Raw genomic sequence first — 111,504 nt, forward strand, 5'->3', positions numbered from 1 at the left:
CTTGTCGGGGTGGACCACGTCCGTCGTCGCTCCCACGGCGAACCCCGCGGGGAACAGAACGATCGGGGCGGGGACGCGCAGCCTGTTCGCCAGGATCTGCGAACCGGTGGCGAGCACCACGGTCAGCGCGAAACCGAGAAGCATCTCGTCGTCGGTCACAGCGGCTTCCTCCGTCGGAGCGCAGCGCGAAGAAGGTTCGAAGGCCGGACGATCAGCTGTCGAACACCGCTCGGTCACCGTCGGGGTCGCTTCCTCCGCCCAGCTCCGAGTCGGTGAGTTCCTCCAGCTCTCCGTGGGTGTCCAGCCAGTAGAGGAAGACCACGGCCGGTACGACCACCAGCAGGGCCACCAGTGTCACGACCGCCAGCCACGTCAGTGTGGACGGGGCGCCCGCGGCCTCGTCGACGGTCAGCGAGGTGGGGAGCAGGTAGGGGCGCTGAGCCATGCCCCAGGCGACGACGGCCGACGCGACGACTCCGACCGCCGCGACGCGGGCCCACGGGCCCGGCGTCCGCAGCAGCAGCCAGACGGCCGCGAGAGCGGCTGTGCCGGCCAGGATCGCGAAGAGCAGTCCGAGACCGTGGGTGAGGCCGTGCCACACGTGGGGGGAGTCCTCGTGGGTGACGAACCCGGTGACCACCGCGAGGACGGTGAGCACGGCGAGGCTGCCCAGCGCGCGCTGCCTGAAGTAGCCGACCAGCTCGGGCGCGTCGAACCTGCGTGCGTCCCCGGTGAGGAACACCGCTCCGAGGAACGCCGTGGTGGCGACCGCGACGAACCCGAAGGCGAGCGACGTGGGGCTGGTCCAGACGTCCGCCGAAGCATCGGTACCTGGAGCCACGCGTTCCGATGCGACGCCGCCGACGGCGGCACCCAGGAAGAAGGGCGTGACGACCGAGGCCGAGGCGAACGCGGCACCGTACAGGCGGCGGCCCGCGAGCCGTCGGGAGGGCTTGCGCAGGGCGAAGCCGGCACCTCGGAGGACCATGCCCACAGCGGCCAGCGCGAGCGGGAGCCACATCGCGGAGAACACGGTCTGGAACAGGACGGGAAAGCCGGTCCACATGATCACCAGAACGAAGACCAGCCAGACGTTGTTCACCTCCCACACGGGGGCCATGGCATGGTCGATGAGCCACCGGGGACGCCGGCCGCGCTCCGTACCGCCGGCCATGAGGTCCCAGAAGCCGGCGCCGTAGTCCGTGCCCCCCGCGCAGGCATACGCGGTCACGGCCAGGAGAAGCACCACGGCGATGAGGTCCGCGGTCACGGGCCGTCACCTCGTGACCGGCCCCCTCCCGGGCCCGCGGCGGACGCGTCACCCGCGGGGACGGCGGCCCGCGGGCCGTAGGGGATGTCCGCCTCGGGCGTGTGAGTGCCCGCCGGTGTGCCCCGCGTCGAGTCGGCGAGCCGCCAGCGCGTGCGCATCTTCAGCAGGACCACGAGAAACGAGGCGAAGAGGGACACGTACACCACGATCACCACCCCGAACATGATCCACAGACTGCTGGAGCGGGTCGAGGTCACGGCTTCGGCGACCCTCATGTTCTGGTAGACGATCCAGGGCTGGCGTCCCACCTCGGTGGCGATCCACCCGCACTCGACCGCCACGACGGAACCGGCGCCGGCGCATGCGGCGGCGCGGAAGAACCACGGCGAGGCGGGCAGCCGACGGTGCCGCAGCCAGACGAATCCGTACCAGAGCGCGAGCAGCACCAGCCCGGAGCCGATGAGGACCATGACGTCGAAGGCCCAGTGGGCGATCGTCGCCTGCGTCGCGGTGGGCCGCTGGTCGGCCGGGACGGAGGTGAGTCCCCGCACCTCGGTGTCCGCGTGGAATCCGGCCAGTACCGAGTCGAGCAGCGGGATCTTGATGCCGCCCGAGACGGTGCCGTTCTCGTTCAGTCTGCCGAAGAGGTACTCCGGCACACGGGTGTCGGTCTTCCAGACGATCTCCATCGCGGCGAACTTCACCGGCTGCTTGTGGAACACCGACCGGGCGATGGAGTCACCGAGAACGAACTGCAGGGGGGCGGCGACGGCGGCGATGGTGAACGGTACGGCGAAACCGAGTCGGTGGTAGCGGTCCCGGCGGCCGCGCAGCCAGCCCGTCGCGTAGACCCCCGACACCACGAAGCCCGCGGTGAGCACCATCCCCACCACGAAGTGCCAGTACTGCGGACCGAACATCGGCGTGAAGATCGCCTTCCAGACGTTCACGTCGGTCGGCTCGCCCCCGGAGTCTAGCGAGAAGCCCTGCGGGGTGTTTATCCAGGAATTGGCGGCCAGGATGCCGAAGGCCCCCAGCAGCGCGGCGAACGGCAGGGGCAGCCCGAGGAGGAAGTGCGTCCGCGGCTTCAGCCTCCGCCACCCGTACAGGTAGATGGCGATGAGCACGGCTTCCAGGAAGAAGGCCCAGGCCTCGACACCGAACCCGACGCCGAAGACGTCACCCCAGCGCCCCATCAGACCTGGCCACAGCAGACCGAACTCGAACGACAGCACCGTGCCGGTGACGATGCCGAGCGCGAACTGCACCGCCATGACGGCCGACCACCGCCGCGCCAGGAGCAGCGACGTGGCGTCCTTCCCGCGCAGCCCGCGGTAGTGCATCACCAGGGTGATGAGGGGGAACGCCACGCCGAGGGGCACCAGGATGATGTGGGAGGCCAGCGTGAAGGCCATGAGTTCCCGGGCGGGCAGGAGCTGAGCCGGGGCATCCGCCAGCAGGTGCAGGGAGGTGGGCATACGCGCCTTCGTCGTCCGTGTGGGTGAGATGCCGGGCGGCGCTCAGCCACCGGTGGCGAAGCCGGGGAAGAGAGTCATGCCGCCGTCGACGTACAGCGTGGTCCCCACGACGTAGTCCATGAGATCCGACGCGAGCGCGACTACGGCGTGAGCGATGTCGTCGGGTTCCCCGACCCGCTCGTACGGGATGAGCCGCAGGAGGTCCTTGAGCGCTTCGTCCGTCTCCCAGGCCGAGCGGTTGATGGGTGTCTTGATCGCACCCGGGGCGACCGCGTTCACACGGATCTTCTTGGGCGCGAGCTCCTGGGCCAGGGTCTGCATCATCATCTGCACGCCGCCTTTGGACGACGCGTAGTTCACGTGACCGGACCAGGGGATGATCTGGTGCACCGAACTCATGCAGATGATCTTTCCGGCGGAGCGGGACACCTCCGGCACCACGCCACGGCGCTGGAACTCCTTGGCCGCCTCCCGCGCACAGAGGAACTGACCGGTGAGGTTCACGTCGATGACCTTCTGCCACTGGGCGAGCGTCATCTCCGCCAACGGCGCGTCACGTTGGAGTCCCGCGTTGGCCACGAGGATGTCGATGGTGCCGAACTCCTGGACCATCCGGTCCATCATGGCGACGACTTGGTCCTCCTGGGACACGTCCCCCTCGTACGCGGCCGAGCGCACCCCGAACGAGGCGATCTCCTCGGCCACTTCCTCCGCGGCCTCACGTCCCGCCACGTAGTTCACGACCACGTCGGCACCGGCCCGGCCCAGGCCGATCGCCGTGGCCTTGCCGATACCCGAGTTGGCGCCGGTCACGAGAGCCTTCTGGCCGTGCAGCAGTCGCGCCGGGATCACCCCCTGAGGCGCTCCCACCGTGGAATCCATGCTGTGCAGCCTCCTTGCTTGCGCTTCCGCGCCGAGCCCGGCGCCTGTGCGGCTGGGCATCGTCACGCAATCACCCGACGCCCCGAACGGCATCTCCTCGAAAACCGCGTTAGGCCGTCGGAGTCGGCGGCTTCGTCCGGACGGACCAGAGCCGAGACGGCCGTGACCGCAGCAGGCCTCACAGGCGTTCGCCGGCCTGTGGAGCGGCGGTGACGCCGTCGAGGACGCACCGCTCCGGCCGGCAGCGCGCGGATGCCGTCAGGAGTACCCCCACGGGCGCAGACCCCATCGCAGGACGTGGGTCGCGCCCGGGTACAGGACGGTGAGGTCCGTGCCGCTGCGAAAGGCGTCCGGCGGACAGGACATCGGCTCCACGGCGACCCCCCGCCGCCGGTGGCGTACGTCCAGGGTGTCACCGGTGTAGATCTGCACGTAACGGGTTCCTTCGCCGAGCCGGACATCGAGGCCGTGACTGCCCGAAGGGTGCGCCAGCCGCACGACGGCCAGTCCGTCGGAGCCACGGTCGAGCCCGGTGAATGCGGTGTCCAGCCTCTGCGCGCCGATGCGTCGGGCGGAGCGGAAGTCGTAGGGGGTTCCGTCGACGGGCTCCCGGTCCCCGGGTAGGCCACGGTCGTCGGTGGGGAGCAGGTAGCGGGCGGGAACGGTCAGGACCGCGCTGTCGACGAGGTCGGTCCCGACCGTGAGATACGGATGCTGGCCGACCCCGTACGGGGCGGGTTCCGGACCGGTGTTGGTCGCGTGGACGGTGACGGTGAGGCCGTCCGGTCCCAGCCGGTACTCGACACGGACGTCGAGGAGGAACGGGTAGCCCGGCTGGGGGCAGAGCGTCGTGCCGAGCAGGACCGAGTCGTCGGTACGCCCCAGTGGTCGCCACAGGGTCCAGCGCAGCAGTCCGTGGATCGCGTTGCCTTTGTCGACCTCGTTCAAGGGGAGTTGCAGACTTCTGCCGGCGAAGCGGTAGCGTCCGCCGCCCACGCGGTTCGGCCAGGGTACGAGCAGTTGTCCCCGCCCGCCGGTGATGGCGGAGCCCGCGGAGAAGCCGTCGAGCAGCGGCCGTCCGTTCACCGCGTAGTCGCGCAGGGCGCCGCCCAGCTGGACCACGACCGCGCTCTGTTCGTCCCTGACCAGCCGCCACGAGGTGCCCGCAGGGCTGGGGGAGAGAGGCTCGCGCGAGGCCGTGGCGAGGTTCGGACCGGCCGTGGCCGGAGCGGCGGCGGCCTGTCCCGGCATCAGGGACAGCACCGTCGAAACGACGGCGTCCGGTGGCTGGTCGACGTCCACCACCAGCGGGTGCTCGTCCGGCTCCGGTTCCTGGAGAGCGGCGAGCTGGCTGTCCAGCAGATCCGCCGGGAAGAAATGACCGCTTCTCGCGGCCAGCCGGGACTCCAGCAGCTCGCGCGAGCCGTGCAGGTACACGAGGAGGACGTCCCGCCCGGTCAGCAGCTTGTCCCGGTAGTCCCGCTTCAGCGCCGAGCAGGTGACGACGGCGTGCCGGCCGCTCGCGACGACCTGGTCCATCCACTGGGCGATCGCGTCGAGCCATGGCCCCCGGTCGCTGTCCGTGAGGGGACGGCCGGCGGCCATCTTGGCGCGGTTGGCGGCGGAGTGGAATTCGTCCGCGTCACGGTAGGTCCAGCGCAGCTGCTCAGCGAGCAGGCGCCCCACTGTGGACTTGCCCGAGCCTGCGACGCCGACGACGAGCATCAGGCGTCGCGGCTGTTCCGCCGCTGTTTCGTCTGCCATCGGTCCCGGTCCCGGACGTCATGTCCCCGTCGGCCGGGACGGGGAGCACGGGCCCGCCAGGACACCGTAGACGCACCGGCAGGCGGCAGGATTCACGAGCGGACCCCCGCAGGTGTCATCCCGCTGACCGACTGCTCTCGTGGCGGGCTTCATGACAGCGTCCTCCTCGCCCGCACGCCGGGGCGTAGCGGCCGGCCGGTGGTCCCGATACCTCCAATCTGACGCCAGTCGTCCGCCGGCGCACTTCGACGACGTCGTGAGACGTCGAGACGAGCCCGTCGCCGCAGCCTGTCCGCTCAGCCCGGCGCGTGTGTCGGCTCAAGGGGGTGGCGCGGTCGCGTGCGGCTGCTGGCGCTCGTGCGCCGCTCGGGCCGCCACGTGGCCACCAGCGCGGCGGCCAGCAGGAGTTCGGCGATGTCCCCGCCGTAGTACATGATCTCCGCGCCCTGCCGGACCTGGTCGACCGGGGCGTGGATGTCGACGAAGAAGCCGCCGTACATCGCCTGGGCGACCAGCGCGTGTGCGGCGACCGCGGCTCCGAGGTACGCGAGCCGGGCCGGTACGCCGGGCCTGCTCGGGGCGGGGTCGGGTCCGGCTATGACGTAGGCGAACAGGCAGCCGGACGCCAGGAAGTGCGCGTGCAGCAGCCAGTGCCCCGCGGGATGGCCCATGGCGGTGCCGTACAGCGGCGTGAAGTACAGCACCCCCAGCGTGCCGGTACTCAGAGCCAGGGCCACCGCGGGGTGCGCAGGCAGCCGTGCGGGCCGGCTGCGCAGCGCCGCGGTCAGCTTGCGGGCCCGCGCGGGAGACAGGGTGCGCAGCAGCAGCGTGACGGGCGCGGCCAGGACCAGGCCGAGCGGGGCGTACATGCCGATGAGCATGTGCTGGGCCATGTGGCCGCGGAAGTCGGTGTGCGCCGCCGGGCCCAGCGGCGGCAGCAGCGCGACGGCGAGGAGCGCGAGTCCGCCGACGAACGACGCCGAACGCAGGCGGCTCCAGCCCAGCACCGGATTGCGGTGGCGGGCCCGGCGTACGGCGAGGAGGTAGCCCGCGGCGGCGGTGAGCAGGACCAGAACGGTCAGCAGCGTTCCCGGCAGGCTCGGCCCGGTGCCGTCGTGGTGATGCGTGTGCTGCATGCCGTCCATCAGGCGGAATTCCCTGCCGGACCGTCACCGCGGGGCACGCCCGGGCCGGCGGAGGCATCGCCGGGCTCGGTGGGGTCGTGGAACCGGCCGCCGCGCTGGAGCAGGAAGCCCCCGAGGACCAGCAGCCCGCCCAGGACGAGGAAACCGGCGTCCCACCAGGCCTGGTGCGGACCCCCGTGCACGTGATGGATGCCCAGGATCTGGTGGTCCAGGAGTCCCTCGACCAGGTTGAACAGGCCCCAGCCGGCCAGGATCCATCCCCACAGCACCCGCGAGGCCCACACCGCCCGCCGGTTGTGCGTGACCCGCGCGTACAGGATGCCCAGGCCCGCGATGACCGCGACCCAGCAGACGGTGTGGAAGACGCCGTCCCAGACCGTGTTCATCTCCAGCCCGGTCACGGTGTCCGGGTCGTAGTACTTCACGCCGACGCGGTCGTGGTTCGTGCTGGTGAGCATGTGGTGCCACTGCAGGAGCTGGTGGAGCAGGATGCCGTCGACGAAGCCGCCGAGCCCCACCCCGAGGACGATGCCGGGCAGCCGCAGACTGTTCGGCCGCGCCCCGGCCGTTCGGCCTCGGCCCGGCTCTGTCGTGGTGGCCATCACCCGTTCTCCGTCCCGTCGGCGGTGCGCGCACGTCGTCCGGACAGGGTTGCCCCGGCGGCCCGACTCAATCACTCATTCCGCGTACCGCTCGCGTCCTTTCCCGCCAGATACGGTGCCCCGGTCACTTTCGGCCGCGACGGGTGCCGGGGTGACGTCAGGCGCTGTGCAGGGTGGAGTCGCAGCGCGCGCACATGGCTTCCTGCTGGTCCGGCGGGCACCAGGAGTCGGGGCCGGCGGGCTGGTAGGCGAGCCGCTTCATGGCGGAAGTCGGCGTGCCGCAGAGGGTCGTGGCGCCCGGTTGACCCGAACCCGGCGGGTCGGCGGGCACGGCGTGGACGGTCGGCGTGGGCGGAAGGGCGTCGCCGGGCCCGGCGTCGTCGGCGAGCTGGGTCTCGGCTTCCTGGACAGCGATGATCTCCATGGGTTCACCCTCCGTCGGCTCGCGGAACTCCGCACGTCGGGTGGGCGAGTTCAGGTGACGGGGGTGAACGCGGGGCAAGTGTTGCGCCGTCCGCCGGAAGGGCGGGGCACACCCGGACGAGCGTGCCTCACCCCCTGCGCGAGTGCCCTCGGCTCCGTCAGAGGGCCCAGACGTGCAGGGCGTTCTCGTCCTCGGAGACCGTGTACCAGGTGCCGTCCCCGAGTCCCCGCGGCAGCCCGGACACCTCGAAGGGGTAGCCGATCCGGCCCGTCAGCCGCATGCGGGTCGCGTCGACGAGCCAGTCCTGGCCCTCACCGACGCTCAGACCCATCTGGCCGGGATCGGGGTGCGGCACGTGCACGGACCCCGCCGCCGACGTGCGCGTCCGGGTCCGTGCCAGCACCGTGCCGTCCGCGGCGTCCAGGACCAGCCACTCCTCCTCGCCCCGGTCCCTGTCCGGCTGCTCGCCGGACAGCGGGCCGAGGACGTGGGCCCACAGCAGCTTCCCGTCCGCGGAGAAAGCGGCCGAACCGCTGCTCGCGTAGCGGTGGTCGCGGTCGTCCCCGTACTCGTCGAACGCCGTGTGTCCCGCGCAGCCCGCCCAACAGCGGTGGCGCAGTTCCCACCGCACGGTTTTCGCGCGGTCGACGGCCCGCAGTGCGTGCGGTCCCGTGAAGACCGCGAGACCGGCGTCGGGTGACACCGCGTACCCACCGAACCGCCGCGGCCAGGGCGCCGGGAAGCGGACGCTCGCGGACACCGCCGAACCCCGCAGCTCCCGCACGACCAGTTCCGTGTCACCCCGCTGGACCAGCAGCCGCGCCGAGGGGTCGCCCTCCAGACGAGGGGCCGCGTCCGCCCCCGAGAAGGCGGCGGGAGCGCCGAGCGTGGTCACGAGCCGGGCGAGGTGCGGCACGGGGACCCCGGGGGACGGGCGATTTCCTCCCGGGACCCTACGACACGCCGTCCTCCTCGGGGGCACGGGCGACGTCCACGACCCAGGTCACGCCGAACCGGTCCCGCAGCATGCCGTACAGGGGCGCCCACTGCGCCCGGTCCAGCGGCAGCAGCACGGTCCCGCCCTCGGAGAGCTTCTCCCAGTACGCGGTGGCCTCCTCCGCCGTCCCGGAGCGCAGTGACACGAAGAAGGCGTTCTCGCCCTGGTTCCACGGCATCCGCGAAGGAACGTCGTACGCCATCACGTGGAAGCCGCTCTCGGCGGCGACCTGGCCCCACATGACCTGGTCCGCCTCGGTCGGCTCCTGGACGTTGCCGGCGTCCTTGTACGTCACCAGGGCCAGGTCCCCGCCGAACACGGACTGGTAGAACGTGAGCGCCTCGCGGGCGTCACCTCGGAAGTTCAGATGGGTCACGGTGTCGACGGACATGTGCGGCTCCTGTCTCACGGGGTGGGCCGGGAGCGTTGCGCGTCCCGGCGTCGTGTGATGACAGTCGCAGGGGTGGCGGTCAGGGAGTGGCCGCTACCCGGGGCGAGACGAGGCCCGTCCGGAACAGCGGGTGATGGGACTCCGGGGGAGAGGTCCGTCCGGGCGCGCTCACGGCAGCAGGCGCTGCTCCTTGGCCACGGCGACCGCGCCGGCCCGGGTGTCGACGCCGAGCTTGTCGTAGATGCGCCCCAGGTGGGTCTTCACCGTCGCCTCGCTGATGAACAGGGCCCTCGCGATCTCGCGGTTGCCGAGCCCCTGCGCGAGCTGCGTGAGGATGTCCCGTTCGCGGTCGGTGAGGGTGGGCCGCGGGCTGCGCAGGTTGGCCATGACGCGGCTGGCGACGGGGGCGGAGAGCGTGGTGCGGCCCTGGGCGGCGGCGTGGACGGCGGCGAACAGTTCCTCCGGCCGCTCGGCCTTGAGCAGGTAGCCCGTCGCGCCGGCCTCGATGGCGCGGGTGATGTCGGCGTCCGTGTCGTACGTGGTCAGGACGAGCACGTGCGGGCCGCCACCGTCGCCGGTGGTGAGGCGGCGGGTGGTCTCCACACCGTCGATACCGTCCCCGAGCTGGAGGTCCATGAGTACGACGTCCGGACGCAGCTTCGCGCTCAGCGCGAGCGCCTCCTCTCCCGTGCCCGCCTCGCCCGCGACCTCGATGCCGGGCGCGTTGTCCAGCAGCGCGAGCAGCCCGGCGCGCACCACGGCGTGGTCGTCGCAGAGCAGGACGCGGACGCGCCGGGAGGTCTCACGGGCGTCGGTCATCGGGAGGGCTCCAGGGGGATCGCGGCGGACAGGACGGCGCCTTCGCCCGGCGCGGACTCCACGGTCAGGGTGCCGCCGAGGCGACGCACGCGGGCGCGCATCGCCGGTACGCCGTGGCCCCGTACCCCGGGCGCGGCGGCGGACAACTCACCGGGGACGAAACCGCGGCCGTCGTCGGCCACGTCGAGGACGACCCGGTCGTCCAGCAGAGTGAGAGTGAGGGTGGCCGTACGGGCCCCCGAGTGCTCCCGGACGTTGGCCAGGGCGCCCTGGGCGATCCTCAGCAGGGCGGAGCGGACCCCTTCCGGGAGCCGGGGTCCGTCGCCCGCGTCGTCGACGTGGACCTGGACGGTGAGGTGCTCGCGCGACTCGCGTGCGGCCAGGGTGCGCAGCGCCTGGGCCAGGTCACCGCCGCGGGCCAGGTCGGACGGAGCCAGGTCGTGGACGAAACGGCGGGCCTCGTCCAGGTTGTGCTCGGTGACGGATTCGGCGGTGCGCACGTGGGCCCGGGCCTTGACCGGGTCGGACTCCCAGACCAGGTCGGCCGCCTGGAGGAGCATCCGCTGGCTCGACAGTCCCTGGGCGAGCGTGTCGTGGATCTCCATGGACAGACGCTGCCGCTCGGCCAGAGTGCCTTCCCGGCGTTCGGAGGCGGCGAGCTCACGGCGGGTGCGGACCAGATCGTCGATGAGCAGCCGCTGCCGTACGCTCTGCCGTTCCATCTGGAGGAAGACGGCCGTCGCGATCGCGGCCACGGCGGGCGGGGCCAGCAGCAGGTTCGGGTCGAAGGAGCCCGCGAGGCGCAGTTGTGCCGCCACGACGAACCCCGTCAGCACCGCGACGAGCACGAGCGCCGCCCGCTCGGGCAGGACGCGCAGCCCCGTGTAGAAGAGCGGCACGGCGCACCAGGCGAAGCTGGGCGCGAGCACGACGAGCACCATCCACACCGCCACGACCGCGGCGGGCCGCCCGAGCCCCCACGCGCCGAGCCGGCCGTCGGCCCCGCCCCGCGCCGCAGCCTTCGCTCGGGTGAACGGCGCCCAGGGGTCGTGCACCGCCCCGGACGGCGACACCGACGAGCCGCGCGACGGGATGGCGTAGAGGACCGCCAGGAGAGCCGAGAGCGCGATGATCCACGGCGTCCGGGCCTCACCGGGGTGCCGCAGCAGGAACCGCGCGAGCGCGCCGCCGAGCAGGAGGAAGAACGCCACGTGCATCACGGCGCCGAGCCTCCGGGCCTCCGCAGCGCCCGGGTCGGCGCCTGCGCACCGGCCCTCCGCGCGGTCCTCGCCCGCGCCGTACGCCCCGTAGGCATCCGCGTCGCGGTCGTGGCCCCGCTCGGTCTCCGTGTCCATGTGTCCACCTCCTTCACCGCTCCGGCCTGCCCGAACACTCCCATTGTCGCCAGCCCGGGCCACACCGGGGTCATCCGATCGGCTGACCCCGGCATCGGCCGGTCGGCGTCCCGGGGCGAGCCGTGACGCCGACCGGACCGGGCACCGCACGGCACCAGGCTTGAGGGCGGAAGCAGCCAACCACCCTTTCGAACCAGGAGCCGAAACCATGCAGAAGCTCTCCCGCCGCGCCCGTATCGCCACCGGTGGCGCCGTGATCGCGGCCGTCGCCGCCGGCACTTTCGGCACGGTGTCCGCGAACGCCTCGTCGCCCGCCACCTCGGCTGCCTCCGTGGCCGAGGTGAGGAGCGGCGGCACCCTCACGTCCAGCCACCTCACGGTCGACGCCGCCACGCAGGCCGCCCAGGCCGCACTCGACGCCGCCGAGAAGGAGAACCAGAGGGTCACCGTCGCGGTCGTCGACCGCAACGGCAACACCGTCGTCACGCTGCGGGGCGACGGTGCCGGCCCGCAGTCCTACGACTCCGCGCAGCGCAAGGCGTACACGGCCGTCTCCTGGAACGCGCCCACCTCGGCGCTCGCCGACCGACTGAAGCAGACCCCGAACCTGAAGGACATCCCCGGGACGCTGTTCCTGGCCGGTGGCGTGCCCGTCGCCGTCAAGGGTGCGCCGGTGGCCGGGATCGGTGTCGCGGGCGCGCCGTCCGGGGACCTGGACGAGAAGTTCGCCGCGGCGGGCGTGGCGGCGCTGGGCCGCTGAACCGGCCACGGGTCCGGCGCGGACGGCGTCGGACCCGGCCCGGCGGTCACCTGGGACAGGGCTCGCAGCCGTCAACCCGGGCCCCGGACAGGCGCGTTGGGGCATGAGCCGGGCGACCCGATGATGGAAGGCGCGGATTGCTGTCGTAAATTCGGATCTTCCTCGTCACCGAGTCGCCAAGGAGAAACGATGTCCTCATCGACCCCGTCCCACAGCCCCGCGTTCCTGAGCCGCCGCAACCTGCTGCGCGCCGGCGGCGGTCTGGGCCTGGCCGCCGTGGGCCTGGGACTGGGAACGGGCGCGGCCTCCGCCGCCGTGCCCGCGTCCTCGCGCTTCGACCTAACGGAACCCTCGTACGACCTGTTCCGCGGCAAGACCCTCCACGACAGCACCGTGCAGCAGGGTTTCGTCTTCGACAACGTCAACCGCCGCCTGTTCGTGGTGCAGCGGCGCGACGGTTCGTCGGAGACGGCAGGCGACCTGTGTGTCACCCAGCTCGACTTCGACGGCAACCAGGTCGGCTACATGCACCTCGCCGGCTTCGGCCACGGGGTGTCCATAGGCGCCCAGGCCGTCGGGACCTCCACGTACCTGTGGACGGAGACCGACACGAGCGGCAGCGGCTACGGGACGCGTCTGGCCCGCTTCAAGTTCACCAGCGGCACCACGCTGACGAACACCTCCTCCGCGCTGACCAAGTACACGCCCGTGGCGGGCGCGACGTCCTACACGTGCGCGACCGACCCGGTGAACAACCGGCTGATCGTGCGCTACCTCCTGGACGGCGACCGCTACATCTCCGTGCACTCCCTCTCCGCGGCGGCGGCCGGTGACTTCGGCAACCCGCTGGCCCGCTTCGTGATGCCGACGCTCGACACGGCGTCGTCGGTCTTCCAGGGCTACACGGCGTACGGCCAGTACCTCTACGTGCTGACGGGCACCAGCTACGAGGCGAACGGGAACATCGTCGACTCGGAGGTCACCGCCATCGACCTCAACACCGGGAAGGTCGCCCAGGGGCCGGTCCTCACCAAGGCCGGCTCGACCCTGACCTTCCGCGAGCCCGAGGGCCTGGCGATCTACCAGACGGCGGCCGGCGAGGTGCGCCTGTTCCTCGGCTTCGCCTCGGGCGAGGCCGGTGACCGCCGCTCCAACCTGTTCTACAAGAACGCGCTCGTCTGACGGGTACGGCAGGGGGCGGAGGAGGGTGTCTCCGCCCCGGGTCCGTGGGGCGGGCCGGCACCAAATGGGGTCGCTGCAAAGGGCGTTGAGCGGGGCGAGAGTAAGTCGCCCTGGTTCAAAAGGCGTTCAGGGGCCGTCGACACCGATGGCCGTGACGGGACCACCTGCGGCCGCTGTAGCGGGGACCGGGGACGAATCCATGCCGGGGCCCCGCTATGCCACCGGCTTCGCCGGCGTGTCGGAGCGGGTCACCTCGAAGTCCACGTCGACTACCCCCTCCACGGCCCGGACCAGGCGTGCGGCCACCGGAACCAGGGACGTGTCCCTGAGCCGGCCGACCAGCTTCACCACGCCTTCCCGGACCTCCACCCGCACCGCCGAGGCCGGCGCCGGGAAGAGGTAGGACACCACTTCCCGCCGTACCTCCTCGGCGATCTCCTCGTCCTCGCGCAGGAAGACCTTCAGCAGGTCGGAGCGGCTGACGACGCCCTCCAGGGTGCCCAGTCCGTCGACGACGGGCAGCCGCTTGACACGGGCGCGCGCCATGGTCCGTGCGGCCTGGGCCAGTGTCGCGTCCGCGCGGACGGTGAGGGCGGGGGACGTCATCAGCTCACCGGCGGTCAGCGCTCCCGCCTTGGCGAGGTCGGAGAGGCGGTGCAGCTGCGTGTCCCGGTCCGGGTCGCTGTCGCGGAACTCCTCCTTGGGCAGCAGGTCGGCCTCGGAGACCACGCCGACCACCCGGTTCTCACCCTCCAGGACCGGCAGGGCGCTGACCTGCCAGTCCCGCATCATGCGCACGATCTCCTTGAACTCGGCCCCACGGCCGACGGCCGCGACGGTGTGGGTCATCACATCGCTCACGATGTGCGGGCTGCCGTGCATGTCGTCTCCTCGGTCGTCGCGTCGGACACGGTCAGCGCGCACTGCCGCTGCCGTAGGGGGCGTAGAGATCCAGCAGGCGGGTGCGGGCGGAGTGCAGGCGGTGGGCGACGATCCCGCCCACCCACTGGGAGACCGCGGCGCCGAGTGCGGGGTCGACCCGGCACAGCGCCTTGACCGCCGCGGCGTCGAACTCGTACGCCCGTACCGGCGTCGTCGCCTCGGCACCCAGATGCCACGAGTGCGGAGCGAACAGCCAGGACCAGCCGACGAGTTGGTTGTGCCCGAGGCACTCGATGACGGCGGCCCTGCGGCCGGGCACGCGCATGTCGAGGGTCACCGTGCCGGTACGGATGATCCAGAACCGGTCGGCGTGCGCGCCCTCCTCGAAGAGGCGGGTTCCCTGTGGGAAGGACACCTCGCGGGCGATACGCATCAGCTGCTGCCGGTGCTCGGCCGGCAGCGACTTCAGCATGCCGGACGTGGGAGAAGTGATCACGACGGGCCTCCAGGACGTGTGACGGACCTGCCGCTTCCAGCGTGGTCCCCGGGACGCCGCCGGACCATGGGCCACCCGGCCCATGCGCAGGACCGACCGGCACGCCCGTCGCCTCTGCCGGCGACAGCCCTCAGGCCCCAGCCCCACAGGCGATCACGGCCGACCGCGCCACCGCAGGACTCAGGCAGGAGGGCACCGGACCGCGCGACTCCTTCCCCACGCTGGGCCGCAGATCTGGACGACCCTCGCACCGACGGGTGCCGGCCGCTCAACAGCCCTGCCAAGTAGGGCCGTTCAGCCCCCAGGACGCGGACCTTCGGCATCCTTCGGCGACCGCGGCGCACGGCCAGAGTGAGCGGTGTCGGGCACCGGCCCGATGTCCTCCGAATCCCTGAACGATTCCCGAAGGGACCACCATCATGGCCGTGCACGAGCACCCTCGGCGGAGCCCGAGGTTCCAGCTGCCCTTCTCCGGCGGGAACCGGACCGCGTCCACCTCCGAGCCCGCCGTGTCGGCACGCACCGACACGCACACCGCGCGGGCCTACACCTTCGCGAGCCTGCGCCTGCTCACCGGGTTCGTCTTCCTGTGGGCGTTCCTCGACAAGACCTTCGGCCTCGGCTACGCCACCCCGTCCGGCAAGGGCTGGATCGACGGCGGCTCGCCGACCAAGGGCTTCCTCGGCGGCGTCGCCGCGGGCCCCATGGAGTCCACGTTCCACGACTGGGCGGGCGCCGGCTGGGCCGACTGGCTGTTCATGCTCGGCCTGCTCGGCATCGGGGTCGCGCTGATCGGCGGGATCGCGCTGAAGCTCGCCGCGGCTGCCGGCACCGTGATGATGGCGCTGATGTGGGTCGCCGAATGGCCGCCCGCCAAGCACCTGTCCGACGGCTCGCCGAGCATGTCGACCAACCCCTTCGCCGACTACCACGTCATCTACGCCGTCGTCCTGATCGCCCTCGCGGTCGCGGGCGCCGGTGCGACGTGGGGGCTGGGCCGGGCCTGGGCCCGCCTGCCGGTCGTCCGCGACAACGGCTGGCTGCGCTGACCGGTCAGGGCACGGCCGGGCCAGGGGAGGGGCCCCGCCGTGCCGACGGCCGTAGGGCCGACCGGTCCCCACGAGGGACCTGCGGCCCCTGCACCCCGGGGCCGCGGGCCACGACGCTGGAAGCAGAACCCCTTCAGGAGGTGGAGAGCATGCCCCGCACCGTCACCGTCGGCCTCGACGGATCTCCCGAGAGCCGCGCGGCGGCCGACTGGGCCGCCCGTGAGGCCGCACTGCGCGGCCTGCCGGTGAAGCTGGTCCACGTATGGGAGCCGGTGCCCGAACCCTTCGCGCAGGCCCCGCTGCTCGGCGTCGAGACGCAGCAGCACTGGACAGAGCGCATCCCGCGGGAAGCCGCGGAAGCGCTGCGGGAGCGCCACCCCGGGGTCGAGGTCGTCATCGAGCAGGTCAGCGGCCGCCCGGCCGAGGCCCTGTCGGCCGCGGCGCAGGACGCCGAGCTGCTGGTCCTCGGATCCCGCGGGCTGAGCGGCGTCGGCGGGTTCATGGTCGGCTCGGTCGGCCAGGCCGTCGTGGCCCACACCCTGACCCCGGTGGTCCTGGTCCGCGCCCCGCAGCCGCCCACCGGACACCGCACGAAAACCCCGGCGCCCGCGTCCCCGGACCACCCGGTCGTGCTGGGCCTCACGGTGGACAGCCCCGACGACACCCTCGTGGAATTCGCCTTCCACGCCGCTGAACTGCGCGGAACGTCCCTCCGCGTCGTCCACGGCTGGAACCCCCCGCCCTACTACGCCTACGGACTCGCCGCCGACCTCGAACTGCACCAGGAACTGTCCCGCCAGCAGGCGTCCGCCCTCGCCGACGTGCTGCTCCCGTGGCAGCAGAAGTTCCCCGCGGTCGAGGTCACCGCGGAGTCCCACTACGGATCGGCCGCCAACCTCCTCACCGACGCCTCCCGCGATGCATCCCTGGTGGTCGTCGGCCGCCGGGTCCGCCGGAACCCGATCGGCGCGCACATCGGCTCCGTCGCCCACGCCGTGATGCACCACGCCACCGCCCCCGTCGCAGTCGTCGCCCACCACTGACGCACGCGCCACCGCACACGAGGAGCAATCGTCATGAAGGCAGCGGTCGTAAGGGAGTTCGGGGCACCTCTGGTCATCGAGGAGCGCCCCGACCCGGAGCCCGGCCCCGGACAGGTCCGCGTACGGGTGGAGGCCTCCGGGCTGTGCCACACCGACATCCACGCCGCGCACGGGGACTGGCCGGTCAAGCCGACCCCGCCGTTCGTACCCGGCCACGAGGGCGTCGGCCTGGTGGAGGCCCTCGGCGACGGCGTCACCCACCTGTCCCTCGGGCAACGGGTCGCGGTCCCCTGGCTGGGCAAGGCGTGCGGGCGCTGCGAGCACTGCCTGTCCGGCTGGGAGACTCTCTGCGAGAGCCAGGTCAACACCGGCTACGGCTGCGACGGCGCGTACGCCGAGAAGATGCTTGCCTGGGCCGACTTCGCCCAGCCGGTGCCGCTGGGGATCACCCCGCTGGAGGCCGCCCCACTGACCTGCGCGGGCGTGACGACGTACAAGGCTCTCAAGGTCGCGGACGTCAGGCCCAGTCAGCTGGTCGCGATCTCCGGCGTGGGCGGCCTCGGCCATCTCGCCGTGCAGTACGCGAAGATCGCCGGCGCCACCGTCGCCGCGATCGACGTCACCGACGAGAAACTGGAACTCGCCACGCGGCTGGGCGCCGACCTCGTCATCGACGCCCGGACGGAGAACGTCGGCGAGGTGCTCAAGCGGCACGGCGGCGCCCACGCCGCCCTCGCGCTCGCGGTGGACGACGCGGCCTTCGAGGCCGTCAACTCCGGCCTGCGGCGCGGCGGCAAGCTGGTCATGGTGGCCCTGCCCGCGCACGGCACGGTCCGCGTGCCGATCTTCGACACCGTGCTGAACGGCACCTCGGTGATCGGCTCGATCGTCGGCACCCGGCAGGACCTCGCCGAGGTCTTCCGGCTCCACGCGGCCGGCCGCACGGAGGTCGTCCACGAGACCCGCACTCTCGCATCCGTCAACGACTGCATCGACGAGGTCCTGCGCGGCGAGGTCAAGGCCCGGATCGTCTTCGATCTGGACACGGGACGGTGAGAACGATGGAACTGCCTGTCGTCGTCGGTGTGGACGGCTCCGAGCCGAGCCTGCGGGCCGTCGACTGGGCGGCCGACGAGGCCGCCCTGCGCGGTGCACCGCTGCGGCTCGTGTACGCCTCCCTCTGGGAGCGGTACGAGGGCAGCGCGCTCGCCGCCGACCTCGGCGGGCCCTCGGCGGACGTCACCGCCGAGGCGATCCTCCTGGCGGCCGCCGAGCGGGCCCGGCTGCGTCGGCCCGAGGTCGAGGTCACCACGGACGTGCTGCCCGAGGAACCCGAGTACGCGCTGGTGAGGGAGGGACGCAACGCCGCGTTGCTGGTGCTCGGCACCCGGGGCCGCAGCGGTCTCGTCGAGACGCTGCTCGGCTCCGTCAGCCTGACCGTCGCCGCCCACGCGGACTGCCCGGTGATCGTGCTGCGCGGTGCCCACGACAACCAGGTGCGGCCCCACTCGCACCGCCGTGTCGTGGTGGGCGTCGGCGAGAAGGCGCCGGAGTCCGCCGCCCTGCGCTTCGCCGTCCAGGAGGCCCGGCTGCGTCACGCGCCCCTGGAGGCCGTACGCGCCTGGCGCTGCCCGGCACACGAGAGCACCGACCACCCCCTCCTCACCGGCGAACCCGCCCGGCTGCACGAACAGCACGCCGCCGACGTCCTGGAGGAGGCGCTGACGGACGTACCGGCCGACGTGACCCTGCATCGCAGCACGGCGGAGGGCCCGGCCCGCCGGGTGCTTCTGGCCGCCTCCTGGGACTCGGACCTGCTGGTCGTCGGCGCCCGGCGCGGCAAGGGACACCGCGGACTCCAGCTGGGGCGGGTCGCCCATACGGTGCTGCACCACGCCCACTGCGCCGTCGCGGTCGTACCCGAGCGGGCGTGAGGGGACGCGCCGGACGTCAGAGGAGGTCCGCCGCGTGATCGGGGACGTAGGTCTGGAGATCGCGCGGCGGGCGCACGTACCCGGTCGAGGCGGGCCGCTCCGGCAGTTCGAGGACCGGTGGCGGCACATCGTGGTACGGCAGGGAACCGAGCAGGTGGGCGATCATGTTCAGCCGGGCCCGGCGCTTGTCGTCGCTCTCGACCACGAACCAGGGAGCCTCGGTGATGTCGGTGTGCACGAGCATCTCGTCCTTCGCCCGGGAGTAGGCCTCCCAGCGGGTGAGGGACTCCAGGTCCATCGGCGACAGCTTCCAGCGCCGCAGCGGGTCCTGCAGACGGCGCCGGAACCGCTCCTGCTGCTCGGTGTCGCTCACCGAGAACCAGTACTTGCGCAGCAGGATGCCGTCCTCCACCAGCATCCGTTCGAAGATCGGGCACTGCCGCAAGAACAGCCGGTACTCCTGGTCGGTGCAGAACCCCATCACGTGCTCCACGCCGGCCCGGTTGTACCAGGACCGGTCGAACAGCACGATCTCCCCGGCGGCCGGCAGATGCTCGACGTACCGCTGGAAGTACCACTGGGTGCGCTGCCGCTCGGTCGGTTTCGGCAGCGCGGCGATCCGTGCCACGCGGGGGTTGAGGTGCTCGGCCAGCCGCTTGATCGTGCCGCCCTTGCCCGCCGCGTCGCGTCCCTCGAAGACCACGACCAGCCGGGCGCCCTCCGTCCGGACCCACTCCTGAAGCCGCACCAACTCGCCCTGAAGGCGCGCCAGTTCCTTCTCGTAGGTCTTGCGCGGCACCGCCGCTTCCTTGCCCGACATGCCGCCTCCACCGCCCGATGACCCGTGCCGACCGCGTCCGGAGCCGGTGTCCGCGGTCGGACACCAGGACGCCACCGTACTGACCGGGGAGGAGGCGCGCACCCGGGGCGGCCGGGCGACTTCCCCGGTGGGCCGGATCGGCTCCCAAGCCGGGTTTCACGGACGACGGGCCGTTCGCCTCGTAGGGGCCGGCCGTCCTCGCACAGCTCCGCCCCGTTTCGGCCCGGGCGGTGTGACGGGCACGTCGGCTCGATCAGGGCCGATCGGCCCCCCGCGCGGTCCCGGTCAGCCCTGTGCCCGCCGTCCTCGTCGCCGCACCATTGAAGTGTCATCTGCGAGGAGGACAGCCATGACGGACGACCTGCTCGAACGGCCCACGGTGCATGCGCTGCTCGCCGACGGCACCACCGTGTGCATCCGCCCCGTACGGCCCGCCGACCACGACCGGCTGCGGGGGCTCTTCGAGGAGATGTCACCTGACAACCTCCGGCTGCGGTTCTTCGCGGCGAGCCGGCGTTCTGCCACCCTGTCGGCCGACCGCGCCTGCGCCCCGGCCCCACCCGGTCACCGTGCCCTGCTGGCCGAGACGGACGGCCGGGTGGTCGGCCTCGCCGAGTACGACGCCGGGGGAGCCGAGGACGGCGCGGAGATCTCCATCGCCGTCGCCGACGGACTGCACCACCGGGGCGTGGGCACCCTGCTGATCGAGCACCTGGCGTCGACGGCGCGCGCCGAGGGCATCACCACGTTCACCGCCGACGCCCTCAGTGAGAACCAGGAAGTGCTGCGCCTCTTCGCCGACTTCGGTCTGCACGTCTCCCGCCGCTTCGAGGGGCCGGAGGTCCGCTGCACGGTCCGACTCGACCAGGACGACGCCTATCTGTCGGCCGTCGAGGCCCGGGGCAGGACCGCCGACGTGGCCAGCCTGATGCCCCTGCTGAAGCCGTCCGTGGTCGCCGTGGCCGGCGCCGGGCGCGACCCCGGATCCGTGGGCCGGGCCGTCCTCGACCACCTGCGCTCCGGAGTCTTCACAGGCCGGCTCCTCGCGGTGAACCCCGCCGCCGACTCGATCCTCGGCGTGCCGTCCTACCCGTCCGTCGCCGCCCTGTCCGAGAGTCCCGACCTCGTGATCGTGGCCGTACCCGCCGCCGCCGTCCCCGACGTGGCCGAGGAGTGCGGGCGGGCCGGGGTGCGCGCCCTGGCCGTCGTCACCGCCGGACTCGACCGCACCCAGGCGCGGCAGCTCCTGGCCTCCTGCCGCACCCACGGCATGCGACTCGTCGGACCCAACTGCCTGGGCATCTGCAACACGGCCGCCGAGTCGGGTCTCGACGCGACCTTCGCCGCCGGCCACCCCCGCCCCGGGACCGCGGGGGTCGCCGTGCAGTCCGGGGGAGTGGGCATCGCACTCCTGGACGGCCTGTCCCGGCTGGGCATCGGCGTCTCCTCGTTCGTCTCCCTCGGGGACAAGTACGACGTCAGCGGCAACGACATGCTGCAGTGGTGGGAGAGCGACGGCCGTACCGACCTCGCCCTGCTGCACCTCGAATCCTTCGGCAACCCGCGCGCCTTCTCCCGCACCGCCCGACGGGTGACCCGCCGTATCCCGGTGCTCACCGTCGACGCGGGCCGTACCGACGCCGGTCGCAGGGCGGCCGCCTCGCACACCGCTGCCGCCGCCACCCGCACCATGACCCGCGCCGCGCTCTTCACGCAGGCGGGCATCACCGCCACCCGATCGGTGGGAGAACTGCTCGAAACGGCGGCACTGCTCCACTCCCAGCCGCTGCCCGGGGGGAGCCGCGTCGTGATCGTCACCAACGCGGGCGGTGCCGGAGTCCTCAGCGCCGACGCCTGCGCGGAATCCGGGCTGGCTCTCCCCTCGCTCGCCCCCACCCTGATCGACGAACTGCTCGACGTGTTGCCGGACGGCGCGTCCGTCACCAACCCTGTCGACGTGACCGCCGCGGTCTCCGAAGAGCAGCTGACCCGGTGCGTCGACCTGCTCACCCGGTCTCCGGGCGTCGACGCCGTCGTGGTGGCCCTGGTGCCCACCGCGGTGGCCGCGGCCACCGGTGACGACCTCGTGCGCGCCCTGGCGCGGGCCCTCCCACGGCGGGAGCGCCCGGTGCTCGCCGTGCGGCTGGAACAGGACCTGCCCGTCCGGCTGCTGCCCGCCGCCGACAGCGGCGCGATCCCCTCCTTCGCCGACCCCCTGGCGGCGGCGCGGTCGCTGGCCCACGCGGTCGCCCGGGCCGCCTGGCTCGCCCGGCCCGCGGGAGTCGTCCCCGACCTCGACGACGTCGAGACGGTACGCGCCCGCACGGTCGTCGAGGAGTACCTGACCGCCCATCCCGACGGCGGCTGGCTCGACCCGCGGACCTGCGCCGACCTGCTGGCCTGCTACGCCGTCCCGCAGATCCCCTGGGCGTGGGCCGAGACGGAGGACGACGCCGTACTCGCCGCCGACCGGCTGCGCGGATTCGACGGCCGGGTCGTGATGAAGGCCCACTGGCCGGGGCTCCTGCACAAGTCCCAGCAGCACGCCGTCCACCTCGACCTGCGCGGCACGGCCCAGGTGCGGGCCGCGTTCCGCGACCTGGAGACGCGCTTCGCCGGGCTGATGACCGGCGTGGTCCTGCAGCCCCTCGCCTCGCGCGGCACCGAGCTGTTCGCCGGCGTCGTCCAGGACGAGGTCTTCGGCCCGCTCGTCCTCTTCGGACTCGGCGGTACGGCCACCGAGGTGCTCGCCGACCACGCCGCCCGCCTCGCCCCGCTCACCGACCACGACGTCCACGAGCTGATCACCTCGCCGCGATGCGCCCCGCTGCTGCTCGGCGCCGACGGCGGCCCTCCCGCCGATCTCGAAGGTCTCGAGCAGGTGCTCCTGCGGCTGTCCCGCATGGCGGGTGATCTGCCCCAACTCGCCGAGGCCGACTTCAACCCGGTCCTCGCCACGCCCGGCCAGGTGACCGTCCTCGACGCACGGATCCGGCTGCTTCCGCGTCGGCCCCACGACCCCTACCTGCGTCGACTGCGCTGAGGAGGTGACGGACGGGAAGCCCCGCACGGTGTCGCCGACGACCGGCTGCGGCGACTGTCAGAAAGGAGGCGGACACCATGTCCGGCAACGTACTGGTGGCCTACGGAACGACGAACGGGGCGACCGCGGAGATCGCGGACGCCGTCGCCGAGGTACTGAACAAGAACGGCCTGACGGCCGAGGCACTGCCCGCCGCCTCCGTGCCGAGCGTCGAACCCTACGACGCGGTGGTCGTGGGCGGCGGACTGTACGCGGGGCGGTGGCACAAGGACGCGCGGCGTTTCGTGCGCCGGCACCGCGACGAACTCGGGAAGCGGCCGGTGTGGTTCTTCAGCAGCGGTCCGCTCGATCCCTCGGCGTCCGAGCGGACGGTACCGCCCGTGCCCGGTGTGCAGCGGGCCATGACCCGACTGGACGCCCGGGGGCACGTCACCTTCGGCGGATGCCTCCGAGAGGGCGCCAAAGGGCGGGTGGCCGGCATGATCCTCCGCTCCGGAAAGGGCGGCGACTACCGGGACTTCGCCGCGATCGAGGCGTGGGCGGGCGGTGTCGCCGACGCCCTGACGGTCGAGTAGGAGGAAGTCGGCAATGCGTCGGCTCCGGCACCGGGCGAGAACGGGCGGCCGGCGCGGACGGCTGACCCCGAACGCGCACGCCACGGTGGCGCGATGTGCCGGGGGACCACCCGGCACGGGCGCAGGGCCGGACGGCCCAAGCGGAACAGGCGGCGACTGGACAAACTGGATGTGAGAAGCGGTACGACACGCGGACAGAGGACGGTGAGCGACACCATGAAGGGCTTCGTCTTCCACGGTCCCGGGCAGTCCGCCTGGGAGGAAATCCCCGACCCCGCCATCAAGGAACCCACCGACGCCATCGTGCGGGTCGACAGCGTGACCATCTGCGGCACGGACCTGCACATCCTCAAGGGAGATGTGCCGGAGGTGCGGCCGGGCACGGTGCTGGGCCACGAGGCCGTCGGCGAGATCATGGAGGTCGGCGGCGACGTCCGGACCGTACGCCCGGGCGACCGCGTACTGGTCTCCTGCATCACCGCCTGCGGGCGCTGCCGCTTCTGCCGCGAGGGCGGCTACGGCCAGTGCCGGGGCGGAGGAGGCTGGATCCTCGGCCATCTGATCGACGGCACCCAGGCCGAGTACGTCCGCGTCCCCCACGCCGATCTGTCCGTGCACGCCCTGCCCGGCGCCATCGAGAGCAAGGACGCCGTGCTGCTGGCGGACATCTTCCCGACCGCCTACGAGGTGGGTGTCCTCAACGGGCGGGTGGGCCCCGGAGACACCGTCGTGGTCGTCGGGGCCGGACCCGTCGGCCTCGCGGCGATCGCCACGGCGCAACTGTTCGCGCCCGAGCGGATCGTCGCCGTCGACATCGCCGCCTCCAGGCTGGAGGCGGCGAAGCGGCTGGGAGCCCATGCCGTCGCCGTAGTGAGCGAGGATCCCGAGCAGCTGGTCGCCGATCTGACCGACGGTCTCGGCGCCGACGTGGCCATCGAGGCGGTCGGCGTGCCCGAGAGCTTCGAGATGTGCACGCGCATGGTCCGGCCCGGCGGCCACGTGGCCAACGTCGGCGTCCATGGCAAGCCCGCGACGCTGCACCTGGAAGACCTGTGGATCAAGAACGTGACCATCACGACCGGCCTGGTGGACACCAGTTCCACGCCCACCCTGCTGCGGATGGCCGCCGCCGGCCGCCTGCCGACCGCCCAGCTGGTCACCCACACCTTCCCGCTGGACCGCATGGAGGAGGCGTACGACGTCTTCGCCCGCGCGGCCGACACCGGCGCCCTCAAGGTGGTGCTCGGCGGGCAGCCGCATGAGGAGATCGCCGTCCGGGCGACCTGACACGAGGACGTGAAGAGCCATGACCGAACGGACACAGACCGACGCGGCCCAGCGCCGGCCCTCGAGCGACCTGGGCCGACGGGTCGCCGCACGCCGCGACCAACTCGGGCTGACACAGGAGGAGACGGCCGCGCGAGCGGGCATGGCCGCCGCCTATCTCGCACACCTGGAGCAGCACGCAGGTGCCGCCCCGGGCGCGGGCACGCTCCTCGCGCTCGCGGGGGCCCTGGAGACCACCGTGCCGGCCCTCACCGGAGGCGACACCGACCGGCCGCCTGGTCCCGGACAGGCGGGCCGGACCCCGCGGTTCACGGAACTGAGCAGGACCGAGTGCGGTGACCTGCTGTCCACCCACGGTGTCGGAAGACTCGCCCTCCAGACAGCTCAGGGGCCGACGATCCTCCCCGTCAACTACACGGTCGTGGACGGCACGATCGCCTTCCGTACCGCATACGACGCGACACCCGCCCTGGCGTCCGGCGAAACCGTCGCCTTCGAGGTCGACCGCATCGACGACGCGTTCAGCGAGGGCTGGAGCGTCCTCGTCCGCGGCCACGCGCACGGTGTCACGGACCCCCTAGAGGCGGCCAGGCTCGCCCGGCAGTCCTACAGCACGCCCTGGGCCGGCGGACGCCGCGATCTGTGGCTGCGCATCGAACCGTACGCCGTCACGGGACGCCGGATCGAGACCTGAGCCGGGCCCTCCCGCCGGAAACCAGGGACCGATGGTCCCTGGTGCGGGGCCGGTTCGCCCTTCGACCATGAGACGTGCCGTAGCGCCGGGCGGGGTGAGAGACGAGAGAGCAGATGGACGCCAACGACGGATTTCGCGAACTGGGAACGCAGGAGTGCCTGCGTCTCCTGGCCACCGTGCCCGTGGGGCGCATCGTGTACACCCGGCACGCGCTGCCCGCCGTACTCCCGGTCAACTTCTGCCTCGACCGCGACGGCGCGGTGCTGGTCCGCACGTCCGCTTCCTCGGATCTGGTCGGCGCGATCGACCGGGCGGTGGTCGCCTTCGAGGCCGACGCCTTCGACGGGGTCGCACACTCCGGCTGGAGTGTCGTGGTCACGGGAGCGGCGGCCGTGGTGGCCGACCCGGCCGAGCACGCCAGGCTCCTCGCCACCGGGCCGCGTTCCTGGGTGCCCGCGCCCGAGGAGGTGTTCGTACGCATCGATCCCGAGCTGGTCACCGGACGCGAGGTCGTAGGCGGACGCACGCTGTACGGGGTGCGCTTCCCCTCCTGAACGCCCTTCGGCGGTACGGCACTTCGGGGGACGGATGGGTGCGCCGCGACGTGAACGGAGCGGCACCGCGGGGGATCGGTGCCGCTCCTGATACCACTGTCCCTCATGTCACGCCGTTCCCACAGGTGCCGTTCGGCCCCCTGTGGCCGGGCCGGACGTCCCTGGTGTCCCCGGCCCGCGGGCAACCTCGCGGCCACTCCGGAATCGCTCGGGCTACTCGGCAGCGCGGGCGCCGTCGGCGGCGACGGTCAGGCTGTTGACGACGCCGATCACGCCGTCCACGCGATAGGTGTGCCGGAGGGCGAGAGGGATGTCGCCGGGGTCCCGGACGGTGCCCCTCAGCGTGACCGTCCCGTCCCGGACGGAGACGGTCACACCGCTCGCGGGCAGCCCCAGGACACCGCCCACCACCTCCTCGCGCACGTCCCGGCAGATCTCGCCGTCCGTGCGCAGGAAGACCCGCAGCAGATCCCGCCGGGTGGCGATGCCGATCAGCCGGTCCTCCTCGTCCACCACCGGCAGGCGCTCCACGCCGTGCCGTTCCATCACGCGCGCGGCGTCCGGGATCCGCTGCTCGGGATGCACGGTGACGGCGGGCGTGGACATCAGCTCCGCCGCGGCGACGGCGCGCCCCCGCGATGTGCCGAGACGGGCGAAACCGTCGGACGGGCGGCGCCGCCCGAACCGCATGACCCGGAGCCCGCCGGGCCGGGCCGCCTGGTGGCGGACCAGATCCGTGCCCGAGATCACTCCCACGACCTTGTCGTCGTGATCGACCACGGGCAGCCCGCTGATCCGGTGCCGTTCCAGCAACCGCACGACGTCCTTGAACGAGGTGTCCCGGCGTGCCTCGACGACGTCGCGGGTCATCACCTCACCGACCGTGCGGGCCATGGCACCCACATCCCTTCCGCCTGCGGTCCGGCCGGGCGGCCTCTGGGGACGGCGGCCCGGCGTACGACCTCAGCCTTCCCCGCCCACGGTGGCGGCGGCAGGTGCCGAGCGTCCCGCGAGGGGGACCGACCCGCCCACGGTCCGCCGGACGGACGGCAGGGACGGAAGGGGCACATGGTCCCGGCGGCGGCCTCTCGCGGGCGGGCGACGGGTCCCGGCCGCGAACGGGGAACCGGCCCCGACCCGCTACCGCGTCCTCGGCTCCGAGTACTACCGTGGCCACATGATCGGTATGGATGTCCGTGCGACCTGAGGAGCACACGTGGGAAGCCCCGAGGACGTCCGCGTACGTCTGCCCCACCTGCGGCTGAACGAGCTGCTGGAGGAGTTGCAGGCACGGCTGGACGCGGCTCGCGGCACCCGCGACCGGGTGCACAGCCTCCTGGAGGCGGTGCTGTCGGTAGGCCGTGAACTGGACCTGGAGCAGGCCCTGCACAGCATCGTGGAGGCCGCGGCGGTCCTCGTCGACGCGGAGTACGCGGCCCTCGGCGTGATCGGCCCGGACGGCAAAGGCCTCTCCGCGTTCCACACCATCGGGGTGAGCGACGAGCAGATCGCGAAGATCGGCCCCTTCCCCGAGGGCCACGGCATCCTGGGCGAGCTGATCAGCCACCCCGAGCCGCTGCGCCTGGCGAAGATCAGCGAACACCCGTCCTCGTACGGCTTCCCGCCGCACCACCCCCCGATGAACACCTTCCTCGGCGTCCCGATCCGCGTGCGCGACCAGATCTTCGGCAACCTGTACCTGACCGAGAAGCACGGAGGTGCCCAGTTCGACGAGGAGGACGTCTCGGTCACGCTCACGCTGGCCGTGGCCGCCGGCGTCGCCATCGACAACGCCCGGCTGTACGCCGAGTCCCGGCTGCGCGAGCGCTGGCTGCAGGCGAACGCGGACATCGCACACAGCCTGATGTCGGGGGGAACTCCCGCCGAGGTCCTCGGCCTGATCGCGGAGCGGGCGGGGGAGATCACGCAGTCTGCTCTGGCGGCGGTCGCGCTGCCCATGGAGGACACCGGTTCGCTCGCGGTCGAGATCGCGGTGGGGATGGACGCCGACGCGCACCGCGGACTCGTCCTGCCCATGGACCGGAGCCTGATGGGACTGGCGTTCTCAGCAGCGGCCCCCGTCTCCACCGCGGACGTCACCCAGGACGACCGGATCTGCCCGGACCCGCCGCGCTTCGGCGGACTGGGACCCGCGGTCGCCGTACCCATCGGCACCGGCGAGGCGGGCGCGCGCGGCGTGGTGCTGCTGGCGCGCGAGGACGGCGGACCGGCGTTCACGCAGACGGAGACGGAGACCCTGAAGGGCTTCGCCGCCCAGGCGGCCGTCGCGATGGAACTGGCGGAACGCCGTCAGGCCGCCGAGCAGGTCGCGGTCCTCGAAGACCGTGACCGCATCGCCCGCGACCTGCACGATCTCGCGATCCAGCGCCTCTTCGCCACCGGTATGACCCTGCAGAGCGCGGGCCGCTTCATCGAGCACCCTCAGGCCTCCGAGCGCGTGGCGCGCGCGGTGGACGACCTCGACGAGACCATCAAGATCATCAGGTCGACGATCTTCGGCCTGCGGAGCCGTGACGGTTCCCGGGAAGCCGGCCTGCGGGCCCGCGCCGTGCGCATCGTCGGCGAGGCGGCGCCGGTCCTGGGCTTCGCCCCCAGCGTGCGGATGGAGGGCCTGCTGGACACCGACGTGCCCAGGGAGACCGCCGAGCACGTGGTGGCCGTTCTCTCCGAGGCCCTGACCAACATCGCCCGGCACGCCCGTGCGAGCCGGACCGAGGTGGTCCTGGCCACGGACGGGCGGGAGGTACGGCTGACGGTCACGGACAACGGCGTGGGCGTCCCGGCCGGGGGCCGGCGGAGCGGGCTGCGCAACATGGCCGAGCGCGCCGAACAGTCTGGCGGCGGCATGGAACTGGACGTACCGGAGGGCGGCGGTACCGCGATCACCTGGCGGGTACCGCTGAGCAGGCCGTAGACCGCGGGCCGACATTCGTGGGCCACCCGTCGGCCGCGGTGCGGGCAGTACGCCACGCACGGCGTCCGCCAGGCCCGCGGGACGCACGCCTCCCCGCGGGCCGTCCCGGCCCCCGCGCCGCCGGCCGTGCGAGCTGCCCGATGGCCTCGGACACCGCACACTGGTGGAGTGACCGGCATGAGCGACCGCCCGATCGCCGACTACGCGCTGCTCTCCGACTGCCAGACCGCCGCGCTGGTCAGCCGTGACGGTTCGGTCGACTGGCTGTGTCTCCCGCACTTCGATTCCCGGTCCGTCCTGGGGCGCCTGCTCGGCCCCGAGGCGGGGCACTGGTCGATCCGCCCGGCCGGCCCGCACACCTCACGGCGGGAGTACCTGGACCGCACTCTGGTACTGCGCACGGAGTTCCGCACCGACGGGGGACTGCTCACGGTCACGGACGCCCTCGCCTCCGGACTCGACCAGCGCGGCCACGACCTCGGCCGCGACGCGCCGCACGCCCTCCTACGCGTGGTGGAGTGCGTCGAGGGCGAGGTGGAGATCGACATCGAGTTCGCGCCGAGACCCGAGTACGGAGTGGTCCGCCCGCTGCTCATCGCGCAGGAGGGCGGACTGCACTGCCGAGGAGGCCCCGACACGCTCGGCCTGTGCAGCCCGGTGCCTCTGCGGATCTCCGACATGGCCCGCGGCCGGCACGCGATGCGCGCCGGTGAGAGCGTGGCGTTCGCGCTGCACCAGGTGCGCGCGGGCGGCGGCCCCGAGCTGTGGACCCAGGAGGACATCCACACGCACCTGCGCGACACCGTCCGCGGCTGGTGCTCCTGGTCGGAACTCCACCAGACGTACGAGGGTCCCTGGGCGCGACTCGTCCAGCTGAGCGGCCTCGTCCTGCAGGGGCTCACCTTCCAGCCGACCGGGGCGATCATCGCCGCGCCGACCACCTCACTGCCGGAATCGGTCGGCGGCGTACGCAACTGGGACTACCGCTTCGCCTGGGTCCGGGACGCCTCCTTCACCCTGGACGCCCTGTGGGTCGCGGCCTGTCCGGACGAGGCCGAGGCGTTCTTCCGTTGGATGGCGCACGCCGCCGCGAGTGATCCCAGCAGGCCCGCGCCGATGCAGATCATGTTCGGCATCCGAGGCGAACGCGACCTCAGTGAGCGCCAGTTGCCGCATCTGCCCGGCTGGCGTGACAGTCGTCCGGTCCGCGTCGGCAACGACGCCTGGCAGCAGCACCAGTTGGACGTCTACGGCGAACTCCTGTCCGCCGCCCACCGGTTGCGCCGGTACCTCGGCGATCTCGACGCCCCGACCAAGGCGTTCCTCGCGGGCTGCGCCGACGCCGCTGTCACCCACTGGCAGTCACCCGACCAGGGCATCTGGGAAATCCGCGGCGAGCCGCGGCACTTCGTGTACTCCAAGCTCATGTGCTGGGTCGCCGTCGACCGCGCGATTCGCCTGGCCGACGAACTCGACGCAGGCGAACGGGTCGCCGAATGGTCGCGGGCCCGGGACGAGATCCGCACGGCGATCGAACAGCACGGCTGGAGCGACACGGCGGGCGCCTACACGCAGAGCTTCGGCTCCGACGTCCTGGACGCGTCCGTGCTGACGATGCCCATCGTCGGGTTCCTCGCCGCCGACGCACCCCGGATGCGCGCCACCATCGACGCCGTCCGGGAACGACTCACCGGCCCGGACGGGCTCGTCCACCGCTATCTGCCCCCGGACGACGGTCTTCCCGGCGGCGAAGGCGCCTTCCTGCTCTGCACCTTCTGGCTGGCCCAGGCCCTCGCCCTCGCCGGAGACGTCGAAGCGGCGCGCGACCTCTTCGAGCGCGCGGCGGGCTGCGCCAACGATCTCGGGCTGATGTCCGAGGAGGTCGACCAGGTCGGCGGGGAACTGCTCGGCAACTTCCCCCAGGCCTTCAGCCACATCGGCCTCGTCAACGCCGCGTGGGCCATCCACCAGGCCACGCTCTTCGACGCCTGACACCGCTCAGGGAGGCATACTCGGCGGCCAAGAGACACGTCAGGATCTCTGTCCGGCGAGAGCCGTACGTGTATCGCGGTCCGGGCTCCTCCTGCGGAACGGTTCGGACCGGAGAGGCGGAGCCGGTGGTGCCACCGAAAAGACGTGGTCCCTCCTGACCCCGGGTGTGATCATGTGCGGATGCTCTTCCGCGCCGCCACGGCAGACCCCGCAGACCTCGACCGCGCCACCGCCTACGCGGCCGACGGGCCCATACTCGCCCTGGCCGCGGAGAGGATCCGTGAAGAGCTCGCGAGCAACCAGTTCCGTCCCGAATGGATCTGGTTCGCCGAGGACGAGCGCGGGGAGATCCTGGCGCGCGCCCTGTGGTGGGGCCGTGCCGACAGCACGCGGCCGATCGCGCTCGACTGCCTCCAGGTGCGTGCCGGTGTGGCCGACCCGGTCGCCTTCGCCTCCGGACTGCTCGCCGCCGGCCACGCCGCCTTCGGGGCGCTGCCCGTCTACAACGTCTCCCTGCCCGCCGACTGGCGGGACAGCCCGGCCCTGGTCGAGGCGGTGGATTGGCGCAGGGAAGCGGCGGCCGAAGCCGGCCTGAGCAACGAGATCGAGCGTCTGCGCTTCGAGTGGACCCCGGCCGCCGGGGTCCACGAGCCCGCGGGGAAGCTCGTCTTCCGGGACGGTACGGACGAGGAGTTCCTGGACGCGTTCGTCCGGCTCTCGGCGGGGAGCCTGGATCTGCACACGCGGAACGAACTCCGGTCGATGGACGCCGAGCAACTGGCCCGCGAGGACATCGAGTTCTACCGTGACTGCCCCGGCGAGCGCTCCTGGTGGCGCCTCGCCGAACTGCCGGACGGCACCCTGGCGGGCCTGGCCATCCCCTCGGCGACCCCCTACCACCGCAACGTCGGGTACCTGGGCGTGGTCCCAGAGCTGCGCGGACAGGGCCTGATCGACGAGATCCTCGCCGAGATCACCCGGTTCCACGCCGGCGAGGGCGCCGACCGCATCACCGCCACGACGGACACGGTCAACACGCCGATGGCCGCCGCGTTCGAGCGCGCGGGCTACGAGACGACGGAGATCCGGCTCGTCCTCGAACCGCCGGCCCGGTGAGCGCGGATGTCTCACGTGGTCGTTCGTTGATGCGGCATGATGCCGGATCGTGGGTGCTGATCTGTCGCGTCGGCTCGTGCCGGACGAACTGTGGGAGCTGACCGTTCCGTTGCTGCCGAGGTTCAACTCCCGTCCGCAGGCCGGTGGTACGGCTCCAGTGGACGAGAGGGAAGCCACTTCCTTGCCTTCTTCGGCCTTGCCGCAGCCCTGGCCTGCTGCAAGCGGCTCGCGAAACTCGCCATGTGAGGCATCCTCTAAGCCTTGATCGGCGCGGCCGACCGGGCGGCCTGCTCGATCTTCGCGCGGTGGGCTGCACGGGCATCCTCGTCGATCCGCTGCTCGTGTTCGGCGCGCAGTCCGGTCCGGCCGTCGAGGCCTTCGCGCAGGATGTCGGCGTGACCGGCATGCCGGACGGTCTCGCTGAGGACATGGGTCATAACAGCGAACAGGTTCGTTCTGGAGTGAGGCTCCGGCCACCAGGGCACGTGTCCGGAGGCGTCGAGGGGAAGCCCGTTGATCGTCGCGTCCGAGTGTTCCCACGTGCGCTGGTAGAACCCGATGATCTGATCGCGAGTCTCGTCCTCGGTCGCCCACTGATCGCTGCCGTCGGAGTCCTGCCACGGGGACAGCGGTTCCGGGGAAGGGCGGTAGAAGACCTCGCCGAAGTACCTGGCCTCGACGGTGGCCACGTGTTTGACCAGGCCGAGAAGGTTGGTCCCGGTCGCTGTCAAAGGTCGGCGGGCGTCGTATTCGGACAAGCCGTCGAGTTTCCAAAGCAGCGCCTGGCGGTCCCGCCGCAGTCTCCCGTGCAGATTGTCTTTCGCGAATTCATCGATCATGCGGCATGAGCCTGCCATGGGCTGCTCGTGGTCTCCAGATCCGGCACGTGGTCCGCAACGGCCGGCAGAGCTGCGTTGGACGTGCCCGTGAGTGATCAGGGAGACGGCGAGGCCGAGGAGGAAGGCTTCGTGGATGCCGTCGTGCTGTTCCCAGCGGATGCGCAAGCGGCGACAGCCGCGGCGGGCCGACAGTCACGTGATCAACAGCTCTTGCTGGAGCCAGTAAGCCCATAGGCCCGCCTTACGGGAGCGGGGGGCCTGTGCCGGCGATGGCCGGAAGGGTGGGGTATCCGTCGTTGCGGCCATCGCGGTGGCCGCCAAGGATGGACACCATGACGCAGCGGCCCGCGTCGCCGGGACTTCGGCCCACGATGTCCCGGCGGACGCGACCGCTGAAGCCGGCCATGGAAGGGCAGACAGTGCAGATCGCGATTGTCCTCTTCGAACGCTTCACCGCCCTGGACGCGGTGGGACCCTACGAGATGCTCTGCCGTATCCCCGGCGCCGACACCGTCTTCGTGGCCGAGCAGCCGGGCCCCGTACGCAACGACCGGGGCGACCTGGTGCTCGTCGCGGAGAAGCGACTTGAGGAAGTGGCGGCGCCCGAGATCGTCGTCGTGCCCGGCGGACCCGGCCAGTCCGCCCAGATGGAGAACGAGGCGCTGCTCGACTGGCTGCGCACCGCCGACCGCACCAGCACCTGGACGACATCGGTCTGCACGGGCTCCCTGCTGCTCGCGGCGGCCGGGCTCCTCCGAGGACGCCGGGCCACCTCGCACTGGCTGGCGCTCGACACCCTGGCCGCGTTCGGGGTCGAACCGACCGGCCAACGCGTCGTCACGGACGGCAAGTTCCTCACCGCGGCAGGCGTCTCCGCCGGGATCGACATGGGCCTCACCCTGGTCGGCAAGGTGGCCGGCGACGACCACGCGCAGACCGTCCAACTGGCGACCGAGTACGACCCCCAGCCGCCGTACGACGCCGGGTCACCCGAGAAGGCCCCGGCCGGGCTCGTGGAGAAGCTCCGTGCCGGAAGCCGGTTCATCCTTCAGTAGGGCCCGGCACACAGGCGTTGCTCCGCGTCTGCCGAGGGACTGCTCCTCATGTCACGCGGGGCTGCGAAGGAAACGAGAAGATGAGCGTCGCGCCGACGGGTCAGGCCGTACCAGAGGGTTGCACCAGCGTCGCGCCGTGGGCGGTCACGGTCGACACCGGAGGGACGCTCGACTTCGTCACCCCCGCGTTCGGCGGTGAGGAGATCGCTCGGGTACCGGTGGAGGACGGCAGAATCGGTCACGGCGAGACCGGGTCAGCGACACGGTCGTGCTTCGACCTGAAGGTCGACGGGGGCCGTGACGTCGCCTTGGACGTCCGCGTCCAGCGGGTCAACGCCACGGTGGAACGGCTGGTCGAAGCCGGTGCCTCGGTGCTGCGGATCAGGGACGAGCCGGACGAGGGGTTCTGTGCCGCCGCGATGCAGGACCCCGAGGACAACGAATTCGACGTCGTCTGAGGGGCATTGAGCCTGAGGGGCCCGCGGCGGTGATGGTCTCACCCCTCCACGGACGAGACCAGCGCAGTCGCCCCCCCCCAGGTCTCCATGCGAGGTGCCGTGCGGTTCAGTGTGTGTCCGGCTGAAAAACCGCGCTGCGCGTTGCTCAGGCATTCCATCCCGGAACTCAACTCCTACTAAACTTAACCGGTTTGGCTCGGGCGGTTGCCCTGGCGGAAGTCTCCTCCTAGCCTCTCTCCCAGTCGCTGGTCGAAGACATCCGCCATCACTCCCGTATCACCGGTTCGGGAAACAAGTGGCGGTCTTCAGCGGTGACGCGCCGTCCCGCTGTCCGGTGTGAGCCGCACGCCGGACACCCGGGCAGCGGGACCTCATCCAGGTCCGCGTACTCCCTGTCGCCGACCCGGCCCGGGTGTGCGAAAGGGCCGACACGTCCGTGCCCCGCCCGGGGCCGGCCGGGCGAACCGTACGGACAGCCCTGCGCTGAATGTCAGTGCCGTACGACCGAAACGCGTGTCGGGCGCGGTCCACACGAGCGATCACCTTGGGAGCAGCAATGAGAAGAAGACTGGCCACCGTCGCGGGAGCGTTACTGGCCATGGCGGTCTCGCCAATGGCCGTGCCGACCGTCGCGCAGGCGCAGGCAGAACCGGGGTTCCACGTCAGCGACGGCCGTCTGCTGGACGCGAACGGGCAGGACTTCGTCCTGCGCGGCGTGAACCACGCCCACACCTGGTACCCCACCAGGACGTCGCAGGCCCTCAAGGACATCAAGGCGCTCGGGGCCAACTCGGTGCGGGTGGTCCTCGCGACGGGGGACCGCTGGACCAGGAACGACGCCTCCGACGTGGCCGCGGTGATCAGCGGGTGCAGGCGGAGCCGGTTGATCTGCGTCCTGGAGGCGCACGACACCACCGGGTACGGGGAGCAGGCCGGGGCGGTCTCGCTGTCCCGGGCGGTCGACTACTGGCTGAGCATCCAGGACGTCCTGAAGGGCCAGGAGAAATACGTCATCGTGAACCTGGGCAACGAACCGCACGGCAATTCCGGCTACTCGGCGTGGACTTCGGACACGCAGACCGCCATCGCGCGTATGCGGGCTGCCGGATTCGGCCACACGCTCATGGTGGATGCCCCCAACTGGGGTCAGGACTGGTCGTTCACCATGCGGGACAACGCCGGGAAGGTGTTCACCGCCGATCCCGAGCGCAACACCGTCTTCTCGATCCACATGTATGGAGTCTTCGACACCGCCACCGAGGTGAACGACTATCTGAACCGGTTTACCTCGCAGCATCTTCCCATCGTGGTAGGCGAGTTCGGCGATGCGCACTCGGACGGTAATCCCGATGAGGACGCCGTCATGGCCGCCGCCCGGCGCCTGGGAGTCGGCTACCTGGGCTGGTCTTGGAGCGGCAACGGCGGCGGGGTCGAGTACCTCGATCTGGCAGCGGACTTCGACGCCTCCCGGCTCACCGCCTGGGGCCGGCGTCTCTTCGAGGGCGCCGACGGCATCAAGCAGACCGCACGCGAGGCCAGTGTCTTCGCCGCGGACCCGGACGACGGCTCGGCCGACGGGAGTTGCGCGGTCGGCTACCGGCTCGGCGACTGGGGCAACTGGTTCAACGCGGACGTGACCGTACGCAACACCGGCACCACCGCGGTGAAGGGCTGGCGGCTCGACTTCGCCCTCCCCGGGCAGCAGAGGGTCAACTCCGTCTGGAACGCGAAGGCGACGCAGGACGGCAGCCAGGTACGGGTCGTCAACGAGTCCTGGACGGAGACCATTCCTGCAGGGGGGACCGTGACCTTCGGCTTCAACGGCTCCTCCACCGGAACCAACGGCGTCCCCGCGGCCTTCACGCTCAACGGCGTCGCCTGCGCCGGTAGTTGAGGCACGACACGGATACAGGGCCGCATTCCTTGGGAGTGCGGCCCTGCGAGTGTTCCCGGCTACGAACCGGTCCCGGGAGCCCGGGCGGTGGAGCCCCTGGGGGTCAACGTGGGCGTCGGGGCCTGGTGCGCGCCCGTGTGCGTACCGTCGATGACGTCGAAGAGGACGCGTGCCACCTCGGCGCCGAAGTGGTGTACGTCGTGGCTCATCGCGGAGAGTGTCGGATGGGTGATCCGGCACAGCTGGGAGTCGTCCCAGGCGATGAGGGACAGGTCGTCGGGGACGGTGAAGCCCATCTCGGCGGCGACGCCCGCGCCCGCGACCGCCATGATGTCGTTGTCGTAGACGATGGCGGTCGGCCGGTCGGGGGCGAGGAGCAGCGAGCGAGTGGCGCGGGCGCCCTCCTTCTCGTCGAAGCCCGTCGCGATCTGCTTCGCCTCCTCCAGCCCGAGCTCACGCGTCGTGGACGTGAAGGCACGTGCTCGGATGGCGCTGTGGCCGAGGTTCGCGGGACCGCCGACGCGGGCGATCCTGCGGTGGCCGAGCGCGGCCAGGTAGCGCACGGCCTCGGCCACGGCGGAGGCGTCGTCGGTCCACACGGCCGGGAAGGGGCCGGTCAGCGAGGGGTGGCCCACCGCGACGGCGGGCAGGCCCGTGCCCTGGAGGGACGGCAGCCGGGGGTCGTCCTCTCGGAAGTCCACCAGGATCGCCCCGGCGATCATCCGCCCGCCCCACCAGGCCTTGTAGAGGGCGATCTCCTCGTCGAGGTCGCGCACCAGCCGCAGCAGCAGCGAGCAGGGCCGCTCCACCAGGATGCTCTCGATGCCGGAGATGAAGTCCATGTAGAACGGTTCGAGGCCGAGCAGCCGGGCGGGCCGGCACAGGGCCAGGCCCACGATGTCCACGCGCTGGTTGGACAGGTTGCGCGCCGTGGCGCTGGGTGCCCAGCCCAGCTCGCGGGCCGCTTCGAAGATGCGCTCGCGGGTGGCCGGGGAGACGCCGGGCTTGTGGTTGAACGCCAGTGACACCGCACCTTTGGACACTCCTGCCCGCGCGGCGACGTCTTTGATGGTGACGCGCTCCGGCGCGCCGCTCATGCGGCGTCCACGCAGTACAGGGCGGCCCTCACGTCCTGCACGTCGACCGGGCCGCAGCCGGTGACCCGCAGGCGCGTCTGCTCGCCGGGCAGCAGGGTCTGGGGGCCGCGGTCGCAGTGGGCGGCCGGAGCGATCCGGTCGGGCTGGAGCAGCAGATCTCGGACGAGGGTACGGGCGGTGACCACGATGTCGACTCTATCCTCCTGCCCGTCCACCGGCTTCACCTCGACGTCGTACGCCGGGCGGGGGTAGGCGAAGTCCTTGTCCGGGACGGGGAAGTGGAGTGCGCGCAGCCCGTCCGCGTCGGCGACCAGGAACTCCTTCGCGGACCGTTCGCCCGGGGCGAGGCCGTCGGGCACGGGGAGCCGGACGACCGAGCGGGGTGCGGCCGTCACCTCCAAGACGCTCTCCCGGATCAGGCTGCCGTCCGCCGCGCAGCGCCGCAGGGTCACCGCCGTGCGCCACGGGGTGGCGGACTGGTTGACGCCGGCGAGCACGAGAGCGTCACCGTCGGGCTGCACGGTCAGCAGGCGGTCGGCGTACACCCGGCGCAGCTCGTGGTAGAGCGGCTTCACGCGACCGTCGCCGTCGACGGCGGCCCAGGAGGTCACCGGCCAGCAGTCGTTGAGCTGCCATACGACCGTGCCGGCGCACCGGGGCCAGTGTGAGCGCCAGTGTTCGACACCCGCCGCGACCGCCCGCGCCTGCACCAGCTGGGTCAGGTAGTGCCAGCGGTCGAAGTCGTCCTCGGGCAGCGGGAAATGGCGGGCGAGGCCGCGGTCGAGCTTGCCGTTGCCGTCCTCCGCCTTCTGGTGGTGGAGCATGCCGGGGGAGTCGGGCGCGAGTCGCTCGCCGGGCAGGGCGCGTCGAAGGGTGGCCAGGGCCGGGGGCGCCTGCCAGCCGAACTCCGCGACGAACCGGGGCACGCTCGCCCGGTACTCGGCGTAGTCCTGTCGGTTCCAGACCTCCCACGAGTGATGGGTGCCGTGGGCGGGGTCGTTGGGGTGGTGGTCCCAGGAGCCGGACCAGGGGCTGCCGGCGGCGTAGGGGCGGGTCGGATCCAGTTCGGCGACGATGCGGGGGAGCAGGCCCAGATAGTAGCCCTCGCCCCAGGAGTCGCCCGCGAGGCTGCCCTCCCAGTCCCAGTCGCGGAACCCCCAGAGGTTCTCGTTGTTGCCGTTCCACAGCACCAGTGAGGGGTGCGGCATCAGCCGGACAACGTTGTCGCGGGCTTCGGCCTCGATCTCGCCGCGCAGGGGCTGTTCCTCGGGGTAGGCGGAGCAGGCGAAGAGGAAGTCCTGCCAGACCATCAGGCCCAGTTCGTCGCAGGCGTCGTAGAAGGCGTCGTCCTCGTAGATCCCGCCGCCCCACACCCGTACCAGGTCGACGTTGGCCTCGGCGGCCTGGCTGAGCCGGGTTCGGTAGCGCTCGGCGGTGATCCGGGAGGGGAAGGCGTCGTCGGGGATCCAGTTGACCCCGCGGGCGAAGACCCGTACGCCGTTGACGACGAGAGTGAAGCCGGTGCCGTGCTCGTCGGCCGAGCGGTCGAGCTCGACCGTGCGGAAGCCGATACGACGCCGCCAGGTGTCGAGAGGGCGCCCCGCGTCGTCGCTCACGGTCAAGTGGAGCTCGTAGAGGGGCTGTTCGCCGTAGCCGCGGGGCCACCACCGGCGTGGTTCGGGCACCTCCAGACGCAGTACCGCCTCGTCGCCCATGAGGACGGCCTCGGCACGGGCGCCGGCGATCCGGGCCTCGACGTGCAGGGGGCGCCCCTGCCCCTTGGCGGTGCGTTCGAGTTCCAGGTGCACCTCGACGCGGCCGGTGCCGTGATCCAGGGTCACCAGGGGGCGGACCCGGTCGATGCGGGCGGTGGACCAGTGCTCCAGGCGGACGGGCCGCCAGATACCGGCCGTCACCAGGGTGGGGCCCCAGTCCCAGCCGAAGTTGCAGGCCATCTTGCGTATGTACTGCGACGGTTCGGGATAGACGTTGGGCCGTTCACCGGTGAGGGCACGTACGGCGGCGGCCTCGTCGTAGGCGGAGGCGAAGCGGACCTGCAGATCGCCGGTGCGGCCCGTGACGTCGAAGCGGTAGCGGCGGTGCATGTTGCGGGTCGTGCCGACGGGGCGGCCGTCGAGGGTGATGGAGGCGGCCGTGTCGAGGCCGTCGAACACCAGGTCCGTGCGCTCGTGCGCGCTGTCGTGTGCAAGAGGGCGGACGTAGGTCCAGGCACGGCGGCTCACCCAGGCGAGGCCCGTCTCGTTGAGGCCGATGAGCGGATCGGGGATGGCTCCGGCGGCCAGCAGGTCGGTGTGGACGCAGCCGGGCACCGCGGCCTCCAGCAGCTCCTCGCCGTGGCGCAGGCTCCAGCCCTCGGTGAGCTGCGTGACGTCCTTCATGGTGCGGCTCCAATCGCCTGACTCCGGCCGGTGGGACGGACAACGGCCGACAACCTAACCCGCAGATCAGACTCTGTCCATAAACCGGTCTAGTTCTCCGAGCGGCAGTCAAGTCCGCAGTTCCCGCACGTAGTTGTCCACCAGTCGTCCACTCCGGTAACGATTGGGCATCGTGCTGGAAACCCTAGCTTTACCGGTTAACCCCGAGCTGACATAGTGCCGACATCCCACCCGCAGAGCTGAGCCGCACACCTGAAGGAGCTGGGCACATGGGGAACAAGCAGACGCTCACGGGAGCGCTTCTGGCGCTCACGATGCTGACCGTCGCCGGCTGCAGTGGCCAGGGCGCGGCCTCCGGCGAGGAGGCGAAGGCACCCGCCGACCCCGCAGACGCCTCGGGCACCATCAAGGTCCTGACGCACCGCACCGACCTCGTCCAGGACGGGACGATGGCCAGGTACGCGGCCGAGTTCAACAAGATCTACCCCGAGGTGAAGGTCAAGTTCGAGGCCCTCACCGACTACGAGGGTGAGGTCAAGATCCGGATGAACACCGAGGACTACGGCGACGTCCTGATGATCCCGGCCGTCATCGCCAAGAACGACTACCCCAAGTTCTTCGCCCCGCTGGGCTCCGCGAAGGAACTGGCGTCCAAGTACCGCTTCAGCGACAAGACCGAGGTCGACGGCAAGGTCTACGGTGTCACGACCTTCGGCACCGCCAACGGCTTCCTCTACAACAAGGCCGTATGGAAGAAGGCTGGTATCGCCAAGTGGCCGACCACCCCCGGGGAGTTCGTCGCCGACCTGAAGGCGATCAAGTCCAGGACGGACGCCGTGCCGTATTACACCAACTTCAAGGACGGCTGGCCGCTGACCGCGTGGAGCAACGACATCGGCTCCGTCACCTGTGACGCCGAGGCCAACGACAAGCTCGCCGGTCCGGTCTCCCCGTGGAAGCGCGGCGGCGAGCTGAGCACGATCGACTCGCTCCTCTACGACATCGTCGAGGGTGACCTGTCCGAGAAGGACCCCAGCACCACCAACTGGGAGTCGTCCAAGGGCATGATCGCCCAAGGCAAGGTCGCCACCATGCACCTGGGATCCTGGGCCATCACGCAGATGCGCGACGCGGCGGAGAAGGCTGGCACCGACCCGGACGACATCGGCTTCATGCCCTTCCCGGCACAGAAGGACGGAACGTACTGCGCGGTGCTTGCCTCCGACTACCAGCAGGCCGTGAACGTCCACTCCGACGAGAAGGTCGCCGCAAGGGCCTGGATCGACTGGTTCACGGAGAAGTCCGGCTTCTCGGCCAAGGAAGGCGCGGTCCCCGCCCTGAAGTCAGCCGCAATGCCGAGCACACTCAAGGACTTTGTTGACAACGATGTCACCTTCCTGGAGCGATCCGAGGCGAAGACCGGTGACGTCAACTCCATAGACAACGCGGCCGAGATCGGCCTCACCAAGCCGGACTACCGGCAGAAGCTCGTGGACACCGCGCGCGGCGCGCAGAAGGGCAACCTCGACGACTTCTTCGCGGATCTCGACAAGAGGTGGAACGAGGCGGCCGAGTCCGCGGGTTCCTGACCGTCGGCCGACCCCTGACCCTCACGCGGTACGGCCCTCGACCGGACCAGCGGACGGGGGCCGACCGCCCGTCGCAGATCAGCGGACGACGAAAGGCCCGACATGACCGAGACGACAGGAACGGCACCGGCCAAGGTGCCGCGCACCGCCACCCCATCCCGCCGGACGCCGCGCCCGCGCCGCCGTGCGGGGCTCGGCGGCGGACCGCGAAGCACGCCCCTGCTGCGCCGCCTCACCCCGTGGTTCTTCCTCGCGGTCCCCCTGGTCCTGCTGGTCACGTTCACCTACGTGCCCGTGGGCAACATGATCTTTTACAGCTTCACCGACTGGGACGGAGTGAGCCCTGACCGCAACGTCACGGGCTTCGACAACTACCGGCAGGTCTTCACCAGGCCGGAACTGTTCCGGGTGTTCTTCGTCAGCTTCTACTACCTCGCGGCCTCCGCCGTGCAGATCGTGGTCGCCCTGTACTTCGCCACCGTCCTCAGCTTCGACCTGCGTTTCCGGAACCTCTTCAAGGGGATTCTGTTCTTCCCGTACCTGATCAACGGCGTCGCCATCGGGTTCGTCTTCCTGTACTTCTTCCAGGACGGCGGCACGCTGGACTCGGTACTGTCCTGGTTCGGCGCCGGTTCCGACCACGCGTGGCTGGGCGACCCGGAGTCGGCCAACACTTCGCTGGCCGGCGTGTCCGTGTGGCGCTACACAGGACTCAACTTCGTCCTGTTCCTGGGCGCGATCCAGTCGATCCCTGCGGAGCTGTACGAGGCGGCCCAACTCGACGGAGCCACAAGGTGGCAGCAGTTCCGCCATCTCATCGCGCCCGGCATCAGGCCGGTGCTCGGTCTCAGCGTCATCCTCGCGATCTCGGGATCACTTTCGGTCTTCGAGATTCCGTACATCATGACCGGCGGCGCGACCGGTACGTCGACCTTCGTGATCCAGACGGTCAAGCTCGCCTTCCAGTTCAACAAGACGGGCCTGGCGTCGGCCGCCGCCGTCGTCCTGCTCCTGATCATCCTGCTGATCACCTGGATCCAGCGCCGCTTCGTGCCCGACGAGAAGGTTGACCTCGTATGACCACGGCCCCGCACACCCGGCCCCGTCGCCGCATCGCACCGGCGCTGACGTACCTGTCACTGATCGTCGCTTCGCTGATCATCATGGTGCCGCTCGTCGTCGTCTTCCTGACCTCCCTCAAGACGTCGAAGGAGGTCACCGACGGAGGGGCCCTGTCCCTGCCGGGGGACTGGCTCAACTTCGGCAACTACACGACGGCGTTCACCGACGGCAAGATGCTGTCGGCCTTCGGGAACACGGCGTTCATCCTGCTCTTCTCGATCACCGGGACGGTCCTCATCGGTTCGATGACCGCGTACGCCGTCGACCGCTTCGCGTTCCGGGCGAAGAAGCCGGTGATGGCGCTCTTCCTGATCGCGACGCTGGTCCCCGGAGTCACCACGCAGGTCGCCACGTTCCAAGTGGTCAACAGCTTCGGCCTGTTCAACAGCCTCTGGGCACCGATCCTGCTGTACATGGGCACGGACATCATCTCGATCTACATCTTCTTGCAGTTCATCCGCGGCATACCCGTCTCGCTCGACGAGGCAGCGCGGCTCGACGGAGCCGGCTCCTTCACGATCTACTGGAAGATCATCCTGCCGCTGCTGAAGCCGGCCGTCGCCACGGTCGTGATCATCAAGGGCATCACCGTCTACAACGACTTCTACATCCCGTTCCTCTACATGCCGTCCGAGGACCTGGGCACCATCTCGACGGCCCTCTTCCGCTTCAAAGGCCCCTTCGGAGCACACTGGGAGAACATCTCGGCCGGCACCATCCTGGTGATCGCCCCGACCCTGCTCGTCTTCCTCTTCCTCCAGCGCTACATCTACAACGGCTTCGCGCGGGGGGCGACGAAGTGACACCACGCGGCTCCGCGACGCATCCACCGCGGAGCCGCGGGTCACACCCTCGGCTGCCTTCGCGGTTCGCCGCGTCAGAACGGTGACGTGAGCGGGTGCCGAGGTGGCTCATCGCCCCCCTGGTATGTACTCGGTGCGGGTGGCACGATGAGCGTCCATGCATGATCAGAAAGCTTCTGCCGCTCAGGCTCTACGCCTTGTGACGTCCCGTTTCCCGGACGCTTTGGGGGCCTTGCTCGGAGGGTCGGTAACCCAGGGACGGGCGACCGCGACCAGCGATCTGGACGTGGCGGTCCTCCTGCCGGACACCGACGTCACCCGCCGTGAGGTCGTACGCCATGAGGGCCGCGTGGCGGAGCTGTTCCTCAACACCCTCGCGGACATCCCGGAGTTCTTCGGGTGGGACAGAGCCCGCCGCCGCGGCACGGTCCTCTTCCTCTATGACCAGGGCCTGCCCTTGTACGACCCGCACGGTCACGTACGGCATACGCGCGAACAAGCCAGTGCCGTGCTGGCCGCAGGTCCGCCTCCGCTCACGTCGGCGGAATGGGACCGGGGCCGGTACGGGCTCACCTGCCTGATGGACGACCTGGTCGACAGCCTGGGGAGCAGTCGGTACGAACAGCTGGTCCTCGCTGACTTCGCCCTGCGCGAGGCAGTTCACCTGCTCACCGCACACCACGGGGCGTGGACGGGCATCGGCAAGTGGCTGCCTCGCAGGCTGCTGAACGCGGATCCGGTACGAGGGAAGGCGCTGCTGGACGGGCATCGAGTCGTGGCGGAGAACGCCGACCCCGTTCCGTTGGCGACTGCTGTCGAGGACGTACTCCACCTTGTGGGCGGGCCGTTGAGGGAAGGGTACGCGCAGCCCTGGCGCTCGTGATCACGCCTCTGCACCAGTCCGGTCGGGCTGGTCCTGTCAGTTCGCCTCTTCGACCCGGGCCCGTTCGGCAGTGTGCCCATGCCACTGCTTCAGCTATCCGCTCGCGCGAACAAATCGGCAGCTCGAACAGCCCTGGGTGGCGTGTCCGAGTCGGGGTCGGTGGAGGCCGTCGATGTAGGACAGTTCCAGGCCGCCTCGGGTTCTAGCCTGCGCAGGCGTCAGCCAGGAGAGGGAGAGACGATGCAGATCGCTGTCACCACACCGACCGGCAACGTGGGCCGTCATGTCGTCGCCATGCTGGTCCGCGCCGGGGTCCGGCCTCGCGTCCTGTTGCGCGAGCCGGGACGTCTGGCGCCTGACCTCCGGCGGGAGGTGGACGCCGTTCAGGTCGACCAGCACGACGCGGAGGCGGTGGTGGCCGCCACGAACGACGTCGATGCGGTGTTCTGGGTGGACCCGACGCCCGGCGGCGAGGATCCCCTCGCGGACCACGCGCGTGCCACGACCGCCGTCGTCCGCGCCGTCGCCGAGAACCGGATCGGCCGTGTCGTCTTCCAGAGCAGTGTGGGCGCCGAGAAGCGCCAGGGTGCCGGTGAGATCGACGGCCTGGCCCAGACCGAGGTCGCCCTGGACGGCATCGGCGTCGACGTCACACACCTGCGCTGCGGGTACTTCTTCACCAACCTCGAACTGCAACTCGACGCGCTGCGCGCCGGGTGCCTCCAGGTGATCCTGCCGCTCGACCAGCCCATGCCCTGGGTGGCACCTCGTGACATCGCCGAGGTCGCCGTGACCCGTCTGCTCTCGCCCGACTGGTCCGGCCGCCACGTGCAAGCCGTTCACGGGCCCGGCGACCTGACCTGGCGCGAGGTCGCCGAAATCCTCACCGAGGCCACCGGTCGGCGGATCGGCGTCGAGCGGATCACGGACGACGCGATGCGCGCCCAGCTCGGTCAGGCCGGACTGGGGGACAAGGCGATCGAGGCCATCGTCGGTATGTCGACCGGCCTGCGTGAGGATTTCGTACCCGAACAACCCCGCAGTGTCCGTACCACCACGCCGACCACGCTCGCCGCCTGGGCGTACGAACGACTTCGGCACCGGCTCGGCGACGTGTCCTGAGCTGTCGGCCGCTGGCAACGGGGCAATGACGGGCGGGTGTTGGGCGGCATTCCCGTCACCGGGGCCGGTGCCGTCGGTAACTCCCCGGGGGCCGCGCAGGTCTGGCCGGGCGGGCCGAGCGTCGTCTTGGCTCGCGGTCGTCCGAAAGCTCTGGGCTTGCTCAAAGGACGCTTGGGGGAGTCTTCGCACTGGGCACGCTGGGAGCAGTCGACGCGAATGCCGGCGTTCAGGGGGAGAACATGTTGATTCTGTTTGTCGTCGTGGGTGTGGCCGTGGGGGTCGCCACCCTGTGCACGTGGTTGATGCGGCGGGCTTGGCGGCGCGCCTATGTAGACCTCAGCAGGCAGGCGTCGCTCCGAGGTCCGGGGTGGCCCAACACCGCTGGGCGGGTGGGAGGTTCCAGGGGGAGCGGGTCGCGGTCGAGTGCGAGCGCGGGGTCCTCCCACGACGCGTCTTCGTCCTGGTACGTCATGGGGGCCGCGTACGACGGCTCGGGGGCCGGCTCGTCGTGCGGGAGTGGATCGTCGTCCTGCGACAACAACTCGTCCTCGTGCGGCAGCAGTTCGTCGTCCTGCAGCAGCTCGTCTTCTTCGTGCGGCGGTAGTTCGTCGTCGTGTTCGAGTAGTTCGTCTTCCTGCGGGAGTTCCTCCTGCTGAGACCAACTCCCTGCCGGCCGCGTCACCGGCCGGCCGGCAGGAAGCGGGGTCACCGGGACGGCTCGGCCAACCGTGAGGGGGCGGGCCGCGCGGTGTTCTCACGGCCCAGGAGACCCGCCACGGACAAGGCGCCGGGGCCGAAGAACACCAGGAGCAGGAAGCCCCAGCAGAACAACACCGGTGCCAGTCCGCCGTTCTGCAGCGGGAACACGCCGTCCGGCTGGTGCTCGGTGAAGTAGGCGAAGGCCATGGCGCCCGAGCTGAGGAAGGCCGCGCCGCGCGTGGCGAGGCCGAGGAGGACGAGTACGCCGCAGGTGAGCTCGATGACCCCCGCGTACCAGAACGGCCAGTCACCCACCGGGCCGGCCTTCCGGTCGAGCACTCCGAACAGCGTGGCCGCGCCCTCACTGGCGAACAAGAGGCCCAGGACCATGCGGAAGAGGCCCAGCACGAGTGGCTGGCGCCTTGTCAGCCACTGGGAGAGGCGCGTTGTGGTCATCGGTACTCCTGAGGGGTGGCTGGGGCCCGGTGTCACACCGGTCCTGCCGGTCATCGGCCGAGAGGAGAGAGTCTCCCGGCCTCTCTACGGATGCACAACGCTTTGTGTTCAGCCGGATTCGACAGAGATTCACTTTGCCGCGGACCTGTGTTGCTTGCCTACGACGAGTCGCGCGGGCCAACCGGTGGAAATCCCGTGTCGCGGCGGACGCGAAAGGCGCAGACTCGTGCCATGGCTGACATGGGGGCGTTCCGCGACGAAGTCACGAGGTGGGCGGCCGGTGGTCCCGGCGAGCCCGCGCGCGAGCTGGCCGCGCTGCTGCCCGTCCGGACGGCCGTCCTGCTGGAAGGCCCGAGCGACGTGGCCGCGGTCGACGCGCTGGCCGAGAGGCGCGGCAGGAACCTGACGGCGGAAGGTGTCTGCGTTCTGTCGATGGGCGGCGCGATGAGCGTCGGGCGCTTCGCGCGCCTCCTCGGACCCTCCGGACTGGGACTGCGTCTCACGGGGCTGTGCGACGAGCGTGAGCAGCGCTACTACGCGCGTGCTCTGGAGCCGGCCGGGGCGGAGCCTGAGTTCTTCGTCTGCGTGGCGGATCTGGAGGACGAGCTGATCCGCGCCCTGGGTGTCGCGAGGGTGGAAGAACTCATCCGCGCGGAGGGCGATGTGCGGGCGCTCCAGACCTTCCTGCGTCAGCCCGCGCAGCAGGGCCGCCCCTCGCCTCAGCAGCTGCGGCGCTTCCTCGGCACGAAGAAGGGGCGCAAGATCCAGTACGGCCGTGTGCTCGTCGAGGCCCTCGAACCGGACCGCGTACCGGCACCGCTCGACGACCTGCTCGCCGTTCTCTGACCTTCGTCCCCTGACCTTCGTGCTGGAGGCCGAGGGCTGCCAGCGTCTCAGTGCCCTCACCTCACCGGTTGTCCCTCTCACTGCTCTCTGACCCCCTGATCTCGTCGAGCGAGAGCTGCATGGCGGCTCGCGCGCGGACGAACCAGTCGGTGAGGACCGCCGTCTCGTCGGGGGTGTAGTCGGCGAAGAGGGTGCCGAGCCGCTCGTAGTGCGGGCCGTACACGGCGAAGACCCGGGCGGCCGCCGATTCGTCCAGGACCACTCGAACTCGGCGGCGGTCTCCGGGGTCCGGCTGCCGATGGACGTAACCGGCACGCTCCAGACGGTTGAGTACGCCCGTGACCGCGCCGGTGGTCAGGTTGGCGCGCTCGGCCAGGTCGCCGGCGTTCAGGTGCTGCTCGCCGGCGCCGATGACGTGGCCCAGGCAGGTGAGGTCGGTGACGTTCAGACCCAGCCGCTGGGCGATGTCGTGCTGGGAGACGAGGGCGAGCGCGATCAGCTGGTCCATCGCGTCCAGCGCCTGCTGCGGTGTCGCCTCGGGGCGGGGCTTGCCCTTCACCGGAAATCTCCTTAGCATCTAAGTTACTTAGCTCGTGAGATAAATGACCTGTTCACGTCGCGACGATACCGACAGCCGACCCGAGGAGATTCATGAGCGGCATGCACGGCGACCACGATCTCGGCCACACGGTCGCCGGATGGACCGGGGCGTGTCTCGCTCTCGCCGGGTTCACCCTCACCGGCGTCGCGATGATCGCGGCGTGGGTGCCGGGGTTCTTCCTCGGTCTGGGGGTCGTCGCCCTCGCCGCCCTCGTCACCTGGGGGCTGCATCTGGCCGGCTGGGGCAAGCCGAGCGGTCCGCGCCCGCTCGCCGAGCAGGACTGGCGCGCGAAGGATCCGGAGGCCGCGAGCGGTCACCCCGGATGCGTGGGCTGTCGAATGGCCGGACGCGGGCGTCGCCGTCCCGAGCCCGTCGTCCAGGAGGTGCCTCCGGCTCCCCGGGCCGCCGAGGAGCGCGTGGCGCTCGACTCCGTGAACTGAGGGACGACGCCCTGGTGATCACGTCGGCGTACCGGCGGGCGGCCGCAGAGGCCGCGACAGCGCGAAACCGCAGCCCGGACACGGAGTGATCCAGGCTGCGGTATTTCGAAGGTGGCTGGCCGGTGTCAGTGCGGGGAGTGCGGGCTGCGGTCGCCGAGGCGACAGCCTGCACCGCCGATGTAGTACGCGTTGAGGTAGTTCGGTCCGGCGCCCGGAAGCTGTGTGCGGTTCGGGCCGACGCAGAGGTGGTAGTCGTTCGTGCTGCCGCCGCCCCTGACGTCTACGTGGACCAGCACCGTCGTCTCACCGCAGTGGTTGTAGGCGGCGAACTGGGACTCCCGGACGCTGTAGCGGAAGAAGCCGCACGGTACGGCGGAGACCGCGGCCGCCGGTCGCGCCTGCGGCTGGTGCGAGGACGCGGCGTGGACCGGACCTGACGAGGTGACCACCGCTGCCGCGGTGAGCACGCTCGACGCCACCGCCGTGGCGACTCGGACGGAGTTGAGGAAGGGCTTCACGAACACTCCTTGTGGCGAGCCTGATCGGTGGCCGCCGGATCCTGCTCGGCGCGACAGCGGTCGCAAGCGGGTTCGCCGGCATGGAGATCGTAACGCCATGCACTCGTGCCGTGACGGCCTGTCACCGAAACGAGTGGCGAACGCAGTTGAAACGCTGAGACGGCTTCGATCGTGTCCGGCGCTGCCTCCGCGGGCGCCGTGGCCCGTGTCCGGCACCGCCTCTGCTCCAGGCACGCTGTCCGGCGCTGCTCCCGGACGGCTCGTACCGTCGTCGCCGCACCACAGGGATGTCGGCGCTGTCGGCCGGGCTACTCACCCGTGGCGCCGTCGATGGCTTCGCGCAGCAGGTCCGCGTGGCCGACGTGACGGGCGTACTCCTCGATCACGTGCTCCAGGACGAACCGGACGTCGGTGGTGCCGAACTCCGGGCTGGAGACGAGGCGTCCGGGGTCGGCGGTCACCTCGGCGAACAGCTTCCGCGACTCCTCGCAGGCGCTGAGGTAGTCCTCGTACACCACGTCGGCCGGCGTGGGGTCCGCCTCGTCGAACCAGTCGTCGCCGGCGGCGGTGACGTAGGTCCGGTAGGGGAAGTACGGCGGGGCGGTCACGCCGGCCAGCGTCCGCTGGAACCAGGCACGTTCGACTCCCTGAAGGTGACGCATGAGTCCCAGCAGCGTCAACGCGGAGGACGGTAGAACGCGTTGACGCAGCCGCGCGTCCGTGAGGCCCTCGCACTTCCACAGGAACGTCGCCCGGTGGTAGTCGAGGTTCGAGGCGATCACCGTCGGCCAGGGGCCGGACCGTACGCGCTCGGGGCGGGCGACGTTCTGGATGACGATGTCACTCACGCTCATGTCTCCTGGATCGGTGCCGGTGTGCGGAGCGGACGCCCGGGGCGGGGAGCCGCCTGCTCCGGGTCGCGTACGACCGACTGTCAGACCCTTGGGCGCGACGGAAGTCATCGCTCGGACGCCGCACGTTCCCGACGGCGACGGCCGACCCCGCGCCGACCACCGTGAGTGTGGACGTCGAGGGGTCGGCGGGCCCGGTCACCCGTGGCGTCGGCTCACTCGGGCCAGGCGGAGTTCTGGATGACCTCGACGAAGTCGGTGCGGCGGAAGCCCGGGGCGAAGTGTTCGAGGACGTCGGCGTTCACCGTGCCGAAGGTGGTGTCGGGACGGTGCTTGAAGCCGTCGGTGAACGCCTGGAGGATCTGGCGCTTGAAGTCGGGTCGGGGGTGAGCGGCGGTGACGGCGTCGATCTGCGCCTGGGTGATGTTGCCCAGGTTCAGGCCGAGTACGTCCGTCTCGACCCCCGCGGTGGTCGCCGCGATCTCGGGGGCCATCTTGTACGGCACCTCCGGCGTCGTGTGCAGGGCGATGGCCGTCCAGACGGTGTCCGCCGCGCCCTCGGACAGACCATGGGTCAGCAGGAACGCGCGGGCCTGGTCGGCGCCGTCCATCTCGAAGCGCTGGTCGTCGCTGCGGTAGGGCGGCACGAGGCCCGTGTCGTGGAACAGCGCCGCCACGTACAGCAGCTCCGGGTCCGGGCTGAGCCCGCGTGCGGCCGCCTGCAGGCTGCCGAACAGGTAGACACGGCGGGAGTGGTGGAAGAGCAGGGCCGGGGTGGTGTCGCGGATGAGTTCGGTGGCGTCCTGCGCGAGCTTGCTGTCGGGGATCTCGACGCCCGCGATGTTCTCGGTCATGGCTGCCTTCCCTTGGCGGTGACGGAGGGGGATCTGTGCCCAGCTTCCGCCGGACCGGGGTTCCGCGTCCGCTGCCGGACGGCCGACATGCCCTCGGAAACGGCCACGCCGCGGAGCGCCGAGCGGTGCTCGTCGTCCAGAACGGTCACGGTGCGGGCGTACGGCCCGTTCCTGTCTTCCGAAACGATCTCCGCCTTGCGCGGATGGCCGAGCGAGCCGTGGCGTACGGCCACGGTGTGAACCGCCGACCGGACCTCGCGTCCGGTCACGGCCGGGCGGGCGGTCAGCCCTGTGTGCGGGAGTCCGGGGACGTGGTGGCGAAGCGGCGCTGGTAGCGGGCCGGGGAGAGGCCCAGATGGCGCGCGAAGGCCCGGCGCAGGCTCTCGTAGCTGGGGAAACCCGACAGCGAGGCGGCCTCCGTCGCGTTGTGCCCGGCGTCGAGCAGGGCCTTCGCCATGTCGAACCGGATCAGCTCCACGTACTTCATCGGTGTGGTGTCGAGCTCGGCACGGAACAGGCGGGTCAGGTGCCGTGGGCTGACGCGGACCAGCGTGGCGAGCGAGTCGAGGCTGTGGTCGGCGGTCGGGTCGGCCTGGACCGCGTCCTGGATCAGCCGCAGCACCGGGGTACGCGGCGCCGGACCCTGGAGCGAGGCGGAGAACTGGGACTGGCCGCCCGCCCGCTGCATGTAGACCACCAGTGAGCGGGCGACTTCGCGGGGCAGGTCCGGTCCGTGGTCCTCCTCCACCAGGGCGAGCGCGAGATCGATGCCCGCGGTGACGCCCGCGGAGGTGTAGGTGGTGCCGTCCCTGACGAAGATCGCGTCGGGTTCCACCCGCGTCGAAGGGCAGCTGCGCGCCAGTACGGAGGTGTGCTGCCAGTGCGTGGTCGCGCGCCTGCCCTCCAGGAGTCCCGCCGCGCCCAGGACGAAGGCACCCGTGCAGACGGAGGCGACCCGCCCCGCCCGGTCCGCCAGCGCCCTCGCCGCCGCGCTCAGGGCGGGCGCGACGGGGGAGGCGGGCAGCAGATCACCGCCCACCACGAGCAGCGTGTCGTACGCCTCGCCCGCAGCCGCGTCCGCGTCGGCGGGCACCCTCATGCCGATGGAGGAGAGCACCGGTCCGCCGCCCACCGAGACGATGCTCAGCCGGTAGCGCGCGCCGTACCGGTTCGCCTCGCTGAAGACCTCCGCCGGTCCGGACAGGTCGAGCATCTTCATGCCGTCGAACACGAGAACGCCCACGCTGTGTGCCGGGGATGTCATGCCTGCTCGCCTCTCTCATGGGGCGCCCGCCGCGTCACGGTCACGTCGGCCAGGCCGCACCCATGATGCGCTCGATCATGGACGTACGGCGGAAACCGGGGACGAACTCCTCCAGTACGTCCTGATTGACGGTCCCGTACGTGGTGTCCGGGCGGTCGCGGAGTCCCTCCAGGAAGACCTGCGGGAACCCGGTCTTGAAGTCGCCCCGGGGATGGACGTCGGTGATCTCCTCCACCCGGGCGCGGTCGAGCCGGTCGAGACCGACCCCCACCGCGTCGGTCAGCACACCCTGGTTCAGGGCGGCGATCTCCGGTCCCATCCGGCCGGGGATCCCCGGTGTGGAGTGCAGCGCGATCGCCGTCCAGACGACCTCGGCGGAGTCGGCGGGAAACCCGTGGTCGAGCAGGAACGCGCGCGCGTGGTCGGCGCCGTCCAGCTCGAAGCGCTGCTCCGTGTCGGAGAAGGGCTTCAGGAGGCCGACGTCGTGGAACAGGCTGGCCAGGTACAGCAGCTCCGGGTCGGGGGTCAGGCCGAGTTCCCGGGCCTGGAGCGCGCCCAGAAGGAAGACGCGTCGGGAGTGGTGGAAGAGGAGGGGACTGGTGCTCGCCTGGACGAGGCGCGTGGCCTCGACGGCGGCCGCCGTCCCGGGAACCGTTACGCCTGCGATGACTTCGGCCATGACCTGTGCGTCCTTCGGGGTGACTGTGCTGTGCGGGGTGGATGGGTGCTGCTTCGACGATGCCCACTTCCCGGCCGCGGCGCCGCATCGGTCCGGCCAGGAACCGCCCGAAAAGAGACAGGAAGGGGCCAAGGACTTCGGCGTGAGGGTCCACGGTCGGCACGGCTCTCCCGGGGCCGGCCCGGGAGGGCACGTTTTCGGTGGTCGTGCCGGGGGACCCGGGGCTGTACGACCTTCCACGGGGGTGCCCATGGCCGAGCTGACTTTCATCGGCACCGCGACGGTGCTGCTGCGGCTCGGTCCCTTCACGGTCCTGACCGACCCGAACTTCCTCCATCGAGGCCAGTTCGCCTACCTCGGCAAGGGCATCGTCAGCCGTCGGCTGACCGAGCCGGCGCTGAGCGTGGAAGACCTTCCCGAGCTCGACTGCGTCGTCCTGTCGCACATGCACGGCGACCACTGGGACCGTGTCGCCAAGCGCGGTCTCGACCGGCGTGTCCGCATCCTGACGACACCGAAAGCGGCTCGAGCCCTGCACCGGCAGAAGTTCGCCGGCGCCGAGGGTCTGCGCACCTGGCAGAGTGCCGAACTCGCCAAGGACGGGCACACGCTCAGTCTCACAGCGGTCCCGGGAAGGCACGCGAGAGGGCCGGCCCGGGCCCTGCTGCCGCCCGTGATGGGCGGCGTCCTGGACCACCGGGAACCCGACGGCACACTCGCGACGCGTCTCTACCTCACCGGCGACACCCTGCTGATCGACGACCTGCGCGAGATACCCAGGCGCTTCCCCGCCATCGACACCGCCGTCGTCCACCTGGGCGGGACGACACTGCCGGGCGGCCTGGTCGTGACCATGGACGGCCGCCAGGGCACCGACCTCGTCGAGCTGATCCGGCCGCGGTCGGTGGTGCCCGTGCACTACGACGACTACGGCGTCTTCAAGTCGCCGCTGTCCGACTTCCTCGCCGAGGTCGAGCGGCGCGGGCTGGCCCCGCTGGTGCGGACGGTGCGCCGTGGCGACACCGTCGCGCTGTAGGGCACCAGGTCGGATCGCCGGTCCCGGTTCCCTGATCGGAGCTTGCGGCGGTTGTCCGGGCACGGGGGAGAGCCGTCTCAGGGGGTGCTCTCGCCGGTGATCAGCTCGGCGACGCCGCGGAGACCGCCCTGCGCCAGCGCGGCGCGCTGCCGGTCCGCGCCGGTGCCCTCACGCAGGAGCCTGTGGACCAGGCCCGCCACGTCCCGGGTGTCGCCGGACGCGTCGAGCGCCGGTGACACGTACTGCAGAAGCCGGCACAGGACGTCGCCGGCGCGGCTCCGACGGCCCTCCGGGTCGATCAGGGTGTCGCTCAGGCCGTGCCGGGCCGCGTGCCACATGGCGCCGTGAAGCAGTTCGGGCGCGCACTCCGGGGCGGACGCCCCCGTCGCCGCCTCCGCGAGAGCGGTGTCCACCAGCGCCCGGACGATCCCGGTGAACATCACCGCCTCGTCCACGTGCAGCTGTACGTCGCAGCACCGCACCTCGATCGTGGGGAACCGCTCCGACAGGCGGGCCTGCCAGTACAGCTGACCGGTGTCCGCGATCAGCCCGCAGTCGAGCAGCCGCTGCACACGTCGGTCGTAGTCCGCGGCGTCCTGGAAGTGCGGGGGAACGCCGCCCACCGGCCAGCGGTTGAAGATCACGGTGCGCCAGCTGGCGAAACCGGTGTCGTGGCCGTTCCACAGCGGAGAGTTCGCCGACATCGCCGTGAGCGTCGGCAGCCACAGGCGCAGCCGGTTCAGCACCTGCACGCCGGCGTCCCGGGAAGGCACCGCGCAGTGGATGTGCATGCCGTTGACCAGTTGCTCCGCCACCAGTTGCGGAGCCTGGGCGAGCATGGTCCGGTACCGGGCCTGGTCGGTGACGGGCACGGGTTCCTCGTCGTGCCGGGGCGGTGTCCCACAGGCCGCGATGGCGCAGCCGTGCGTCTCGGCTGCGGCTCCCAGGGCATGCCGCAGACGCAGCAGATGTCCGCCGACCTCCTGAAGGCTGTCGCACACCGGGGAGGCGACCTCGACCTGCGCCTGCAGCAGCTCGGGCTGTACTTCCTGGTCGCCGGTGAGCTGCCCCAGTCCGGCCGCCATCCGCACCTTCTCCGCCAGCGGTACGGGGAGGCCCGTGGCGGGGTCCACCAGCAGGTATTCCTCTTCCACGCCGATCGTCGTCATCGACCGCCCTCTGTTCCGCTCGCGGCCGGCCAGGCCGGTGAGCCACTTTCGGGCACCCGCCGTCGGCGGTCACCCGCGGCGACGGGCGCACTAACCCGCACTGACCGAGTGCCGCAGAACTTATCGGTACAAACCAGACATGGTCAGATGGGTGAAACGCGTCGGCCGGCCGGGCCTCGCCTACGACTCGCCGGGCGGGTCGCGAAGGGCGTCGGCTGTGATGTCGGGCAGTGACCGCCCGCTACGGAGCGTCCCGGCACCTACGTCAGGTCCGTGGGCCGTGCCAGTCCAGTATCAGGACCGTGGCGTCGTCCTTCAGGTTGCCGCGGCAGGCCTCCAGCACGGCGCCGGTCAGGGCGCGGACGGCCTCCCGGGGATGGCAGGCGCGGGTGTCGCGTACGAGAGCGGGCAGGTCGACGGCTCCGGCGCCGCGCTCCTGCATGCCGTCCGTGAGCAGGACGAGGCGGTCACCGGGCTCCAGGTCCAGCTGCTGGAGCTGGTAGGAGGTCGGGGCGGCCACCCCGAACGGCAGGTTCACGGCGAGCCTGACCTCCTCGGCCTCGGCCGCTCCCTCCCGCAGCCGGATGGGCCAGGGATGCCCCGCGTTGACCAGCTCACAGGTGCCCGTCTCCAGGCTGACGCACAGCAGTTGGCCGGTTGCCAGGCCGCGGCTGTGGGTCAGCAGGGCCTCATGGGCGCGATGGGCCTGCTGGAGTGCGTCGCATCCGGTCCGGCGGGCACCGCGCAGCGCACCCACCAACAGCGTAGCCAGCAGCGCGGAGTTGGTGTCGTGCCCCATGGCGTCGGTGATGGACAGATGCAGGGTTCCGCTGTCCAGGGTGTAGTCGTAGGTGTCGCCGCCGATGTCGTCGGCCGGGACCAGACCCGCGGCGAGAGTGAACTGAGGGGACTCACAGCAGGAGGCCGAGGGGAGCAACTGGTGCTGGATCTCGGCCGCCAGGCTGGTCCGGGTGGTGCGCTGGCCCGCGTGGTACAGGTCCGTGAAGCGGCGGTCCGTCACGATGATGTACGCCAGCGCGTGGGCGGCCTCGCTGATCTGGGCGAGGACGGTGTCGTCCGCGTACTGCAGCGTCACCTCCAGCAAGCCGATGCAGTCGCCGCGGTTGGTGACGGGCGAGATCACCCGCCGTCCGCCCTGGCCGTCGGGTTCCACGTGCTGGCGCTGACTGCGCAGGACCTCGTCGTAGACGCTGTCCCGCAGTTCGACCTGCTCCGCGCCGTCCGCCATGGCACTGTCGGTGGGCGACGTGAGGCGCACCAGCCGCTGTCCCAGCAGGTCGGCGAACAGGAACGACACACGCTCCGCTCCGAAGCGTTTGCGCAGGTCGTGTGCGACCACGCCGACGGACTCTCCGGGCGGCGCCGCTTCCGCAGCCGCCAGTAGTTCACCCAGTTCCAGATCCGCACCGTCCACAGCGACCTCCTGTCCCATGTCGCCCCTTCTTCCCCGAGTCGCGCCGACCTCACCTGACTCCTGTCATCCGGCGCGGTGACGACGTCCGTTCCGAGAGGCAAGCCTGCTGGCCAGGGGTCCGGACGGGAGAATATCCGCACACCGCGGGCGAACATCCCTGCGACCGTGCGATGCCGTGTTCGCGTCGCGGAACCCCCTCCAGAGGGGGAACGGGCACGCTCCCGGATGTCCGGACCAGAAGGGACGCACCGCACCGACAGGCCCCTGTTCGAAGCCCACTCGCGACCCGCGTACGTGAACCCTTCCTGCCCGACCGGCGACCAGGCCGGCCTCGGGCATGGTTCGCCGCGACACCGTGCGATCGCCGGTGTACGGCGCCGAGCGTTGGCTGAAAACGGCGGGTAACGGTCCGATTCGGGGCAGTGACGAGGGCCCGCCCGGCATCCCTTACGCTGCGCCTGCAAGTCGCCCCTCCCGTCCGCATCCACGGTGGGACGCGGGCGGCATCCGATGTGTGACCAGGGTGGGGACAGGGAAATGGGATCGCAGATCGCTGCGGAGCGGACACAGGCGTGTCCGGAGTGCGGCGTGGACGTACCGGTGAATCCGCGCTTCGGCGCATGGTGTGCCGAGTGTGGCTGGAATGTCGACCCCGGCGCTCCGGAACCGCCCGCGGGGAGGATCGAGGCCCGGCGTCGACGCCTGGCCGAACGGCACGGGCGGCAACTGCTCGACGAGATGAGCCGGGGTGAAGCTGAGGAGCCCGGGCGCGACCTTCCCGGCGCTCTCGCGCTGGCGATCTCGACGGTCGTGAACGGCATCACCTTCGCGCTCGCCGTCGCCGGAGTGCTGCTCGTCGTCCTGGGCTGGAGCACCGTGGTCCAGCCGCTCGTCGGAGCGGTGCTGATCGTCCTCGCCGTCGTCCTGCGACCCCGCTTCGCGTCGCTGCCCGACAACGAACCGGTCCTGCAACGGGCGGACGCGCCGCGGCTGTTCGCGCTGATCGACGAGGTCGCGGCGGCCGTCGGCACCACCGGAGTCCACGCCGTGGTGATCGGTCCGGACGCCAACGCGAGCGTCACGCTCGTGGGAATCAGACAGCGGCGGGTGCTGTACCTGGGTCTGGGGCTGTGGGAGATCCTGAGCCCGCCGCAACGCCTGGCGCTGCTGGGACATGAACTCGGCCACTACGCCAACGGGGACCTGCGCCGCGCCAAGAACGTCGGCAGCGCGCTGCGGTCCCTCGCGCTGTGGTGCTACATGCTGGCGCCCGAGCCGTCACCGACGTTCCTCGAACGCTTCGCCAACCTCCTGCTGGCCCCGCCGCGTTGGGCGGCCCGAGGACTGCTGGCACTGCTCGACGGCCTGACCATGCGCACCTCGCAGCGTGCGGAGTACCTCGCCGACCGGGCCGCCGCCCGGATCGCCTCCAGCGAGACCGCGGTGGAGCTCCTCGACCTGCTCCTCGTCACCGACGCCGTCGACATCGAGCTGCGCAGGGAGTCGGTGCTCGCCCAGACGGGCATCGGCGGGCGGTCACGCCGGGACGCGTGGGACGGCCTGTGGGAACGGCTCGCCGCCCATGTCGGGTCGGTGCCGGAGCGCGAGTACGAACGACTGCGCCGGGTCAGCGCGCTGCGCGGCCACAGCGTCGACTCGACGCACCCGCCCACACACGCGCGCCGCCAGTGCGTCAGCGAGGGCGAACCGAGGCCCGCGCTGATGACTCTCGACGACGACACGTCGGCCGCGATCGCCACGGAACTCGCCGCCGCCAGGAAGCGGGTGGCCCAGCAGGTCATCCGCGACTTCGCGGGCTGACGGCGGGACCCCTCTCCCGGGGCGTGGTGAACACGCCCCGGATGCAAGGGGATTGGCCCTGGCTGCGCCCAGCGAGGTGAACTCGCCGGAACGGCCGACGCATGAGTACGCCGGTGCCGGTGCCGGTGCCGGTGCCAGTGCCAGTGCTGGTGTGGGCCTCGGGCACGCCGCCGCCAGGGAGTTCACAAGAGTATGGCCCGGCCGTTCCGACGGCCGGGCCACACTCGTACGCTTCGCCGTCCTACTGGTCGAGCGACTGCTCGCGGACCTTCTCGACCTGCTCGGTGAGGTCACCGGTGTCCGAGGCCGGCGGGGCCGTGACCGGCTTGGTCGCACCGAACTTCAGGTAGTCCATGGTGACGTCCATGCCGCCGCCGTGCTGCTCCATGCGCACGGGCAGGTCCTTGTCGTCGACCCAGATGTCGAGGACCATCTTGCCGGTGGATGCGAGGGACTTGATGGCGGCCCGCTTCTCCCTGTCCGGCAGCTTGGACGCGTTGATCTGCTCCGCTCCGACCGTGCCCCGGTAGTGGGTGGCCTTCTTGCCGCGGATCGTCTCCTCGCCGAGGTCCTTCACGTTCTTCGAGGCACCGATGTACCGCAGGCCCGTCGTGGGGTCGGCGTTGTCCGCGATGGCGTCCGCGGTGGAGTCGCCGACCACGGCGGACACGTCGATCCGCATCCAGTGCTTGCCCTTGAGCGGTCCCGATGGCTGCGGGTCGATCTCGTAGTAGTACGCCCCGTCGACCATCTTCATGGTGAGCGTCGGGTCGTCCTGGAGCGACTGCATCTGGGCGTTGGCGGTGTCCATCTCCACGTCGAGCGCGGCGCCGTCCCCCCAGGAGTAAGTGCCGTTCATCGAGATGGGCTTACCGCTGCCCGCCGTGATCGTGGTGGTCGACTCCACCTCGGCCGAACCGAGTCCCGACGCCTTCTCCGAGGCGCGGGTCAACGCGGCCATGATGGTGTCGGCGTGGCTGACGGCGTCGGCGGTCGTCTTCGCCGCTTCCGCGCCGCACGCGGTGGTCGCGGCGAGCGCGACGACGGTGATGCCCGCCCACGCCGCGGTCCTGAGGTGCCTCATATGTCCCCGCCCCCTGTGTGTTCCCTGTGTACGTGGTGAGATGGGGACTCTAGCCGCGCCGGCACCACGGTCCAATCCGCGGCACAAAAGGGACGCAGCGCAACCCGGTTGGGAGTGGGTCTTCGTCGCACGGCGGCCACGCCGGGGTGCGGACGCTGACGGTCGCAGGGGTGCCGCCGGGTAGCCCGCACCGCGTCCCCAGCGGCACGCCGGCCACAAGTGGTCCCGGGCTCATCCGTCCGACGGGCGGACGATCGCCTCGGGGTGGTCGTCGAGGTAGTCCTGTACGAGGGACAGGAAGCTCGGGTCGGGGTCCTGGCCGAGGGCCGCGGCGCGTGTGCTGTCGACGGCGGCGGGCCAGGAGCCGACGATCGCCTCGATGGCCGGGTCGGGGGCGACGGTCACCAGGTCCGCGGCGGTGCCGGCGACTTCCCGCAGTGTGGCGAGCATGTCGGCGACGGAGACGGTGAGGGCGGGGAGATTGACCGGAAGCCGGCCTTCGAGGTGGCCGGGACCGGTGCCGCGCCGGGCCTCGGCGACGCGGACGATGCCGCGGATCGTGCGTCGCGGCGAGGCCAGTGCCACCCGCAGACCGGGGTCCACCGGGCACACGGTGGGCAGTCGCGCGAGTGGTTCGCGGATGATGGCGGACAGGAAGCCCGAGGCCGCCGCGTTCGGCTTGCCCGGTCGCACCGCGACGGTCATCAGACGGACCACGCGTCCGTCGACGAAGCCCCGGCGCGTGTAATCGGCCACGAGATGCTCGCAGATGAGCTTCTGCGTTCCGTAACTCGTCTGCGGCAGGGGCACGGTCGCCTCGCTGACCACGGGCGGAAGGGGCAGCCCCGGCTGCGAGCCGTAGACGGCGAGGCTGCCGGCGAACACCACACGTGCCGTGGGTCCGCCGGACTCCGACTGGGCCCGGGCGGCGTCGAGCAGGGCGCGCGTAGTGTCCACGTTCATCCGCATGCCGAGGTCGAAGTCCCGCTCGCACTCGGCCGACACCGCGGCGGCGAGGTGGAACACCACGTCGACCGGCCGGGCGAACACCTCGGCGAGGCGGTCGGTCAGCTCGCCGTGGGCCAGTTCCACGAGGGGGTCCGCCGTCTGCGGGAGTCGGCGAGCACGACGCGGTCAGCGAGGACCAGCCGGGTGATCGGTTCGCCGTCGAACGAGCGCTCCCGCAGCAGCTTCTCGACGAGCAGACGCCCCAGAAACCCGTACGCGCCGGTGATCAGGATCCTCACGTGACGTCTCCTCGGAAGCGGCCGTCCGCGCACCGTGCGCGTCGGAGTGATACCCCGCCGCCGGCTCCGGCAGGCACCCGGGGGCCGCCGGCACCTGGACGAGGAGCCGACTTCCTGCATGGTCACCGCCCGCAGGCGCGTTCAGCATGCGGCGGTGAAGCTGTCCAGGAGTACGGGAGCGGCGGTGCGGGCCGTGATGTCCTCCACGGTGACCCCGGGGGCGGTCTCGACGAGGGCGAGGCCGCCGGCGGTGACGTCGAGGACGGCGAGGTCGGTGATGACGCGGTGGACGCATCGTTCGCCGGTGAGCGGCAGCGTGCACTCCGAGAGCAGCTTGGGGCTGCCGTCCCTGGCGGTGTGCTCCATCAGCACGATGACCCGGCGGGCCCCGTGGACCAGGTCCATGGCCCCGCCCATGCCCTTCACCATCTTGCCGGGGATCATCCAGTTGGCGAGGTCGCCGCGGGAGGACACCTGCATCGCTCCGAGGACGGCGGTGTCGATGTGACCGCCGCGGATCATGCCGAAGGACAGCGCGGAGTCGAAGAAGGAGGCTCCCGGCAGGACGGTGACCGTCTCCTTGCCCGCGTTGATCAGGTCGGGGTCGACCTGTTCCTCGCGCGGGTAGGGGCCGGTGCCCAGGATGCCGTTCTCCGAGTGCAGCACGACGTGGACGTCGGCCGGGAGGTGCCCCGGGATGAGCGTGGGCAGGCCGATGCCGAGGTTCACGTAGGAGCCGTCGCGGAGTTCGGCGGCGGCGCGGGCGGCCATCTGGTCGCGGGTCCAGGCCATCAGTCGCTTACCGTCCTCTTCTCGATGGGCTTGTCGGCGGCCTGTCCGGCGGTGAGCGCGACGACTCTCTGGACGTAGACGCCGGGGAGATGGACCTCGTCGGGGGCGAGGGCGCCGGGTTCGACGAGCTCCTCGACCTCCGCGACGGTGATCCGCCCGGCCATGGCGGCCAGGGGGTTGAAGTTGGCGGCGGCACGGCGGAAGCGGAGGTTTCCGTGCCGGTCGCCCCGCCAGGCGCGTACGAGGGCGAAGTCGGTGGTGATGCCGTGCTCCAGGACGTACGCGCGGCCCGCGAACTCCCGGGTCTCCCTCGGTGGGGAGGCGACGGCCACCGTCCCGTCGTGGGCGTACCGCCAGGGGAGTCCGCCCGTCGCGACCTGTGTGCCCACGCCTGCGGGGGTGTAGAAGGCGGGGATGCCCGCGCCGCCCGCGCGCAGCCGTTCGGCGAGGGTGCCCTGTGGAGTCAGTTCGACCTCCAGTTCGCCGCTGAGGTACTGCCGGGCGAATTCCTTGTTCTCGCCGACGTAGGAGCCGGTGACCCGGGTGATGCGGCCGGCGGCGAGCAGGACGCCGAGGCCGCGGCCGTCCACGCCGCAGTTGTTGGAGACGACATGCAAGCCGGTCGCCCCCTGGGCGTGCAGTGCGTCGATGAGGACGGCGGGGACGCCGGAGAGGCCGAAGCCTCCGACGGCGAGTGAGGCGCCGTCGGGTATGTCGGCGATCGCCTCGGCGGCGCTGTCGCGGACCTTGTTCACGGTGGGCTTCCCTTTCGGGCGGCGGTGGGCGGGTACGACGGCGGGGCCGGCGCCGTCGGCGTGACGGGCGCCGGTGGCCGGGGCCTCGATGCCCGCGGCCCGGTTCATCGGTCCGCCTGCTGGGCGAGCAGGGCGTCGGACACGGACTTGACTCCTCCGTGGGCGGTCAGTCCGCCGTCCACGGGGATCTCGGTGCCGGTGAGGAACGCCGACTCGTCCGACAGCAGGAAGACCACGAGCGGGACGATGTCGTCCACCGTGCCCGTGCGCCCGAGCGGGGTCTCACGGAGGTTCGCCTCGCGGAACGCGGGTGCGGCCGAGGCGGTCATCTCGGTCTCGATGTAGCCGGGATGGACGATGTTGACGCGGATGCCGCGCGGCCCCAGTTCGAGCGCCGCCGTCCGCGAGAGGCCGCGCAGGCCCCATTTGCTGGCGGTGTAGGCGACCGGGTAGTGGGCGGTGAGCGCGGCGGAGGAGCCGACGTTGACGATCGAGGAGCCCGGCGGCATCAGAGGGCCGATCCGCTGGATGCCGAGCAGGGGACCGGTGACGTTGACGGAGTGGACCCGCTCGAAGTCCTCGGCCCGGACGTCCCCGAGACGCGCCCGCCAGGTGATGCCCGCGTTGTTCACCAGGCCGTGCACCTGCCCGTAGGTGTCCGTCAACTCGGCCGCCAGCTCCGCCCATTGCCGCTCGCTGGTGACGTCGAGCCGCCGGCAGCCAGGTGCCTCCGCGACGTCGGTGGCGATGACGCGGGCGCCCTCGCGGGTGAGCGCGTCCGCCTCGGCCGCCCCCTGTCCGCGGGCGGCGCCCGTCACCACGACGACCTTGCCCAGGAGCCGTTTGCGGCAGGGGCCGGTCACGGCCGTTCCCGCGGGCGGCGGCGGCCGGCCGGCAGCGGTACCGGGTCGGGGCCAGGCACCACCGTGCTGGTCAGGGTGCCGATTGCCTCGACGGTGAGGCTCACCGTGTCGCCGGGCTTCAGCGGCGGCGGGTCCTGCGTGCCGTGCCGTCCCCACAGTTCGGCGAGGCATCCGCCGTTGCCGCAGGTGCCCGAGCCGAGGACGTCACCCGGCAGCACGCGGGTCCCGCGGGAGGCGTAGGCGGTCATCTCCTCGAAGGTCCAGCTCATGTTGGAGAGCAGGTCCTCGCCCACGACCTCGCCGTTGACCGAGGCCGTCAGAGCCAGCCGCAGGAAGCCGTCGGGGTCCCGGAAGGGCTCGAGTTCGTCGGCGGTGACCAGGTACGGACCGAGGGTGGTGGCGGTGTCCTTGCCCTTGCAGGGGCCGAGGCCCACCTTCATCTCGGCCGACTGCAGATCGCGCGCGGACCAGTCGTTGAACACGGTGTATCCGACGATGTGGTCGCGGGCCCGTTCGGGAGTCAGGTCGCGCCCCTCCCGGCCGATCACGGCGCCCACCTCCAGCTCGAAGTCCAGGACGCTCGACCCCGGAGGCATGGGGACGTCGTCTTCGGGGCCGTGGATCGCGTGCGCGTTGGTGAAGTAGAAGGTGGGTGCCGCGTACCACTGCTCGGGGACGCCCGCGACACCGTCGACAGCACGGCGTACCCCTTCGACGTGCTCCTCGAAGGTGACGAAGTCCCGTACGGACGTGGGCTGGAGCGGGGGCAGCAGCCGTACCTGGGAGACGTGCGGGCCCGGGGGGACGTCGAGCGCCTCCCGGCCCGCGGCGAGCAGTCCGGGCAGGCCCGCGGTCTGCGTGAGCAGCGTGGACAGGGAGGAGACGCCCGGCAGCGGGAAGAGGGTGTCGTCGTCCTCCACGACGGCCACCCGGGTGCGGTGGTGGTGTTCGTATGCGGCGAAACGCATGGGTGGCTCCTGGGGGAGGAGGTGTCGGCCGGGGACGGAGAGGGCGCGGGGTGTGCGTCGCCTCCGTGCCCCCCGGGTGACCGGTGGGGGATCAGACGGGCGGGGCGACGAACACGCCGCGGTCGGGGTCGTTGAAGGACTCCTTGGCGATGAGTTCGTTCATGGGGTTGGCGGTGCCCCACTGGTCGGTGACCTCGGGCCGGGAGAAGTCGTAGACGTGGGGGTGCCAGGTGTCCTCGTCCAGGCACTCCAACTCGGTGGTGTACTCGACGGTGTTGCCGTGCGGGTCGAGGAAGTACGTGAAGGTGTTGTCGCCGGCCATGTGCCGGCCGGGTCCCCAGATCTTGCGGTGGCCCGCGCGGAGCACCCGGCCCGAGCCGCGCATGTACTCGTCGATGCCGCGCATCTCGAAGGAGACGTGGTGCAGGGCGGTGTGCGGGCCCTGGGCGATCGCCATGGAGTGGTGCTGGTTGCTGATCCGCATGAAGTGCATGACCTCGCCCATGTGCGGTGAGCTGAGGGTGTCGGAGAGGGCGAAGCCGAGGTGGCGCTCGTACCACTCGCGGGTGCGGTTCAGGTCGGGGGAGTTGAGGACGACGTGGGACAGCTTGACCGGGATCGCCTCCTTCTCCTCGATCTTCCGGTGCCGGCGGACCCCGACGTCGGAGGAGACCTCGATGGTGCGGCCGTCGACGTCGAAGAAGCGGAAGCCGTAGCCGCCCCCGGGGGTGTCGACCTTCCCCGGCCGCGAGATCAACCGCACTCCCTGGGAGAGGAGTTGCTCGGCGAGTGTGTCGACGTCCGCCGCGTTCGCGGCGCCGTACGACACGAGGTCCAGGCGCTTCTCGTCCGCCCGGCGCAGCCGCACGACGTACTGCTCGGGGGAGCCCTCCGCGGCGAGGAAGGAGAGGCCGGAGTCCTCGGCGACCTTGGTCAGGCCCCAGACCCCGGAGTAGAAGTCGAGCTGCTTGTCGTAGTCGGGCACGGCCAGGTCGACGTGCCGGAGATGGGTGAGGAGACGGGCGCTCATGGGGTTCCTCCCGTGGCGGGGGTGAGGTTCAGCAGGGCGGCGGCGTTGCGGCCGCGTACGGCGTCGAGATCGGCCTCGGACAGCCGGGCGGCGCGCAGGACGCCCACCGGGTCGTCGGTGCCCATGTCGAAGGGGAAGTCCGAACCGAGGAGCACCCGGTCCGGGCCGGCGACGCGGATCAACTCCCGCAGGACGCCGGGGTCGTGGACGAGTGAGTCGAAGTACAGCCGCCGGAGGTAGCTGCTGGGCGGGTGGGCGCAGCCGGCGCTCGCGTCGGCGCGGGCGTGCCAGGCGTGGTCGGAGCGGCCGATGTGGGTGGGGAGGTAGCCGCCGCCGTGCGCGGCGATCACCTTGAGCCCGGGGTGGCGGTCGAGGACGCCGGAGAAGACGAGGTGCGAGAGGGCTACGGCGTTCTCGGTGGGCTGGCCGACCGTGTTGGAGAGGTACCACTGGTCGAGGCGCTCGTCGAGGGTGCAGCCGAAGGGGTGCAGGAAGACGATCGCCCCGGTCTCCTCGGCGCGGGTCCAGAAGGGTTCGTAGGCGGGATCGGAGAGTTCGCGGCCGGGGGCGTGGCTGGAGATCTCCACGCCGGACAGTCCTTGCGCCAGGGCGTGGTCGAGGGCACGCACCGCCGTGCCGGGATGCTGGAGGGGGACGAGTCCCAGTCCCCGCAGCCGGTCGGGCGCTGCCGAACAGTGCGCGGCCACGGCCTCGTTGGCCAGCCGGTACACCTTCTCGGCGGTCTCCTCGTCGGCCCAGTAGTGGTAGTGCGAGGGCGACGGGCTGATCAGCTGGACGTCCACGCCCTGTGCGTCCATCGCCGCGAGGCGCACGGTGACGTCGGTCATCCGCGGAACGCGGGCGCGGACCATGGGCCCGCTGACGGCGAGGGAGGCGGGGCCGTTGCGGCGCGCGTCGAGTTCGCGGGCCTCGGCGTGGCCGGGCAGGCCGGCCACGAGCGCGTCGAGTCCGGGCAGCAGGATGTGGGCGTGCACGTCCACGGTGGGGCCGGTCACGGCAGGTCCCTGAGCATGGTCATGGTGCGGGCCATGAGTCCGGGCACGTCGGCGTCGCGTACCCCGTCGAGCTGCCACTGCCCGATCTGCACGGACGCTTCGACGACCGGTCGCACGCGGGTGATCCGCCGCTCGTAGTACGCCTGGAAGAGCGCCTCGTCCCAGGTGTCGGACCCGGTGAGGAGCTGGGCGAGGACCCAGGCGTCCTCCAGTGACAGGGCGGCGCCCTGCGCGAGGGTGGGCGGGCAGCAGTGGGCGGCGTCGCCGACGAGGACGACCCGGCCGCGGTGCCAGGATCCCTCCACCAGCATGCGGTCGAACCAGGTGTAGTTGACCTTCGCCGGGTCCGTGATGTGCGCGGTGATCTCGGGCCAGAAGCCGCCGTAGTGGCGGGTCAGGCGGCGCATCTCGTCGGCGTAGGAGTCGGCGGGTATCGAGGCGCGGTCGCGGTTGGCCTCGACGACGTACGCGTACAGGGTGCTCTCGCTGGTGGGGCAGTAGCCGGCGATGTACGCCGGTCCGCCGTAGGCGAGGTCGGTGCGGACGACGCCCGCGGGGCGCGGGGCCGCGACGCGCCAGATGGCCATGCCGGTCGGCTCGGGCTTGGCCGTGATGCCGATCGCGGCCCGGGTGGCGGAGCCGAGGCCGTCGGCGGCGACGACGAGGTCGTAGCGGCGCTCCGTGCCGTCGCCGAGGCGTACCAGGACGCCGTCGGCGTCCTGGTCGAGGATGTGCGCGCTGGTGCCGAGCCGGATCGTGGCGCCGCAGGCGCGCACGGTGTCGATGAGGATTTGCTGGAGCTGCGGCCGCTGCATGCCGACCGTGGCGGGCAGGTCGTCGCCACCGGTGCGCAGGTCGTTCTGGGTGTGCAGGACGGTGCCGTCGGGGGTGGTGATGCCGACCGAGCCGAAGCCGAAGCCGGATGCCTCGATCCGGTCCCACACACCGAGTTCGCGCAGCACGCGCAGGGCGTTGCCCTGGAGGGTGATGCCCGAGCCGGCGGTGGCGTTCCAGTCGCCCCTGGCCTCGACCAGGTCGACCGCGATCCCGGCGCGGCGCAGCAGGATCGTGATGGCGTTGCCGGCCGCGCCGCCGCCGACGACGAGGACCGTGCGGGGTTGGGTCATGGGGAACTCCCTTGTTCCTGCGGCTACTTGACGGCGATCGGGTTGACGGGGGAGCCGACCGCCCCGGTGATGGGGAGGGGAGCGGCGGTGAGCCAGAACTCGTAGGCGCCGTCGGCGGCGCAGTCCTCGGCGAGGGCGTCCAGGTCCCACATCTCGCCGATGAGCAGGCCCAGATGGGGGATGGCGACCTGGTGCAAGGGCTGGAAGGCGTGCTCGAACTCGTTGGGCCGCACCTCGAAGCCCCAGGTGTCGGTGGCGATCGCGGCGATCTCGGTGCGGTGCAGCCAGCCGGCGGTGGTGAACGACAGGCCCGGCGCGGGCCCGCCCGCGTAGTCGCCCCAGCCGTCCCGGCGCGCCCGGGTGAGCTGTCCGGTGCGGACCAGCACGAGGTCACCGCGTCCCACGCGGACGCCCTGCGTCTCGGCGGTCGCCGTCAGGTGCTCCTCGGTGACGGCGAATCCGTCGGGCAGCTCGCCGTCGGTGCCGACGGCCCGGCCGACGTCCAGCAGCACCCCGCGCCCGGCGACGTGGGGCGCCATGTGCTCGATGCCGGTCACCTGGTCGCCGTCGGACGTGACGACCCGCTCCGCCGGGCGTCCGTTCCAGGCCCGCCCGTGGTCGAAGATGTGCCCGAGGCCGTCCCACTGGGTGGAGCACTGCAACGGCATCGCGATCACGTCGTCGGCGCCGCCGAGGCCGTGCGGGAAGCCCTGGATGCCGAGAGCCGCGTCCGTGCCGGTGTCCAGCATGGTGTGGACGGGGTTGGTGCGGCGCCGCCAGCCCTTCTGCGGGCCGTCCATGTCGAAGCGCTGGGACAGGGAGAAGCTGACGCCCCTGCGGACGAGTGCGGCACCCTCGCGGCGCTTGGCCTCATCGAGGAAGTTGAGGGTGCCGAGGACGTCGTCGTCGCCCCAACGGCCCCAGTTCGAGCAGGCTTTGACGGTGCGGGCGATGGAACCCTCGGGGTCGGTGCGGTCCAGGCTCATGACGTCTCCGCCACACATCGCGTGCGCTGCGCGCCGAGCCCCGTGACCGAGGCGTCCATGACGTCGCCGTCGCGCAGCAGCCGCCCCCAGTGCATGCCGTTGCCTGCCGGGCTGCCGGTGAGCACCAGGTCGCCGGGGAGCAGGCGGGCGCTCTGGGAGGCGTACGACACCATCCGGGCGACGTCGAAGATCATGTCCTTGGTGGACTCGTCCTGCATGGTCTCGCCGTTGAGCCGCAGCGTGAGCCGCAGGTGGCCGGTGTCGGGCAGGGACTCGGCGGGGACGATCCAGGGGCCGAGCGGGGTGAAGCCGGGCGCGTTCTTGCTGCGCAGCCAGTCCGTGCCGATCTGGGGCATGTCCCGGCGGAAGACGGTCGCGCGATCGGTGAGGTCGTTGGCGATGGTGTATCCGGCGACGTGGTCCAGTGCCTCCTCGACGGAGACCCGGTGAGCGGTCCGGCCGATGACGGTCGCCAACTCCAGTTCCCAGTCGGGCTTCTCGGCCCAGGCGGGGAGCTCGACGTCGTCGTAGGGGCCGGTGATCGCGGTCGGCAGGCCGATGAAGACGTACGGCAGGTCGTCGGAGGCGCGCCGGTCCATGATCTCCGCCGCCTCCGCGCGCCGCTCCTCCTCGGGGCGGTCGTCGCCCGGGGCGCGGTGGGCGACGTGCAGGTCGATCACGTGCTGCCGGTAGTTGGCACCCGACTGGAACACCTGACGGGGCTCGACCGGCGCGTGCACCCGGAAGTCCGCCAGCGGCCTGCGTCCGGGGGTGCCGTCGGCGGCCAGCGTCCGCAGTCGCGGCAGCACCGTCTCCCACCGCTCCAGCAGGTCCCGGACCGTCAACGGCCCCTCGTCCAGGGCGATGTGGAGGTCCAGCACCTGGGCGTCGGGTGTGACGAGGGCGGGGAAGGCGGGCCCGTCGGGGGTCGAGAGTGTGCCGAGGGCGAAGGGTCCGGCGAAGAGCGCGGACGCGGATCCAGGTTTCACGGACATGTCCTCCTGATTGCGGTGCGACTAATCTGGACCCGCCACCCGCGATCGGGGAAATCGATTGTGTGGATGACTTTTATCCACCATGTCTATTTGCCCTGGTCGGCACCGCACCGCAGAGGGAAGCCCCCGTGAATCTGGCCAGCCTGGACCTCAACCTCGTCGTCGCCCTGCGGGCCCTGCTGGAGGAGCGCAACGTCACCCGCGCCGGACAGCGCGTGGGCCTGAGCCAGCCCGCCATGAGTGCGGCGCTCGCCCGCCTGCGCCGCCACTTCGACGACGACCTGCTGGCCCGCGTCGGCGGTCACTACGAGCTCACCGCCCTCGGCCAGGTCCTGCTCGACCGCACGTCCACCGCCTATGACGTGCTGGAACGCCTCTTCGCCAGCCAGGCCGACTTCGACCCGGCCAACGAGAGCCGTGAGTTCAAGCTCGTGGCGTCGGACTACGCGGTCGCGGTCTTCGGCACCGAACTCGCCCGCGTCGTCCACGAGGAGGCCCCCGGCATCAGGCTGCGCTTCACCCAGACCCCGCCCACCGTGGTCGACGACACCGCGACGCTGCTCAGCGCCACCGACGGCCTGTTCATGCCGCACGGCGTCATCAGCGACTTCCCGGTCACCGACCTCTACGACGACCGCTGGGTCTTCCTGGTCGCCGACGACCACCCCAGCGTCGAGGACCGGCTCACCCGGCAGGACCTGGCCCGTCTGCCCTGGGTCACCTACCAGCGCACCTACGACGCCCCGGCCGTGCGCCAGCTCGGCATGCTCGGGGTCGAACCACGCGTGGAGGTGTCGGTCGACAGTTTCCAGCTGCTGCCGCTGCTGGTCGCCGGCACCCGCCGCATCGCCCTGGTCCAGGCACGACTGGCGGCCCTCATGGCTCCCCTCGCCGCCGTGCGCGTACTGGAGCCGCCGTACGAGGCGGTGCCCCTGCGGGAGGCCCTGTGGTGGCATCCGGTGCACACGCACGACGCCGCCCACATCTGGCTGCGCGAGACCACCGCGCGGGTGGGCAGGCGGCTCGGGGACCCGCCCGGGGCATGACTCGGCACCCCGAGCACGGCCGGGAGGGCTGCGCGCGGGTATCCATGACGTGGATCGGCGGCATCAGGAAATCGGATCGCTCAAGGGGTGGGCAGGCCGGAGCACGGAACGCATAGTCGTGGCACATCGTGCGCCGTACGCCGACGTCCCCCGTCCCCGGACCCGTCCGCCCCGCGGCGCGCTCCTTTCCTCTCGCGCCCTGGAGTGCCGTCATGCCCGCTCCCGCCGTCCCGCCCGTCCGCGACCACGGCGCCGCCCCGGCCGTACGGGGCCGGCTGCCCGCCGTCCTGCTGATGGCCGGCAGCTGTCTGCCGATCCTCGGCGCGGTCCTGATCGCCCCGGTGCTGCCCCGTATGCAGGACCACTTCGACGGCGTGGCCGGCAGCGCCGTCCTGGTGCCGCTCGTCCTCACCGTCCCGGCCCTCTCCCTCGCCCTGCTCGCCCCGTTCGCGGGCGTGGTGGTGGACCGGCTGGGCCGCAGACGCCTGCTCGTCGTGGCCACCGGCCTGTACGCGCTGTTCGGCACGGCCCCGCTGTGGCTGGACTCGCTGTACGCCGTCGTGTTCAGCCGTGTCCTGGTGGGAGTCGCCGAGGCGGCCATCATGACCGCCTGCACGACGCTCATCGGCGACTACTACACCGGCCGGGTCCGCGAGCGCTATCTCGCCCTGCAGACGATGTGCGCGTCGGCGTCCGCCACCCTCTTCTTCGTGCTCGGCGGCGCGCTGGGCGCGGCCGGCTGGCGGGCTCCGTTCTGGCTGTACGCGGTCGGCCTGCTGCTCGCTCCGGTCATGGCCCGCGTCCTGCCGGAGTCCGCGGCGGAGGCCGGAGGACCGGCGCGGGAGGGACACACCGAGGCCGGGCCGCGGCCCTTCCCCGTGCGCCGCATGGCCGGCGTCTGCGCGCTCACCGTCTTCGGCGCGGTCGTCTTCTACACCGTGCCCGTCGAGATGTCCTATCTCCTCGACGAGCTGGACGTGACCTCCACGGGAGTGATCGGCCTGACCACGGCGATCGCCAGTGCCGCGACCGTTGCCGGGTCCGTCGTCTTCACCCGGCTCACCGGCACCCCGCGGCGCCGGCTGCCCGCTCTGCTGCTGGTGTGCGGCGCCGGTTTCCTCGTTATGGGAGTCGCCGGAAGCCCGGCGCTGCTCGTGGTCGGCGCGGTGGTCAACTGCGTCGGTACGGGGATGCTCCTGCCGTCGCTGCTGACGCTGGCGATGGCCCGGCTGGACTTCGCCGACCGCGGACGCGGCACCGGACTGTGGACGGCGGCCTTCTTCCTGGGCGAGTTCGTCTGCCCGCTGGTGCTCCTCGGCGGCAAGGGCGCCCTCGGTGCTCTCTCCTCCGCCGTCGGCCTGCTGGGTCTGCTCACGCTGCTGGTCGCCGCCGGGCTCCTCGCGCTCAACGGCCGGGCCGCGATCGCTCCGCCCGTCCAGGCCCCTGAGCAGCCCTGACCGGCGGACTACGACGCACCGGCGTCCCGTGCCCGTCCTTGCCGCTGGTCCGCCGCCCCGCGCCGACCGCGGAGTCCCCCCGCCGTCCGGCGAGCGCGCAGCCGGTGCGGCGGGCACTTCGCGGTCCACGGCCCGGACCGTGTCCGCAGGGCCCGCCCTCCGGGCGGCCGGAGGGAATGGGCGGACACGACCTAGCGACCTCGCGGTGCCGTGGTGCTGCCGCGCACCACCAGGCGCGGCGTCATGGTGGTCTGCATGGCCCGGTCCCGCCGGCCCTCCACGCGTTCGATCAGCATCCGGGCCGCCGTCTCTCCCATGGTGTGGCCCGCCTGGTCGACGCTGGTGAGCTGGACGGGGGCCAGGGCGGCGAGCGCGGTGTTGTTGTAGCCGACCAGCGAAACGTCCTGCGGGATGCGCAGGCCCAGTTCGTGTGCGGCGCGGTAGACGCCGAGCGCGGCGACGTCGGCGCCGGTCATGATGGCGGTCGGCGGGCGTTCGGCGGTCAGCAGGGTCATGCCCGCCTTGAAGCCGCCGTCGTCGGAGTAGGCGGCGTGGTGGATGCGAGCGTGCTCGGTGAGTCCGTGCCGCCGCATCGCGGCGAGATACCCGTCGGACAGCACGAGTTCGGGGGTGCGCTTCCACTGGCCGGCCCGGGCTCCCGCGGCCGAGACCAGCGCGATGTCCCGGTGGCCGAGCGAGACCAGGTGGTCGACGACCAGTCCGGCGCCGATGTCGTCGGCGTCCACGACCGAGTCGTGGGAGTCGGCGGCGTCGTGATGGCCGATGACGACGGTCGGGGTCGAGGCGGCCGTCGACAGCACCTCGGCGCGCGGGGTCCCCGGCGCGATGAGGATCAGGCCGTCCATCTGACGGTCCACCAGGGAGCGGATGCTCCTGGCTTGTTCCTCCGGATCGAAACCGGCCGCGCCGATGAGCACGGTGTACTCGCTCTCGCGGAGCTCGTCACGGATGCCGTCGAGGATGTCGGCGAAGAAGGCGTTGCGGACGTTGTCCAGCAACACACCGATCGTGTACGTCCTGCCGCGCATCCCCCGCGCCGCCGCGTGCGGGCGATAGCCGAGTTCGGCGATCGCCGCCCGGACGCGTTCCTGCATGGCGGGGCTCACCCCGTAGGCGTTGCGCATCACCTTGGACACCGCGGCGGTGGACACCCCGGCGTGGCGGGCGACGTCGGTGATGGTCACTCGCTTGTTCTGCCTGGGTGCGTCGGGCCCGTCCATCGTCAGCGCTCCGGTGTTCGTGGTTGTAGTGCAACGGTCTACACGCACACCCCCGGTGTGCGTCAAGTGCTCGTAGGGAACCTATCGGTGTTACGGCTCCGTGTCTTGACGGTGACAGGTGAGGGGTGCAAGGTGTTGCCCACTTCCTCGTGAAGAACGTTTTACAAGACTTCACGTGCGGCCCGGCTTTCTCGCCGCCCCGGCGCGCTGTTCGCGCCCCTCTTTCCTGCTTTCACTCTCCCAGGGAGTCATCCGTGTCCCTCCGCATGTTCCGCGCCAGCCGCACACGCCTGAGCCTGATCACCGCCGGCACCGCCTCGTTGGCCCTCCTCGCCACGGCCTGCGGAGGCAGCGGCGACGGCGGCACCTCGACGGCGCCCAAGGAGTTCAGCTACCTGAGCGTCACCGAGAACACCACCGTCAAGACCGCGCTCACCACGATGTCCAAGGGTGTGTGCAAGGCGGCGAACCAGGCCCTGCCGCTGAAGGTGGAGACCGTTCCGCAGAGCGGCCTGGACCAGAAGCTGCAGCTGCTGGCGGGACAGAACGCCCTGCCGGTGCAGTTCGCGGCGGGCAACGCACCCGCGCTCACCCAGAAGCTGGCGAAGTCGGGCAAGGTCGCCGACCTGGAGAAGGAACTCGACAAGCTCGGCGTCCTCGACCAGCTGGAGCCGGCCGCCGTCTCCACGATCCGGGCGCTGTACGGAGGCAAGCTGGAGGTGCTGCCCTACGAGTACAACATCGAGGGGATCTTCTACAACAAGAAGCTGTTCCAGGAGAACGGCCTCAAGGTTCCCGGCACTTGGGAGGAGCTGGTCTCGGCCGCCGCGAAGCTGAAGGCCGCGGGCGTGCAGCCCTTCTCCGCCTCCGGGCAGCAGGGCTGGCCGCTGACCCGGCTCATCAGCGGCTACCTGTACCGCAGTCTCGGACCCGACGCGCTCCAGGAGGTGGCCGACGGCAACGCGAAGCTGACCGACCCCGAGTACGTGAAGGCCGCCCAGGAGGTCGCCGCGCTCGGCAAGAAGGGCTACTTCGGCAAGGGCGTCGGCTCGATCGACTACGACACCGCGATGAACGAGTTCCTGTCGGGCAAGGCCGGCATGTTCTACATGGGCAGCTGGGCACTGGCGAACATCGCCGACGCCAAGCAGAACAAGGTCGGCGCCGACAACGTCGGCTTCATGCCGTTCCCGGCCGTCTCCGGCGGCAAGGGCTCCGTCGACCAGTACCCGTCCAACGTGGGCCTCGGCATCACCCTCGGCGCCAGGACCTTCGACAAGAAGACCGGTGCCTGGGTCTCCTGCATCGCCGAGAACTACGGCAGCACCGCGCTGAAGGACCACGGCACCATCTCCGGATTCAAGGTGAACACCCCCGTCGAGGACGCCACCGAGGTCACCAGCCAGGTCCGCGAGACGATCAGCGAGTCGAAGCAGAACGTGCTGTGGTTCGAGGCCCTCTTCGGCACCAAGGCCACCACCGCCAGCCAGACGAACGCCGCCGGCCTGGTCGGCGGCAGCGTGAGCCCGCAGAAGTTCATGCAGACCGTCCAGGACGCACTGACCGCCCCGTGACCGGCCGGGGGCGGCCCGCCTGCCCCCTCGCGTGCGCCGCCCCTACCCCGTCCGGTCTCTTCACCCCACGAAGTGGACACCACCCATGCACCGCGTACTCGGTGACCGCAGGGCCGTCGTGATCCTGCTCGGCCCTGCCCTCCTCGTCTACTCCCTGATCATGCTGGCCCCGATGGTGTGGTCGCTCGGCTACTCCTTCACCAAGGGCAACTCCATCGACGGCTTCACCGGCAACGGCGTCGCCAACTTCTCGCGCCTCCTCGACGACCCGGCCGTCCGTGACGCCCTGTGGTTCACCCTCAAGTACGCCGTCGTCGTCACGATCGGCCAGGTCGTCGCGGGCTATCTGCTGGCCCTGCTCTACGTCTTCTTCCTGCGCAGGGCGTCGGCGCTCATCCGCACGCTGGTGTTCTTCCCGGTGGTGCTTCCCACGGTCGCGGTGGGCCTGCTCTTCCAGAAGTTCTTCCAGGTCGCTCCGCAGACCGGACCGGTCAACTCCCTGCTGAACGCGGTCGGTCTGGAGTCCGTCGACTTCTTCGGCAACGCCGGCCACGCCTTCTGGGTCCTGGTCGTCATGGACATCTGGCGCTCCATGGGCTTCTACGCCGTGCTGCTCTTCGCGGGCCTGGTCGACATCCCCGAGGAGGTGCTGGAGTCGGCGCGCCTGGACGGCGCCTCGGGCCTGCGCCTGGTGCGGCGGATCGTGCTGCCGATGTCGTTCCCCGTGCTGATGTCCTCACTGATCTTCAGCATCAACGGCACCCTGAAGGTCTTCGACTCCGTCGTCGCCCTGACCAACGGCGGGCCGGGCAGCGGAACCACCCCGCTGACCCTGTACATGTTCCAGACGTCGTTCACCTACAGCGACTACGGATACGGCAGCACCGTCGCGCTGCTGCTGACCGTCGTGTGCCTGCTGGTGAGCCTGGTCGTCTACCGCGTCTCGCGGCGCGACCTCACGGAGGGCTGAGCCATGGCCATCGACACACCGGTGAAGACCTCCACGGGTCACCGCCGTCCGGACGCCTCCCGGACCGGACGCCCCCGCCGCGGCGCCCGAGCCGGCAGGCTGTGGGTGAGGATCGTCGTCGGCCTGCTTCTCGTCGTCGAGATCTACCCGCTGGTCTGGATGTTCCTCACGTCGCTGAAGTCCAACGACGACTACCTGAACAACTCCACCTGGAGCCTGCCCACCACCTGGGAATGGGGCAACTACAGCGAGGCGTGGACCACCGGCAACCTCGGCCTGTACGTACAGAACAGCCTCCTCGCCGTCCTGCCCGCACTCGCCCTGATCCTGCTCCTCGGCACCGCCGCGGGCTTCGCCCTCCAGGTCATGGTGTGGAAGGGCCGCAGCCTGACCCTGCTGGTCTTCCTCGCCGGCATGATGGTGCCGCCGCAGATGATCCTGCTGCCGCTGTTCACCGTGTACTTCCAGACCGGCCTGTCCGGCACCCTGTGGCCCCTCGTCCTCACCTACACCGGCACCGGTCTGCCGCTGACCGTCTTCATGATGGCCACCTACTACCGGACCGTCCCCCGCGAGCTGTTCGAGGCGGCGACCATCGACGGCGCCGGCATCCTGCGCGCCTTCTGGACCATCAGCGTCCCGATGGTCCGCAACGCGCTCCTCACCGTGGGACTGGTGCAGTTCTTCTTCATCTGGAACGACCTGCTGATCGCGCTGACGTTCACCAACAGCCAGGACCTGCGCACCATCCAGGTCGGCCTGCTGAACTTCACCGGCGACTTCGGCGCCACGCAGTACGGCCCGCTGTTCGCCGCCATCTGCATCAACGTCTTCGGCACCCTGCTGATCTACCTGTTCCTCAACCAGAAGGTCATGAAGGGTCTCACCTCGGGAGCGGTCAAGGGCTGACCCCCGCCCTCGCTTCCGCGCACGTCACGAAAGGTTCTCCCTTTGCTGCCCCCTCAGCCTTCTCCGGTGTCCTTCGAACACCTCCCGGACGGCCTCGGCATCGGCACGGCCACCCCCCGCCTGAGCTGGACCCTGGCCGCCGGATCCGGCTCCCAGAAGGCGTACGAAGTGCAACTCGACCGCGGCGGTCGCTCGCACCGCACCGGCCGCGTCGACCGCCCCGACCAGCTGCTGGTGCCCTGGCCCGGCGAGCCGCTCGCCTCGCGCGAACGGGTCACCGTCCGGGTCCGCGTCTGGACGTCCGGCGCACGGGAACCCTCCCCGTGGAGCGAGCCCGCCACCGTCGAGGCGGGCCTGCTCGACCCCGCCGACTGGTGTGCGGTGCCGGTGGGCGCCGCCTGGGCGGAGGACCCGGCCTCCGACCGCCGCCCCGCCCGCGTGCGCAAGGACTTTCGCCTGGACCGCCCGGTGGCCCGGGCCCGGCTCCACGTCACCGCGCACGGCCTGTACGAGGTGGAGATCAACGGCAAACGTGTCGGCGACGACATCCTCGCCCCCGGCTGGACCGTCTACCCGCACCGGCTGCGCTACCGCACCCATGACGTCACCGGCCACCTCACCCAGGGTGCCAACACCATCGGCGCGTGGCTCGGGGACGGCTGGTACCGCGGCCGGTACGGCTTCGATGGCGGAACCCGCAACATCTACGGCACCGACCAGTCGCTCATCGCCCAGCTGGAGGTGACCCACGAGGACGGCACCACGGCCGTCGTCGCCACCGACGGCACTTGGACCGCCGCCCCCGGCCCCATCATGTCCAGCGGCCTGTACGAGGGCGAGACCTTCGACGCCCGCCTGCACGACCCCCACTGGGCCACACCCTCCCGCGCCGACACCTTCGCGTGGACGCCCGTACGGACCGGCACCCGGGACCCCGCCACACTCGTCGCGCCGCTCGGGCCCCCCGTGCGCTGCACCCAGGAGCTCCCCCCGGTCTCCGTCACCCGCACCGGTGACGGCCGCCACCTGCTCGACTTCGGCCAGAACCTGGTCGGCCGGCTCCGCGTCACGGTCGACGGCCCCGCCGGCACCACCATCACCCTCAGGCATGCCGAAGTCCTCCAGGACGGGGAGCTGGCCACCCGCCCGCTGCGCGAGGCACACGCCACCGACACCCTCGTCCTCGCCGGACAGGGCCCGCTCACCTGGGAACCCCGCTTCACCGTGCACGGCTTCCGCCACGCCGAAGTCACCGGCTGGCCGGGCGAGTTGACCGCCGACGACGTGACCGCCCGCACCTATCACACGGACATGCGCCGCACCGGCTGGTTCGAGTGCAGCGACCCGCTGGTCAACCGGCTGCACGAGAACGTCGTGTGGAGCATGCGCGGCAACTTCGTCGACATACCCACCGACTGCCCGCAGCGCGACGAACGCCTCGGCTGGACCGGAGACATCCAGGTGTTCGCCCCCACCGCGAGCTTCCTGTACGACTGCGCCGGAATGCTCGACTCCTGGCTCACCGACGTCGGTCTGGAACAACTGCCCGACGGCACCGTCCCCTGGTACGTGCCCGTCGTCCCGGGCGCACCCATGTGGACCCCGATCCAGCCCGGCGCCGCCTGGGGCGACGTCGTCACGCTCACCCCGTGGACGCTGTACCTGCGCTTCGGCGACCTGGAGCTGCTGCGCCGCCACCACGACACGGCCCGGGCGTGGGTCGACCTGATGGAACGTCTCGCCGGCCCCGACCGCCTCTGGGACACCGGTTTCCAGCTGGGGGACTGGCTCGACCCCGCCGCGCCACCGGACGACCCGGTCGCCGGCCGCACCGACCGCTATCTCGTCGCCACCGCCTACTTCGCCCACTCGGCCCGCCATCTCGCCCTCGCCGCCCGCGAGTTGGGTGACCGCGCGGGAGCCGAGCGGTACGCCGGACTCGCGGACGAGGTGACCGAGGCCTTCCGGCGCCGCTACGTACGTCCCTCCGGCCGGATGACGAGCGACAGTCCCACGGCCTACGCGCTGGGACTGGCCTTCGACCTGATCGGCCCGGACCAGCGGCAGCCGGCGGGGGACCGGCTGGCCGAACTCGTCCGCCAGGACGACGCCCGCATCGCCACCGGGTTCGTCGGCACCCCGCTGATCTGCGACGCCCTGACCGACACCGGACATCTCGACCTCGCCTACCGCCTGCTGCTCCAGACCGAGTGCCCCTCCTGGCTGTATCCGGTGACCATGGGGGCCACCACGATCTGGGAGCGCTGGGACAGCATGCGGCCCGACGGGACCCTCAACCCCGGCGGCATGACCTCCTTCAACCACTACGCACTCGGTGCCGTCGCCGACTGGCTGCACCGCACGGTCGGCGGCATCACCGCCGGCGCCCCCGGATACCGCGACATCACCTTCAGACCCCGCCCCGGCGGCGGCATCACCTGGGCCCGCACCCGCCACGAGACGCCCTACGGCACGGCCGCCCTGTCCTGGGAGCTGACGGCCACCGGCATGACGGCCCGCTTCACCGTGCCCGAGGGCTGCACGGCCACTGCCGAACTCCCCGGCCGCACCCCAGTCGTCCTCGGCCCGGGGGAGCACACCCTCGACACGGCGGAACTCGCCGAGGACGCCGCCTGAGCGACGACCGAACGCCCCTTCCGCACGGGTCCGGTTCCCCCTCCCGGGACTCGGGCCCCCGCGAACCGGGGCCGGCCGAGCACCTGACCCCTCGGCCGGCCCCCACCCCGCATGGCTTCGTCATGAGGCCCCGCCACCATCAACCGGAGAGCCGCTGTGAACAGACGAACGTTCCTCACCGCCGCCACCTTCACCGCCCTGGCCGTCACCATGGCCCCCGTCGCCGACGGGCGAGCGGCCGCCGCCTCCGACCCCACACCCGGCAGCCGCGCCGACGCCCTGCTCGCCCGGATGACCGCGGCCGACAAGGAGTCCCTCGTGCGGTGCGACTTCGCCGCCGTCGCACACCTGGGCATACCGGCGCTGACCATGGTCGACGGCTCCGCGGGTCTGCGGGGCGAACGGGGAGTGACCGCGTTCCCCGTACCGGTCGCCCAAGCCGCCACGTTCGACGAGGAGTTGGCGGGCCGCATCGGCCGCGCCATCGGCACGGAAGCCCGCGCCAAGGGCTACAACAACGTCCTCGGCCCCACGGTCGACCTGGCCCGCACCTGGCACTCGGGCCGCCAGGCCGAAGGCATGGGGGAGGACCCGCTGCTGGCCGGACGGCTCGGCGCGGCCCTCACCCTCGGCATACAGGACCGGGACGTGGCCGCCACGGTCAAACACTTCGCCGCCTACACCCAGGAGACGAACCGCCTCGTCACCGACACCGAGGTCTCCGACCGCGCCCTGCACGAGATCTACGAGGCACCCTTCCGCCGCGTGGTCGCGGCCACGCCCACCACGTCGGTCATGATGGCCTACCCGAGGATCGGCGGGACCTTCGCGGCTCAGAACCCGGCGCTGTTCACCGACTTGAAGAAGACCATCGGTCTCCAGGGCTACACCGTGCCCGACTTCTGGGCCGGGGACGACCAAGTCGCCGCCGCGCGCGCCGGGATGGACCTCGCCGGCCTCGGTCCCGCGGGCGTCAAGATCCCCGCCGGGGCCCTCACCGGCGGAACGATCCCGGGCGAGCGCCTGAACGACGCGGCCCGCCGGATCCTCATCACGATGTTCGCGCACGGCCTCTTCGACGACCCCGTGCCCGCCCCCGCCGACGACGTCAGCACGCCCGGGCACCAGGATCTCGCCCACGAAGCCGCCGTCGCCTCCACCGTACTGCTCACCAACCGCTCCGGCGCGCTGCCCCTGCCCCGGTCACTGAAGTCGCTCGCGGTCATCGGCCCCGCCGGCGGTGACACGCTCACCGGCGTCGCCGGCTCCGCCTACGTCGACCCCGGCACCTGGACCACACCCCTGGAGGCGATCCGCGCCCGCGCCGGCACCTCCGTCACGGTCACGCATGCCCAGGGCACCCAGGGCGACCTGCCGCTGACCACGATCCCGGCGACCGCACTGCGCACCGCCGGCGGGGCGGCGGGCCTGACCGGCACCTACTACGCGAACGCCGACGCCGACGGCACTCCGGTCGCGACCCGGACCGACCCTACCGTCGACTTCACCGCCGCCCCCGTCGCCGGACTGCCCGCCGTCTGGTCCGCCACCTGGACCGGCCGGCTCGTGCCGACCACCACCGGCCTGCACCGCTTCTCCCTGCTGCCGGCCGGAACCGCGACCCTGAAGATCGACGGGAAGACGGTCGTCTCCGGCACCCGCCACAGCCGCCGCTTCTTCCTCGGCCCCTACGCCTATCCGCTCCACGGGACCGCCGAACTGACCGCGGGACGCGCCGTCACCGTCGAACTGCGCTACACCAGCGCCACCGCCGACCCCGGCACCTGGTGGACTGACCCTCGGCTGGCAGCCCGACTCCCTCATCCCCGCGGCGGTGGCCGCGGCCCGGCGCGCCGAAGCAGCGGTCGTCTTCGTCAACCGGGTCGCCGGGGAGGACATGGACCACGGACACCTCGGCCTGCCCGGCGACCAGGACCAGCTCGTCACCGCCGTCGCCGCGGCGAACCCGCGCACCGTCGTCGTCCTCAACACCGACGGCCCCGTCGCGATGCCCTGGCTGCCCGACGTGGAAGCCGTCGTCCAGGCCTGGTACGGCGGACGCGGGACGGGCACCGCGCTGGCCGCCGTCCTCTTCGGCGACAGCGACCCCTCCGGACGCCTGCCGGTCACCTTCCCCGCCGACGCCACCCAGGGACCCGGGACCACTCCCGGAACCTACCCCGGCACCGACGGCACGGTGTCCTACGACGAGGGCATCGCCGTCGGCTACCGCTTCTACGACAGCCGGGGCCAACAGCCCCTGTTCCCCTTCGGCCACGGCCTGTCCCACACCACGTTCGCCCATGGCTCCCTCGACGTCACCCATGACCGGACCGCCCGGCAGGTCACGGTCTCGGTGACCGTCACCAACACCGGCCCACGCGAGGGCACCGACGTCGTGCAGGTCTACGCGGCCCTGCCGGACGCCGCCGCGGCCGAACCCCGCCGACTCGTCGCCTTCCGCAAGGTCATCCTCGCCCCCGCGGCCTCCCGGCGGCTCACGCTGACCGTTCCCGTCCAGGACCTGACCGTCTGGAAGGCCGGCGCCTGGACCCTCGTCCCCGGCACCTACACCTTCGCGACGGCCCGCAGTTCACGGGACCTGACCGCACGGAGAGCGCTCAGCCTCGCCTGACGGCGGCCCGCATCCGGCCGCTCCCGGCGAGGGCAGGACATGCCATGCCGGTCCCTCCGGCGCCCGCGCGACCACGGGAGCGGCCCACCATGACGACACCCCACCACGAATCGGTGCTCTCCCGGACGGCTCGCATCCTGGAGGCGTTCAGCCAGGACGAACCCGCGCTGACCGTCTCCGACCTCGCGCGCCGCACCGGACTGCACGTCGCCACGGCCTCCCGCTACGTGGCCGAGCTGGAGGCACACGGGTTCCTCGGCCGGGACGGCGACCGCAAGGTGCGGATCGGCGTCCGGCTGTGGGAACTCGTGACGCGGGCCTCCCCGACGCTGTCGCTGCGCGACGCCGCGATGCCGTTCATGGAGGGGGTGCACGACGTCGTGGGACACCATGTGCAGCTGGGTGTCCTGGACGGCGACGACGTGCTGTTCCTCGAACGCCTCTCGGCCCCGAACGCGGTGGTCAACTACACCCGTGTGGCGGGGCGGTTGCCCCTGTACGCCTCCTCCAGCGGCCTGGTGCTCCTGGCCCACGGCCCTGCCGACCTCAAGGAACGCGTGCTGGCCGGACGGCTGACCGCGTACACCCCGGCGACCCCGGCCACACCCGCACGCCTGCGCGCGGCTCTCGCCGAGATCCGGCAGCGGGGATACGCCTACTGTCCCGGCTACGTCCACGAGGAGGCGCTCGGGGTGGCCGCACCCGTGCGCGGCGCGGACGGCACCGTGGTGGCGGCGCTGTCCGTCATCGTCCCCGACGACCCCGCCGCGAGCGCCGTCGTGCCCGTCGTACGGGCCGCCGCCCGCGGCGTCGGCCGCGCGCTGGGCGCCCGCACGGCCGCTACCGCCGGGGCGTGACGGCGACACGACAGCCGTATGACTTCCGCACGAAGTTCCTCTCTCACTGAGTGAGAACGCCGTCGCGGGCCCCCGGAGTCCGCGCCCATGCTTCCCGCATCCCCCAGACAGGAGGCGACAACGTGGTCGTACCCAACCTGCCGCCCGCCGCTCCCCGACAAGCGTTCACCGCCCTGCGGTTGCGGGTCCGGGACAAGGAGACCGTGGCCCACGGGGTCACGGCACTCACCCTCACGCACCCGGAGGGCGCCCGGCTGCCGGACTGGACGCCCGGCTCCCACATCGATCTGATCCTCCCCGACGGGACGACCCGCCAGTACTCCCTGTGCGGAGACCGGTGGGACCCGCACACCTACCGCGTCGCGGTGCTGCGCCAATCCGGCGGGCGCGGCGGCTCGGCGTACGTCCACGACCGCCTCGCACCAGGTGACACGGTCGGGGTGGGCGGCCCGCGCAACCACTTCCCCCTCGTGCCGGCCGAGCGGTACCTGTTCATCGCGGGCGGCATCGGCGTCACCCCGCTGCTGCCGATGATCCACCAGGCGGAACTGACCGGGGCCGACTGGCAGTTGCTCTACGGCGGGCGCACCCGGGCATCCATGGCGTTCCGCGAGGAACTCACCGGCGTCCACGGCGACCGCGTACACCTGCGGCCCGAGGACACCCACGGCCTGCTGGAACTCGTCAGGTGGCTGGCCGTCCCCGCCCCCGGAACCCGGGTTTACTGCTGCGGACCCGAGCCCCTGCTCGCAGCCGTCCGGGAAGCCTGCGCCCCGTGGCCGCCCTACAGCCTGCGCACCGAACGCTTCACCCCCGCCGCACCTGCGGAGCCCGCGCTGCGCACGCCCTTCGACGTGGAACTGCGCCGCACCGGCCGGACCGTGACCGTGACTCCCGGCCTCTCCGTCCTGGACGCCCTGCGCCTGGCGGGCGCCGACGTGCTCTCCTCCTGCGGGCAGGGAACCTGCGGCACCTGCCTCACGCCGGTCGTGTCGGGAATCCCCGACCACCGCGACTCCGTCCTGGCCGAGCACGAAAGGGCCGCCGGCGACTGCATGCTCCCGTGCGTGTCCCGCTCCCGCTCGGGCCGCCTGGTCCTGGACCTGTGAGCCGGACCCACCCACCCCGTCCAGCCGCCTTCCGCCGGAGCCGCCATGTCCGAGTCACCGGTTATCGACCTCCCGACGCCCACCAGCGCCGCCGACCCCTTCGCCGCCGAACACCTGGAGAACCCCGAACCCCTGCACCGCGCGCTGCGCGAGGCCGGTCCCGTCGTCCACCTGACCCGCTACAACGTCCACGCCCTGGCCCGGTACCGCGAGGTGCACGCCGCTCTCGTCGACTGGCAGAACTTCCAGTCCGGGGCGGGCGTGGGCCTCGCCGACTTCCGCCGCGAGAAGCCCTGGCGGACGCCGAGCCTGTTGCTGGAGGCCGACCCGCCGCACCACGACGCCCCGCGGCGCGTACTGCGCGAGATCCTCGCCCCACCGGTGCTGCGCCGGCTGAGCGAGACATGGCAGCGGGTCGCCGACGAACTCGTCGAGACGGTCCTGGCCGAACGGGGGCCGCGATTCGACGCGTTTGAGGCACTCGCCGTGGCCTTCCCGCTGCGGGTCTTCCCCGACGCGGTGGGCCTGGGGCCCGAAGGACGCGAAAACCTTCTGCCCTACGGGAACATGGCCTTCAACGCCTTCGGACCCGCCAACGAGCTCGTGACGGCCGACGCGCACCGGGCCGCCGGACTGACCACCTGGGTGAACGCCCGGTGCGCGCGGGAAGCCCTCGGCGAGGACGGTTTCGGCGCCCGCATCTGGGCCGCCGCCGACCGGGGCGAACTCACGCACGAACAGGCGCCCTTGGTGGTGCGCTCACTGCTCACCGCCGGCGTCGACACCACGGTGCACGGCCTCGCCGCGACCCTCCACGCCTTCGCCACCCATCCGGACTCGTGGCAACGGCTGCGCGAGCGGCCCGGGTTGGCGCGGGTGGCGTTCGACGAGGCGGTCCGCCGGCAATCGCCCGTGCAGACCTTCTTCCGCACCGCCACGACGGACGTGACCATCGCCGGGACGGTCGTCCCGGAAGGCTCCAAGGTCCTCATGTTCCTCGGATCGGCCAACCGGGACCCGGCCCGCTGGACCGACCCCGACCGCTTCGACCTCACGCGCGACCCCTCCGGCCATGTCGGCTTCGGCATGGGCATCCACCAGTGCGTCGGGCAGCACGTCGCCCGCCTGGAGGCTGAGACGCTCCTTACCGCCCTCGTCCGCAAGGTGGACCGCATCGAGCCGGATGGTGACCCGCGGCGGCACCTCAACAACACCCTGCGCTCGTGGGCGTCCCTCCCGGTGCGGATTCGCCCCGCGGCCTGAACTTCGTACCGCCTCACCACGCGACCGTACACGGCCCCAACCGGCTTGGGGTGTACGGGAGTTGGCGCGACGGCAGACCCCGCCCGCGGCCCCGCGCACATGTCACCGATAGCCTGCGTCGTCATGATGCGTGCGTGGATCCTGCCGGCGGTGTTGGCGCTCTGCGGTGCCGCCATGGTGGCGGGTCCGGTGGGCAGGGGGAGTTCGGGGTCGCCGTGCCCCTCCTGCTGCTGTTCCTCGGGCTCGCCGGACTGCACTCGCCGCTGCCGTTCCCCCGGTCGCTGAGCGCGGCCGAGGCGCGACGCCGCAGCGCGGCCGACGGCCGGCCGATCGTGTACTGGCGGGCCGGCTGCATGTACTGCCTCCGCCTGCGCATCCGGCTGTGGCGCGGCGCCCGCGGTGCGCACTGGGTCGACATCTGGCGTGATCCGGCCGGCGCCGCCGCGGTGAGGGCGGTCAACGACGGAAACGAGACGGTGCCGACGGTCGTGGTCGCGGGCCGGCCGCACGTCAACCCCGATCCCGCGTGGGTGCGTGCACAGCTGCGCTCACGGTGAGGACGCGGGGAGGAGCAGCGGCCGGAGACGGTGTCACCGGCCGCTCCCACGGCCTGCCCGATGATCATCCGTCGGCCGTTGTTCGTCGTCACGACTCCGTGCGGTAGCCGGGAGTTGGGGCGTCGGCTACAGCCTTCTCGACGGCATCGGCCGTCGTGGCGGATGCCGTCGAGCCGAGCCGACGAAAGGCACCGACCGTGCGCTTTCCCTCCCCGTCGTCCACCCGCGGGACCACCCTGGCCGTGGCGACGGCGCTGCTGTCGTCCCTGGCGGCAGGCGTGCCCGCCCACGCCGTGACCTACGGGACGCCGACGATCAAACTCTCCTCCGCGTACCTCTCGGGAGCCGTCGGCGCCACGGCCGACCCCACCGTCACCGTGACCGTCGCGCAGAGCGGCGCCGACGTCTCCGCGCTGACGGTCACCGCGTCGAAGACCACCTCGTCGTCCGTCGCGGGCACCACCGACATCACGGTCACCGGCACCGGCGGAACACGTACGCTCGGCGTGACCGCCCACTCCCGCGGCCGCACCGACCTCACGCTCAAGGTCACCGGGCTCGGAGGCAAGACCGCGACCACCACCCTGCACTACGCCGCGTCGCCTGCCGTCCAGCACTCCGCGGACGCCCGCTACCTGACCGGCGCCAGCGACGCCTCGGCAGCGGTGGACGTCGGCGGCGGCCACCTCCTCGTCGCCAACGACGAGGACAACACCCTGCGGCTCTACAACGGATCCGTCTCCGGGGCCCCGGTCAGGACGTGGAACCTCGACTCCGCCCTCGGCGCGGACAAGGAGGCCGACATCGAGGGCGGCACCCTGGTGGGCAACACGGTCTACTGGACGGGATCGCTCGGCAACAACAAGGACGGCGAGTACCGGGCCGACCGGAACACGGTCTTCACCACCACGCTCTCCGGGTCCGGCGCCGCCACGACCCTGACCTTCGGCAGCGCCTACCACGGCCTCCGTGACGACCTGGTGCGCTGGGACCGCGCGGGCGGCGACCGCCTCGGCTTCGCGGACGGCACCGCCGCCGGCTCCGTCCCCAAGGCGGTCGACGGGTTCAACGTGGAGGGCCTGGAGTTCGCGCCCGGCAGCACCACCACGGCGTACGTCGGCTTCCGCGCGCCGCTGGTGCCCCCGGCGACGGACGGCGACGCCCTGCTCGTCCCGGTCACCAACTTCGACAAGGTCGTCAAGGGAACCGGTGCGGTCTTCGGCGCGCCCGTCGAACTGGACCTGGACGGCCTGTCCGTCCGTGACATCCGCCGCAACGCCCTGAACCAGTACCTGATCCTGGCCGGGTCCTGGGCCGCGGACGACAACAGCGACCCCTACGCCCTGTACTCGTGGGACGGGGTGGCCGGGCACCAGCCGGTCAGAGTGCTCGACCTGCCGACGTCCGACGCGGGCGGCTGGGAGGCCATCGCGGCGGTGCCGGACCTCACGCAGCCCGGTGCGCGCGTCCAGCTGGTCACCGACGACGGCGACGCCGACCTGTACGGGGACGGCACGGCCGCCAAGGACCTCGACCACCCGGAGTGGCAGAAGTCCCGCAGCACCTGGTTCACCCTCGGCTGAGGAGCGAACCCGCGGCCGTCCGGTCACGTCGCCGCCGTGACCGGACGGCTCGTCCGGACCGACGTCCGTCAGTCGGCGTGCGTCTCGGTTCCCCCCGGCTCACCGGGGTTGTTCCAGCGGGCCAGGTCGCGCAGCCAGGCCTGGGCCGTGCTGTCGGACGGCGCCCGCCAGTCACCGCGCGGTGAGAGGGAGCCGCCGGCCGACACCTTCGGCCCGTTCGGCATGGCCGACCGCTTGAACTGCGCGAAGCCGAAGAAGCGACGGCAGAAGACCTCCAGCCAGCGCCAGATCTCCGCGAGGTCGTACTCGCCGCGCTTCGGCTCGGGGAAGTTGGTCGGCCAGACGCCCGCGTCCTTGTCGTGCCAGGCGTGCCAGGCGAGGAAGGCGATCTTCGACGGCCGGAACCCGTACCGCAGCACGTGGAACAGCGTGAAGTCGTGCAGCGCGTACGGCCCGATCTTGGACTCCGTGGACTGCATCTCGTCGCCGGGCACGAGCTCGGGGCTGATCTCCGTGTCCAGGATCGCCGTCAGCGTCCGGCCGGTCTCCTCGTCGAACTGCTCACTGCCGACGACCCAGCGGATCAGGTGCTGGATGAGTGTCTTCGGCACACCGGAGTTGACGTTGTAGTGGCTCATCTGGTCGCCGACGCCGTACGTGCACCAGCCGAGCGCCAGCTCGGACAGATCACCGGTGCCGAGCACGATGCCGTCGCGCTGGTTCGCGAGCCGGAACAGGTAGTCGGTCCGCAGCCCCGCCTGCACGTTCTCGAAGGTGATGTCGTAGACCGGCTCGCCTGAGGAGAACGGGTGGTCCATCTCCTTGAGCATGAGCCGGGCGGTGGGCGAGATGTCGATCTCGGCCGCGGTGATACCGAGCGAGCGCATCAGCTTGTGCGCGTTGTCCTTGGTGTGGTCGCTGGTCGCGAAACCCGGCAGGGTGAAGCCGAGGATGTCGCTGCGCGGGCGGCCCGCGCGGTCCATCGCCCGGGCGGCGACGATGAGCGCGTGCGTGGAGTCGAGGCCTCCCGAGACGCCGATCACGACCTTGGGGCCGCCGATCGACGCGAGCCGCTGCTGGAGCCCCGCCACCTGGATGTTGTAGGCCTCGTAGCAGTCCTGAGCGAGCCGGTCGGCGTCGGCGGGCACGAAGGGGAAGCGCTCCACCCGGCGCTTGAGCCCGAGGTCCGCCGACGGCGGGTCGAGCCGGAACTCCACCTGCCGGAAGCTGTCGGTGCGCGCGGCGTGTGCACGGCGGTTGTCGTCGAAGGTGCCCATCCGCTGACGTTCCTGCCGCAGCAGGTCCAGGTCCACGTCGGCCACGGCGTACCGGTCGTCCTGCGGGAAGCGTTCGGTCTCCGCCAGCAGGACCCCGTTCTCGTAGATCATGGTCTGGCCGTCCCACGACAGGTCGGTCGTGGACTCGCCGAGGCCGGCCGCCGCGTACACGTACGCGGCCAGGCAGCGTGAGGACGCGGAGCGGCAGAGCATCCGCCGGTCCTCGGCCCGGCCGACCGTGATGGGGCTGCCGGAGAGGTTGGCCAGCACGGTCGCGCCCGCCAGCGCGGCCTCGGCGCTCGGCGGCACCGGCACCCACATGTCCTCGCAGATCTCCACGTGCAGCACCAGGCCGGGCACGTCCTGCGCCGCGAACAGCAGGTCGACGCCGAACGGCACGCTCTCGCCGCCGACGCGGATGCTCGCGCCGCGCTCGTCGTCGCCCGCGGCGATCTGCCGCCGCTCGTAGAACTCCCGGTAGTTCGGCACATAGGACTTGGGCGCGATGCCGAGAATGCGCCCGCGGTGCACGACCACCGCGCAGTTGTAGACACGGTGCCGGTAGCGCAGCGGGGCGCCCACCACGAGCACCGTCATCAGGTCCGCCGAGCCGGCCACCACGATCTGGAGGGCTTCCTCGACCTCGTCGAGCACGGAGTCCTGGAGCAGGAGGTCCTCGATCGAGTAGCCGGACAGGCACAGCTCGGGGAAGATCGCGACGGCGACCCCCTCGTCCGCGCACCGGCGCCCCTGCCGCAGCACCGCCTCCGCGTTGGCGGGCGGGTCGGCGATGGCGGCATGGCCGGTGCACGCGGCGATCCGCGCGAATCCGTGCTGATAGAGCGACCAGAAGTTCATCGAGACTCCGCATCCGTCCATGTCCTGCGTCACGGTCCGGTGGTGCGCGTACCCGGAACGTCCGTGATCACAGACTAAACGGTGGTCATCACAGGGTGAAAAAGAGCACTCGTGCCGGAGTGGCCGCCCGCTGACCAGCGCGTGTTCCGCCGTAGAGACCCCGGGGCGGGCCTCGGGGGACGGCCTGCGACCGTCGGCGCCCGGAGGACTCGCGCCGTGCGGCAGAGCGGCCGAACGATTGTCCCCACGACGCCGACGGTGACGGCGTGCTCAAGGCCGCCCTGGAACGGTCAGGTGTCCTGCCGGGCCGCGGCGCGGCGCTGCCGTTTGCCCAGCGGTGCCTGGGAGAGGTCCTCGGCGCTGCTCCTGAGGTTCTTGTGGCCGTACCCCCGCTCGGCCAGCCACGTCTTGGCCGCCTCCTCGGCGCGCTCGGTCGCCTCCAGGATGTCCTCCTCGGCCTCTCCGGAGTCCTGGAAGCGGAACGTGAAGGCGGACCGTGCGGCCAGGTCGTAGCTGAGGTGGCCCTCGGGAGTGAAGGCCGCCCGCAGGACGTCGTGGTCCGCCGCACGGGACAGGAGCTCGGCCCGCTGCTCGGGAGTCAGGTCGGCGAAGACACCGCGGACGGTGACACGGAAGATGCGCGTACTCATCCCCCGAACCTAGTCACCGCGACCGGCGCGGTTCCACCGAGTTTCCACCGGTCGGGACACCTTGCCGAAAGGTTCCGGCGCCGCAGTCGTCTGCGACCGGTACGGGCTCGTTCAGGAAGAGACGTGTCACAAACGAACGTTTGTCGACAAGCCACCTGCGCCGCGGCCGGTTGATGCTGGAATGTTCCATGCACTCGGGCAGGCACAAGGCATCCCCCAGACCTCACGCGATCCCCGTGACCGAGGAGCCCTTCCGCGCACTGCTGGAGGCGGCCCCCGACGCGATGGTGATCGTGGACGACGCCGGGGTGATCCGTCTGGTCAACGCCCAGACGGAATCCCTGTTCGGCTATCCCCGCACTGAACTGCTCGGGCGCCCCGTCGAGATCCTGGTGCCGCAGCGTTTCCGCGCCCAGCATCCGGGCCACCGCCTGGGCTACTCCGACAACCAGCAGGTCCGCCCCATGGGCGCGAACCTCGAACTGTACGGACTGCGCAGGGACGGGGCCGAGTTCCCGGTCGAGATCAGCATCAGCCCGCTGCAGACGCCCGACGGACTCCTCATCTCCGCCGCCGTGCGCGACGTCAGCGAACGTCAGGCGGCGGAAGCACGTTTCCGTGCCCTGCTGGAGGCCGCACCGGACGCCATCGTCATCGTGGACGACGGCGGCACCATCCAGCTGGTCAACGCCCAGACGGAGACCCTGTTCGGCTACGGACGAGAGGAACTCCTCGGCCGTCAGGTGGAGATGCTGGTCCCGCAGCGTTTCCACCGGTACCACCCCACCCACCGGCACGGCTACGTCGACAACCGCCGCGTTCGCCCCATGGGCGCGGGCCTGAACCTGCACGGGCTGCGCAAGGACGGCGGCGAGTTCCCCGTGGAGATCAGCCTCAGCCCGCTGGAGACCCCGGAGGGCACCCTCGTCTCCGCGGCCATCCGGGACGTCAGCGAGCGCAAGGCCGCCGAGGCCCAACTGGCCCAACTCTACGAGCAGCAGCGCCACGTCGCTCTGACCCTCCAGCGCAGCCTCATGGGCTCACCCGCCCCGCTGCCCGGGATGGACACCTCCAGTCGTTACTTCCCCGCACGCCATGGCGCGGGGGTGGGCGGGGACTGGTTCGACCTGATCGCCCTCGGCGGCGGCCGCGTGGGAGTGCTGATCGGCGACGTCATGGGCCGTGGCCTGGAGGCGGCCGCCGTCATGGGCCAGCTGCGGTCGGCCTCACACGCCCTGGCCAAGACCGGTATGCCGCCCTGGCAGTTGATGCGCGCCCTGGACGCGGTCGTCAGCGAGATGCCCGACCAGCTCGTCACCTGCTGCTACATGATTCTCGATCCGGACGAGAGCGCCCTGACCGTCTGTTCCGCCGGACACCTGCCCGTGCTGGAGGTGGACGCCGCCGGACGGGTCCGCAGACTCCCGGTCCCGGTCAGCGTGCCGCTGGGCGTCGGCGAGGTGCCCCACCAGGAGACCCGGCTGACGGTGCCTCCGGACTCGGTGCTGGCCCTCTACACCGACGGCTTGGTGGAGACCCCCACCAGCGACATCGAGGAGCAACTCGGGGCCCTCGCCGTGGCGTTGGAAAAGGCCGTCAGTGCCACCCCTTGTCTGGAACAGGCCGCAGACGCCGTACTCGCCGCCCTGCTGCCCGACCCCCAGGACTACGCGGACGACGTGACCCTGCTGCTCACCCGGATCCCTCCGGCGCCGCTCACCGCCGTGTCCGCACTGCTGTCCGCGCAGCCGGTGAGTGTGGGGGAGGGGCGCCGCTTCCTGCGCCGTATCCTGCGGGACTGGGACTGCGAGGACCTGACCGACACCGCCTGCCTGCTGGCCTCCGAACTCCTCGCCAACTCGGTGCGTCACGCGTGTGACCCCCTGCGGCTGCGGCTGCGCCGCACCAGGGACGAGCTCAACATCGAGGTCTGCGACGGCAGTCCGGTGCTGCCGCAGGCCAGGACGGCGGCGCTCGACGAGGAGTCGGGGCGCGGTCTGGCGCTGCTGGACCAACTGGCTTTGTCCTGGGGCACGTTGCCCACTCAGGAGGGCAAGGCCGTGTGGTTCTCGCTTCCCCTGCTTGATTGCGGTCCCTGAGAGGCCTCGCGTGAGTCGTCAGCCGGGACGTCGGACGGGGCGGCGGGACGGTGCTCGGGGCCGCGAGTGAGGACGTAGAGGAAGAGCGCCGCCATGACGGCGACACCGGTCCACATGGCGTGCTGCCAGCCCTCGACGAACGACTCCTCGGCCGCCCGGATCAGGGCCTCCCTCTGTGGCCCCGCCCGGTCGGCGACGGCCAGCGCGTTGGAGACGCCTTCGCGTGCGGTGTCGGCGACGCCGTCCGGAACGCCGGACAGCCGGGAGTCGACGGCGTCGCGGTAGCCGGAGGCCAGGAGCGCTCCCAGCAGGGCGACGCCGAGTGCGGTGCCGAGTTCGCGGGTGACGTCGTTGAGCGCGGACGCGACGCCCTGGCGCTCCCGCGGGAGGGCCCCGGTGAGGGCCTCCGTGGACGGTGTCATCGACAGGCCCATGCCGGCGCCCATGGCGAGCATGCCGGGAAGGACGGACGGGTAGCCGCCTTCGACGGAGACCATGGCGGCCATGAGGGCGAGCCCGGCACCGGCCAGGAGGATGCCCGCGGCCAAGACCGTAAGGGCGCCGACGCGCGCTACCAGGTGCGGGGCGAGGCCCGAGGACGCCATCATGAGCACGGCCATCGGCATCAGGGCGAGCGTGGACAGGAGTCCCGACCAGCCGAGGACGGCCTGGAGGAACGGGAAGAGGACCACGAAGATGCCCGCCTGCACGCCGAAGACGGCCAGGAGCGTGACCGAGCCGCCGGCCAGACCTCGCTCCCGGAACAGGCGCACGTCGAGGAGCGCGGTGTCCCGGCGGCGCAGCTCCCAGGCCACGAAGACGCCGGCGGCGAGGACACCGACGGCCAGGCCGAGCAGGGTGGCGGGCGCGGTCCACCCGGCCTCCGGTCCTTCCTGGAGGGCGTAGACGAGGCCGGCGACGGCGACGACGGAGGTCAGCGCGCCCACCGTGTCGAAGGAGTGCCCGGTCTTCTCGCGGGAGTCGGGGACAGAGCGCAGGGTCAGGACGAGGGCCACGACGACGAGCGCGACGGGCAGGGCGAACAGCCAGCGCCAGCTCGCGACGTCGACCAGAGCGGCGGAGAGGAACATGCCAAGGATGCCGCCACCGCCGGCCACCCCGGTCCATACGCCGATCGCCCGTCCTCGTTCCTCCGCCGGAAAGGTGGAGGTGATGACGGCGAGGGTGATGGGCATGATCATCGCCGCGCCGACTCCGCTGAACAGGCGCGCGGTGAGCATGACTTCGGCCGACGGGGCGAGCCCTGCGACGGCGTTGGCGACGCCGAAGACGGCGAGACCGGTGAGGAGCATGGGCTTACGGCCCAGCCGGTCGCCGATGGCACCGAGCGGCAGCAGCAGCGCCGCCAGGCTGAGCGTGTAGATGTTGATGATCCACAGGACCGTGCTCTGCGAGGCGCCGAAGGCCACAGCGAGATCGGACTGGGCGACGTTGAGGCCGGACACCGATGCGATGACGGCCATCAGCGCGACGCAGACGGCGGTCAGGATCGCGCGCCGCTGCCGTGCATCGGGTCCTTCCTTGCCGGGGGCGCCTGCCGGGGTGTCGCTGACCTGCGGAGACGGGTCGGTACTCATGGAGTCCTCTCGGGGGGCGTGCGTAGGGCGGGACCCGGACGGCCTCGCGCAGAACCCGGCCGCCCGAAAAGGTGCGGGTAGGGGATAGAGGGGGCGTCGCCGACCGGGACACGGACGACGCTAAGCACCCCTTGCATCCAGGGCATACACTTTTGCCTATGACGCAAGACGATGGTGAGCTGGACAGCCTGGTACGCAAAAGGATCCGGGCCCTGCGCGTGGCTCAGGGCTGGTCACTGGAGGAGCTGGCCGCCCGTGCCAAGGTCAGCCAGTCCACCCTCAGCCGCATCGAGAACGGCCACCGCCGTCTCGCCCTGGACCAGCTCGTCACCATCGCCCGCGCCCTGGACACCTCCCTCGACCAGCTCGTCGAGAGCGCAACCGACGATGTCGTCTCCAACCCGGTCGTCGACGCCGCCCACGCGCGCATGCACTGGTCGGTCAAGGCGGAGCCGGGGATGACGGTCGTACGTCAGCGCATGACCAGCCCGCCGCCCGACAGCCCTTCGCGCATGCGTGCCCACCCGGGCCGTGAGTGGCTCGTGGTCCTGTCCGGCACCGCGGTCCTGCTGCTGGGCAACCGGCGCTTCCGTATCGAGACCAACCAGGCGGCGGAGTTCCCCACCATGCTTCCGCACGCCATCGGGGCGGAGGGCGGACCCTGCGAGATCCTGGGCATCTTCGACCGTGACGCCCGCCGGGGTCACCAGCGCGGCGAGGACACCGGCGGACCGGGCGGCACATCACCGTGAGCTGTCTCTCCGCCCGTACGGCCCAGGAGTGACTACGGGGCCGGTTCGGAGAGGCGGCGGTGGTAGCGGATGCCGGGGCGTCCGCTGAGTGTGGTGTCACCGACGACGGTGAACCCGTTACGGGCGAGGACCCTCTGCGAGGCCGGGTTGTCGGTCGTGGTGCGCGCGACGAGGGACGTCAGCCCGTAGGCCGCGGCGGCGAGCCCGCACACCTCGGCGACCGCGGCGGTCGCGACGCCCCGTCCCGTTGCGTGTTCCCCGATGCGGTAACCGAGTTCGGCGTTCCCGTCCTGGACGTCCACGAGGTTGACCCGGCCCAGAAGGTCGCCCCGCTCGTCCACCACGACGTGGAAGTGGCAGGCGCGGGTGTCCTGTTCGGCGAGGAGGGCGCGGTGGCGAGCCGCGAACTCGCTGAAGTAGGCGTCGCCGCGGTCCGGGATGCTCCGGGCGAAGAATTCCCGGTTCTCCCGCTCGAACGCCAGCAACGCCGGTGCGTGGTCGGCCCGCAACCGCTCCAGCTTCGTCATCCCGGCAGCATACGACCCGGCGATCACGTTGCGCCGGGGTCCGGGACAAACCCGGCCGGGGGCAGGCCGATCACGTACGGGTGAGCCGGGCGAGGTAGGTGTCCAGGGCCCGCACGCGACCGGGCAGGGCCGCACGGAGGTCCCACCAACGGATCGCGGAGATCTCCGCATTGGGGCGAAAGGCGCGTACGGCGGCGGTGTGGCCCGTGAAGAGGGCGGCGTACTCGACGCGCCCGTCGGGTGTCAGCGAGAAGCGGGGCCGGCCGGTGAAGCGCAACGGCTCACGGCTCGACTGGCCGCTCTCCTCGCGCAGTTCACGCACGGCCGCCTGGCGAGGGGTCTCACCGTCCTCGATGCCGCCGCCGGGGAGTTCCCAGGAACGCCTACCGGTCGAAGACCAGCAGCACACGCCCGGCGTGCCACAGGGCGACCAGGGCGGCCGGTAACGGAGCGTCGTCGGGCGGTGCTTCCTCATCCCCCGGGTGGAGGGAAAGCAGGGCGTTGCCGCGGTCGTCGGCGGCGAGTGGTGGGGCACCGTTACCGGACATGAGCTCAGGATCCCCGGCCGGACGCCGGAGCGCGAGATGCCCGACGGCTCCTCGGCACACATCGCCGGGGCCTGATCCGGGACCGGCCCCTGGTGGAGGTGCCGGGGTTCCCATGCCGGCGCAGGTGTCGGCCCCGGACCAGACCAGCCGCGTACCCGGCAGCGGGGTGCCGATACAGGAACTTTGTGCAAAAGACGTGAGAGTGCTCCGCGCACACGGGTAGGGGCGCACCGATCGTCGGTGCGCCCCTACCCGTTTCGCGGTGGCCGTCAGCCGCTGCTACCAGCGGTACCAACGGCCTCGGCTGCCGCCTGCCCCGGTGGAGCGGGCGAAGAAGCCGACGAGCCAGATCACCAGGACGATCACGGCGATCCACCACAGTGCCTTCAGGGCGAACCCGGCACCGAAGAGGATCAGAGCGAGCAGAAGTACGAGAAGCAGGGGAACCATAGTTATCAACCTCCGTTCCGCCGTGTGCCCCGCCGAACCACCCGCACACCTGGAAGTTTTATGCGTTTCTTATCACCGAGCCGGGGCATCCGGAGACGTCGCCCACCCGCCGTGCGGTGCCCGGGCCGCCGCGTGAGGGGGGCGCACAGCCGACGCACATCCAGGGCGTTCGACCGGCGTATACGCGGGTAGACGGCGGCCATGTTCTTCTTCAGCAATCGCGTCGGCTGTCTGGGGTCCCTGCTGATCAGCGTCGTGGCCACCCTCCTCCTCTGGCTGCTCCTGAGCCGCTGACGTCCGCCCCCTCCGGCCCCGGTCCCCGCCGGACGGCCCGACCTGCGGCGGAGACGCGCCGCGCCGGCACTCGTACAGGCGTCGGTGGCACGTCAGTCCGCCAGGTCACCCGATGGGTGATCTTCCCCGTGTCGCCGGGCGGGCCCGGTCAGTCTCGTAGCGGGAACTCGGTGCCGCCGCCCCCGTCCCGCAGCCGGACGTCGTGCTGCGGACCCGCGGCGGCCGCAAGCAGAGGGGGACGGCGTGACGGACGAGACCGGACGAGCACGGGACGCGGGACACAGTGACGTGCTGCTGCTGGGCGCGGGCGTGGCGGACCTGGCCATCGGCGCGATGAGCACCGTCGTGGGAGGCCTGCGCGGACTGCTGGGCCGCTCCGACGTGGTGGAACTGGCCGAAGAGGGCCGGAAGGACCTCAAGGCGCGCGGTCAGCTCGCACTGGACCGCTACGCCGCACGGCCCCCGGCGCACATGGAGGTGCTCGCCCGCCACGCGGCAGCCCGGCGCGCCGGCGGCGCCGATGACTGAGGGCAGCGCCCACACCGCCCTCAAGGCCCGGGTCGACCGGGTGCTGCGCGACTTCGTGCGCCAGGAGGCCGACCTCCTCCTGGACATCGACGAGCGACTCGCGCCGGTGGCCGAACAGCTGGAGATCGCCACCCGTCACGGCAAGCGGCTCCGGGCGGCCTTCTGCTACTGGGGCTGGCGGGCGGCCGGACAGCCGGACAGTGACGCCCTCATGCGGGCGGCGGCCTCGATGGAACTCGTGCACGCGGCGGCGGTCGTCCACGACGACCTCATCGACGCGAGCAGCATCCGGCACGGCCTGCCGACCGCGCATCGCGCTCTGCGCGCCGTCACCTCCGAGGGCCCCCGCCCCAAGGCGGCCGCCCGTTGGCTGGCCATGCTCGTGGGGGATCTGCTGATGTCCTGGGCCGGGCAGCTGTTCACCAACTGCGGCCTGCCCGCCGCCTACCTCTCGCGGGCCCGCCCCGCGTGGGCGGTCCTGGCCAGGGAGCTGGTGGCCGGCGAGTGCCTGGAGATCCTGCGCACCGGCCGGCCGCCGGACACCGACACGTCGCTGAAGGTCATCCGCTACAAGACCGCCAAGTACACCGTCGAACACCCCCTGCACATCGGGGGTCTGCTCGCCGGGGCGCGCGGCGGGCTGCTGGAGGCGTACTCCGACTACGGACTGCCGCTGGGGGAGGCCTTCCAGCTGCGGGACGACCTGCTGGGCCTGTTCGGCGACCCGGCGCGCACCGGGAAGGCCAACGCGGACGACCTCATCGCCCGCCGCCCCACCGCCCTGTTGGCGCAGACGTGGCAGAGCGCGTCGGCGGCCGAGCGGGAAGAACTGACGCGGCTGCTGGGGCGGCGCGACCTCGACCAGGACGGCGTGTGCCGGGTGCGGGAGATCATGCACGGCGCCGGTGCCCCCGCCCGCATCGAGGCGATGATCGCCGAGCGGATCGCCGTCGCCGCCGCCGTCCTGCACGACACGGACCTGCCTCCGGAAGCCGGCCGTGCCCTCGGCCACCTGGCGCAGACGGCCACCGCCCGCCGGCACTGACATCCCGCCGCGCCCCTACGTGCGCGCGGCTCCTTCGTGACAACCCGCAAGGAGTCCCAGATGGTCTACACCGAGCAGTCCCTGCAAGCGCTGCGGGAGGCGGGCGACGAACTGGCCGACGCCACCGTGGCGACCCTCTTCGAGCGGGGCGAGGTCGGCAAGTTCAACACCCTCATGCGCTACTTCTCCACCGCCGGTCAGGAGTTGCCCGACGGACTGCCGGAGGTCGCCCGCGCCTACCTGCACGAGACGGCGGCCCCGCCCTCCTGGGTGGACTGGGCGGAGATGGAGAAAGCACGGCTGTTCTTCATCGACAACAACGTGCACATCTCCACCGCACTGTCCTTCGCCTCCATGCCGGCCTGTTACGTCGTGCCGCACGTCGCCAGGCTCCTGTCCGCGACGCACGGCCTGAGCTACCCCTCCAAACGGATGGCGGAGACAGGGCAGTTCACCGTCCATCTCATGCAGCCGGACGCCTTCGAGGCAGGCGGCCGCTTCGTCCCCGCCGCGCAGAAGGTGCGCCTGCTGCACGCCTCCATCCGCCACCACCTGCGCCGCGAGGGATGCGGGGACACGGAGAGCCCGGGCGTCCCGATCTGCCAGGAGGACATGATCGGAGGACAGATGATGTTCTCCATCCAGGCCTTGGACGCCCTGCACCGGCTCGGCATCCACATGAGCACGGAGGGCGCCGAGTCCTACTACTACGCGTGGCGCGTGGTGGGCGCCATGCTGGGCGTCGACCAGGAACACGTACCGCAGGACCTCGAACAGGCCCGCCAGTTCTCCGACTTGTACATGACCCGCCACATGGGCCCCTCGGAGGAGGGCGCCCACCTCACCCGTCAACTCCTCGACCTGTACGAGGAGGTCGTCCCCGGGACCCTCTTCGATCCCGTCGTCGGCGCCCTCATCCGCTATCTCGTCGGCGACACCTGCGCCGACTGGCTCCAGGTGCCCCGCACCCCCTGGGACACGGCGGTCAAGGCAGCCCCCGCTCTGCTGGGCGCCCTGGAGGCGATCGAGGACAGCTCCCCGCTGGGAGCCTGGGCACTGGACCGCCTCGGCCACCTGACGACCCGCTTCGAACTCAGCTCACTGACCCGAGGCCGCGTGATGCACTACGCGATCCCCGAACACCTCAAGAAGGCCTACGACGTCCCGACCGCGGTGCCCCGCACCCGCCGCTGGACACCGCCCGCCCCCACCCTCGCCCCCTGAGACCGGGCGCGGACGGCAACCGTTCCGGTCACCGGGACCGGCCCGTCGGGACCCGTGCTCAGACGTCGCCCCGGAACCAGTCGCGCTGGATCCGGTGCGCGAGGGCACGGCGCACCGACGCCGAACCGGTGGCGGCGGCGGTGTTCTTCCCAGGCACGTCGAGGCGGCGGCTGATCTCGTCGTACGCCCTGCGGTAACCGCCGGGCAGCTCGCCCCGACCCGACCGCAGGTCCTCCTCCACCAGACGGCGCAGCTCGTCGACGCTCTCGGGAGTGAAGCGCCTCCTGCCGCGGGCGAGGGCCTGGACGCGCTGCGTGCAACGGGCGTCGTCGCCGCATGACTCGGAGATCGCGTCGGCGAGCGCCCACAGCCGCCCTTCGAGCCAGGGAGCGTCGTCCTGGTCCAGGGTGAGGTCCACCGTCGGAGACGCGTCGCGGCCCTGGTGCCTGGTCAACTGCTTGGACACGGCGGGCTGGCTCATCCCGGTGAGGCGGGCGATCTTCTCCTGGGTCCAGCCGAAACCGGCGAAGACGGGGATCAACTCGGCGCGCAGCGCCCGCATCTCCTCGCCCGCGCGGATGATCTCGTTGATACCGGCCAGCATCGCCTCGGCCTGCTTCTCGCTCAGCGCCGAGGGGTCCGCGTGTTCCCTGTCTCCACCTGCCATGCCTTGGTTATACACCCTGGCCGCATCGGGTCATAACCGGGTTGTAAAACCTGGTTATAGCTGTCAGGATCCCGGCCATGCCCACCTTCCTCGCACCCGACGGAACCCGCCTCGCCTACCGCACCGCGGGCAGCGGCCCTCCGCTGATCTGCGTCCCCGGCGGTCCCGCCGACTCCCGCTACCTCGGCGACCTCGGCGGCCTCTCCGCACACCGCCGCCTGATCGTCGCGGACCTGCGCGGCACCGGCCGTTCCGCGAAGCCCGCGGACACCTCGACCTATCGTTGCGACCGTCTGGTCGACGACATCGAGGCGCTGCGCGGGCACCTGGACCTGCCCCGCGTCGACCTGCTCGGCCACTCCGCCGGCACGAACGTCGCCGTCCAGTACGCGGCCCGTCACCCGGAGCGCCTGCACACCCTCGTCCTTGTCGGCCCGAGCACCCGCGCCGTCGGCCTGGAGATCACCGGGCGAACGCGGCGCGACCTCGCCCGACTGCGCAGCGGGGAACCGTGGTTCGCGTCGGCGTACACGGCCCTGGAGACGCTCACCGAAGGCGCCGATGGTGACCCGGAGGCCATCACACCCTTCTTCTACGGCCGTTGGGACGACGCCGCGCGTCAGCACCACAGCGCCGGCCGGCCGCGTAACGAGGACGCGGTCGCCCACTTCGCCGCGGAGGGCGCCTTCACCCCGCGCGCCACCCGGGAGGCGCTCGCCGCCTGCCCGGCGCCGGTCCTGCTGCTCACCGGCGAGTACGACGTCAACAGCCCTCCGCGGTCGGTGGCGGAGCTGGCGGCGCTGTTCCCGGACGCGCGGCTGGAGGTGCAGCCGGCCGCGGGCCACTACCCGTGGCTCGACGACGCCGGGCGGTTCGTTGCGGTGACGGAGGCGTTCCTGGCGCGGCACGGGTGAGGCGGCACAGTTCTCGGTGAACAGCCCTCAGGTCCACCCGAGTTACTCACGCGGCCTCGCTCCGACACCCCATTGCGTGGACCCTGTTGCCTCACTTCCTCCTCGTGGATGCGATCCCCGAGCCCCTGAGACCTCCATTCGGCCGGAGGGCGGAAGCCGCGGGCGGGACAGCTGCGGGCGGCGGCCGTCCTCGCCACCGCCACCGCGCCCCCGCCCGTCAACCACTCGCGGCCAGGTTCACCCTCGCCCTCCGTGGCCCCATGACCGTCGCCCGTGCAACGGCGCGCTGTACGAGGCGGTCGGGTGGAGAGGGCGTATACGCAGGTCAGGTGGCGCGCTCGCGGCGATGACGGTGCTCGGCGGGGCGCGCCGGCGGAGGGCGCGCGAGGGTTTCATCCGTTGCCGCGGGCGCCGCGGATTGGTCGGTTAGCCAATTAAATCCCTTTCGGCCCGACACCAATCCGGCTCCCGCCCCGGACCGGATTCCCCACGTGAGGACAGAGCAGAACGACCGGCAACCACCCGCACTCTGGGCGCGGCTCCTTCTCGGCGCGCTCAGCGGGTTCCTGGCCGGTTTCGCCGCCCTGGCGGTCGCGGAGCTGGTGTCCGCGGCGGTGCGCCCGCAGGCGGGTCCGGTCGTCGCCGTCGGGGGTGCGGCGATCGACCGCACGCCCGCCCCGGTGAAGGACTGGGCCATCCGCCACTTCGGCACCGACGACAAACTCGTCCTGCAACTGGGCATCGTCGCCGCGCTGACCCTGCTCGCACTGGCACTCGGGATCCTGGCGGTCCGTCACCGCCGCCTGGGAGCAGCCGGGGTGCTCCTCTTCGGAGTCGTCGGAGCCGTGGCGGCCACCAGCCGTCCCGACTCCACCGGTCTCGGAGACGCCCTGCCCTCGGTCGTCGGCGCCCTCGCCGGTGCGCTGCTGCTCTACCTGCTGATCGGAAGGCTGTACGCACCCGCCCCGCACGCCGTCGGCGCGGCGTCGACGGCGCCCGCCGAGGACCCGGCGCCGCACGACGGCACCGGCTCGCCCGAGGCGTCCGGAGCCGGATCGCCCGCACGGGCCGGGGACGAGGCGGGCGGACGCGGCTGGGACCGCCGGGGATTCGTCATCGCGGCGACCGCCGCCGCAGCCGTGTCCGCCGGCGCCGGACTGTGGGGCCGCTCGCTCAACGGCCGTACCGGCAAGGAGGCGGTCGCCTCGCGCGACCGGCTCGTCCTGCCCGCGCCCTCCTCCGCCGCACCGCCCGTCCCCAGGGGAGCCGGGCTGCGCGTGGCCGGCGTGAGCCCGTTCGTGACGCCCACCAAGGACTTCTACCGGGTGGACACCGCTCTGGTCGTACCGAAGGTGGACGCGACGAACTGGCGGCTGCGGATCCACGGAAAGGGCGTGGCCCGTCCGACGACGCTCACCTTCGAGGACCTGCTCCGCCGTGAACTCGTCGAGCGGCACATCACGTTGACGTGCGTGTCGAACGAGGTCGGCGGCCCGTACGTGGGCAACGCGCGCTGGATCGGGGTCCGGCTCGCGGACCTCCTGGGCGAGTGCGGTGTCCGGCCGCCCTCGCGCGGCGGACCGGCCGATCAGCTGGTGGCCCGCTCGGTCGACGGCATGACCATCGGCAGCCCGGTCGAGGACGTCATGGACGGCCGCGACGCGCTGCTGGCGGTGGGCATGAACGGCGAACCGCTGCCCTTCGAGCACGGGTTCCCGGTCCGCATGCTGGTGCCCGGCCTGTACGGGTACGTGTCGGCCTGCAAGTGGATCGAGGACATCGAGCTGACCACGTTCGACGCCTACGACCCGTACTGGGTCAAGCGCAAGTGGGCCCGGAAGGCGCCGATCAAGACGCAGTCCCGGATCGACACCCCCAAGCCGTTCGCCCGTCCCGCGGCCGGCGCGGTCATGGTCGCCGGGGTCGCCTGGGCCCAGCACCGGGGCGTCGACCGGGTCGAGGTCCGCGTGGACGACGGCCCCTGGCAGCAGGCGGACCTGGCCGCCGAGGACACCCGCGACACCTGGCGCCAGTGGTCCTTCCCCTGGAAGGCGACCCGAGGCGCCCACACCCTGACCGTGCGCGCCACCGACCGCAGCGGCCGGGTGCAGACCGACCGGCGCACCCGCACCATCCCGGACGGGGCCAGCGGTCGCCACTCGGTGGTGGTCACCGTCGACTGACCACGCCCACAAGCCACTTCAACCGATTCATCAAGCACATCCCTACGCAGCGTTTCCTACGCAACATCCGACTGGAGAACCGTCATGAACACTCGTATCCGCCGCACCGCCGTCACCGTCGCCGCAGTCGCCATGCTGCCGATCGCGCTGACCGCCTGTTCCGACGACAGCAAGGACTCCGGATCGTCCGGCTCGTCGAAGACCTCCGCCTCCGCGGCGGCCACCGACACCTCGGCCGGCGGCACCGCCGACGAGATGAGCTCCGACGAGCCGTTCGGCCCGGCCTGCGCCTCGGTGCCCAAGGACGGCGCGGGCTCCTTCGACGGCATGGCCAAGGACCCGGTGGCCACCGCCGCCTCCAACAACCCGGCCCTGTCCACGCTGGTCACGGCCGTGAAGAAGGCCGGTCTGGTCGACACGCTCAACAACGCGGAGAACATCACCGTGTTCGCGCCGACCAACGACGCCTTCGCGAAGATCCCGAAGGCCGACCTGGACAAGGTCCTCAACGACAAGGCGCAGCTGACGAAGATCCTCACCTACCACGTCGTCGGCCAGAAGCTCACCCCCAAGGACCTGGAGAACGGCTCCTTCCCGACGCTGGAGAAGTCCAAGCTGACCACCTCGGGCTCCGGTGAGTCCTACACCGTGAACGACTCCGCCAAGGTCGTCTGCGGCAACGTCAAGACCGCCAACGCCAACGTCTACATCATCGACACCGTGCTGATGCCCAAGAGCTGACGCAGGTCGACAGCGGCGCCGCCGGGCTCAGGTCCCGGCGGCGCCGCGCCACGGTCCTCCTGTGACGGGGAGAGAAGGGGGGGGCGGGGCATCTCGTGCCCCGCCCCCCTGTCCCCGCCGCGGGCGGTCCCGCCTCCGCTTCACCAGGGCAGGGGGCCCTCCGCGTCGAAGTAGCCGCCCGTCGGTCCCTCGGGGCCGGTCATCGCCATCCGGACGATGATCTCGGCGCCCTCCTCGACGGTCTGCGTGCCGGTGTGCCCGTTCAGGTCGGTCGCGGTGTACCCGGGCTCGACGGCGTTGATCCGCATGCCGGGGAACGCCTTCGCGTACTGCACGGTGACCATGTTCAGCGCGGCCTTCGAGGCCGGGTAGGCGACCCCTGGATACGCGTACGTCGGCGTGCCCGCGGAACTCACCGCGGTCAGGGAGGCCAGCCCGCTGCTGACGTTCACCACGACCGGCGCGGCGGAACGCGCCAGCAGGGGCAGGAACGCGTGCAGGACACGCACCGTGCCGAAGACGTTCGTCTCGAACAGCGGACGCATCAGGTCCGCGGTCAGCTCCGCGGCGCCCACCACGCCGCCCTGCGGGGTGCGCCCCTCGATGCCGGCGTTGTTGACCAGCACGTCCAGTCCGCCGTCGGCTTCGACCCTCTTCGCCGCCGCCGTCACGGACTCCTCGTCGGTGACGTCGATGAGCAGCGGCCGGGCACCCAGCCGCTCGGCGGCCCGCCGCCCGCGCTCGGCGTCCCGGCTGCCCACGTACACGGTGTGACCGGCCGCGACGAGCCGTCGCGCGGTCTCGAAACCCAGGCCCTTGTTGGCTCCGGTGATCAGTGTTGTCGTCATGCCCCAAGACTCGGCCGCCGCGGTTCGCACAGCCAGATGCCCAGGCTTCCTGGGACCAGCGGTACCAGGCACCCCCGTCCCCCGCGCGGCACACTGGGCGCATGGCGACGGCGGAGTTCGGACAGGCGGTACGGCGCTGGCGTGACCGCGTCTCACCCGAGAGCGCCGGGCTGCCCGCCGGCGGCCAGCGGCGCGCGGCCGGGCTGCGCCGGGAGGAGCTGGCCCTGCTGGCCGGGATCTCCGTCGACTACGTCACCCGCCTCGAACAGGGCCGCGCCTCCCACCCCTCGGCGCAGGTCGTCGCCGCCCTGGCCCGGGCGCTGCGGCTGTCCGACACCGAGCGCTCCCACCTGTTCCGGCTGGCCGGGCTGGCACCGCCGGGACCCGAGACGGTGCCCGGCCACCTCACCCCGAGCGTCCAGCGGATGCTGGACCGGCTCACCGGCACCCCCGTCGCCGTCTACGACGCGGCCTGGACACTGCTGGTGGCCAACGCCGCGTACGCCGCGCTGATGGGTGACGTCTCGGGGTGGCGCGGCCACCAGCGCAACGGCGTGTGGCGCAACTTCCTCGGCCCCGGCGGCCGGGTGCGGCACACCCCGGACGAGCGGCGCGCGTTCGAGGCCGCGCTGGTCGCCGACCTGCGTGCGGCCGCCGACCGCTATCCGGCGGACCCCGGACTGCGGCGTCTGGTGGGGGAACTGCGCTCCGGCAGCGCCCGCTTCGCCGAGCTGTGGGACTCCGGCGCGGTCGGACACCACCGGGCCGCCCGCAAGACCATCGACCATCCGCAGACGGGCGCCCTGACCCTGGACTGCGACGTGCTCACCGTCGCGGGCAGCGACCTGCGCATCATGGTCTACACGGCCGAGCCCGGCACCCCCGACGCCGAGCGCCTCGCCCTGCTCACCGTCCTGGGCACCCAGACGCTCGTCGGCTGACCGGGCACGGGAGCGGCCAGAGGCACACTCGCGGCAGCCCGTGCCGCTCGCCGGTCGGCCACCGGTTCCCCGCTCAGCGGGCGGAGGCGAGTACCAGCGTCCACCAGGAGCCGCGGCGCCCGGCCCGGACGCCGGCACCGGCATCGTCGTACCCGCAGTTCAGGACGATGGAGCGGTGCGGCGGGCTGTCCATCCAGGCGTCGACGGCGGCCCTGGGCGTGGCGGGTCCGGCGGTGATGTTCTCGCCCGCCTGACCGAACCGGTATCCGGCCGCCCGCAGCCGGCTCGCCGTGGTGCTGCCACCGCTTCCGGTGTGGGACAGCCGCCCGTGCCGGGCCATGTCCGCGCTGTGCCGGCGGGCGGCCCGGCCGAGCGCGCCGTTCGGGTGCACGGGCGGGCAGCCGGCGCGGTCGCGGTACCGGTTGACGGCCGCGATCACGGCGGCCTCGGAGGAGGCGCGCAGCACGGGCAGAGCAGGCGGCCAGCGACCCGTCACGGCGGGCGGCACCCACAAGGGGACCGGCTGGCGGGGCGGCGGCCAGGGCACCGGCGGGGGCCCGGCCCAGGACGGCACCGCGAGGGCGCACAGGAACGCGACCGCGGCGAGAGCGACCGCGGTGACCGACCGGATGCGGAACACCATTTCGTCCCCCTTCTCGACAGGGTCCACAGGCCTTGCGAGGCCGGTGGGTACGCGGACACGAGGTCCGGTCATTCTCGGGCGCCGTACGGCGGTGCCGCCGCCGCGGCCGGTCCGTCCGGAGTAACACCGCCACCCCGCACCGCCGGTCGCCCACCCCGACCGGGCGCGGAGCCCGTACGTCCGCCACTCCGGGCCGGGCACGCGGGCCGCAAGCCGCGGCCACGTACCTTGTGCGCACGCCCCCGGCCGTCCTGAACAGGCACCGAGTCCGCCGTTCGTCCGCCGGCCCCGGAGTGGGACCGGCGGACGACGCGTTGTCCTAGAGGGCGCCGCCCCGCGATAGGGTGGTCTCCCGTACAAAGCGCTGGACCCCCTCGGCGAACGGTCGGGGCTCCTCCACGTGCCCCATGTGACCGCTGTTCTCCAGGACCAGCAGGCGGGAGTCGGGGATCAGTTCGGCCAGTTCGAGGCCCCAGCGCATGCCGCAGATCACGTCGTGCCGGCCCACGATCACCAGAGCCGGTACCGCCAGGTCCTTCAGCGCGGCACGGTCGTCGACGACGTCGGGAGCGAGGTCCTCGTCCAGGCCCGAGATGTGGGTGGCCCGGATCGCGTCCCGGAACGGGGTGTACCGCTCGACGTCGCCCCAGTAGTCGGCGAAGTAGGACGGCAGTACGCCTTTGGCCACCGCCTCGGTCTGCTCGTCGCTCTCGATGGCGGACATGGCGGCGAACGCGGCCAGCACGCCGGGCAGTTCGGGATGCCCGGCGTGGCGGGCCGCGAACGCCTCGACCATGCGGGCGGCCTCGGCGCCGTGCTCCGGGCCGGTCACGGGGGAGCCCTCGTACAGCACGACGCCGGCCAGCTGCCCGGAGCGGTGCAGGGCGTGGTGGGCGGCGACGAATGCGCCGTGCGAGTGCCCCAGCAGGTGCACCTTCGGCACGCCGAGCCGGTTGGTGAGTATCTGCAGGAAGCGGCTGTAGCGCTCGCGCGTGTATCCGTGCGGGTGCGAAGGCAGACGGCTGTCCTGGGCGGTGCCGACGGGTTCGACGTACACCATGGTCAGGTGTGCCTCGAGGGCGGGCATGCGCAGGTACTCCCAGGAGATGCCGGGGCCGCCCGGGTGGGCCACGCACACCGGCCCCGTGCCGTGGACGTGGTACCGCTGGACCACGCCGCCCAGTCGGTAGGTGTGGGTGCCGGGGGAGAGGGCCGGCTCTGTGTGCGCGCTGGTCGTGTCCATCGGGACCTCCGTGCGGTGTGTGGGTTTCTGACACCGACACGAGAGTTCGCCCGCCGATAAGTTCGATGGTCGACGTGTGATCCGGCTCACAGGGAGGGGGTGTGGCGGCTCGGTCACGGGTCTGGACCTACGTCTCAACCCGCTTCGGCAGGTGCTGACTTCGGCTGTGTGCGGGGCGAGTGGTACAGGGAGATCCTGTCGACACGGCCGCCGTCCAGAGTCATGATCCAGGCGACGCCCGGGGGACAGTGGTCCGGATCGTCGGCCGGGTTGAGGAATTCCATCTCCCACACGACCAGGGAACGTCCGGCCACCACATGGACCGGCCGCTGGCGTACGCCCGCCGCGAGGTCGCAGTCCATGCCCGCCAGCAGGAAGCGGGTCCCGCCGAGCCGCTCACCCCGGGTCAGCAGGGAGACGTCGCGGGAGTAACGGTCCTTGACGACCTTGTCGAATTCCCCGCGCTCGGCTGCCGCGAGCGTCTCGTGGGCCTCCTGCCGGCTGGCCTCCGTACGCCGTGTCACGTCCTCGTGCGCCGAGGACGCCGTGGCGGTGAGTGCGCGGGCGAGTAGGGCGCGGGCCTGGCTGAGCCGGCTCCGGACGGTGCCGACCGGCACGGCGCAGGCCTCGGCGATCTGCGCGTAGGAGGTGATGCCGGTGGAGAAGTAGCGCAGGACGACCGGCAGCCGCAGCGTCGGCGACAGCGTCTCGACCGCCGCCCAGATCCAGTCCCGCAGCGCGTGGCTCTCCAGGAGGTGCTCGGGGGTGACGCGGTCGGGCGGGAGCGGCACCTGTGCCACGGGCCGGGTGCGGCGGGCGTCCCGCAGCAGGGCCCGGCAGCTGTTGCGTACCACCATGCGCAGCCACGGGCCCACGGCCCGGGGGTCGCGGACGTCCACGATCCGCCGCAGCGCCACGAGTGCGGCGTCCTGCATGACGTCGTCCACGTCCGGGCCTGGCCCCAGCAGGCTGAGGGCCACCGCGCGCATGCCGGGCCGGTGCCGCTCCAGGAGCCCGGCCAGGGCGGACACGTCGCCCGCCTGTGCGGCCAGGGTGAGCGCGGCATCGTGTGCGACGTCGTCCGCAGTCCCGCTCACACCCGTCCTCCTGTCGCCCCACATGTGTCGCGATCCTAACCGCGACGGTCACACGTGTGCCGGGCGGCGGTCCCGTGGAGCCCGGCGGGGTGGGCGCCGCCGTCCTCGTCTCGGAACCTCGGAGCGGCGCTCCCTGTTCCCCGGGGTCTTTCTCGCCCTCGCCCCCGAGTTGGCCCGGCAAGGGCCGAGAGGCGTACCGGGCTCGCACCGGGGGCGACCGCCGGGACCTCGTAGCGGTGGGCGAGGGTGCGCCGGTCACCGGTGGCCGGCGGCCCTGGTGCGTGTCGCCGCGGTGGTTTCGTCGATACTGCATGCAGACGCGGTACGCAGCAGAGCTGCCACGGGCGAAAGAACCTCCCGCAGGAAGGCCCCACACGGTGACCACCGTCGCATACCAGGGTGAACCCGGATCCAACTCGGCGACCGCCGCGCACGCCCTGTTCTCGGTCGGCGGCGAGGTGGCCTGCACCAGCTTCGAGCAGGCCCTGGACGCGGTGACCCTCGGTGAGGCCGACGTCGCCGTGATCCCGGTGGACAACTCGGCCGCGGGCCGCGTCGCCGACGTGCACCATCTGCTGCCGGAGTCGGGGCTGTTCATCGTCGGCGAGTACTTCCTGGCGATCCGCTTCGACTTGATGGGCGTACCCGGCGCCACCCTGGACCAGGTGGAGTGCGTCCGCAGCCACGTGCACGCGCTGGGGCAGTGTCGCAAGCTGCTGCGGGAAGGCGGCTGGCGCACGCTCGTCAGCGACGACACGGCCGGGGCGGCGCGCGAGGTGGCCGAGTTGGGCGATCCTCGGCACGCCGCGCTGGCCCCGCCCGCCGCGGCCGCGCTCTACGGTCTCGACGTGCTGCGCCCCGAGGTCGAGGACGACCCGGACAACACCACGCGGTTCGTGGTGCTGTCCCGGGACGCGGCCCCGGCGCCGGACGCGGGGAAGCCGACGATGACGAGCGTGTTCTTCAGCGTGCGCAACATCCCGAGCGCCCTTTACAAGGCACTCGGCGGTTTCGCCAGCAGCGGCGTCAACCTCACCAAGATCGAGAGCTACCAGATCGGCGCGGGGCTGGGGGCCAGCCGCTTCTACGTCGAGATCGAGGGACACCCGGACGACGAGCGCGTCGCCCTCGCCCTGGACGAACTGCGCTTCTTCTCCACCGAGGTGCGGCTCCTGGGCGTCTACCCCGCGGACCCCCACCGACTGAAGGCCTGACCTGGCCCCGGGTGCGGGAACCAGCCGCCCCCGGACAGGGGGTGCCTTGCGCGAGGTCACACGTATCGCGTGAGCACCGTGGAACCTGTAGATACGCCGCGGTGTCGTCGACGTACACGGACTCCTCGCCGCGCAGGCGGAGTTGCTCCTGCACGAACTCGTAGAGCCCCCCGGCTCGCGCCGCTTGCGCATGCCGTGCACCTCCGAAAGCACCACGGCGTCGTAGGGGTCTTCCAGCTCGTACCCGTCGCATCCCGCGCGTGTGCCGCGCCGCGGAGGAGATGGGCTACGACGGGACGCGCGCGCGTACGGGCGCGTTCCTCGGTCAGGGAGCCCCGAGGCCGTGCAGCAGGGTGTCGACGACGACGTCCGCCGCCCGGCCCGGGCTCAGTTCGGGCAGCTGCCGGTTCACGAGGTGCGTCAACTGGGGCAGCAGCGCGCTCGCCCACCCCTGCGGCAGATCGGAGCGCAGGAGTCCTTCGTCGGTGGCCCGTTGGAGGAAGGTGTCCACTTCGGTCACGGAGGTGTCCCGGCGTTGGCGGATGGTGTCGTGGGTGAGCATGCGGGTGAGGTCGACGGGCCAGGTGCGGTTGACGGTGATGACGTTCTCGACGTAGCGGTGCAGGGCGACGGTGACGGGTGCTTCGCGTAGTCGGGCGTCTTCGATGGCGTTCTCGATGGCGGTGAGGCGGGCTTCGTAGATGGCGGCGAGGAGTTCTTCGCGGGAGGCGAAGCGTCGGTAGACGGTACGTCGGTCGACGCCGGCTTCGGCGGCGATGCTCGCGATGCTGGCGCCGGGGTCGGCGGCGAGCATGCGGGCTCCGGTCGTCAGGACGGCTTCCAGGTTGCGCGCTGCGTCGGCTCTCACGCGGCGATTCTATCGGTGATCTGTGACCCTTGAGGCATTTAGCGTCCTTACGGTGTGTATCACTTCCATCTAAGTGCTACATTCAAGAGGCAGATAAAGGAGATAATGCCAGCAAGGTGAGGCGTGGACGGGACGGGCGCAGCACCTCTGCTCCTTCGGAGAGAGGCAAGTCGATGTCGAAGACACAGTCCGCGTCACCGCGGGCAGGTGGTGTCGCCGCCGCCATGGGCGCGCTGATCCTGGCGGTCCTGCTCGCCGCGCTCGACCAGACCATCGTTTCCACCGCGCTGCCCCGGATAGCGCAGGACCTGGACGGGTTCGACGACATCGCCTGGGTCAGTGCCGCGTACCTGCTCGCCTCGACCGCCGTGATACCGCTGTGGGGCAAGCTCGGCGACATGTTCGGCCGCAAGCGGCTCTACCTGACCTCGACCGGGATCTTCCTGACCGCCTCGGTGGCCTGCGGCCTGGCCCAGACCCTCCCCGAACTGATCGGCGCCCGGGTCCTCCAGGGCGTGGGTGGCGGCGGCATGATCGTGCTGACCTTCGCCCTGGTCGGCGACATCGTCGCCCCGAGCGAGCGCGGCCGGTACCAGGGGATGTTCGGCTCGGTCTACGGCGTCGCCAGCATCGTCGGCCCGCTGCTGGGCGGCATCTTCACCGACCAGCTCTCCTGGCGGTGGGCCTTCCTGATCAACCTGCCGGTCGGGATCGTCGCCCTCGTCCTCGCCGCCCGGGCGCTGCCCGCGGCCACCCGGGGCGCCAGGGCCCCTATCGACTACGCGGGCGCCACCGTCCTGGCCGCCATCGCCACCGGGCTGGTCCTCGTGACGTCCTTCGGTGAGCGGTGGGGCTGGGGCTCACCGGCCATCATCGGCCTGATCGCCGCCACCCTCGCGCTGGCCGCACTGCTGGTGCCCGTAGAGCGCCGGGCCGCGGCCCCGGTCCTGCCGCCGGCCATGCTCGGCTCCCGGACCGTGGTCTTCTCCTCGCTGATCGGCTTCTTCGCGAACGCCGCCATGTTCGCCGTCCTGGTCTACCTGCCGACCTACCTCCAGATCGTCCACGGTGTCTCGGCGACCCTGTCCGGAATCCACATGCTGCCGCTGGTCGCCGGCCTGGTCGTCAGCCAGTCCCTCGCCGGACGCTGGGCCGCTCACGTCGAAAGGCTGCGCCTGATCCTGCTCGGGGGCCTGGCCGCCAACCTCGCCGGACTCCTGCTGCTGGGCACCATCGGGGGTGGTACCGGCACCCTGGCCCTGAGCGGCTACTTCCTGATCACGGGCGTCGGTATCGGCATGGTCCCCATGGTCGTACTGACCACCGTCCAGAACAGCGTGCCCGCCGCCGACCTGGGCGCCGCGAGCGCCGTCGTGACCTTCGCCCGCTCGATCGGCGCGGCGTTCGGAGTCGCCGTCTTCGGCAGCCTGCTCAACTCCGGTTTCGCCGAGCGCACCCGCGCCCTGCCCACCGTCGGCGGCTTCGACGCCGCCCGGCCCGACACCGTCGGCCACCTGCCCGCCTCCCTGCGCGACACCGCGCTCGACGCCTTCGCCCACGCCACCGCCACCGGCTACCTGTGGATCGCCCCGAGCCTGGCGGTCGGGATCGTCCTCGCCCTCTTCCTCAAGCCCTCCCGCGAGAGGGAAGGCCCGGATGGGAGCGCCGGCAACATCCCCGACAGCGCCGTACAGGAGACCGTCGCCGCCTGAAGCGCGTACACAGCCGCCTCGACCGGCCGGCACCCGCACCGGGGCCGGCCGTCGGCATGGCCGCCCCCGCCGACCAGTTCGGCGCGAGCCGGTGGCCGCATCCCTAGTGCTCGTCTCAGCATTCGGTGGAGTCTCATCACCTGTCAAGACGGTGACAGTTGTGAGAGGGCTTCCAGGTTGGTGCGTGCGGGTGTGACTCTGCACTTTGCGCAGGTGTCGGCTCGCGCCGGGGCATCCCTGTCGAAACGCCTGCGCTGCCGGGAAGAGCGAGGCTCTTCCCGGCAGCGCAGGCGGGGCGTGCGGAGAGACCCGGCGGAAGCGGCCAGGACGCCCCGTGCGATGGGCGACGGGCTAGAGATGGTCCGCGTCGACCACCGCCTGGGCGAAGGCGGTCGGGGCCTCCTGCGGCAGGTTGTGGCCGATGTTCTCGACGGTGCGGTGCGCGTAGGGGCCGGTGAAGTGG

Annotated in this window: 102 protein-coding genes and 4 pseudogenes (2 of these 106 cut by a window edge); 52 read left to right on the top strand and 54 right to left on the bottom strand. The window is 71.6% G+C overall.

The genetic code is table 11. The annotated features are described in order from the left end of the window. From ACFYQQ_RS25615 to ACFYQQ_RS25670, 12 genes are all read right to left on the bottom strand, one after another. Nucleotides 1-159: the 5' portion of a hypothetical protein gene (locus tag ACFYQQ_RS25615; protein WP_355794502.1), read on the bottom strand. It extends 96 nt beyond the left edge of the window; 159 of the gene's 255 nt are visible here — the first part of the coding sequence; its start codon is at nt 157-159; its stop codon lies beyond the left edge, outside the window. Nucleotides 160-211: 52 nt separating this feature from the next. Then, a complete protein-coding gene (locus ACFYQQ_RS25620; RefSeq protein ID WP_356167830.1) occupies nt 212-1,270 on the bottom strand; it encodes a cytochrome d ubiquinol oxidase subunit II in 1,059 nt (352 codons plus the stop codon). Continuing rightward, nucleotides 1,267-2,748 (bottom strand): cytochrome ubiquinol oxidase subunit I, encoded by a 1,482-nt coding sequence (locus ACFYQQ_RS25625; RefSeq protein WP_355788392.1) that lies wholly within the window; start codon nt 2,746-2,748, stop codon nt 1,267-1,269. The genes ACFYQQ_RS25620 and ACFYQQ_RS25625 overlap by 4 nt, the downstream gene beginning before the upstream one ends. Before the next feature lie 42 nt (nt 2,749-2,790). Next, nucleotides 2,791-3,630, bottom strand: a complete 840-nt coding sequence (locus ACFYQQ_RS25630) for an SDR family oxidoreductase (protein WP_355788389.1) — start codon at nt 3,628-3,630, stop codon at nt 2,791-2,793. 258 nt (nt 3,631-3,888) lie between these two features. Beyond that, nucleotides 3,889-5,394: a gluconokinase, GntK/IdnK-type gene (locus ACFYQQ_RS25635; protein ID WP_355788386.1), complete on the bottom strand. Its 1,506-nt coding sequence runs from the start codon at nt 5,392-5,394 to the stop codon at nt 3,889-3,891. Between the two features lie 296 nt (nt 5,395-5,690). Continuing rightward, nucleotides 5,691-6,539, bottom strand: a complete 849-nt coding sequence (locus ACFYQQ_RS25640; RefSeq protein ID WP_388905216.1) for a cytochrome c oxidase assembly protein — start codon at nt 6,537-6,539, stop codon at nt 5,691-5,693. Then, nucleotides 6,539-7,141, bottom strand: a complete 603-nt coding sequence (locus ACFYQQ_RS25645) for a DUF2243 domain-containing protein (protein ID WP_388905218.1) — start codon at nt 7,139-7,141, stop codon at nt 6,539-6,541. The genes ACFYQQ_RS25640 and ACFYQQ_RS25645 overlap by 1 nt, the downstream gene beginning before the upstream one ends. 157 nt (nt 7,142-7,298) lie before the next feature. Continuing rightward, the gene (locus ACFYQQ_RS25650) at nt 7,299-7,565 is read right to left on the bottom strand and encodes a hypothetical protein (RefSeq protein ID WP_356167817.1); all 267 of its coding nucleotides are present in this window, start codon (nt 7,563-7,565) and stop codon (nt 7,299-7,301) included. Between the two features lie 157 nt (nt 7,566-7,722). Beyond that, nucleotides 7,723-8,481: a hypothetical protein gene (locus ACFYQQ_RS25655; protein WP_388905220.1), complete on the bottom strand. Its 759-nt coding sequence runs from the start codon at nt 8,479-8,481 to the stop codon at nt 7,723-7,725. 37 nt (nt 8,482-8,518) lie between these two features. After that, nucleotides 8,519-8,953, bottom strand: coding sequence for a VOC family protein (locus ACFYQQ_RS25660; protein ID WP_355794985.1), 435 nt, complete (start codon nt 8,951-8,953; stop codon nt 8,519-8,521). Nucleotides 8,954-9,121: 168 nt separating this feature from the next. After that, entirely contained in the window at nt 9,122-9,772 is a 651-nt protein-coding gene (locus tag ACFYQQ_RS25665) for a response regulator transcription factor (protein ID WP_355794987.1), read from the bottom strand. Continuing rightward, nucleotides 9,769-11,127 (bottom strand): sensor histidine kinase, encoded by a 1,359-nt coding sequence (locus tag ACFYQQ_RS25670; RefSeq protein WP_388905222.1) that lies wholly within the window; start codon nt 11,125-11,127, stop codon nt 9,769-9,771. Before ACFYQQ_RS25670 ends, ACFYQQ_RS25665 begins: the two co-directional genes overlap by 4 nt. 208 nt (nt 11,128-11,335) lie before the next feature. On the opposite strand from ACFYQQ_RS25670, the gene ACFYQQ_RS25675 reads away from it, so the two are divergent. Continuing rightward, nucleotides 11,336-11,887, top strand: a complete 552-nt coding sequence (locus tag ACFYQQ_RS25675; RefSeq protein WP_355790758.1) for a heme-binding protein — start codon at nt 11,336-11,338, stop codon at nt 11,885-11,887. 189 nt (nt 11,888-12,076) lie between these two features. Further along, the gene (locus ACFYQQ_RS25680; RefSeq protein ID WP_355790756.1) at nt 12,077-13,069 is read left to right on the top strand and encodes a teichoic acid biosynthesis protein C; all 993 of its coding nucleotides are present in this window, start codon (nt 12,077-12,079) and stop codon (nt 13,067-13,069) included. A 213-nt stretch (nt 13,070-13,282) separates the two neighbouring features. On the opposite strand, the gene ACFYQQ_RS25685 is transcribed toward ACFYQQ_RS25680, so the two are convergent. Further along, nucleotides 13,283-13,951: a CBS domain-containing protein gene (locus ACFYQQ_RS25685; protein WP_355790753.1), complete on the bottom strand. Its 669-nt coding sequence runs from the start codon at nt 13,949-13,951 to the stop codon at nt 13,283-13,285. Between the two features lie 31 nt (nt 13,952-13,982). Then, a complete protein-coding gene (locus ACFYQQ_RS25690) occupies nt 13,983-14,447 on the bottom strand; it encodes a cyclic nucleotide-binding domain-containing protein (RefSeq protein WP_355790750.1) in 465 nt (154 codons plus the stop codon). A 419-nt stretch (nt 14,448-14,866) separates the two neighbouring features. On the opposite strand from ACFYQQ_RS25690, the gene ACFYQQ_RS25695 reads away from it, so the two are divergent. The 4 genes from ACFYQQ_RS25695 to ACFYQQ_RS25710 all read left to right on the top strand — a co-directional run bounded on the left by ACFYQQ_RS25695 (nt 14,867) and on the right by ACFYQQ_RS25710 (nt 18,473). Then, nucleotides 14,867-15,496 carry a hypothetical protein gene (locus tag ACFYQQ_RS25695; protein ID WP_388905225.1) on the top strand — a complete coding sequence of 210 codons (630 nt, stop codon included), beginning with the start codon at nt 14,867-14,869 and terminating at the stop codon, nt 15,494-15,496. Between the two features lie 149 nt (nt 15,497-15,645). Continuing rightward, nucleotides 15,646-16,539 (top strand): universal stress protein, encoded by an 894-nt coding sequence (locus tag ACFYQQ_RS25700; protein ID WP_388905227.1) that lies wholly within the window; start codon nt 15,646-15,648, stop codon nt 16,537-16,539. 33 nt (nt 16,540-16,572) lie between these two features. Then, nucleotides 16,573-17,595: a zinc-dependent alcohol dehydrogenase gene (locus ACFYQQ_RS25705; protein ID WP_388905229.1), complete on the top strand. Its 1,023-nt coding sequence runs from the start codon at nt 16,573-16,575 to the stop codon at nt 17,593-17,595. A gap of 5 nt (nt 17,596-17,600) precedes the next feature. Then, nucleotides 17,601-18,473 carry a universal stress protein gene (locus ACFYQQ_RS25710; RefSeq protein ID WP_356167793.1) on the top strand — a complete coding sequence of 291 codons (873 nt, stop codon included), beginning with the start codon at nt 17,601-17,603 and terminating at the stop codon, nt 18,471-18,473. A gap of 16 nt (nt 18,474-18,489) precedes the next feature. Here ACFYQQ_RS25710 and ppk2 read toward each other — a convergent pair whose 3' ends face one another. Further along, complete coding sequence (ppk2, locus tag ACFYQQ_RS25715) at nt 18,490-19,293, bottom strand: polyphosphate kinase 2 (protein WP_355793320.1); 804 nt, start codon at nt 19,291-19,293, stop codon at nt 18,490-18,492. Nucleotides 19,294-19,642: 349 nt separating this feature from the next. Here ppk2 and ACFYQQ_RS25720 point away from each other — a divergent pair, with 349 nt between their 5' ends. The 5 genes from ACFYQQ_RS25720 (at nt 19,643) to ACFYQQ_RS25740 (ending at nt 25,446) form a co-directional block, all read left to right on the top strand. Further along, nucleotides 19,643-22,336 (top strand): GNAT family N-acetyltransferase, encoded by a 2,694-nt coding sequence (locus tag ACFYQQ_RS25720; RefSeq protein ID WP_388905231.1) that lies wholly within the window; start codon nt 19,643-19,645, stop codon nt 22,334-22,336. Between the two features lie 77 nt (nt 22,337-22,413). Next, nucleotides 22,414-22,911: a flavodoxin domain-containing protein gene (locus tag ACFYQQ_RS25725; protein ID WP_355794585.1), complete on the top strand. Its 498-nt coding sequence runs from the start codon at nt 22,414-22,416 to the stop codon at nt 22,909-22,911. Between the two features lie 216 nt (nt 22,912-23,127). Continuing rightward, nucleotides 23,128-24,198, top strand: coding sequence for an alcohol dehydrogenase catalytic domain-containing protein (locus ACFYQQ_RS25730; protein ID WP_356240885.1), 1,071 nt, complete (start codon nt 23,128-23,130; stop codon nt 24,196-24,198). Nucleotides 24,199-24,217: 19 nt separating this feature from the next. Then, nucleotides 24,218-24,892: a pyridoxamine 5'-phosphate oxidase family protein gene (locus ACFYQQ_RS25735; protein ID WP_356167784.1), complete on the top strand. Its 675-nt coding sequence runs from the start codon at nt 24,218-24,220 to the stop codon at nt 24,890-24,892. 113 nt (nt 24,893-25,005) lie between these two features. Further along, a complete protein-coding gene (locus ACFYQQ_RS25740; RefSeq protein ID WP_355795357.1) occupies nt 25,006-25,446 on the top strand; it encodes a pyridoxamine 5'-phosphate oxidase family protein in 441 nt (146 codons plus the stop codon). Nucleotides 25,447-25,659: 213 nt separating this feature from the next. Here the strand turns inward: ACFYQQ_RS25740 and ACFYQQ_RS25745 are convergent, their stop codons facing one another. Further along, nucleotides 25,660-26,340, bottom strand: a complete 681-nt coding sequence (locus tag ACFYQQ_RS25745; protein WP_356167781.1) for a CBS domain-containing protein — start codon at nt 26,338-26,340, stop codon at nt 25,660-25,662. A gap of 322 nt (nt 26,341-26,662) precedes the next feature. On the opposite strand from ACFYQQ_RS25745, the gene ACFYQQ_RS25750 reads away from it, so the two are divergent. The 3 genes from ACFYQQ_RS25750 to ACFYQQ_RS25760 all read left to right on the top strand — a co-directional run bounded on the left by ACFYQQ_RS25750 (nt 26,663) and on the right by ACFYQQ_RS25760 (nt 31,489). Further along, nucleotides 26,663-28,381, top strand: a complete 1,719-nt coding sequence (locus ACFYQQ_RS25750; protein ID WP_388905234.1) for a GAF domain-containing protein — start codon at nt 26,663-26,665, stop codon at nt 28,379-28,381. Between the two features lie 177 nt (nt 28,382-28,558). Continuing rightward, a complete protein-coding gene (locus ACFYQQ_RS25755) occupies nt 28,559-30,373 on the top strand; it encodes a glycoside hydrolase family 15 protein (protein WP_356167775.1) in 1,815 nt (604 codons plus the stop codon). A 180-nt stretch (nt 30,374-30,553) separates the two neighbouring features. Continuing rightward, the gene (locus ACFYQQ_RS25760; protein ID WP_356167772.1) at nt 30,554-31,489 is read left to right on the top strand and encodes a GNAT family N-acetyltransferase; all 936 of its coding nucleotides are present in this window, start codon (nt 30,554-30,556) and stop codon (nt 31,487-31,489) included. 254 nt (nt 31,490-31,743) lie between these two features. On the opposite strand, the gene ACFYQQ_RS25765 is transcribed toward ACFYQQ_RS25760, so the two are convergent. Continuing rightward, complete coding sequence (locus ACFYQQ_RS25765; protein WP_355794112.1) at nt 31,744-32,328, bottom strand: DinB family protein; 585 nt, start codon at nt 32,326-32,328, stop codon at nt 31,744-31,746. Nucleotides 32,329-32,747: 419 nt separating this feature from the next. On the opposite strand from ACFYQQ_RS25765, the gene ACFYQQ_RS25770 reads away from it, so the two are divergent. The 3 genes from ACFYQQ_RS25770 to ACFYQQ_RS25780 all read left to right on the top strand — a co-directional run bounded on the left by ACFYQQ_RS25770 (nt 32,748) and on the right by ACFYQQ_RS25780 (nt 35,735). Next, complete coding sequence (locus ACFYQQ_RS25770; protein ID WP_356167897.1) at nt 32,748-33,383, top strand: DJ-1/PfpI family protein; 636 nt, start codon at nt 32,748-32,750, stop codon at nt 33,381-33,383. An 80-nt stretch (nt 33,384-33,463) separates the two neighbouring features. After that, complete coding sequence (locus tag ACFYQQ_RS25775) at nt 33,464-33,841, top strand: VOC family protein (RefSeq protein ID WP_355795297.1); 378 nt, start codon at nt 33,464-33,466, stop codon at nt 33,839-33,841. 556 nt (nt 33,842-34,397) lie between these two features. Next, nucleotides 34,398-35,735, top strand: coding sequence for a cellulase family glycosylhydrolase (locus tag ACFYQQ_RS25780; RefSeq protein WP_388905238.1), 1,338 nt, complete (start codon nt 34,398-34,400; stop codon nt 35,733-35,735). Nucleotides 35,736-35,794: 59 nt separating this feature from the next. On the opposite strand, the gene ACFYQQ_RS25785 is transcribed toward ACFYQQ_RS25780, so the two are convergent. Then, nucleotides 35,795-36,832, bottom strand: a complete 1,038-nt coding sequence (locus tag ACFYQQ_RS25785) for a LacI family DNA-binding transcriptional regulator (protein ID WP_355794293.1) — start codon at nt 36,830-36,832, stop codon at nt 35,795-35,797. Then, the gene (locus ACFYQQ_RS25790) at nt 36,829-39,231 is read right to left on the bottom strand and encodes a glycoside hydrolase family 2 protein (protein ID WP_388905240.1); all 2,403 of its coding nucleotides are present in this window, start codon (nt 39,229-39,231) and stop codon (nt 36,829-36,831) included. Before ACFYQQ_RS25790 ends, ACFYQQ_RS25785 begins: the two co-directional genes overlap by 4 nt. A 269-nt stretch (nt 39,232-39,500) precedes the next feature. Here ACFYQQ_RS25790 and ACFYQQ_RS25795 point away from each other — a divergent pair, with 269 nt between their 5' ends. The 6 genes from ACFYQQ_RS25795 to ACFYQQ_RS25820 all read left to right on the top strand — a co-directional run bounded on the left by ACFYQQ_RS25795 (nt 39,501) and on the right by ACFYQQ_RS25820 (nt 45,354). Then, nucleotides 39,501-40,820, top strand: coding sequence for an ABC transporter substrate-binding protein (locus ACFYQQ_RS25795; protein ID WP_356167757.1), 1,320 nt, complete (start codon nt 39,501-39,503; stop codon nt 40,818-40,820). Between the two features lie 102 nt (nt 40,821-40,922). Next, nucleotides 40,923-41,900, top strand: a complete 978-nt coding sequence (locus ACFYQQ_RS25800; RefSeq protein ID WP_356167754.1) for a sugar ABC transporter permease — start codon at nt 40,923-40,925, stop codon at nt 41,898-41,900. Then, nucleotides 41,897-42,745: a carbohydrate ABC transporter permease gene (locus tag ACFYQQ_RS25805; RefSeq protein WP_355787334.1), complete on the top strand. Its 849-nt coding sequence runs from the start codon at nt 41,897-41,899 to the stop codon at nt 42,743-42,745. Before ACFYQQ_RS25800 ends, ACFYQQ_RS25805 begins: the two co-directional genes overlap by 4 nt. Nucleotides 42,746-42,902: 157 nt before the next feature. Further along, nucleotides 42,903-43,628: a nucleotidyltransferase domain-containing protein gene (locus tag ACFYQQ_RS25810; protein ID WP_355787332.1), complete on the top strand. Its 726-nt coding sequence runs from the start codon at nt 42,903-42,905 to the stop codon at nt 43,626-43,628. Nucleotides 43,629-43,868: 240 nt separating this feature from the next. Next, a complete protein-coding gene (locus tag ACFYQQ_RS25815) occupies nt 43,869-44,750 on the top strand; it encodes an NAD(P)H-binding protein (RefSeq protein ID WP_355787329.1) in 882 nt (293 codons plus the stop codon). A gap of 367 nt (nt 44,751-45,117) precedes the next feature. Then, the gene (locus tag ACFYQQ_RS25820; RefSeq protein ID WP_356167748.1) at nt 45,118-45,354 is read left to right on the top strand and encodes a hypothetical protein; all 237 of its coding nucleotides are present in this window, start codon (nt 45,118-45,120) and stop codon (nt 45,352-45,354) included. Nucleotides 45,355-45,455: 101 nt separating this feature from the next. Here ACFYQQ_RS25820 and ACFYQQ_RS25825 read toward each other — a convergent pair whose 3' ends face one another. Then, nucleotides 45,456-45,905, bottom strand: a complete 450-nt coding sequence (locus ACFYQQ_RS25825) for a DoxX family protein (protein WP_355787324.1) — start codon at nt 45,903-45,905, stop codon at nt 45,456-45,458. Between the two features lie 231 nt (nt 45,906-46,136). Between ACFYQQ_RS25825 and ACFYQQ_RS25830 the strand changes: the two genes are divergently transcribed. After that, nucleotides 46,137-46,751, top strand: a complete 615-nt coding sequence (locus tag ACFYQQ_RS25830) for a TOPRIM nucleotidyl transferase/hydrolase domain-containing protein (protein WP_355787321.1) — start codon at nt 46,137-46,139, stop codon at nt 46,749-46,751. Nucleotides 46,752-46,812: 61 nt separating this feature from the next. Here ACFYQQ_RS25830 and ACFYQQ_RS25835 read toward each other — a convergent pair whose 3' ends face one another. After that, a complete protein-coding gene (locus ACFYQQ_RS25835; protein ID WP_356167741.1) occupies nt 46,813-47,310 on the bottom strand; it encodes a MarR family transcriptional regulator in 498 nt (165 codons plus the stop codon). Nucleotides 47,311-47,402: 92 nt separating this feature from the next. Here ACFYQQ_RS25835 and ACFYQQ_RS25840 point away from each other — a divergent pair, with 92 nt between their 5' ends. Then, complete coding sequence (locus tag ACFYQQ_RS25840) at nt 47,403-47,792, top strand: HGxxPAAW family protein (RefSeq protein ID WP_356167738.1); 390 nt, start codon at nt 47,403-47,405, stop codon at nt 47,790-47,792. A 125-nt stretch (nt 47,793-47,917) separates the two neighbouring features. On the opposite strand, the gene ACFYQQ_RS25845 is transcribed toward ACFYQQ_RS25840, so the two are convergent. The 5 genes from ACFYQQ_RS25845 to ACFYQQ_RS25865 form a co-directional block, all read right to left on the bottom strand. Further along, complete coding sequence (locus ACFYQQ_RS25845) at nt 47,918-48,310, bottom strand: DUF6355 family natural product biosynthesis protein (protein ID WP_355793673.1); 393 nt, start codon at nt 48,308-48,310, stop codon at nt 47,918-47,920. A gap of 308 nt (nt 48,311-48,618) precedes the next feature. Beyond that, nucleotides 48,619-49,158 carry a DinB family protein gene (locus tag ACFYQQ_RS25850; protein WP_388905246.1) on the bottom strand — a complete coding sequence of 180 codons (540 nt, stop codon included), beginning with the start codon at nt 49,156-49,158 and terminating at the stop codon, nt 48,619-48,621. A 218-nt stretch (nt 49,159-49,376) separates the two neighbouring features. After that, entirely contained in the window at nt 49,377-50,015 is a 639-nt protein-coding gene (locus ACFYQQ_RS25855) for an HD domain-containing protein (protein ID WP_355793677.1), read from the bottom strand. A 283-nt stretch (nt 50,016-50,298) separates the two neighbouring features. Further along, nucleotides 50,299-51,279: a DJ-1/PfpI family protein gene (locus ACFYQQ_RS25860; protein WP_355782399.1), complete on the bottom strand. Its 981-nt coding sequence runs from the start codon at nt 51,277-51,279 to the stop codon at nt 50,299-50,301. A 40-nt stretch (nt 51,280-51,319) separates the two neighbouring features. Further along, nucleotides 51,320-51,958: an HD domain-containing protein gene (locus ACFYQQ_RS25865; protein WP_355782402.1), complete on the bottom strand. Its 639-nt coding sequence runs from the start codon at nt 51,956-51,958 to the stop codon at nt 51,320-51,322. A gap of 250 nt (nt 51,959-52,208) precedes the next feature. On the opposite strand from ACFYQQ_RS25865, the gene ACFYQQ_RS25870 reads away from it, so the two are divergent. After that, on the top strand, nt 52,209-52,994 hold the full coding sequence (locus tag ACFYQQ_RS25870) for an MBL fold metallo-hydrolase (protein ID WP_355782405.1): 786 nt from the start codon (nt 52,209-52,211) through the stop codon (nt 52,992-52,994). Nucleotides 52,995-53,071: 77 nt separating this feature from the next. Here the strand turns inward: ACFYQQ_RS25870 and ACFYQQ_RS25875 are convergent, their stop codons facing one another. Together ACFYQQ_RS25875 and ACFYQQ_RS25880 are read right to left on the bottom strand one after the other, a co-directional pair. Continuing rightward, the gene (locus ACFYQQ_RS25875; RefSeq protein WP_356167726.1) at nt 53,072-54,163 is read right to left on the bottom strand and encodes a glutamate--cysteine ligase; all 1,092 of its coding nucleotides are present in this window, start codon (nt 54,161-54,163) and stop codon (nt 53,072-53,074) included. 265 nt (nt 54,164-54,428) lie between these two features. Further along, entirely contained in the window at nt 54,429-55,598 is a 1,170-nt protein-coding gene (locus tag ACFYQQ_RS25880) for a PP2C family protein-serine/threonine phosphatase (protein WP_355789494.1), read from the bottom strand. A gap of 588 nt (nt 55,599-56,186) precedes the next feature. Between ACFYQQ_RS25880 and ACFYQQ_RS25885 the strand changes: the two genes are divergently transcribed. Continuing rightward, complete coding sequence (locus ACFYQQ_RS25885; protein WP_355789489.1) at nt 56,187-57,419, top strand: M48 family metallopeptidase; 1,233 nt, start codon at nt 56,187-56,189, stop codon at nt 57,417-57,419. 241 nt (nt 57,420-57,660) lie between these two features. Here the strand turns inward: ACFYQQ_RS25885 and ACFYQQ_RS25890 are convergent, their stop codons facing one another. The 11 genes and pseudogenes from ACFYQQ_RS25890 to ACFYQQ_RS25940 form a co-directional block, all read right to left on the bottom strand. Further along, complete coding sequence (locus ACFYQQ_RS25890) at nt 57,661-58,503, bottom strand: hypothetical protein (protein ID WP_356167724.1); 843 nt, start codon at nt 58,501-58,503, stop codon at nt 57,661-57,663. Between the two features lie 231 nt (nt 58,504-58,734). After that, a pseudogene (denD, locus tag ACFYQQ_RS25895) lies at nt 58,735-59,750 on the bottom strand (D-erythronate dehydrogenase). A 141-nt stretch (nt 59,751-59,891) separates the two neighbouring features. Continuing rightward, entirely contained in the window at nt 59,892-60,542 is a 651-nt protein-coding gene (locus ACFYQQ_RS25900) for a CoA transferase subunit B (RefSeq protein ID WP_388905250.1), read from the bottom strand. Beyond that, nucleotides 60,542-61,297, bottom strand: a complete 756-nt coding sequence (locus ACFYQQ_RS25905) for a CoA transferase subunit A (RefSeq protein WP_355795374.1) — start codon at nt 61,295-61,297, stop codon at nt 60,542-60,544. Before ACFYQQ_RS25905 ends, ACFYQQ_RS25900 begins: the two co-directional genes overlap by 1 nt. Before the next feature lie 104 nt (nt 61,298-61,401). Continuing rightward, complete coding sequence (locus ACFYQQ_RS25910) at nt 61,402-62,160, bottom strand: SDR family oxidoreductase (RefSeq protein ID WP_356167717.1); 759 nt, start codon at nt 62,158-62,160, stop codon at nt 61,402-61,404. Then, nucleotides 62,157-63,128 (bottom strand): fumarylacetoacetate hydrolase family protein, encoded by a 972-nt coding sequence (locus ACFYQQ_RS25915; RefSeq protein ID WP_388905252.1) that lies wholly within the window; start codon nt 63,126-63,128, stop codon nt 62,157-62,159. The genes ACFYQQ_RS25910 and ACFYQQ_RS25915 overlap by 4 nt, the downstream gene beginning before the upstream one ends. Nucleotides 63,129-63,219: 91 nt before the next feature. Then, entirely contained in the window at nt 63,220-64,158 is a 939-nt protein-coding gene (locus ACFYQQ_RS25920) for a VOC family protein (protein ID WP_355787258.1), read from the bottom strand. Beyond that, nucleotides 64,155-65,174: an amidohydrolase family protein gene (locus ACFYQQ_RS25925; RefSeq protein WP_355787261.1), complete on the bottom strand. Its 1,020-nt coding sequence runs from the start codon at nt 65,172-65,174 to the stop codon at nt 64,155-64,157. The genes ACFYQQ_RS25920 and ACFYQQ_RS25925 overlap by 4 nt, the downstream gene beginning before the upstream one ends. Then, nucleotides 65,171-66,301, bottom strand: coding sequence for an FAD-dependent oxidoreductase (locus ACFYQQ_RS25930; protein WP_356167709.1), 1,131 nt, complete (start codon nt 66,299-66,301; stop codon nt 65,171-65,173). The genes ACFYQQ_RS25925 and ACFYQQ_RS25930 overlap by 4 nt, the downstream gene beginning before the upstream one ends. A gap of 23 nt (nt 66,302-66,324) precedes the next feature. Then, entirely contained in the window at nt 66,325-67,287 is a 963-nt protein-coding gene (locus ACFYQQ_RS25935; protein ID WP_355787040.1) for a cyclase family protein, read from the bottom strand. Continuing rightward, nucleotides 67,284-68,282, bottom strand: a complete 999-nt coding sequence (locus ACFYQQ_RS25940; RefSeq protein ID WP_355787037.1) for a fumarylacetoacetate hydrolase family protein — start codon at nt 68,280-68,282, stop codon at nt 67,284-67,286. Before ACFYQQ_RS25940 ends, ACFYQQ_RS25935 begins: the two co-directional genes overlap by 4 nt. 128 nt (nt 68,283-68,410) lie before the next feature. On the opposite strand from ACFYQQ_RS25940, the gene ACFYQQ_RS25945 reads away from it, so the two are divergent. After that, complete coding sequence (locus ACFYQQ_RS25945) at nt 68,411-69,328, top strand: LysR family transcriptional regulator (RefSeq protein WP_355787034.1); 918 nt, start codon at nt 68,411-68,413, stop codon at nt 69,326-69,328. A gap of 212 nt (nt 69,329-69,540) precedes the next feature. Then, the gene (locus ACFYQQ_RS25950; protein WP_388905255.1) at nt 69,541-70,785 is read left to right on the top strand and encodes an MFS transporter; all 1,245 of its coding nucleotides are present in this window, start codon (nt 69,541-69,543) and stop codon (nt 70,783-70,785) included. 191 nt (nt 70,786-70,976) lie between these two features. Here the strand turns inward: ACFYQQ_RS25950 and ACFYQQ_RS25955 are convergent, their stop codons facing one another. Then, nucleotides 70,977-71,990, bottom strand: a complete 1,014-nt coding sequence (locus tag ACFYQQ_RS25955) for a LacI family DNA-binding transcriptional regulator (RefSeq protein ID WP_356167702.1) — start codon at nt 71,988-71,990, stop codon at nt 70,977-70,979. Nucleotides 71,991-72,280: 290 nt separating this feature from the next. Between ACFYQQ_RS25955 and ACFYQQ_RS25960 the strand changes: the two genes are divergently transcribed. From ACFYQQ_RS25960 to ACFYQQ_RS26015, 12 genes and pseudogenes are all read left to right on the top strand, one after another. Beyond that, nucleotides 72,281-73,600 carry an extracellular solute-binding protein gene (locus tag ACFYQQ_RS25960; protein WP_355781410.1) on the top strand — a complete coding sequence of 440 codons (1,320 nt, stop codon included), beginning with the start codon at nt 72,281-72,283 and terminating at the stop codon, nt 73,598-73,600. Between the two features lie 85 nt (nt 73,601-73,685). Beyond that, nucleotides 73,686-74,570, top strand: coding sequence for a sugar ABC transporter permease (locus ACFYQQ_RS25965; protein ID WP_355781414.1), 885 nt, complete (start codon nt 73,686-73,688; stop codon nt 74,568-74,570). 3 nt (nt 74,571-74,573) lie between these two features. Then, nucleotides 74,574-75,479 carry a carbohydrate ABC transporter permease gene (locus tag ACFYQQ_RS25970; protein ID WP_355781417.1) on the top strand — a complete coding sequence of 302 codons (906 nt, stop codon included), beginning with the start codon at nt 74,574-74,576 and terminating at the stop codon, nt 75,477-75,479. Between the two features lie 66 nt (nt 75,480-75,545). Then, entirely contained in the window at nt 75,546-78,116 is a 2,571-nt protein-coding gene (locus ACFYQQ_RS25975; RefSeq protein WP_388905258.1) for a family 78 glycoside hydrolase catalytic domain, read from the top strand. Between the two features lie 369 nt (nt 78,117-78,485). After that, nucleotides 78,486-79,859 (top strand): annotated as a pseudogene (locus tag ACFYQQ_RS25980) (glycoside hydrolase family 3 N-terminal domain-containing protein); the annotation flags it as partial. 91 nt (nt 79,860-79,950) lie between these two features. Continuing rightward, a pseudogene (locus ACFYQQ_RS25985) lies at nt 79,951-80,286 on the top strand (glycoside hydrolase family 3 C-terminal domain-containing protein); the annotation flags it as partial. 186 nt (nt 80,287-80,472) lie between these two features. Further along, complete coding sequence (locus ACFYQQ_RS25990; protein WP_355792831.1) at nt 80,473-80,751, top strand: fibronectin type III-like domain-contianing protein; 279 nt, start codon at nt 80,473-80,475, stop codon at nt 80,749-80,751. An 89-nt stretch (nt 80,752-80,840) separates the two neighbouring features. Then, nucleotides 80,841-81,608: an IclR family transcriptional regulator gene (locus ACFYQQ_RS25995; RefSeq protein WP_388905260.1), complete on the top strand. Its 768-nt coding sequence runs from the start codon at nt 80,841-80,843 to the stop codon at nt 81,606-81,608. A 122-nt stretch (nt 81,609-81,730) separates the two neighbouring features. Then, entirely contained in the window at nt 81,731-82,717 is a 987-nt protein-coding gene (locus ACFYQQ_RS26000) for a PDR/VanB family oxidoreductase (RefSeq protein ID WP_388905262.1), read from the top strand. Between the two features lie 45 nt (nt 82,718-82,762). Further along, the gene (locus ACFYQQ_RS26005; protein WP_355794185.1) at nt 82,763-83,980 is read left to right on the top strand and encodes a cytochrome P450; all 1,218 of its coding nucleotides are present in this window, start codon (nt 82,763-82,765) and stop codon (nt 83,978-83,980) included. Nucleotides 83,981-84,103: 123 nt separating this feature from the next. After that, nucleotides 84,104-84,537: pseudogene (locus tag ACFYQQ_RS26010) on the top strand (glutaredoxin domain-containing protein). A gap of 242 nt (nt 84,538-84,779) precedes the next feature. Beyond that, nucleotides 84,780-86,120, top strand: a complete 1,341-nt coding sequence (locus ACFYQQ_RS26015) for a hypothetical protein (RefSeq protein WP_356167879.1) — start codon at nt 84,780-84,782, stop codon at nt 86,118-86,120. A 68-nt stretch (nt 86,121-86,188) separates the two neighbouring features. Here ACFYQQ_RS26015 and ACFYQQ_RS26020 read toward each other — a convergent pair whose 3' ends face one another. Further along, nucleotides 86,189-88,255 carry an NAD(+) synthase gene (locus tag ACFYQQ_RS26020; protein WP_356167877.1) on the bottom strand — a complete coding sequence of 689 codons (2,067 nt, stop codon included), beginning with the start codon at nt 88,253-88,255 and terminating at the stop codon, nt 86,189-86,191. A gap of 290 nt (nt 88,256-88,545) precedes the next feature. Continuing rightward, nucleotides 88,546-88,905 carry a DUF6204 family protein gene (locus tag ACFYQQ_RS26025; protein ID WP_355793236.1) on the bottom strand — a complete coding sequence of 120 codons (360 nt, stop codon included), beginning with the start codon at nt 88,903-88,905 and terminating at the stop codon, nt 88,546-88,548. 236 nt (nt 88,906-89,141) lie between these two features. Here ACFYQQ_RS26025 and ACFYQQ_RS26030 point away from each other — a divergent pair, with 236 nt between their 5' ends. Beyond that, nucleotides 89,142-91,004: a PAS domain S-box protein gene (locus ACFYQQ_RS26030; protein ID WP_355793234.1), complete on the top strand. Its 1,863-nt coding sequence runs from the start codon at nt 89,142-89,144 to the stop codon at nt 91,002-91,004. Here ACFYQQ_RS26030 and ACFYQQ_RS26035 read toward each other — a convergent pair. After that, on the bottom strand, nt 90,950-92,602 hold the full coding sequence (locus ACFYQQ_RS26035; RefSeq protein WP_388905265.1) for an MFS transporter: 1,653 nt from the start codon (nt 92,600-92,602) through the stop codon (nt 90,950-90,952). The two genes, ACFYQQ_RS26030 and ACFYQQ_RS26035, sit on opposite strands and share 55 nt — an antisense overlap. 158 nt (nt 92,603-92,760) lie before the next feature. On the opposite strand from ACFYQQ_RS26035, the gene ACFYQQ_RS26040 reads away from it, so the two are divergent. Next, on the top strand, nt 92,761-93,354 hold the full coding sequence (locus ACFYQQ_RS26040) for an XRE family transcriptional regulator (RefSeq protein ID WP_355787362.1): 594 nt from the start codon (nt 92,761-92,763) through the stop codon (nt 93,352-93,354). Nucleotides 93,355-93,386: 32 nt separating this feature from the next. Here the strand turns inward: ACFYQQ_RS26040 and ACFYQQ_RS26045 are convergent, their stop codons facing one another. The 4 genes from ACFYQQ_RS26045 to ACFYQQ_RS26060 form a co-directional block, all read right to left on the bottom strand. After that, a complete protein-coding gene (locus ACFYQQ_RS26045) occupies nt 93,387-93,881 on the bottom strand; it encodes a GNAT family N-acetyltransferase (protein WP_355787365.1) in 495 nt (164 codons plus the stop codon). A gap of 70 nt (nt 93,882-93,951) precedes the next feature. Further along, a complete protein-coding gene (locus ACFYQQ_RS26050) occupies nt 93,952-94,290 on the bottom strand; it encodes an NUDIX hydrolase (protein ID WP_355787368.1) in 339 nt (112 codons plus the stop codon). Beyond that, on the bottom strand, nt 94,265-94,429 hold the full coding sequence (locus ACFYQQ_RS26055) for a hypothetical protein (RefSeq protein ID WP_355787371.1): 165 nt from the start codon (nt 94,427-94,429) through the stop codon (nt 94,265-94,267). Before ACFYQQ_RS26055 ends, ACFYQQ_RS26050 begins: the two co-directional genes overlap by 26 nt. 279 nt (nt 94,430-94,708) lie before the next feature. Continuing rightward, nucleotides 94,709-94,879, bottom strand: a complete 171-nt coding sequence (locus tag ACFYQQ_RS26060) for a DUF5670 family protein (RefSeq protein ID WP_355787373.1) — start codon at nt 94,877-94,879, stop codon at nt 94,709-94,711. A 537-nt stretch (nt 94,880-95,416) separates the two neighbouring features. Between ACFYQQ_RS26060 and ACFYQQ_RS26065 the strand changes: the two genes are divergently transcribed. The 3 genes from ACFYQQ_RS26065 to ACFYQQ_RS26075 are packed head-to-tail and all read left to right on the top strand — an operon-like array spanning nt 95,417 to nt 97,970. After that, on the top strand, nt 95,417-95,701 hold the full coding sequence (locus ACFYQQ_RS26065) for a hypothetical protein (protein WP_355787376.1): 285 nt from the start codon (nt 95,417-95,419) through the stop codon (nt 95,699-95,701). Next, a complete protein-coding gene (locus ACFYQQ_RS26070; protein WP_355787379.1) occupies nt 95,694-96,746 on the top strand; it encodes a polyprenyl synthetase family protein in 1,053 nt (350 codons plus the stop codon). Before ACFYQQ_RS26065 ends, ACFYQQ_RS26070 begins: the two co-directional genes overlap by 8 nt. A 60-nt stretch (nt 96,747-96,806) precedes the next feature. Next, entirely contained in the window at nt 96,807-97,970 is a 1,164-nt protein-coding gene (locus ACFYQQ_RS26075) for an oxygenase MpaB family protein (RefSeq protein WP_355787382.1), read from the top strand. A 58-nt stretch (nt 97,971-98,028) separates the two neighbouring features. Here ACFYQQ_RS26075 and ACFYQQ_RS26080 read toward each other — a convergent pair whose 3' ends face one another. Continuing rightward, the gene (locus tag ACFYQQ_RS26080; protein ID WP_355794432.1) at nt 98,029-98,637 is read right to left on the bottom strand and encodes a sigma-70 family RNA polymerase sigma factor; all 609 of its coding nucleotides are present in this window, start codon (nt 98,635-98,637) and stop codon (nt 98,029-98,031) included. A gap of 77 nt (nt 98,638-98,714) precedes the next feature. Between ACFYQQ_RS26080 and ACFYQQ_RS26085 the strand changes: the two genes are divergently transcribed. From ACFYQQ_RS26085 to ACFYQQ_RS26095, 3 genes are all read left to right on the top strand, one after another. After that, nucleotides 98,715-99,551, top strand: a complete 837-nt coding sequence (locus tag ACFYQQ_RS26085) for an alpha/beta hydrolase (protein WP_355794431.1) — start codon at nt 98,715-98,717, stop codon at nt 99,549-99,551. A gap of 491 nt (nt 99,552-100,042) precedes the next feature. Beyond that, entirely contained in the window at nt 100,043-101,734 is a 1,692-nt protein-coding gene (locus tag ACFYQQ_RS26090; RefSeq protein ID WP_388905269.1) for a molybdopterin-dependent oxidoreductase, read from the top strand. 84 nt (nt 101,735-101,818) lie between these two features. Next, nucleotides 101,819-102,475, top strand: coding sequence for a fasciclin domain-containing protein (locus ACFYQQ_RS26095; protein ID WP_356240723.1), 657 nt, complete (start codon nt 101,819-101,821; stop codon nt 102,473-102,475). A 140-nt stretch (nt 102,476-102,615) separates the two neighbouring features. Here ACFYQQ_RS26095 and ACFYQQ_RS26100 read toward each other — a convergent pair whose 3' ends face one another. Then, nucleotides 102,616-103,323 carry an SDR family NAD(P)-dependent oxidoreductase gene (locus ACFYQQ_RS26100; protein WP_356240720.1) on the bottom strand — a complete coding sequence of 236 codons (708 nt, stop codon included), beginning with the start codon at nt 103,321-103,323 and terminating at the stop codon, nt 102,616-102,618. A gap of 101 nt (nt 103,324-103,424) precedes the next feature. On the opposite strand from ACFYQQ_RS26100, the gene ACFYQQ_RS26105 reads away from it, so the two are divergent. Then, nucleotides 103,425-104,264: a helix-turn-helix transcriptional regulator gene (locus ACFYQQ_RS26105; RefSeq protein ID WP_388905272.1), complete on the top strand. Its 840-nt coding sequence runs from the start codon at nt 103,425-103,427 to the stop codon at nt 104,262-104,264. Nucleotides 104,265-104,337: 73 nt separating this feature from the next. Here the strand turns inward: ACFYQQ_RS26105 and ACFYQQ_RS26110 are convergent, their stop codons facing one another. The 3 genes from ACFYQQ_RS26110 to ACFYQQ_RS26120 all read right to left on the bottom strand — a co-directional run bounded on the left by ACFYQQ_RS26110 (nt 104,338) and on the right by ACFYQQ_RS26120 (nt 107,247). Next, a complete protein-coding gene (locus tag ACFYQQ_RS26110; RefSeq protein ID WP_388905274.1) occupies nt 104,338-104,907 on the bottom strand; it encodes a CAP domain-containing protein in 570 nt (189 codons plus the stop codon). Between the two features lie 319 nt (nt 104,908-105,226). Further along, the gene (locus tag ACFYQQ_RS26115) at nt 105,227-106,150 is read right to left on the bottom strand and encodes an alpha/beta fold hydrolase (protein ID WP_388905276.1); all 924 of its coding nucleotides are present in this window, start codon (nt 106,148-106,150) and stop codon (nt 105,227-105,229) included. Between the two features lie 134 nt (nt 106,151-106,284). Then, nucleotides 106,285-107,247: an RNA polymerase sigma factor gene (locus ACFYQQ_RS26120; RefSeq protein ID WP_388905278.1), complete on the bottom strand. Its 963-nt coding sequence runs from the start codon at nt 107,245-107,247 to the stop codon at nt 106,285-106,287. Between the two features lie 377 nt (nt 107,248-107,624). Between ACFYQQ_RS26120 and ACFYQQ_RS26125 the strand changes: the two genes are divergently transcribed. Further along, nucleotides 107,625-108,461 (top strand): prephenate dehydratase, encoded by an 837-nt coding sequence (locus ACFYQQ_RS26125; protein ID WP_356240706.1) that lies wholly within the window; start codon nt 107,625-107,627, stop codon nt 108,459-108,461. Between the two features lie 325 nt (nt 108,462-108,786). Here the strand turns inward: ACFYQQ_RS26125 and ACFYQQ_RS26130 are convergent, their stop codons facing one another. Continuing rightward, nucleotides 108,787-109,275, bottom strand: coding sequence for a TetR/AcrR family transcriptional regulator (locus tag ACFYQQ_RS26130; RefSeq protein WP_355792635.1), 489 nt, complete (start codon nt 109,273-109,275; stop codon nt 108,787-108,789). Nucleotides 109,276-109,502: 227 nt separating this feature from the next. On the opposite strand from ACFYQQ_RS26130, the gene ACFYQQ_RS26135 reads away from it, so the two are divergent. After that, nucleotides 109,503-111,041, top strand: a complete 1,539-nt coding sequence (locus ACFYQQ_RS26135) for an MDR family MFS transporter (RefSeq protein WP_355792629.1) — start codon at nt 109,503-109,505, stop codon at nt 111,039-111,041. 351 nt (nt 111,042-111,392) lie between these two features. On the opposite strand, the gene ACFYQQ_RS26140 is transcribed toward ACFYQQ_RS26135, so the two are convergent. Next, nucleotides 111,393-111,504, bottom strand: the end of a protein-coding gene (locus tag ACFYQQ_RS26140) for an alpha/beta hydrolase (RefSeq protein WP_355792710.1). The gene runs 956 nt beyond the window's last position; the window shows 112 of its 1,068 coding nt (coding positions 957-1,068); its start codon lies beyond the right edge, outside the window; the stop codon is at nt 111,393-111,395.

The sequence above is a fragment of the Streptomyces sp. NPDC005496 genome (genome assembly GCF_042872045.1).
Classification (GTDB): Bacteria; Actinomycetota; Actinomycetes; order Streptomycetales; family Streptomycetaceae; genus Streptomyces.

What these genes read in the sequence shown, in the direction of transcription:
- ACFYQQ_RS26095 (WP_356240723.1), top strand. Translation starts at nt 101,819, where the DNA reads ATGAACACTCGTATCCGCCGCACCGCCGTCACCGTCGCCGCAGTCGCC.
- ACFYQQ_RS25780 (WP_388905238.1), top strand. Translation starts at nt 34,398, where the DNA reads ATGAGAAGAAGACTGGCCACCGTCGCGGGAGCGTTACTGGCCATGGCG.
- ppk2 (WP_355793320.1), bottom strand. Translation starts at nt 19,293, where the DNA reads ATGTCGGGCAAGGAAGCGGCGGTGCCGCGCAAGACCTACGAGAAGGAA.
- ACFYQQ_RS25760 (WP_356167772.1), top strand. Translation starts at nt 30,554, where the DNA reads ATGCTCTTCCGCGCCGCCACGGCAGACCCCGCAGACCTCGACCGCGCC.
- ACFYQQ_RS25825 (WP_355787324.1), bottom strand. Translation starts at nt 45,905, where the DNA reads ATGACCACAACGCGCCTCTCCCAGTGGCTGACAAGGCGCCAGCCACTC.
- ACFYQQ_RS25650 (WP_356167817.1), bottom strand. Translation starts at nt 7,565, where the DNA reads ATGGAGATCATCGCTGTCCAGGAAGCCGAGACCCAGCTCGCCGACGAC.
- ACFYQQ_RS26055 (WP_355787371.1), bottom strand. Translation starts at nt 94,429, where the DNA reads ATGTCCGGTAACGGTGCCCCACCACTCGCCGCCGACGACCGCGGCAAC.
- ACFYQQ_RS25730 (WP_356240885.1), top strand. Translation starts at nt 23,128, where the DNA reads ATGAAGGGCTTCGTCTTCCACGGTCCCGGGCAGTCCGCCTGGGAGGAA.
- ACFYQQ_RS25645 (WP_388905218.1), bottom strand. Translation starts at nt 7,141, where the DNA reads ATGGCCACCACGACAGAGCCGGGCCGAGGCCGAACGGCCGGGGCGCGG.
- ACFYQQ_RS25680 (WP_355790756.1), top strand. Translation starts at nt 12,077, where the DNA reads ATGTCCTCATCGACCCCGTCCCACAGCCCCGCGTTCCTGAGCCGCCGC.
- ACFYQQ_RS26115 (WP_388905276.1), bottom strand. Translation starts at nt 106,150, where the DNA reads ATGGACACGACCAGCGCGCACACAGAGCCGGCCCTCTCCCCCGGCACC.
- ACFYQQ_RS25920 (WP_355787258.1), bottom strand. Translation starts at nt 64,158, where the DNA reads ATGAGCGCCCGTCTCCTCACCCATCTCCGGCACGTCGACCTGGCCGTG.
- ACFYQQ_RS25785 (WP_355794293.1), bottom strand. Translation starts at nt 36,832, where the DNA reads ATGAGCGGCGCGCCGGAGCGCGTCACCATCAAAGACGTCGCCGCGCGG.
- ACFYQQ_RS25630 (WP_355788389.1), bottom strand. Translation starts at nt 3,630, where the DNA reads ATGGATTCCACGGTGGGAGCGCCTCAGGGGGTGATCCCGGCGCGACTG.
- ACFYQQ_RS25790 (WP_388905240.1), bottom strand. Translation starts at nt 39,231, where the DNA reads ATGAAGGACGTCACGCAGCTCACCGAGGGCTGGAGCCTGCGCCACGGC.
- ACFYQQ_RS25625 (WP_355788392.1), bottom strand. Translation starts at nt 2,748, where the DNA reads ATGCCCACCTCCCTGCACCTGCTGGCGGATGCCCCGGCTCAGCTCCTG.
- ACFYQQ_RS26105 (WP_388905272.1), top strand. Translation starts at nt 103,425, where the DNA reads ATGGCGACGGCGGAGTTCGGACAGGCGGTACGGCGCTGGCGTGACCGC.
- ACFYQQ_RS25725 (WP_355794585.1), top strand. Translation starts at nt 22,414, where the DNA reads ATGTCCGGCAACGTACTGGTGGCCTACGGAACGACGAACGGGGCGACC.
- ACFYQQ_RS26075 (WP_355787382.1), top strand. Translation starts at nt 96,807, where the DNA reads ATGGTCTACACCGAGCAGTCCCTGCAAGCGCTGCGGGAGGCGGGCGAC.
- ACFYQQ_RS25795 (WP_356167757.1), top strand. Translation starts at nt 39,501, where the DNA reads ATGGGGAACAAGCAGACGCTCACGGGAGCGCTTCTGGCGCTCACGATG.
- ACFYQQ_RS25830 (WP_355787321.1), top strand. Translation starts at nt 46,137, where the DNA reads ATGGCTGACATGGGGGCGTTCCGCGACGAAGTCACGAGGTGGGCGGCC.
- ACFYQQ_RS25720 (WP_388905231.1), top strand. Translation starts at nt 19,643, where the DNA reads ATGACGGACGACCTGCTCGAACGGCCCACGGTGCATGCGCTGCTCGCC.
- ACFYQQ_RS25900 (WP_388905250.1), bottom strand. Translation starts at nt 60,542, where the DNA reads ATGGCCTGGACCCGCGACCAGATGGCCGCCCGCGCCGCCGCCGAACTC.
- ACFYQQ_RS26060 (WP_355787373.1), bottom strand. Translation starts at nt 94,879, where the DNA reads ATGGTTCCCCTGCTTCTCGTACTTCTGCTCGCTCTGATCCTCTTCGGT.
- ACFYQQ_RS26085 (WP_355794431.1), top strand. Translation starts at nt 98,715, where the DNA reads ATGCCCACCTTCCTCGCACCCGACGGAACCCGCCTCGCCTACCGCACC.
- ACFYQQ_RS25665 (WP_355794987.1), bottom strand. Translation starts at nt 9,772, where the DNA reads ATGACCGACGCCCGTGAGACCTCCCGGCGCGTCCGCGTCCTGCTCTGC.
- ACFYQQ_RS25640 (WP_388905216.1), bottom strand. Translation starts at nt 6,539, where the DNA reads ATGGACGGCATGCAGCACACGCATCACCACGACGGCACCGGGCCGAGC.
- ACFYQQ_RS26045 (WP_355787365.1), bottom strand. Translation starts at nt 93,881, where the DNA reads ATGACGAAGCTGGAGCGGTTGCGGGCCGACCACGCACCGGCGTTGCTG.
- ACFYQQ_RS25635 (WP_355788386.1), bottom strand. Translation starts at nt 5,394, where the DNA reads ATGGCAGACGAAACAGCGGCGGAACAGCCGCGACGCCTGATGCTCGTC.
- ACFYQQ_RS25745 (WP_356167781.1), bottom strand. Translation starts at nt 26,340, where the DNA reads ATGGCCCGCACGGTCGGTGAGGTGATGACCCGCGACGTCGTCGAGGCA.
- ACFYQQ_RS25865 (WP_355782402.1), bottom strand. Translation starts at nt 51,958, where the DNA reads ATGGCCGAAGTCATCGCAGGCGTAACGGTTCCCGGGACGGCGGCCGCC.
- ACFYQQ_RS25695 (WP_388905225.1), top strand. Translation starts at nt 14,867, where the DNA reads ATGGCCGTGCACGAGCACCCTCGGCGGAGCCCGAGGTTCCAGCTGCCC.
- ACFYQQ_RS25970 (WP_355781417.1), top strand. Translation starts at nt 74,574, where the DNA reads ATGGCCATCGACACACCGGTGAAGACCTCCACGGGTCACCGCCGTCCG.
- ACFYQQ_RS26005 (WP_355794185.1), top strand. Translation starts at nt 82,763, where the DNA reads ATGTCCGAGTCACCGGTTATCGACCTCCCGACGCCCACCAGCGCCGCC.
- ACFYQQ_RS25860 (WP_355782399.1), bottom strand. Translation starts at nt 51,279, where the DNA reads ATGACATCCCCGGCACACAGCGTGGGCGTTCTCGTGTTCGACGGCATG.
- ACFYQQ_RS25940 (WP_355787037.1), bottom strand. Translation starts at nt 68,282, where the DNA reads ATGTCCGTGAAACCTGGATCCGCGTCCGCGCTCTTCGCCGGACCCTTC.
- ACFYQQ_RS25950 (WP_388905255.1), top strand. Translation starts at nt 69,541, where the DNA reads ATGCCCGCTCCCGCCGTCCCGCCCGTCCGCGACCACGGCGCCGCCCCG.
- ACFYQQ_RS25890 (WP_356167724.1), bottom strand. Translation starts at nt 58,503, where the DNA reads ATGAGGCACCTCAGGACCGCGGCGTGGGCGGGCATCACCGTCGTCGCG.
- ACFYQQ_RS25660 (WP_355794985.1), bottom strand. Translation starts at nt 8,953, where the DNA reads ATGTCCGTCGACACCGTGACCCATCTGAACTTCCGAGGTGACGCCCGC.
- ACFYQQ_RS25855 (WP_355793677.1), bottom strand. Translation starts at nt 50,015, where the DNA reads ATGACCGAGAACATCGCGGGCGTCGAGATCCCCGACAGCAAGCTCGCG.
- ACFYQQ_RS25915 (WP_388905252.1), bottom strand. Translation starts at nt 63,128, where the DNA reads ATGCGTTTCGCCGCATACGAACACCACCACCGCACCCGGGTGGCCGTC.
- ACFYQQ_RS26035 (WP_388905265.1), bottom strand. Translation starts at nt 92,602, where the DNA reads ATGAGTACCGACCCGTCTCCGCAGGTCAGCGACACCCCGGCAGGCGCC.
- ACFYQQ_RS25700 (WP_388905227.1), top strand. Translation starts at nt 15,646, where the DNA reads ATGCCCCGCACCGTCACCGTCGGCCTCGACGGATCTCCCGAGAGCCGC.
- ACFYQQ_RS25965 (WP_355781414.1), top strand. Translation starts at nt 73,686, where the DNA reads ATGCACCGCGTACTCGGTGACCGCAGGGCCGTCGTGATCCTGCTCGGC.
- ACFYQQ_RS25800 (WP_356167754.1), top strand. Translation starts at nt 40,923, where the DNA reads ATGACCGAGACGACAGGAACGGCACCGGCCAAGGTGCCGCGCACCGCC.
- ACFYQQ_RS25740 (WP_355795357.1), top strand. Translation starts at nt 25,006, where the DNA reads ATGGACGCCAACGACGGATTTCGCGAACTGGGAACGCAGGAGTGCCTG.
- ACFYQQ_RS25705 (WP_388905229.1), top strand. Translation starts at nt 16,573, where the DNA reads ATGAAGGCAGCGGTCGTAAGGGAGTTCGGGGCACCTCTGGTCATCGAG.
- ACFYQQ_RS26025 (WP_355793236.1), bottom strand. Translation starts at nt 88,905, where the DNA reads ATGAGTACGCGCATCTTCCGTGTCACCGTCCGCGGTGTCTTCGCCGAC.
- ACFYQQ_RS25995 (WP_388905260.1), top strand. Translation starts at nt 80,841, where the DNA reads ATGACGACACCCCACCACGAATCGGTGCTCTCCCGGACGGCTCGCATC.
- ACFYQQ_RS25710 (WP_356167793.1), top strand. Translation starts at nt 17,601, where the DNA reads ATGGAACTGCCTGTCGTCGTCGGTGTGGACGGCTCCGAGCCGAGCCTG.
- ACFYQQ_RS26135 (WP_355792629.1), top strand. Translation starts at nt 109,503, where the DNA reads ATGTCGAAGACACAGTCCGCGTCACCGCGGGCAGGTGGTGTCGCCGCC.
- ACFYQQ_RS25870 (WP_355782405.1), top strand. Translation starts at nt 52,209, where the DNA reads ATGGCCGAGCTGACTTTCATCGGCACCGCGACGGTGCTGCTGCGGCTC.
- ACFYQQ_RS26070 (WP_355787379.1), top strand. Translation starts at nt 95,694, where the DNA reads ATGACTGAGGGCAGCGCCCACACCGCCCTCAAGGCCCGGGTCGACCGG.
- ACFYQQ_RS26080 (WP_355794432.1), bottom strand. Translation starts at nt 98,637, where the DNA reads ATGGCAGGTGGAGACAGGGAACACGCGGACCCCTCGGCGCTGAGCGAG.
- ACFYQQ_RS25685 (WP_355790753.1), bottom strand. Translation starts at nt 13,951, where the DNA reads ATGCACGGCAGCCCGCACATCGTGAGCGATGTGATGACCCACACCGTC.
- ACFYQQ_RS25805 (WP_355787334.1), top strand. Translation starts at nt 41,897, where the DNA reads ATGACCACGGCCCCGCACACCCGGCCCCGTCGCCGCATCGCACCGGCG.
- ACFYQQ_RS25735 (WP_356167784.1), top strand. Translation starts at nt 24,218, where the DNA reads ATGACCGAACGGACACAGACCGACGCGGCCCAGCGCCGGCCCTCGAGC.
- ACFYQQ_RS25810 (WP_355787332.1), top strand. Translation starts at nt 42,903, where the DNA reads ATGCATGATCAGAAAGCTTCTGCCGCTCAGGCTCTACGCCTTGTGACG.
- ACFYQQ_RS25675 (WP_355790758.1), top strand. Translation starts at nt 11,336, where the DNA reads ATGCAGAAGCTCTCCCGCCGCGCCCGTATCGCCACCGGTGGCGCCGTG.
- ACFYQQ_RS25930 (WP_356167709.1), bottom strand. Translation starts at nt 66,301, where the DNA reads ATGACCCAACCCCGCACGGTCCTCGTCGTCGGCGGCGGCGCGGCCGGC.
- ACFYQQ_RS26130 (WP_355792635.1), bottom strand. Translation starts at nt 109,275, where the DNA reads ATGCTCGCCGCCGACCCCGGCGCCAGCATCGCGAGCATCGCCGCCGAA.
- ACFYQQ_RS26040 (WP_355787362.1), top strand. Translation starts at nt 92,761, where the DNA reads ATGACGCAAGACGATGGTGAGCTGGACAGCCTGGTACGCAAAAGGATC.
- ACFYQQ_RS26110 (WP_388905274.1), bottom strand. Translation starts at nt 104,907, where the DNA reads ATGGTGTTCCGCATCCGGTCGGTCACCGCGGTCGCTCTCGCCGCGGTC.
- ACFYQQ_RS26020 (WP_356167877.1), bottom strand. Translation starts at nt 88,255, where the DNA reads ATGAACTTCTGGTCGCTCTATCAGCACGGATTCGCGCGGATCGCCGCG.
- ACFYQQ_RS26100 (WP_356240720.1), bottom strand. Translation starts at nt 103,323, where the DNA reads ATGACGACAACACTGATCACCGGAGCCAACAAGGGCCTGGGTTTCGAG.
- ACFYQQ_RS25935 (WP_355787040.1), bottom strand. Translation starts at nt 67,287, where the DNA reads ATGAGCCTGGACCGCACCGACCCCGAGGGTTCCATCGCCCGCACCGTC.
- ACFYQQ_RS25755 (WP_356167775.1), top strand. Translation starts at nt 28,559, where the DNA reads ATGAGCGACCGCCCGATCGCCGACTACGCGCTGCTCTCCGACTGCCAG.
- ACFYQQ_RS25840 (WP_356167738.1), top strand. Translation starts at nt 47,403, where the DNA reads ATGAGCGGCATGCACGGCGACCACGATCTCGGCCACACGGTCGCCGGA.
- ACFYQQ_RS25670 (WP_388905222.1), bottom strand. Translation starts at nt 11,127, where the DNA reads ATGGACACGGAGACCGAGCGGGGCCACGACCGCGACGCGGATGCCTAC.
- ACFYQQ_RS25875 (WP_356167726.1), bottom strand. Translation starts at nt 54,163, where the DNA reads ATGACGACGATCGGCGTGGAAGAGGAATACCTGCTGGTGGACCCCGCC.
- ACFYQQ_RS25775 (WP_355795297.1), top strand. Translation starts at nt 33,464, where the DNA reads ATGAGCGTCGCGCCGACGGGTCAGGCCGTACCAGAGGGTTGCACCAGC.
- ACFYQQ_RS25815 (WP_355787329.1), top strand. Translation starts at nt 43,869, where the DNA reads ATGCAGATCGCTGTCACCACACCGACCGGCAACGTGGGCCGTCATGTC.
- ACFYQQ_RS25765 (WP_355794112.1), bottom strand. Translation starts at nt 32,328, where the DNA reads ATGATCGATGAATTCGCGAAAGACAATCTGCACGGGAGACTGCGGCGG.